At 31.1% G+C, this 115,343-nt stretch carries 107 protein-coding genes and 1 tRNA gene (2 of these 108 cut by a window edge); 42 read left to right on the top strand and 66 right to left on the bottom strand.

The window, feature by feature from the left end; all coding sequences use genetic code 11:
* Nucleotides 1-615, bottom strand: partial view of a 2,3,4,5-tetrahydropyridine-2,6-dicarboxylate N-succinyltransferase gene (locus BXY80_RS11230; RefSeq protein ID WP_120201971.1) — the 5' portion only. The gene continues 201 nt to the left of window position 1, outside the view; 615 of the gene's 816 nt are visible here — the first part of the coding sequence; it begins with the start codon at nucleotides 613-615; its stop codon lies off the left edge, out of view.
* A 376-nt stretch (nucleotides 616-991) separates the two neighbouring features.
* On the opposite strand from BXY80_RS11230, the gene ruvX reads away from it, so the two are divergent.
* The 4 genes from ruvX (at nucleotide 992) to mazG (ending at nucleotide 3,416) form a co-directional block, all read left to right on the top strand.
* Nucleotides 992-1,405 carry a Holliday junction resolvase RuvX gene (gene ruvX, locus BXY80_RS11225; RefSeq protein ID WP_120201969.1) on the top strand — a complete coding sequence of 138 codons (414 nt, stop codon included), beginning with the start codon at nucleotides 992-994 and terminating at the stop codon, nucleotides 1,403-1,405.
* A 53-nt stretch (nucleotides 1,406-1,458) separates the two neighbouring features.
* Nucleotides 1,459-2,049, top strand: a complete 591-nt coding sequence (gene def / locus BXY80_RS11220) for a peptide deformylase (RefSeq protein WP_120201967.1) — start codon at nucleotides 1,459-1,461, stop codon at nucleotides 2,047-2,049.
* A 65-nt stretch (nucleotides 2,050-2,114) separates the two neighbouring features.
* Nucleotides 2,115-2,540: a DUF5606 family protein gene (locus BXY80_RS11215; protein ID WP_120201965.1), complete on the top strand. Its 426-nt coding sequence runs from the start codon at nucleotides 2,115-2,117 to the stop codon at nucleotides 2,538-2,540.
* A 96-nt stretch (nucleotides 2,541-2,636) separates the two neighbouring features.
* A complete protein-coding gene (gene mazG, locus BXY80_RS11210) occupies nucleotides 2,637-3,416 on the top strand; it encodes a nucleoside triphosphate pyrophosphohydrolase (protein ID WP_120201963.1) in 780 nt (259 codons plus the stop codon).
* 228 nt (nucleotides 3,417-3,644) lie between these two features.
* On the opposite strand, the gene BXY80_RS11205 is transcribed toward mazG, so the two are convergent.
* From BXY80_RS11205 to BXY80_RS11155, 11 genes are all read right to left on the bottom strand, one after another.
* Nucleotides 3,645-5,687, bottom strand: coding sequence for a DUF349 domain-containing protein (locus tag BXY80_RS11205; protein WP_120201961.1), 2,043 nt, complete (start codon nucleotides 5,685-5,687; stop codon nucleotides 3,645-3,647).
* An 82-nt stretch (nucleotides 5,688-5,769) separates the two neighbouring features.
* Nucleotides 5,770-6,531: a shikimate dehydrogenase family protein gene (locus tag BXY80_RS11200; protein ID WP_245977273.1), complete on the bottom strand. Its 762-nt coding sequence runs from the start codon at nucleotides 6,529-6,531 to the stop codon at nucleotides 5,770-5,772.
* On the bottom strand, nucleotides 6,500-7,519 hold the full coding sequence (locus BXY80_RS11195) for a DUF368 domain-containing protein (RefSeq protein WP_120201959.1): 1,020 nt from the start codon (nucleotides 7,517-7,519) through the stop codon (nucleotides 6,500-6,502). Before BXY80_RS11195 ends, BXY80_RS11200 begins: the two co-directional genes overlap by 32 nt.
* Before the next feature lies 1 nt (nucleotide 7,520).
* Nucleotides 7,521-8,531, bottom strand: a complete 1,011-nt coding sequence (locus tag BXY80_RS11190; protein WP_120201957.1) for a DUF368 domain-containing protein — start codon at nucleotides 8,529-8,531, stop codon at nucleotides 7,521-7,523.
* 129 nt (nucleotides 8,532-8,660) lie between these two features.
* On the bottom strand, nucleotides 8,661-10,016 hold the full coding sequence (locus BXY80_RS11185) for a tetratricopeptide repeat protein (protein ID WP_394340462.1): 1,356 nt from the start codon (nucleotides 10,014-10,016) through the stop codon (nucleotides 8,661-8,663).
* Between the two features lie 226 nt (nucleotides 10,017-10,242).
* Complete coding sequence (locus tag BXY80_RS11180; RefSeq protein ID WP_120201954.1) at nucleotides 10,243-11,424, bottom strand: aspartate aminotransferase family protein; 1,182 nt, start codon at nucleotides 11,422-11,424, stop codon at nucleotides 10,243-10,245.
* Nucleotides 11,424-13,229 carry an OstA-like protein gene (locus BXY80_RS11175; RefSeq protein ID WP_245977271.1) on the bottom strand — a complete coding sequence of 602 codons (1,806 nt, stop codon included), beginning with the start codon at nucleotides 13,227-13,229 and terminating at the stop codon, nucleotides 11,424-11,426. Before BXY80_RS11175 ends, BXY80_RS11180 begins: the two co-directional genes overlap by 1 nt.
* A gap of 128 nt (nucleotides 13,230-13,357) precedes the next feature.
* The gene (locus BXY80_RS11170) at nucleotides 13,358-14,629 is read right to left on the bottom strand and encodes an adenylosuccinate synthase (RefSeq protein ID WP_120201952.1); all 1,272 of its coding nucleotides are present in this window, start codon (nucleotides 14,627-14,629) and stop codon (nucleotides 13,358-13,360) included.
* 8 nt (nucleotides 14,630-14,637) lie between these two features.
* Nucleotides 14,638-15,093, bottom strand: coding sequence for a Fur family transcriptional regulator (locus BXY80_RS11165; protein WP_120201950.1), 456 nt, complete (start codon nucleotides 15,091-15,093; stop codon nucleotides 14,638-14,640).
* Nucleotides 15,094-15,119: 26 nt separating this feature from the next.
* Nucleotides 15,120-17,324: a RelA/SpoT family protein gene (locus tag BXY80_RS11160; RefSeq protein ID WP_120201948.1), complete on the bottom strand. Its 2,205-nt coding sequence runs from the start codon at nucleotides 17,322-17,324 to the stop codon at nucleotides 15,120-15,122.
* A 113-nt stretch (nucleotides 17,325-17,437) separates the two neighbouring features.
* A complete protein-coding gene (locus tag BXY80_RS11155) occupies nucleotides 17,438-17,953 on the bottom strand; it encodes a GNAT family N-acetyltransferase (protein ID WP_120201947.1) in 516 nt (171 codons plus the stop codon).
* 395 nt (nucleotides 17,954-18,348) lie between these two features.
* On the opposite strand from BXY80_RS11155, the gene BXY80_RS11145 reads away from it, so the two are divergent.
* On the top strand, nucleotides 18,349-18,759 hold the full coding sequence (locus tag BXY80_RS11145) for an Lrp/AsnC family transcriptional regulator (RefSeq protein ID WP_120201943.1): 411 nt from the start codon (nucleotides 18,349-18,351) through the stop codon (nucleotides 18,757-18,759).
* An 89-nt stretch (nucleotides 18,760-18,848) separates the two neighbouring features.
* On the opposite strand, the gene BXY80_RS11140 is transcribed toward BXY80_RS11145, so the two are convergent.
* The 7 genes from BXY80_RS11140 to BXY80_RS11105 all read right to left on the bottom strand — a co-directional run bounded on the left by BXY80_RS11140 (nucleotide 18,849) and on the right by BXY80_RS11105 (nucleotide 26,021).
* Nucleotides 18,849-19,304 carry a hypothetical protein gene (locus BXY80_RS11140; protein WP_120201941.1) on the bottom strand — a complete coding sequence of 152 codons (456 nt, stop codon included), beginning with the start codon at nucleotides 19,302-19,304 and terminating at the stop codon, nucleotides 18,849-18,851.
* On the bottom strand, nucleotides 19,304-19,678 hold the full coding sequence (locus BXY80_RS11135; RefSeq protein ID WP_120201939.1) for a helix-turn-helix domain-containing protein: 375 nt from the start codon (nucleotides 19,676-19,678) through the stop codon (nucleotides 19,304-19,306). Before BXY80_RS11135 ends, BXY80_RS11140 begins: the two co-directional genes overlap by 1 nt.
* A 2-nt stretch (nucleotides 19,679-19,680) precedes the next feature.
* Nucleotides 19,681-20,223: a hypothetical protein gene (locus BXY80_RS11130; protein ID WP_120201937.1), complete on the bottom strand. Its 543-nt coding sequence runs from the start codon at nucleotides 20,221-20,223 to the stop codon at nucleotides 19,681-19,683.
* Nucleotides 20,224-20,874: 651 nt separating this feature from the next.
* Nucleotides 20,875-21,870 carry a hypothetical protein gene (locus BXY80_RS11120; RefSeq protein ID WP_120201933.1) on the bottom strand — a complete coding sequence of 332 codons (996 nt, stop codon included), beginning with the start codon at nucleotides 21,868-21,870 and terminating at the stop codon, nucleotides 20,875-20,877.
* Between the two features lie 114 nt (nucleotides 21,871-21,984).
* Nucleotides 21,985-23,832, bottom strand: coding sequence for a PLP-dependent transferase (locus tag BXY80_RS11115; protein WP_120201931.1), 1,848 nt, complete (start codon nucleotides 23,830-23,832; stop codon nucleotides 21,985-21,987).
* A 143-nt stretch (nucleotides 23,833-23,975) separates the two neighbouring features.
* Nucleotides 23,976-25,211 (bottom strand): M48 family metallopeptidase, encoded by a 1,236-nt coding sequence (locus BXY80_RS11110; protein ID WP_120201929.1) that lies wholly within the window; start codon nucleotides 25,209-25,211, stop codon nucleotides 23,976-23,978.
* Nucleotides 25,212-25,220: 9 nt separating this feature from the next.
* The gene (locus BXY80_RS11105) at nucleotides 25,221-26,021 is read right to left on the bottom strand and encodes a TrmH family RNA methyltransferase (RefSeq protein ID WP_120201926.1); all 801 of its coding nucleotides are present in this window, start codon (nucleotides 26,019-26,021) and stop codon (nucleotides 25,221-25,223) included.
* A gap of 191 nt (nucleotides 26,022-26,212) precedes the next feature.
* Between BXY80_RS11105 and BXY80_RS11100 the strand changes: the two genes are divergently transcribed.
* On the top strand, nucleotides 26,213-30,850 hold the full coding sequence (locus BXY80_RS11100) for a T9SS type A sorting domain-containing protein (protein WP_120201924.1): 4,638 nt from the start codon (nucleotides 26,213-26,215) through the stop codon (nucleotides 30,848-30,850).
* Between the two features lie 104 nt (nucleotides 30,851-30,954).
* A complete protein-coding gene (locus BXY80_RS11095; RefSeq protein ID WP_120201921.1) occupies nucleotides 30,955-31,743 on the top strand; it encodes a DUF6503 family protein in 789 nt (262 codons plus the stop codon).
* A gap of 129 nt (nucleotides 31,744-31,872) precedes the next feature.
* Here BXY80_RS11095 and BXY80_RS11090 read toward each other — a convergent pair whose 3' ends face one another.
* The 3 genes from BXY80_RS11090 to BXY80_RS11080 form a co-directional block, all read right to left on the bottom strand.
* Complete coding sequence (locus BXY80_RS11090) at nucleotides 31,873-33,183, bottom strand: amidohydrolase family protein (protein WP_120202035.1); 1,311 nt, start codon at nucleotides 33,181-33,183, stop codon at nucleotides 31,873-31,875.
* Between the two features lie 10 nt (nucleotides 33,184-33,193).
* Nucleotides 33,194-36,169 carry an amidohydrolase family protein gene (locus BXY80_RS11085; RefSeq protein ID WP_120201919.1) on the bottom strand — a complete coding sequence of 992 codons (2,976 nt, stop codon included), beginning with the start codon at nucleotides 36,167-36,169 and terminating at the stop codon, nucleotides 33,194-33,196.
* A gap of 83 nt (nucleotides 36,170-36,252) precedes the next feature.
* Nucleotides 36,253-37,320, bottom strand: a complete 1,068-nt coding sequence (locus tag BXY80_RS11080; RefSeq protein WP_120201917.1) for a DUF3810 domain-containing protein — start codon at nucleotides 37,318-37,320, stop codon at nucleotides 36,253-36,255.
* A gap of 52 nt (nucleotides 37,321-37,372) precedes the next feature.
* Between BXY80_RS11080 and BXY80_RS11075 the strand changes: the two genes are divergently transcribed.
* On the top strand, nucleotides 37,373-38,836 hold the full coding sequence (locus tag BXY80_RS11075; RefSeq protein ID WP_120201915.1) for an aminoacyl-histidine dipeptidase: 1,464 nt from the start codon (nucleotides 37,373-37,375) through the stop codon (nucleotides 38,834-38,836).
* A 68-nt stretch (nucleotides 38,837-38,904) separates the two neighbouring features.
* On the opposite strand, the gene BXY80_RS11070 is transcribed toward BXY80_RS11075, so the two are convergent.
* From BXY80_RS11070 to BXY80_RS11060, 3 genes are read right to left on the bottom strand one after another with little or no spacing between them, the layout of a single operon-like run.
* Nucleotides 38,905-40,077, bottom strand: coding sequence for a peptidylprolyl isomerase (locus BXY80_RS11070; protein WP_120201913.1), 1,173 nt, complete (start codon nucleotides 40,075-40,077; stop codon nucleotides 38,905-38,907).
* Nucleotides 40,078-40,087: 10 nt separating this feature from the next.
* Complete coding sequence (gldI, locus tag BXY80_RS11065) at nucleotides 40,088-40,630, bottom strand: gliding motility-associated peptidyl-prolyl isomerase GldI (protein WP_120201911.1); 543 nt, start codon at nucleotides 40,628-40,630, stop codon at nucleotides 40,088-40,090.
* Nucleotides 40,623-41,642, bottom strand: coding sequence for a DHH family phosphoesterase (locus BXY80_RS11060; RefSeq protein ID WP_120201909.1), 1,020 nt, complete (start codon nucleotides 41,640-41,642; stop codon nucleotides 40,623-40,625). The genes gldI and BXY80_RS11060 overlap by 8 nt, the downstream gene beginning before the upstream one ends.
* An 88-nt stretch (nucleotides 41,643-41,730) precedes the next feature.
* On the opposite strand from BXY80_RS11060, the gene BXY80_RS11055 reads away from it, so the two are divergent.
* Together BXY80_RS11055 and BXY80_RS11050 are read left to right on the top strand one after the other, a co-directional pair.
* Entirely contained in the window at nucleotides 41,731-42,150 is a 420-nt protein-coding gene (locus BXY80_RS11055; protein WP_120201907.1) for a nucleoside-diphosphate kinase, read from the top strand.
* 159 nt (nucleotides 42,151-42,309) lie between these two features.
* Complete coding sequence (locus BXY80_RS11050) at nucleotides 42,310-44,874, top strand: M4 family metallopeptidase (protein WP_120201905.1); 2,565 nt, start codon at nucleotides 42,310-42,312, stop codon at nucleotides 44,872-44,874.
* 72 nt (nucleotides 44,875-44,946) lie between these two features.
* On the opposite strand, the gene BXY80_RS11045 is transcribed toward BXY80_RS11050, so the two are convergent.
* The 4 genes from BXY80_RS11045 to recF all read right to left on the bottom strand — a co-directional run bounded on the left by BXY80_RS11045 (nucleotide 44,947) and on the right by recF (nucleotide 47,006).
* Nucleotides 44,947-45,141 carry a cold-shock protein gene (locus BXY80_RS11045; RefSeq protein WP_120201903.1) on the bottom strand — a complete coding sequence of 65 codons (195 nt, stop codon included), beginning with the start codon at nucleotides 45,139-45,141 and terminating at the stop codon, nucleotides 44,947-44,949.
* A gap of 76 nt (nucleotides 45,142-45,217) precedes the next feature.
* Entirely contained in the window at nucleotides 45,218-45,514 is a 297-nt protein-coding gene (locus BXY80_RS11040) for a DUF721 domain-containing protein (protein ID WP_120201901.1), read from the bottom strand.
* Complete coding sequence (locus BXY80_RS11035; RefSeq protein WP_120201900.1) at nucleotides 45,514-45,930, bottom strand: hypothetical protein; 417 nt, start codon at nucleotides 45,928-45,930, stop codon at nucleotides 45,514-45,516. The genes BXY80_RS11040 and BXY80_RS11035 overlap by 1 nt, the downstream gene beginning before the upstream one ends.
* Nucleotides 45,927-47,006: a DNA replication/repair protein RecF gene (gene recF, locus BXY80_RS11030; RefSeq protein WP_120201898.1), complete on the bottom strand. Its 1,080-nt coding sequence runs from the start codon at nucleotides 47,004-47,006 to the stop codon at nucleotides 45,927-45,929. Before recF ends, BXY80_RS11035 begins: the two co-directional genes overlap by 4 nt.
* A 134-nt stretch (nucleotides 47,007-47,140) precedes the next feature.
* On the opposite strand from recF, the gene BXY80_RS11025 reads away from it, so the two are divergent.
* From BXY80_RS11025 to BXY80_RS10990, 8 genes are all read left to right on the top strand, one after another.
* Nucleotides 47,141-47,905, top strand: coding sequence for a tetratricopeptide repeat protein (locus tag BXY80_RS11025; RefSeq protein WP_120201896.1), 765 nt, complete (start codon nucleotides 47,141-47,143; stop codon nucleotides 47,903-47,905).
* Nucleotides 47,906-47,907: 2 nt separating this feature from the next.
* A complete protein-coding gene (ribH, locus tag BXY80_RS11020) occupies nucleotides 47,908-48,393 on the top strand; it encodes a 6,7-dimethyl-8-ribityllumazine synthase (RefSeq protein WP_120201894.1) in 486 nt (161 codons plus the stop codon).
* Between the two features lie 111 nt (nucleotides 48,394-48,504).
* On the top strand, nucleotides 48,505-48,726 hold the full coding sequence (locus BXY80_RS11015; RefSeq protein WP_120201892.1) for a hypothetical protein: 222 nt from the start codon (nucleotides 48,505-48,507) through the stop codon (nucleotides 48,724-48,726).
* A 6-nt stretch (nucleotides 48,727-48,732) separates the two neighbouring features.
* The gene (locus tag BXY80_RS11010; protein ID WP_120201890.1) at nucleotides 48,733-49,020 is read left to right on the top strand and encodes a riboflavin synthase subunit beta; all 288 of its coding nucleotides are present in this window, start codon (nucleotides 48,733-48,735) and stop codon (nucleotides 49,018-49,020) included.
* Complete coding sequence (mutL, locus tag BXY80_RS11005) at nucleotides 49,020-50,876, top strand: DNA mismatch repair endonuclease MutL (RefSeq protein ID WP_120201888.1); 1,857 nt, start codon at nucleotides 49,020-49,022, stop codon at nucleotides 50,874-50,876. Before BXY80_RS11010 ends, mutL begins: the two co-directional genes overlap by 1 nt.
* A 12-nt stretch (nucleotides 50,877-50,888) precedes the next feature.
* On the top strand, nucleotides 50,889-51,659 hold the full coding sequence (locus BXY80_RS11000) for a rhomboid family intramembrane serine protease (protein ID WP_120201887.1): 771 nt from the start codon (nucleotides 50,889-50,891) through the stop codon (nucleotides 51,657-51,659).
* Nucleotides 51,660-51,661: 2 nt separating this feature from the next.
* On the top strand, nucleotides 51,662-52,537 hold the full coding sequence (locus tag BXY80_RS10995; RefSeq protein ID WP_120201885.1) for a rhomboid family intramembrane serine protease: 876 nt from the start codon (nucleotides 51,662-51,664) through the stop codon (nucleotides 52,535-52,537).
* Nucleotides 52,538-52,542: 5 nt separating this feature from the next.
* Nucleotides 52,543-53,565, top strand: a complete 1,023-nt coding sequence (locus tag BXY80_RS10990; RefSeq protein ID WP_120201883.1) for an endonuclease/exonuclease/phosphatase family protein — start codon at nucleotides 52,543-52,545, stop codon at nucleotides 53,563-53,565.
* On the opposite strand, the gene BXY80_RS10985 is transcribed toward BXY80_RS10990, so the two are convergent.
* The 19 genes from BXY80_RS10985 to BXY80_RS10895 form a co-directional block, all read right to left on the bottom strand.
* On the bottom strand, nucleotides 53,554-53,862 hold the full coding sequence (locus BXY80_RS10985; RefSeq protein WP_120201881.1) for a DUF6122 family protein: 309 nt from the start codon (nucleotides 53,860-53,862) through the stop codon (nucleotides 53,554-53,556). The two genes, BXY80_RS10990 and BXY80_RS10985, sit on opposite strands and share 12 nt — an antisense overlap.
* On the bottom strand, nucleotides 53,862-54,482 hold the full coding sequence (locus tag BXY80_RS10980; protein ID WP_120201879.1) for a WbqC family protein: 621 nt from the start codon (nucleotides 54,480-54,482) through the stop codon (nucleotides 53,862-53,864). The genes BXY80_RS10985 and BXY80_RS10980 overlap by 1 nt, the downstream gene beginning before the upstream one ends.
* Before the next feature lie 15 nt (nucleotides 54,483-54,497).
* A complete protein-coding gene (gene lepB / locus BXY80_RS10975; protein WP_120201877.1) occupies nucleotides 54,498-56,183 on the bottom strand; it encodes a signal peptidase I in 1,686 nt (561 codons plus the stop codon).
* Between the two features lie 60 nt (nucleotides 56,184-56,243).
* Nucleotides 56,244-56,945: a 4-hydroxy-tetrahydrodipicolinate reductase gene (gene dapB / locus BXY80_RS10970; RefSeq protein ID WP_120201876.1), complete on the bottom strand. Its 702-nt coding sequence runs from the start codon at nucleotides 56,943-56,945 to the stop codon at nucleotides 56,244-56,246.
* A gap of 3 nt (nucleotides 56,946-56,948) precedes the next feature.
* Nucleotides 56,949-57,536: a DUF5683 domain-containing protein gene (locus BXY80_RS10965; protein ID WP_120202033.1), complete on the bottom strand. Its 588-nt coding sequence runs from the start codon at nucleotides 57,534-57,536 to the stop codon at nucleotides 56,949-56,951.
* Entirely contained in the window at nucleotides 57,526-58,425 is a 900-nt protein-coding gene (locus tag BXY80_RS10960) for a ParB/RepB/Spo0J family partition protein (RefSeq protein ID WP_120201874.1), read from the bottom strand. Before BXY80_RS10960 ends, BXY80_RS10965 begins: the two co-directional genes overlap by 11 nt.
* Nucleotides 58,425-59,189, bottom strand: a complete 765-nt coding sequence (locus tag BXY80_RS10955) for a ParA family protein (RefSeq protein WP_120201873.1) — start codon at nucleotides 59,187-59,189, stop codon at nucleotides 58,425-58,427. Before BXY80_RS10955 ends, BXY80_RS10960 begins: the two co-directional genes overlap by 1 nt.
* Nucleotides 59,190-59,319: 130 nt before the next feature.
* Nucleotides 59,320-62,148: a M16 family metallopeptidase gene (locus BXY80_RS10950; RefSeq protein WP_120201871.1), complete on the bottom strand. Its 2,829-nt coding sequence runs from the start codon at nucleotides 62,146-62,148 to the stop codon at nucleotides 59,320-59,322.
* A 137-nt stretch (nucleotides 62,149-62,285) separates the two neighbouring features.
* Complete coding sequence (locus BXY80_RS10945; protein WP_120201870.1) at nucleotides 62,286-63,170, bottom strand: SDR family oxidoreductase; 885 nt, start codon at nucleotides 63,168-63,170, stop codon at nucleotides 62,286-62,288.
* 42 nt (nucleotides 63,171-63,212) lie between these two features.
* Entirely contained in the window at nucleotides 63,213-63,575 is a 363-nt protein-coding gene (locus BXY80_RS10940; protein WP_120201868.1) for a DUF1304 domain-containing protein, read from the bottom strand.
* 69 nt (nucleotides 63,576-63,644) lie between these two features.
* Complete coding sequence (locus BXY80_RS10935) at nucleotides 63,645-64,193, bottom strand: DinB family protein (RefSeq protein ID WP_162843308.1); 549 nt, start codon at nucleotides 64,191-64,193, stop codon at nucleotides 63,645-63,647.
* Between the two features lie 56 nt (nucleotides 64,194-64,249).
* Nucleotides 64,250-64,786, bottom strand: coding sequence for a Crp/Fnr family transcriptional regulator (locus BXY80_RS10930; RefSeq protein WP_120201864.1), 537 nt, complete (start codon nucleotides 64,784-64,786; stop codon nucleotides 64,250-64,252).
* A gap of 159 nt (nucleotides 64,787-64,945) precedes the next feature.
* Nucleotides 64,946-65,596, bottom strand: coding sequence for a hypothetical protein (locus BXY80_RS10925; RefSeq protein WP_120201863.1), 651 nt, complete (start codon nucleotides 65,594-65,596; stop codon nucleotides 64,946-64,948).
* A gap of 47 nt (nucleotides 65,597-65,643) precedes the next feature.
* Entirely contained in the window at nucleotides 65,644-67,764 is a 2,121-nt protein-coding gene (gene scpA / locus BXY80_RS10920; protein WP_120201861.1) for a methylmalonyl-CoA mutase, read from the bottom strand.
* 30 nt (nucleotides 67,765-67,794) lie between these two features.
* Nucleotides 67,795-68,463, bottom strand: a complete 669-nt coding sequence (locus tag BXY80_RS10915) for a hypothetical protein (RefSeq protein WP_147376128.1) — start codon at nucleotides 68,461-68,463, stop codon at nucleotides 67,795-67,797.
* Between the two features lie 11 nt (nucleotides 68,464-68,474).
* Nucleotides 68,475-69,839, bottom strand: coding sequence for a methylmalonyl-CoA mutase subunit beta (locus tag BXY80_RS10910; RefSeq protein ID WP_120201857.1), 1,365 nt, complete (start codon nucleotides 69,837-69,839; stop codon nucleotides 68,475-68,477).
* Nucleotides 69,832-70,158 (bottom strand): FtsB family cell division protein, encoded by a 327-nt coding sequence (locus BXY80_RS10905; protein ID WP_120201855.1) that lies wholly within the window; start codon nucleotides 70,156-70,158, stop codon nucleotides 69,832-69,834. Before BXY80_RS10905 ends, BXY80_RS10910 begins: the two co-directional genes overlap by 8 nt.
* Before the next feature lies 1 nt (nucleotide 70,159).
* Nucleotides 70,160-70,765 carry a uridine kinase gene (gene udk, locus BXY80_RS10900; protein WP_120201853.1) on the bottom strand — a complete coding sequence of 202 codons (606 nt, stop codon included), beginning with the start codon at nucleotides 70,763-70,765 and terminating at the stop codon, nucleotides 70,160-70,162.
* Between the two features lie 34 nt (nucleotides 70,766-70,799).
* Entirely contained in the window at nucleotides 70,800-71,906 is a 1,107-nt protein-coding gene (locus BXY80_RS10895; protein ID WP_120201851.1) for a PQQ-dependent sugar dehydrogenase, read from the bottom strand.
* A 119-nt stretch (nucleotides 71,907-72,025) separates the two neighbouring features.
* Between BXY80_RS10895 and BXY80_RS10890 the strand changes: the two genes are divergently transcribed.
* The 3 genes from BXY80_RS10890 to BXY80_RS10880 all read left to right on the top strand — a co-directional run bounded on the left by BXY80_RS10890 (nucleotide 72,026) and on the right by BXY80_RS10880 (nucleotide 74,569).
* Nucleotides 72,026-72,100: transfer RNA gene (locus BXY80_RS10890), tRNA-Pro, on the top strand.
* Between the two features lie 231 nt (nucleotides 72,101-72,331).
* Nucleotides 72,332-73,585 (top strand): site-specific integrase, encoded by a 1,254-nt coding sequence (locus tag BXY80_RS10885; RefSeq protein ID WP_120201849.1) that lies wholly within the window; start codon nucleotides 72,332-72,334, stop codon nucleotides 73,583-73,585.
* Between the two features lie 111 nt (nucleotides 73,586-73,696).
* Nucleotides 73,697-74,569, top strand: a complete 873-nt coding sequence (locus tag BXY80_RS10880; RefSeq protein ID WP_120201847.1) for a CPBP family intramembrane glutamic endopeptidase — start codon at nucleotides 73,697-73,699, stop codon at nucleotides 74,567-74,569.
* A 46-nt stretch (nucleotides 74,570-74,615) separates the two neighbouring features.
* Here the strand turns inward: BXY80_RS10880 and BXY80_RS10875 are convergent, their stop codons facing one another.
* From BXY80_RS10875 to BXY80_RS10860, 4 genes are all read right to left on the bottom strand, one after another.
* Nucleotides 74,616-75,377 (bottom strand): LytR/AlgR family response regulator transcription factor, encoded by a 762-nt coding sequence (locus BXY80_RS10875; protein ID WP_120201845.1) that lies wholly within the window; start codon nucleotides 75,375-75,377, stop codon nucleotides 74,616-74,618.
* Between the two features lie 11 nt (nucleotides 75,378-75,388).
* Nucleotides 75,389-77,236, bottom strand: a complete 1,848-nt coding sequence (locus BXY80_RS10870) for a sensor histidine kinase (RefSeq protein WP_120201844.1) — start codon at nucleotides 77,234-77,236, stop codon at nucleotides 75,389-75,391.
* The gene (locus BXY80_RS10865; protein WP_245977269.1) at nucleotides 77,233-78,435 is read right to left on the bottom strand and encodes a histidine kinase; all 1,203 of its coding nucleotides are present in this window, start codon (nucleotides 78,433-78,435) and stop codon (nucleotides 77,233-77,235) included. Before BXY80_RS10865 ends, BXY80_RS10870 begins: the two co-directional genes overlap by 4 nt.
* 86 nt (nucleotides 78,436-78,521) lie before the next feature.
* A complete protein-coding gene (locus tag BXY80_RS10860) occupies nucleotides 78,522-79,556 on the bottom strand; it encodes a hypothetical protein (RefSeq protein WP_120201840.1) in 1,035 nt (344 codons plus the stop codon).
* Nucleotides 79,557-79,812: 256 nt separating this feature from the next.
* Here BXY80_RS10860 and BXY80_RS10855 point away from each other — a divergent pair, with 256 nt between their 5' ends.
* The 15 genes from BXY80_RS10855 to BXY80_RS10785 all read left to right on the top strand — a co-directional run bounded on the left by BXY80_RS10855 (nucleotide 79,813) and on the right by BXY80_RS10785 (nucleotide 97,054).
* Nucleotides 79,813-80,307, top strand: a complete 495-nt coding sequence (locus BXY80_RS10855) for a T9SS type A sorting domain-containing protein (protein WP_120201838.1) — start codon at nucleotides 79,813-79,815, stop codon at nucleotides 80,305-80,307.
* Nucleotides 80,308-80,312: 5 nt separating this feature from the next.
* Nucleotides 80,313-82,169 carry a tail fiber domain-containing protein gene (locus BXY80_RS10850; protein ID WP_120201836.1) on the top strand — a complete coding sequence of 619 codons (1,857 nt, stop codon included), beginning with the start codon at nucleotides 80,313-80,315 and terminating at the stop codon, nucleotides 82,167-82,169.
* Between the two features lie 22 nt (nucleotides 82,170-82,191).
* Nucleotides 82,192-83,808 (top strand): tail fiber domain-containing protein, encoded by a 1,617-nt coding sequence (locus tag BXY80_RS10845; RefSeq protein ID WP_120201834.1) that lies wholly within the window; start codon nucleotides 82,192-82,194, stop codon nucleotides 83,806-83,808.
* 36 nt (nucleotides 83,809-83,844) lie between these two features.
* Nucleotides 83,845-85,164, top strand: a complete 1,320-nt coding sequence (locus tag BXY80_RS10840) for a serine hydrolase domain-containing protein (protein ID WP_120201832.1) — start codon at nucleotides 83,845-83,847, stop codon at nucleotides 85,162-85,164.
* A 2-nt stretch (nucleotides 85,165-85,166) separates the two neighbouring features.
* Nucleotides 85,167-85,856 (top strand): hypothetical protein, encoded by a 690-nt coding sequence (locus BXY80_RS10835; protein WP_120201830.1) that lies wholly within the window; start codon nucleotides 85,167-85,169, stop codon nucleotides 85,854-85,856.
* 262 nt (nucleotides 85,857-86,118) lie between these two features.
* A complete protein-coding gene (locus tag BXY80_RS10830; RefSeq protein ID WP_245977267.1) occupies nucleotides 86,119-86,847 on the top strand; it encodes an RteC domain-containing protein in 729 nt (242 codons plus the stop codon).
* Nucleotides 86,848-87,123: 276 nt separating this feature from the next.
* Nucleotides 87,124-87,402, top strand: coding sequence for a helix-turn-helix domain-containing protein (locus tag BXY80_RS10825; protein WP_120201827.1), 279 nt, complete (start codon nucleotides 87,124-87,126; stop codon nucleotides 87,400-87,402).
* Between the two features lie 42 nt (nucleotides 87,403-87,444).
* The gene (locus BXY80_RS10820) at nucleotides 87,445-87,981 is read left to right on the top strand and encodes a hypothetical protein (protein WP_120201825.1); all 537 of its coding nucleotides are present in this window, start codon (nucleotides 87,445-87,447) and stop codon (nucleotides 87,979-87,981) included.
* Nucleotides 87,982-88,027: 46 nt separating this feature from the next.
* On the top strand, nucleotides 88,028-88,711 hold the full coding sequence (locus tag BXY80_RS10815; RefSeq protein WP_120201823.1) for a P-loop NTPase family protein: 684 nt from the start codon (nucleotides 88,028-88,030) through the stop codon (nucleotides 88,709-88,711).
* A 68-nt stretch (nucleotides 88,712-88,779) separates the two neighbouring features.
* Nucleotides 88,780-89,511, top strand: coding sequence for a DUF6577 family protein (locus BXY80_RS10810; RefSeq protein WP_120201821.1), 732 nt, complete (start codon nucleotides 88,780-88,782; stop codon nucleotides 89,509-89,511).
* A 21-nt stretch (nucleotides 89,512-89,532) separates the two neighbouring features.
* Complete coding sequence (locus BXY80_RS10805; RefSeq protein ID WP_120201819.1) at nucleotides 89,533-90,897, top strand: nucleotidyl transferase AbiEii/AbiGii toxin family protein; 1,365 nt, start codon at nucleotides 89,533-89,535, stop codon at nucleotides 90,895-90,897.
* A 22-nt stretch (nucleotides 90,898-90,919) separates the two neighbouring features.
* On the top strand, nucleotides 90,920-93,268 hold the full coding sequence (locus tag BXY80_RS10800; protein ID WP_120201817.1) for a sensor histidine kinase: 2,349 nt from the start codon (nucleotides 90,920-90,922) through the stop codon (nucleotides 93,266-93,268).
* Complete coding sequence (locus BXY80_RS10795) at nucleotides 93,240-94,349, top strand: hypothetical protein (RefSeq protein ID WP_120201815.1); 1,110 nt, start codon at nucleotides 93,240-93,242, stop codon at nucleotides 94,347-94,349. The genes BXY80_RS10800 and BXY80_RS10795 overlap by 29 nt, the downstream gene beginning before the upstream one ends.
* Before the next feature lie 2 nt (nucleotides 94,350-94,351).
* Nucleotides 94,352-95,140, top strand: coding sequence for a hypothetical protein (locus BXY80_RS10790; protein ID WP_120201813.1), 789 nt, complete (start codon nucleotides 94,352-94,354; stop codon nucleotides 95,138-95,140).
* A 6-nt stretch (nucleotides 95,141-95,146) separates the two neighbouring features.
* On the top strand, nucleotides 95,147-97,054 hold the full coding sequence (locus tag BXY80_RS10785; RefSeq protein WP_120201812.1) for an Eco57I restriction-modification methylase domain-containing protein: 1,908 nt from the start codon (nucleotides 95,147-95,149) through the stop codon (nucleotides 97,052-97,054).
* Nucleotides 97,055-97,689: 635 nt separating this feature from the next.
* Here BXY80_RS10785 and BXY80_RS10780 read toward each other — a convergent pair.
* From BXY80_RS10780 to BXY80_RS13950, 5 genes are read right to left on the bottom strand one after another with little or no spacing between them, the layout of a single operon-like run.
* Nucleotides 97,690-97,878 carry a hypothetical protein gene (locus tag BXY80_RS10780; protein WP_120202031.1) on the bottom strand — a complete coding sequence of 63 codons (189 nt, stop codon included), beginning with the start codon at nucleotides 97,876-97,878 and terminating at the stop codon, nucleotides 97,690-97,692.
* On the bottom strand, nucleotides 97,871-98,110 hold the full coding sequence (locus BXY80_RS10775; protein ID WP_120201810.1) for a hypothetical protein: 240 nt from the start codon (nucleotides 98,108-98,110) through the stop codon (nucleotides 97,871-97,873). Before BXY80_RS10775 ends, BXY80_RS10780 begins: the two co-directional genes overlap by 8 nt.
* A complete protein-coding gene (locus BXY80_RS10770) occupies nucleotides 98,088-98,510 on the bottom strand; it encodes a DUF5675 family protein (protein WP_120201809.1) in 423 nt (140 codons plus the stop codon). Before BXY80_RS10770 ends, BXY80_RS10775 begins: the two co-directional genes overlap by 23 nt.
* 2 nt (nucleotides 98,511-98,512) lie before the next feature.
* The gene (locus BXY80_RS10765; RefSeq protein ID WP_120201807.1) at nucleotides 98,513-99,268 is read right to left on the bottom strand and encodes a hypothetical protein; all 756 of its coding nucleotides are present in this window, start codon (nucleotides 99,266-99,268) and stop codon (nucleotides 98,513-98,515) included.
* Between the two features lie 31 nt (nucleotides 99,269-99,299).
* Entirely contained in the window at nucleotides 99,300-99,476 is a 177-nt protein-coding gene (locus BXY80_RS13950; protein WP_162843307.1) for a hypothetical protein, read from the bottom strand.
* Nucleotides 99,477-99,488: 12 nt separating this feature from the next.
* Here BXY80_RS13950 and BXY80_RS10760 point away from each other — a divergent pair, with 12 nt between their 5' ends.
* On the top strand, nucleotides 99,489-99,686 hold the full coding sequence (locus BXY80_RS10760) for a hypothetical protein (protein WP_120201805.1): 198 nt from the start codon (nucleotides 99,489-99,491) through the stop codon (nucleotides 99,684-99,686).
* Nucleotides 99,687-100,007: 321 nt separating this feature from the next.
* On the top strand, nucleotides 100,008-100,988 hold the full coding sequence (gene trxB, locus BXY80_RS10755) for a thioredoxin-disulfide reductase (protein ID WP_120201803.1): 981 nt from the start codon (nucleotides 100,008-100,010) through the stop codon (nucleotides 100,986-100,988).
* A 47-nt stretch (nucleotides 100,989-101,035) separates the two neighbouring features.
* On the opposite strand, the gene BXY80_RS10750 is transcribed toward trxB, so the two are convergent.
* The 7 genes from BXY80_RS10750 to BXY80_RS10720 all read right to left on the bottom strand — a co-directional run bounded on the left by BXY80_RS10750 (nucleotide 101,036) and on the right by BXY80_RS10720 (nucleotide 110,705).
* A complete protein-coding gene (locus BXY80_RS10750) occupies nucleotides 101,036-104,317 on the bottom strand; it encodes a VCBS repeat-containing protein (RefSeq protein ID WP_120201801.1) in 3,282 nt (1,093 codons plus the stop codon).
* A gap of 136 nt (nucleotides 104,318-104,453) precedes the next feature.
* On the bottom strand, nucleotides 104,454-106,262 hold the full coding sequence (locus tag BXY80_RS10745) for a M2 family metallopeptidase (RefSeq protein WP_120201800.1): 1,809 nt from the start codon (nucleotides 106,260-106,262) through the stop codon (nucleotides 104,454-104,456).
* Between the two features lie 19 nt (nucleotides 106,263-106,281).
* The gene (locus BXY80_RS10740) at nucleotides 106,282-107,118 is read right to left on the bottom strand and encodes a GIN domain-containing protein (RefSeq protein WP_245977265.1); all 837 of its coding nucleotides are present in this window, start codon (nucleotides 107,116-107,118) and stop codon (nucleotides 106,282-106,284) included.
* Between the two features lie 111 nt (nucleotides 107,119-107,229).
* Nucleotides 107,230-107,952 (bottom strand): head GIN domain-containing protein, encoded by a 723-nt coding sequence (locus BXY80_RS10735; protein WP_120201798.1) that lies wholly within the window; start codon nucleotides 107,950-107,952, stop codon nucleotides 107,230-107,232.
* 100 nt (nucleotides 107,953-108,052) lie between these two features.
* On the bottom strand, nucleotides 108,053-109,834 hold the full coding sequence (locus BXY80_RS10730) for a PspC domain-containing protein (protein WP_120201797.1): 1,782 nt from the start codon (nucleotides 109,832-109,834) through the stop codon (nucleotides 108,053-108,055).
* On the bottom strand, nucleotides 109,831-110,172 hold the full coding sequence (locus BXY80_RS10725) for a PadR family transcriptional regulator (protein WP_120201795.1): 342 nt from the start codon (nucleotides 110,170-110,172) through the stop codon (nucleotides 109,831-109,833). The genes BXY80_RS10730 and BXY80_RS10725 overlap by 4 nt, the downstream gene beginning before the upstream one ends.
* Nucleotides 110,173-110,258: 86 nt before the next feature.
* On the bottom strand, nucleotides 110,259-110,705 hold the full coding sequence (locus BXY80_RS10720) for a DUF4870 domain-containing protein (protein ID WP_120201793.1): 447 nt from the start codon (nucleotides 110,703-110,705) through the stop codon (nucleotides 110,259-110,261).
* A gap of 143 nt (nucleotides 110,706-110,848) precedes the next feature.
* Here BXY80_RS10720 and BXY80_RS10715 point away from each other — a divergent pair, with 143 nt between their 5' ends.
* The 3 genes from BXY80_RS10715 to BXY80_RS10705 all read left to right on the top strand — a co-directional run bounded on the left by BXY80_RS10715 (nucleotide 110,849) and on the right by BXY80_RS10705 (nucleotide 112,559).
* On the top strand, nucleotides 110,849-111,304 hold the full coding sequence (locus tag BXY80_RS10715; RefSeq protein WP_120201791.1) for a DUF4442 domain-containing protein: 456 nt from the start codon (nucleotides 110,849-110,851) through the stop codon (nucleotides 111,302-111,304).
* A 126-nt stretch (nucleotides 111,305-111,430) separates the two neighbouring features.
* Nucleotides 111,431-112,228 (top strand): TIGR00266 family protein, encoded by a 798-nt coding sequence (locus BXY80_RS10710; protein ID WP_120201789.1) that lies wholly within the window; start codon nucleotides 111,431-111,433, stop codon nucleotides 112,226-112,228.
* Nucleotides 112,229-112,361: 133 nt separating this feature from the next.
* Entirely contained in the window at nucleotides 112,362-112,559 is a 198-nt protein-coding gene (locus BXY80_RS10705; RefSeq protein WP_120201787.1) for a hypothetical protein, read from the top strand.
* Between the two features lie 29 nt (nucleotides 112,560-112,588).
* Here BXY80_RS10705 and BXY80_RS10700 read toward each other — a convergent pair whose 3' ends face one another.
* On the bottom strand, nucleotides 112,589-113,536 hold the full coding sequence (locus tag BXY80_RS10700; RefSeq protein WP_120201785.1) for a LysR substrate-binding domain-containing protein: 948 nt from the start codon (nucleotides 113,534-113,536) through the stop codon (nucleotides 112,589-112,591).
* Between the two features lie 104 nt (nucleotides 113,537-113,640).
* Between BXY80_RS10700 and BXY80_RS10695 the strand changes: the two genes are divergently transcribed.
* Nucleotides 113,641-114,120 (top strand): Dps family protein, encoded by a 480-nt coding sequence (locus tag BXY80_RS10695; RefSeq protein WP_120201783.1) that lies wholly within the window; start codon nucleotides 113,641-113,643, stop codon nucleotides 114,118-114,120.
* 1 nt (nucleotide 114,121) lies between these two features.
* Here BXY80_RS10695 and BXY80_RS10690 read toward each other — a convergent pair whose 3' ends face one another.
* A protein-coding gene (locus BXY80_RS10690) for a DUF58 domain-containing protein (RefSeq protein WP_120201782.1) crosses the window boundary here: on the bottom strand, nucleotides 114,122-115,343 show its 3' portion. It continues 110 nt past the right edge of the window; only the last 1,222 of its 1,332 coding nucleotides appear in the window; its start codon lies beyond the right edge, outside the window; its stop codon occupies nucleotides 114,122-114,124.

The following is a 115,343-nucleotide window of genomic DNA, read 5'->3' as shown; positions in this document are numbered from 1 at the left end:
AATAATTTTGGTACTCATCGTTAATACCACATTTGCGCCTAAAACGGCTTCCTTTTCTACACGAACACCTTCAACAACAATACAACGCGATCCTATAAAAGCACCGTCTTCAATAATTACTGGAGCAGCTTGTAAAGGTTCTAAAACACCACCAATACCAACACCACCAGAAAGATGTACATTTTTACCAATTTGTGCACAGCTACCAACAGTAGCCCAAGTATCTACCATGGTACCTTCGTCTACATAAGCTCCAATATTAACATAACTAGGCATTAAAATGGTTCCTGAAGAAATATATGCACCATGTCTGGCAACAGCATGAGGTACAACTCGAATGCCTTTGTCTTGGTAACCAGTTTTTAACGGAATTTTATCATGATACTCAAAAATACCAACCTCAAAAGTTTCCATTTTTTGAATAGGAAAATACAATACAACAGCTTTCTTTACCCATTCATTTACTTGCCATCCATTTTGTGTTGGCTCTGCAACACGCAAAGTACCTTCGTCTAAAAGAGCTACAACTTTTCTAATTGCTTGTATGGTTTCAGTTTCTTTTAATAAGTCTCTATTATTCCAAGCATTTTCTATAATTTGTTGTAAGTCTTTCATGTTAAGTTTATAAAATTTTTTACAAAGATAATGCTATAATCCATTTAATAAATCTTCAAGAAATAAATTATTCTCTAATTATGTGACTTACCAAAAATGATAGTGTCTTAATTATAGATTATTTCAAGTTTAGTAGGTTTTATAATCATACTGAGAACTTTAATAATTAATAGCTAATTGTAAAACTCTCCTTATTATTAGGGGAGTTTTATTTTTTTGTGACTTTTTTATAAGTAGTGTGTCTTATTAATATATAACATGATATATTTAAGTAGAGGGTAAATACTATCATGGATTTTATTAATAGATGATTATTTTAAAACTCTTCTTTGACCTACAAAGAAGAGTTTTTTTTATTGTATTAACTTTGTAAACTATGGGAAGACTTTTAGCAATAGATTTTGGGACCAAACGTACAGGAATTGCGGTTACAGACGAGCTTCAGATTATAGCTTCTGGATTAACCACCGTAGACACTAAAGAGTTGCTAAACTTTTTAAAACAATATACAAGTGAAGAAAATGTTGAACTGTTTGTTGTAGGTGAGCCAAAACAATTAAATAACCAAGCATCTCAAAGTGAAGTAGCCATTATTCCATTTTTAGAAAAATTAGCTAAAGCAATTCCGAGTATTCCTGTTGTTAGGGTTGATGAACGTTTTACCTCTAAAATGGCTTTTCAAACAATGATTGATAGCGGATTAAAAAAGAACCAGCGAAAAAATAAAGCATTGGTTGATGAAATAAGCGCAACCATTATACTACAAAGTTATTTATATAATAAAGCGTAAAATTTAAAAATCACAATAAGTATTGTATTTTTGCATCCGAAAAATAGCAACACATGATTTTACCTATAGTCGCTTATGGTGACCCAGTTTTAAGAAAAAAAGCAAAAAACATTACTAAAGATTATCCTAAGTTAGATTTGCTTTTAGATAATATGTACGAGACCATGTATGGTGCTTTTGGTGTTGGTTTAGCTGCGCCTCAAATAGGATTGCCAATACGTCTGTTTTTGGTAGATACTGAGCCATTTGCAGAGGATAAAGACTTTACCGAAGAAGAGCAAGAACAGTTTAAAAACTTTAAACGTACGTTTATTAATGCAGAAATTTTAGAAGAAGAAGGCGATGAGTGGGCATTTAACGAAGGCTGTTTAAGTATACCAGATGTAAGAGAAGATGTATTTAGACAACCTAGAATTAAAATACAGTATCAAGACGAGAATTTTGAAACACATATAGAAGAATTTGATGGTCTTATAGCTCGTGTTATTCAACATGAATATGATCATATTGAAGGTATTCTATTTACAGATAAACTATCATCATTAAAAAAACGTTTAATAAAAGGAAAGCTGTCTAATATTTCAAAAGGAAAGATTAGAGTAGATTATAAAATGCGTTTTCCTGCAATGAAAAAGAAACGTTAAATAACAATATACTATTAAGGCAAAAATATATATTTGCCTACTTTTAAAATAAGACGAATTAATTTATGAGCTTAGATAAAATATTATCCATTTCTGGAAAACCAGGGTTATACAAAATCATTACGCAAACTAGAGGAGGCTTTGTTGCAGAATCTTTAATAGATAAAAGAAAAATTACAGTAAATATACATAATAATATAAGTGTACTAAGCGAAATAGCGGTATACACACTTAGTGAAGAATTACCGCTTAAAGACGTTTTAAAGAAAGTTAAAGATAAAGAAAACGCGCAACCAACATCAATAAGTCATAAAGATTCTAAAGATACATTAGAAGAGTATTTCTTTGAGGTATTACCAGATTATGATGAAGATCGTGTGTACCCAAGTGATATCAAAAAAATTATACAATGGTATAATTTACTTCAAAAACATGATATGCTTGATGCTCTAGAAGATTTAGAAGAAGTAGCTTCTGAAGAAGAAGAGTAAGTCATTTTACATCGTTAATATATTGTTCATAGAAAGGTCTTATAAAACTTTTTACCTATCTATATAGTCGTATTTTTGATATTCAAAATATGAACTATGACAGATAAAACACAGCAATTAAAAGCATTTGAACGTTTGCTTATCATCATGGATGAATTGCGAGAGCAATGTCCTTGGGATAAAAAACAAACCATGGAAACACTGCGCCATTTAACTATAGAAGAAGTGTATGAGCTTGGTGATGCTATTTTAGATAATGATTTAGATGAAGTTAAAAAAGAGCTTGGTGATGTATTACTTCATATAGTGTTTTATTCTAAAATTGGAAGTGAAACCAATAATTTTGATATAGCAGATGTTTGCCATAGTATTTGTGATAAGTTAGTAGAACGTCATCCACATATTTATGGCGATGTAAAGGTTGAAAACGAAGATGATGTAAAACGTAATTGGGAACAGATAAAACTTAAAGAAGGCGGAAAAACAAGTGTGCTGCAAGGCGTTCCTAAAAGTCTACCAGCAATGGTAAAAGCAAATAGAATACAAGATAAAGTATCTGGTGTTGGTTTTGATTGGGAACAACCAGAGCAAGTTTTTGAGAAAGTTGAAGAAGAGTTACAGGAACTAAAGGTTGAGATTAAAAATGGTAATCAAGATAACATAGAGAATGAATTTGGAGATGTTTTATTTTCAATGATTAACTATGCACGATTTTTAAATATTAACCCAGAAAATGCTTTAGAGCGTACAAATAAAAAGTTTACTAAACGATTTCAGTATTTAGAACAAAAAGCAAAATCGTTAAATAAGCAATTAGCAGATATGTCACTCACTGAAATGGATGTATTTTGGGAAGAAGCGAAGCAATTGCCATAATAAGTAATTAGAAAATGTTTTTACTACCTCGTAATCCAAACCTGTAAGATAATACGTATATATTTTATAAAGAAACTTGAAAATAGTTTCATTATCATAAGTAGGTTGTCTTAATCAATCATTTATAAAATATAGTTAAGACACAAATTTAGTTTAGTTAGGGACAAAATCCTATCTGTGTATTCAGATAGGATTTTGTATGTAGTAGTATTTGTAAAGGATAAAATATTAATACATATCCTTAATCTTTCTTAGTTTTTGTTCCCAAACAGTTAAGCTACTTTTATGGTTTTCGATATTCTTTAAAACATCTTTAACTAAAGGGTTGTTTTCATCAACATTTGAGAAAAACTGAAGGTTGTTTTCTAGTTGATTGATGTTACCTTTAACTTCATCAATCTTTTTTCTAATATAATTATGTTCGTTATCTAAAAGACGTGTATCGTTTGGTTGAGATAAGTTTTCTAATTTATTTTCAAACTTAAGCATCTCCAATTTAGCTTTGTCCATGTCTAATTTTCCAAACAAACCGTCTAGAACTTTATTGAATTTTTGATCTATATAACGTTTGTTTGAAGGAATGTGACCAATGGCTTTCCAGGCTTTAATATTATCTTTAATAACTTGTATGTCTGCTTCTGGCTTGCCAGACAACTCAATAGCTTTTACTTGGTCTAAAAGTTTTACTTTTTGTTCGTAAGCTTCAATTTGTTCTTTGTTTGCAGCATTTCTTTTGGCATGAAGCTTATCAAAATAATGATTGCATGCAGATTTGAATTGTTTCCAAACCTTGTCACTGTCTTTTCTTGGTACATGACCAATTTTTTTCCAATCACTTTGAATTTTTTTCATCAAAGGTGTTACTGTAGAAAAATCGTCATTATCCTTATTGTCTTCGGCAATTTTTATAAGCTCTAATTTCTTTTGTAAATTCGAGAACTGGTCTTTTTTTAGACCTTTATAAAAAGCATTTTTATTTTTATTAAAAGCTCTTACTGAAGTTTTAAATTTTGCCCAAGTTGCCTCGTTTACTTTAATAGGAACTTTACCGGCATTAAAAAACGCTTCTCTTAAAGCTTCAATAGATTTAATCTTTTTTTGCCAAGCTTGATGTGAGTTTCCGTTATCTTGAGTTATAGCGTCTATTTTGCTTATAATGTCTTCTTTACGGGCTAAATTAACCTCGTAAGCTTTATCTAAATCGGCATAATAGGCTTGACGCTTATCATGAATTGTTTTTGTAGCGCTACTAAAACGATTCCAAATATCGTCTCTGTGTTCTTTAGCAACTGGACCTAAATCTTCTTTCCAAAGTTTATGTAAAACCTGTAATTCTCTAAAAGTTCTATTTACGTTATCATCTTTAGCTAATTCTTCGGCACGCTCTATAATTTTAAGTTTTTGATCTAGATTGTGTTTAAAATCCATATCACGTAAATCGCGATTAAGGTGTAAAAAATCGTAAAAAATCTCTACATGGTGATGGTAAGTGTTCCAAGCATTATTGTACTTATCTCTTGGTATTGGACCAGCATTTCGCCATTGTTCTTGTAAATCTTTAAAGTGTTTATAGGTTGTATTTATGTTTTCTTCAACATTTATAAGCCCTTTAATTTCTTCAATGATATGTAAACGATTATCTAAATTAGATTTTAAATTAGACTCTAAATCTTTATAGTAAGCACTTAAACTTGTTTTATAATCTTTATATATAGAATTGAAGCGTTTTTTTAAAGGTGTAGAGTAGTAGAAGTCAATTTCGTTTCCGCCTTCATTAATAAACTCTTCTTTCTTTTGCTCTAAAAGCTCTCCGAATTTTGAATTAAATTCAGATTTTATCTCATCTACATGAGATTTTATAGTTTGTATTTTTTGATGTTTTACTAAACTTTCAAACTCATCTGCCAATTGATCCATAGTCATGGCATGATAATCTTTTGTTTCTAGACTATGACGCTCGCTATTGCTTTCATCTTCTGCATCTTCAGCATTTGATTCTTCAATCTCTTCTACATGTGTATCAGTGCTTTCGTTTGTAGTTTCTACAACTTCATCTTCAACTTTTGCTTCACTTTCTGTTTCGTTTTCAGTAGTGACTTCTGCTTCTACAACATCTTCTGTAATTGTGTCTACTTTTTCTTCAACTTTTGAAGCTTCAGCGTCGACATTTTCACTAATATTTGAAGTGTTATTTTCTTCTGTAGTTTTAATTTCCTCTTTGTGTAATTCTACGTTTCCATCTGCATTTTGCAGGTTATCTTTCTCAGACATCGTTACAATGTGTTTATGTTAAAAAGCTAATATAGTAACAAGCGACTGATTTACAAAAGAGAAACTCTATTTTGGATGTTTTTTAAGATAACTTCCAGATTTTCCATGCTTTTTCGGCTTGCAGTTCTAACATTTCTAGTCCATTGCATGTTGCAGCACCTTTAATTTCACCGCAAATTAAAAATTTGGTGTGTGACGGATTGTATATTAAATCGTACAAAATATGCTTATCTGTAATGCCATCATAAGGAATGTCTGGGCATTCATTTACATTTGGGTGTGTTCCGATAGGCGTGCAGTTTATGATTATTGTATACGAAGCAATAATTTCTGGAGTTAAATCTGAATACAAAAATTTAGCCATTGTATTTTGTGACCTAGAAACATAATCAAAATCAATTTTTAGTTTTTTTAATGCATAAGCAATGGCTTTTGATGCGCCTCCGGTTCCTAATATTAAGGCATTTTTGTGATGTGGTTTTAAATAGGGTTGAATAGATTTTTTAAACCCATAATAATCGGTATTGTAGCCTTTTAATCTTCCTGTTTTTGATATAGTAACGGTGTTTACTGCACCTATTTTTCTAGCTTTTTTGTTAATGTCATCTAGAAAGGGAATGATTTGCTCTTTATACGGAATTGTAACATTAAAACCTTTTAAATTTGAGTTGTTTTTAAGTATATCTTTTAGTTTTGAAATTTCATCAATATCAAAATTGACGTATGAATAAGGCAGGTTTTCATTTTCAAATTTAGCAGTGAAGTGTGCTCTAGAAAATGAGTATGAAATGTTTTTTCCTAAAAGACCTAATTCAGGCATTCGCTTTTTTAGTTTTTTGTCCATACCATTCTAAGGCTAAAACAATTAATATTCCAATAACAATACAAAGTAAAGCAATATAAGTTTCGTTATTTAATTCTGGTAGAAATCGTTTATAATTAGATACAATTTTATTGCCTGCAGAATCTAAGATGTAAGTTCCATCTTCGGTAACTTTAAAGATTGTTTTTTTCCATGGCCATACTACACCAAGAGAACCAACTATAAATCCTATAATTGTTGCAGTAGTAATGCTTTTATAATGTTTTAGGATGTAACTTAAAACATGCGAAAATGTAACCAAGCCAACTACAGAGCCAAGCGTAAATGAAGCTAAAACTTTGAGCATTCTAATTCTTTCTAAGTTGCTAGTAAAACTAAAATCACCTATAAAAATATCTGAAAATGTATCATAAAGTGCATTTACAGCATCTACAAGAAGTAGAACATAGTTTCCTAATAGAATAAGAATAAACGATCCAGAAAACCCTGGTAATGTCATGCCAGAAACACTAATAATTCCGCAGAAAAACACGAAAATAAGGTTATCATTTTCCATAGCTGGATCAAGAAAGCTAATACTTATACCTAATGAAATACCAATTACTAACGATACAATAGTTTTAAAACTCCAGTCTGTAAAGTCTCTATTGATATAATATATAGAACCGATAATCATGCCAAAGAATAGGCTCCATACATAGAGTTCATAATGCACTAAAAAGTAATCGAGAATCTTAGAAACACTAAAGTAACTTATTAGCATTCCTGAAAGTAGTAATGCTAAAAACCTGCCATTTATGTACTTAAAAAAACTTTTAAATCGCCCATTAAAAAGAAGCTTAAAAGCTGTTTTGTTTACACGTTGTAATGAAAAGATAAACTCTTCATAAAAGCCAGCAACAAAAGCTACTACACCACCAGATACGCCAGGAACTTTATTAGCGGCTCCCATGCCTAAGCCTTTTATGATTAGGAAAATTTTATCTTTTAATGTTCTGGTTGCTTCCACATTATTGTGTTTTAGAACCTAATTTTTCCAAAATAAATATAGTTGAAAATCCAATCAATATTAAGATAATAGCTGCAAATGTTTGTGCATCTATGTTATTGTTAATTTGAGTATATTGAAGTGGAGAAATGCTTTTTTCAGTGACCATTTTAAAAGTATCAAAATTAGCAATTTGTTTTTGGTAAATAGACAGTGTTCCTAAATCTGATACGTCAGAAAAAGGTATGATTTTACCAGATGATTTTTCTAAGACATTTAAAGTTGTTTTCCAAGGCCAGATTTTATTTAAAGATCCAAAAATAAAGCCAGTTAACAAAGCTAATGTTATATTATGATAGTGTTTAAAGAGCCACTTTAAAATTCTACTAAAACTCAATAGCCCAATTACAGCTCCACCGGTAAATAAAGCAATTTTTTTTAAGTTAAAATCATGAAATGCATCACTTAAGGTTTTGTAAGCACCTAAAATAACTAATATAAAAGAACCAGAAATACCAGGTAATATCATTGCACAGATGGCAATTGCACCTGCAAAAAATAAGAAAAAAGAGTTGTCATTACTTGCTAAAGAAGGTAATGTTGTAATGTAATATGCGATAAAACTACCAAATATAAAAGCAATAATAGTTTTGATATTCCATTTAGCAACTTGTTTTCCAACAAAGAAAATACTGGCGACAATAAGTCCAAAAAAGAAAGACCAAATTAAAATTGGATGATACTCAATTAAATATTTAGCAAGCCTCATAAAAGAAATAAAACTAATTATAATACCAGTCATTAGAGCTAGTATAAAGTTTCCATTTAACTCTTTCCAAAAAAGTTTAAAACCTTTATTCTTTAACGTTGTAAATAATGAAATATTAACATTACTAATAGAGGTAAGTAATTCTTCATAAATTCCAGAAATAAAAGCAATTGTACCGCCAGATACACCTGGAACTGCATCTGCTGCTCCCATAGCGATTCCTTTAAAGCTAATGATAAGGTAATCTAAAAATCGTCTTTGCATTTTTATTTTTAAATAAGAACGATAAAGGTAAGAAACATCTAGGATTAATTTTTAATAACAAGAAAAAATCGACAAGAGCTATTTTATGCTATAAATGGCTTTATTAATGATGTTGATGGAAGCTCTTATTTAGATGCTTTTTTTTAAATCTAAAAGCATTTGTTTAAAAGAAGGTTTATTTAAAATTTTTGGAAATAATTCTTCAATAATAAATGCATAGTCTTCATTTAATAATAAGCCGTTTTTTAGGTGATAACGTGCTTTTTGAGACTCATGAAGTGATATGTATAAACCAGCTAAACGAAATTCTATTTCTGCTGTTTCTGGATAAAATTCTGCAGCTTGAATTAGATTAAGAACTGCGGCTTCAAATTCACCAAGAGCAATTAAAATATCGGTTCTAGACAGCCATGTTTGCAATTCGTAATTACCTAAATCTAATGTTCTTTTATAGCCTCTTTCTGCTTCTTCTAAAAAGTTTAAGCGCTGATTAATTTGCGCATAAAGTTTCCAGTAGACAACATTATCACCATCAATATTTATGGCTTTATTAATGTAATATAATGCCTTTTGGAAATTATGTTTTTTATTATAGAATTTTGTGATAGCTATCCATCCTTTATCTAAAAGAGGATCTTCATGCACTGTTTTATAAAAATATTGAACAGCCAAATCATCTTTGTCTAATTTGTCATAGCAATGGCCAATTCTTAGTAAAGCAAAAGACGTTGGTTCATCTAAGGCTAAGGTGATTTTATAGTTGTCTATTGCCAATTCATATTGCTTTTGCTTTTCTAAAACCTTGCCTTTTTCAAGGTAAGCTCCAACAAATCTATCGTCAGAAATAATGGCAAAATCAAAAGCAGCCAATGCTTTGTCATAATCTTTTATTGAAAAATACTGTCTTCCTAATTGATGCCAAGCGACTTCACAATAAGGATTTCCATCTAAGTAATTATTAAGGAAGTTTATTGCTTCATTGTTTTGACTTAAAAAATCATAGCAATAAATAATATTATATAATGCAGAATAGTCATGCATATCTATTTCTAGACATTTAGAAAAGTTTTCTCTAGCGTTTTCAAATTGATCTAAAAATAAATATTCCATACCAATAAGAGAATACAAATCTGAGCTTCCAGAGGTATCATCTATGCTTAAGTCTAATGCTATTGTTAAGGTGTTAATTGCTTTTTGATGTTCTCCTCTTTTAGAAAGCACATTTGCTTTTTGAATATAAATTTCTTCGTTTAATGGTTCAACAATGTATAAGGTATTTAACAACTTATCTGCTTCTTCTAACTTGTCTTCTAGCACATAAATTTCGGTTTGAAATAATTTTAGATTTACAGATGTAGGATGTTGCTCTAATCCCATTTTTATGGCTTTTTTTGCTAAAGCCACTTTTCCGTTTTCTAAATAGTGGTGGATGATGTTTTCAAATTCATTTGAATCGAAGAATAAAACATTGTTAGTTTTAAGCATTGATTCAAATTTTGTAAGCGAATAATTGTTGTTGTCGTCGGGCTGACTAAACTCCATAAGCAGATGTTATTGTTCGTTGAAATAAATTTACAGTTCTATTGAAGATTTTGAGGTTTTTGAGTTTAATGTTTTCAACAAAGTAATTAACAGTTATATTTTAACTTGATATAAAACAAGGTGAAATAATGATAATTAATCTGTTAGATAAAATAATTGTAGTATTGGTTTAGGGCTTAATTGTATCTAAAACTTTAGTTATAATACGACAACCTTTGATGATTTCTTCGTTTGTAATTGTTAAAGGAGGCGTTATTCTAATTGCCTTAGGCTCAAAAAGTAACCAAAAAAGGATTAAACCTTGGTCTTGACATTTTAAAATTACCTGATTGGTAATCTCTATAGAAGGCGTTAAAGCTGCTAGCATTAAACCATGACCTCTTATGTTTTTTATTAGTGGATGTACTAAATGTTTTCTTATAAGTTGTTCTTTCTCTAATGTATCTTTAATAAGTGTTGTTTCGGTAATTTCTTTTACCGTTGCTAATGCAGCAGCAGCAATTACTGGATGACCTCCAAATGTAGTAATATGACCTAGTTTTGGATTGTCTTGTAATTGGCTCATTATAGTTTTTGATGTTGTAAATGCTCCAATTGGCATTCCGCCACCTAAACCTTTTCCTGTTACTAATATGTCTGGAATACAATTATAATGTTCGAAACCAAATAGCTTTCCGGTGCGGCCAAATCCTGGTTGGATTTCATCTAAAATGAGTAAGGTTCCTGTTTCATTGCATTTTGCTCTTACTTTTTCTAAATAACCATTTATTGGTTCAATAAAACCTGCGCCTCCTTGAATAGTTTCTAAAATAACAGCAGCTGTTTTAGATGTGATTCTACTTAAATCATTAACTGAGTTAAACTCAATAAATGATATGTTCGGTAATAATGGTCTAAATGCTTGTTTACGTTCTTCAAACCCCATAACACTCATTGCACCCATTGTATTACCATGATAAGCTTTATGGGCAGCAATAATTTCACTTCGTCCTGTAACGCGTTTTGCTAATTTTAGTGCGCCTTCTATTGCTTCTGTACCAGAATTGGTAAGGTATGTTGTTTCTAATGGTTTTGGTAAGTGTTTGGCTAATAATTTTGCTAATGCAACTGCTGGCTCTTGTATATACTCGCCATATACCATAACATGCAAATATTTGTCTAGCTGATTTTTTATTGCTGAAACAACTTTTGGGTGTCTATGTCCTAAACTGCAAGCAGAAACTCCTGCTACAAAATCTAAATATGCTTTTTGATTAGTATCGTATATATACGAGCCTTCTGAATGAGATATTGGCATTGCCAAAGGATGCGTTGTTGTTTGCGCTTGGTATGTAAAGAAATCTTTAATCATTAATTCTCTTTTTTAAGAGGCTTAATTAGTTTCTTAGTTATTTTAGATTTTCTGGCTGCGTCTTTTTTCTTTTTGGTGTCTTTTATTTTTTGTGGAATATTGCGAGCAGCTTTATTTTCTTCTTTAGAAGTTTTGTCACCAGCAGCTTCTACGCGATCTAATAATTCATCATCAAAAAACTCTTCTTGCGGTACATAATCTGCAAGTCCTTTTATTACAGGTAAATTTAGAGGTGGATCATCATTAAATAAGTCTTCAACACTTTTTGGTCGTTCTTCTTCTCGCCAATCAAAACCTTTAAACTTTCTTACGTTTTTTGGAAATTTTGATTCTGGATATAAATTACCATCTACTTGATTGATGAGTCTAATTTCATCAATATTATTTTCAAATATTTTAAGGTTTATACTTCCAGATTTTGATTTGTTGATACCAACCAATTCTTGTTTATCATCTCTAGAAAAATATATGACTTCGGCATTTTTAATAATGTCGACATTATACAATTCATTATTTTTGAATAAACCTATAAGTTCTCTTCCTTTTACTTGATTATAACCATCGCCTAAAGTGTCTTTGCTAATTAAAAATGCATCGTAGAATACTTTTAGCGAGTCTAGCTCTTCTGTTTTAGTATTAGAAATTAAATGAATTGTATCTCCAGACATTTGGTTGCCTAAATTCCAAAGAATAGGTTTTCGCTTTGTTGCAAAAATATCGGTAGAAGATAAGCGTGCTAAATTAATAAGCTTGGTAATTCCTGTTTTATGGTCTGCATGAATAGAATCTGCCTTACCACTAATATCACTCTTGTAGAGTTTTGCATTATAATAAGCTCTAGTTATACGATGCTCAGGTTTGCCAGTAACCATAATTTTATCGCTATGCAGATATACCGAATCTTTTTCTTGAACCGTTATTGCTAAAGCTCTTTTGGTTATAAAAACAGAGTCTTTTGCTCTAAAAACTTCGGCATAATGACCTTTAATAATACTATTGTTTATAGTATCTGTAACTTTTATATTGTTGGTAGCTGAAGCGAAACTTTTGTTTCTATCAAAATATAAACTGTCGCCTTCAACAATTCTATTATCGTAATTTATTTTTGAGTTTTTAATAAAGTAACCAATATCATTATTAGTATCATAAAAACCACGTTCGCAATATATTTTGCTTGTTTCGCCAACAATAGTTGAAGGTCCAAACATATAGGCATTACCAGTTTCTGTATAAAAATCGAGTTGATTGGTATTAAGTGTATATTCTGGGTTTACTAAAACGACATCTTTAACAAATTGATACTTTTTAGCATTCATGTAATAACGTCCAATTTGACTTGTGATTGTTCCTGATGAATCTCTAACAACTTTCCCTTTACTTTTATAGTAGGCTTGTTGTTTTGTTCTGTCAAAATATAAGGTGTCTGTAGTTAAGGTTGACTGTGGCTCTGTTAAAATAACATCTCCACTTGCAAAAGCTATTTGAGTTTTACCACTATATTCTGCATATTTTGCATTCATATTAATGGTGTCACCTTGTTTCATTTTTACATTACTAAAGGCTTCAATAAAATTGTCTTTTTGATAATAAATAGCTTTGTCACACCAAATGTTTATACCTTCATGAACGACATGAATTTGTTGACTGTTATCTCTAACAAAGGTTGTAGCACCTTTAGGACTTAAAGAGTCTTTAATGGTGAATCCAAAATATTCTATTTTAATTTTTTTGTTTTCTTGAGCTAGAGTTGTTGTAGAGACAAGTGCGCAAAAAAATAAAATTAATATGTAATACAGTGCTTTCAAATTGCTTTTTAATTTGCTTCAAAAATAACCATAATCTAAAGGGTTTAGTATGCCTTAACAGATTTTTTAACACAAAAGACCTGCCAAATAAAATATGTAGCAGGTCTTTTTTTATCTTTTCTTAACTATTATCTATTTATTGTTTGCGTTCTGTCTGGCCCAACCGAAACAATTGTGATAGGAATTTCTAGTTCTTTTTCTAAGAAATCTATATAATCATTTAATTGTTTTGGAAGTTGAGACGCTTCAGTCATTTTAGTTAAATCTTCTGTCCAACCTTCAAACTCTGTATAAATAGGTGTTATGTTTTCTTCTTCTATATTATAAGGTAAATGCTTTATAACTTCACCTTTGTATTTATAAGCGGTACATACTTTTAAGGTTTTAAATCCTGATAATACATCACCTTTCATCATGTTTAACTGTGTTACACCATTTACTTGACATGCATAACGTAAAGCAACAAGATCTAACCAACCACAACGTCTTGGACGTCCAGTAACAGCTCCAAACTCATGACCAATTCTTGCCATGTCATCACCAACTTGATCAAATAATTCTGTTGGAAAAGGTCCAGAACCAACACGTGTAGTGTAGGCTTTAAAAATACCAAATACTTCGCCAATTTTATTTGGTGCAACGCCTAAACCAGTACAGGCTCCAGATGCTGTAGTATTTGATGATGTTACAAATGGATAGGTTCCAAAATCGATATCTAATAATGAACCTTGAGCGCCTTCCGCTAAAATTGGTTTTCCGCTTTTTAAGGCTTGGTTTAAATACTCTTCACTATCTATAAACTGTAATTCTTTTAGGCGTTCAACGGCTTCAAAAAACTCAGTTTCCATTTCTTTTAAATCATATTGAATATCAACATTGTAAAAGTTAATCATTGCTTGGTGTTTATTTGCCAAAGCTCTGTATTTATCTTTCCAATTGTTTAATTCTAAATCTCCAATTCTAATGCCGTTACGACCAGTTTTGTCCATGTACGTTGGACCAATTCCTTTTAAGGTAGAGCCTATTTTTGCTTTTCCTTTTGAGGTTTCAGACGCAGCATCTAATAAACGATGTGTTGGTAAAATAACATGCGCTTTTCTAGAAATGATAAGGTTAGATTTATAATCGAGATTAAATTGGTCTAAGCCATCTAACTCTTGAACAAAAACAACAGGATCAATAACGACACCATTACCAATGACATTAATTGATTCTTTATGAAAAATCCCTGAAGGAATGGTTCTTAAAACATGTTTAATGCCATCAAATTCTAAAGTGTGTCCTGCATTTGGCCCGCCTTGAAAACGTGCAATAATATTGTAGTTGGAGGTTAACACATCAACAATTTTTCCTTTGCCTTCGTCTCCCCATTGTAGTCCTAGTAGTAAATCTACTGCCATTTTAAATATTAGTTTGGTTGTTTGTTTTTTGTTCCGTAAAAGTAGAGTGAATGGTTATTGATTTTAATATCAAAAACTTCTTCGATAGTTTTTTTTATGGTTTGAATTCGTGGATCACAAAATTCTATAACCTCACCAGTATCTGTTAAGATTACATGGTCATGTTGTTTGTCGAAATATGATTTCTCGTAATGCGCTTGGTTTTGACCAAACTGATGCTTTCTAACTAAAGCACATTCTAAAAGAATTTCTATGGTATTATAAAGTGTAGCACGACTTACACGATAGTTTTTGTTTTTCATTTTAATATATAAAGATTCAATATCAAAATGCTCTTCGCTATCGTATATTTCTTGAAGAATAGCATAGCGCTCAGGCGTTTTTCTATGGCCTTTATCTTCTAAGAATTTAGTGAAGACATTTTTTACAATGTCTTGATTTGATTGTTCGGGTTTTACACTCATAAATTAAGTTGCAAATTTACACAATTTTATACTCTAGTTACCTTATCTATTCCATTAATTTTTTTAAGGTTATCCATAAGCTTTTTTAGCATGTTTTTATTGGTTACTACAACATTGATTTTTCCTGAAAAAATGCCGTCATCACTTTGAAAACTGATGCTCTTCATATTTACATGCATGTTAGCTGAAATAACTTGGGTGATGTTATTTACTAAACCAAGATTATCAATACCAGACAAGTTAATGAGTGCAGAAAATTCTTGTTGAGATGAATCAATCCACTTTGCTTGAATAATTCTGTAAGCATAATTAGATTGTAAACTAAGCGCATTTGGGCAGTTTTTTTTATGTACTTTTATGCCTTCATTAATGGTTAAAAACCCAAACACTTTGTCACCAGGAATAGGATTACAACATGCAGATAATTTGTAATCTAGCTTTTCTTCTTCTTTACCAAATACGAGTAAATCGTATTTTGCTGTAATTTCATCTTTGTCTAAATCTGGTGCAACCGTTGGTTTTCTAATTCTATTTTTAATATAACTCATAAACATGTTGCTACGAGATGCAGCATATTCTTTGAGCATTTTATTATCTATAGTACCAATACCAACACGATAAAATAAGTCGAGACTCGTTTTGAGTTTAAAATGGGTAACCATTTCGTTAATAGATTTTTCGTCTAAGCTTATTTTAAGCTGTTTAAGTTTACGTCTTAAAATTTCTTTACCATCGAGTGCAATTCCTTTTTTCTCATCTTTAAGTGACGATTTTATTTTACTTCGTGCTCTAGATGTAGTTGCATAATCTAACCAGTTGGTATTAGGTTTTGCATTTTCAGACGTTAATATTTCTACTTGATCACCACTTTGCAACTCATGACTAAGCGGTACAAGTTTACCGTTTACTTTTGCACCTCTGGTTTTCATGCCTACTTGCGTATGTACACTAAATGCAAAATCTATTGGTGTTGCACCTTTAGGTAAAGATTTTAAATCACCTTTAGGCGAGAACACATATATTTCTTTTGAGTAGAGGTTGAGTTTAAACTGCTCAACAAAATCTACAGCATTGGTTTCGTTGGTTTCTAAAGCTTCTTGTAATTTGTCAATCCAAGTATCAAGCGCATCTTCTGTATTGCCTTGCTTGTATTTGTAGTGCGCAGCATAACCTTTTTCGGCAATTTCATTCATGCGCTCACTGCGTATTTGTACTTCTACCCATCGACCTTTTGGTCCCATTACAGTAATGTGTAAAGCTTCATAACCTGTAGATTTAGGCGAAGAAATCCAATCACGTAATCGTTTTGGGTTTGGTGTAAAATGATCTGTAACTATCGAGTAAATTTTCCAAGAGAAAAACTTTTCGTTTGCTAAATCTGACTTATAAATAATTCTAACCGCAAACTTATCGTAGACTTCATCAAAAGAAACGCCTTGCTTTACCATTTTTCTTCTAATAGAATAAATAGATTTTGGTCGTCCTTTTATTTCGTAGTCTAAACCTTCTTTGTCTAGTGAGTCTACAATAACTTTAGAAAAGGTGTTAATATATGCATCTTGCTCTTCTTTGCTTTCTTGAATCTTGTTAAAGATATCGTTGTAAACTTCTGGTTCGGTATATTTTAAACCTAAATCTTCGAGCTCGGTTTTTATGTTATAAAGCCCAATACGATGTGCTAAAGGTGCATAAATGTATAAGGTTTCTGAAGCAATTTTTTCCTGCTTATCTGGTCGCATAGCATCCATAGTTTGCATATTATGGAGTCTGTCTGCAATTTTTATAATGATAACACGTACATCATCATTAAGTGTGAGTAGCATTTTACGAAAATTCTCTGCTTGTGTAGAGACATCGGCATCTTTATTTAGTGATGATATTTTGGTTAAACCATCTACAATACGTGCTATGGTTGCACCAAAAAGACGTTCTATATCAGAGATGGTATAGTCTGGATTATCTTCAACCACATCATGAAGTAATGCCGCAGCAATTGAGGTAGCATCAAGACCAATCTCTGAAGCAACGATAGTTGCCACAGCAATAGGATGAAAAATATAAGCCTCTCCAGATTTTCTGCGTTGTTCTTTATGCGCATCTACAGCAACCTCAAAGGCCTCACGAATTAGCTTTTTGTCTGTTGCTGTGAGGGTTTGGTAACTTACCTTAAGTAAGCGTTTGTAGGCTTTTGCAATCTCTGCATTTTCTTTCTCGATGGCTTCTTCTGTCATTAAACTAAAATAACAATAAGAATTTTAATGTGCAATGGGTTTTTGCGGTTTGTTTAAGGAAATTTAAATGCAATTAATTATGTACGTTGTTAATCGTAGTTTTTCTTCTGTTTCTAAATTTTTTTTGAGAACACTATATTTTCATATACTTTTCCATTGACAAGAAAATTTAATTCTCCAACGTTTATAAATTCATTTTTTTCATAGAATCTAATGGCTCTATTATTTTTTATATAAACAGAAAGCCAAATGGTATCAAATTGTAAAGCTTTAGCTTTCTCTACAACAAAAGTAAGTAGTTGTTGCCCAATTTTTAATGGTATAAAGTCACTTAATATGTAGATGCGTTCTAATCTGCAATTGTTTTGTGATGCAATATTTTTGTTAGACGTGTTTAGTATTAATTTGGCATAACCAACAGGTAAATCATTAACATAAACAATGTAAAAAAGGTTTTTTGTGTTGCTTATATCTTCTTCCGTTTTAGACACTGAAAACGTTTTTTTAGTATATGCTTTTAGATCGTTTTTGTCGGCGATAAAATGACCATGAGATTCAATATACGTTTGTCTACTTAAAAGTGCTAAAAGTTTAGCATCTGTATTTTTTGCTACTATTATTTTAACCATTACTACTTTTTTTAATTCTTAATCTTCTTATATGATAGCCATGTAAAAGCACTGCAATTGTGCATCCTACAATTATTGGAGTCGCGCTAATTAATGCGCCGTATAAAATGTAAACTATATTTGCGATTAGTGAGATTAGCCTTAGTTTATATTCGCCTTTGGTAGACATGGAATATAAGTTTATCACTAAACCTCCGTAACCAATACAATCAATTAAAAATGGACTCATAGTTTATCTTTTTGTTATTTAAATAATAAAGCTGGTATTTATTTAGCTTAAAAACAATAATGTAAATATAGAATGTAAAATTTAAGTTTTGCTTTATAATCGAATTTATAATTGTATATTTACATTCGATTATATCGAATAGTTATTAATTAAATTTTGATTACAAATGGATGTATTAGATAAAAAGATACTTGACATGCTAAAAATTAACGCCAGAGAAAGCTTTGCTACTATCGGGAAAGAAGTTGGGTTGTCTGCTCCTGCCATAGGCAAGCGTGTTAGGCAAATGGAAGACGAAGGCATCATTGAAGGTTATGCTTTAAAAGTGAATCATGAAAAATTAGGGATTGAGACTAAAGCGTATATAACATTAGTAATACACCGAGAACAAAGAGCAACACCTGGCGTACAAAAACGAATACAAGCAATGGAAGAAGTACAAAGTTGTGATCGAATTACTGGTGATGATTGTTTATGCGTCTTAGGTTATTTTAGAAACAATAAGCATCTTATTTCTTTTCTTGAAAAAATTGGAGAATATGGTACTTCTAAAACGAGTATTATTTTAGAAGTGTAATTAAATAATCAAAAAGATGTATACCTAGATCTAAGTAATTTTAATATGCAATGAGTTTTTACGGTTTGTTTGAGAATAAATTGAAGGGTTTAGTTTTGATCAATCCAACTATCAAGTACTAAGGAAGGATTAATAACAGGAAGGGTCAAAGTGACCCAGCTACTATTTGAGGTTTTTTCAAAGATTATTCCTCTTAAAGTAGAATAAGAAATTCCAGCAAGAGTTGCTACAAATATTTTAGAGAAGAATGGAGTTCCATCTTCTTTTAATGAATACATTTCATCATAGTTATCTATTCTATAATGGAAATTATATCGAAATTTAAATTCAATTGGTTTATCCTTATGATTAATTGTAAAAACAACTTTAAGACCTAATAGATATTTTTTATCAGCCATATTATATCCACTTATATGAGCGATATCTGTTGAAATAGATAAATTTGCAATATTCTTATCAATAATATTGCCCATGCTTACAGAGATTTCTTCTATAAATTCTAAATGTATTTTTTCTGGGTCAATAATGTTTTTATTGTTTTCCATTAGCTTGCGTATGCTGGCATTGTTTTTTTGTAATCACCTTCTGAATATTTTTTAGCTTCTTCTTTTAACGAGCCTTCAATCTTTCCTAAGTACACATACTTATGAACTTGCTCTATATAAATAAGTTTTACTCCAAGAGCAATTTCCATTTTAATAATTGACTTTTGGGTAAGATTATGACTTCCACTAAGCCATTTTGATACTTCAGATCTTGTTTTTTCTAAGAGTTCGGCAAAATCTCCATCATTTAAATTCCTGTCATTAAGAATATTTCTTACTTTGTTAGCAATAGCAAGGTTTCTTTTAACCAACATTTCTGTCTCTATATTGCCATTTTCTTTTAGCCAATTGCTAATTATATTGTTTTTTTTCATAATTATAGATATAAGGTTAAATCATCAGAATAATCAATGTCATTAAATTCATCTACCCAAAAAATATCTTTATTTTTAAAGGCCTCATCAATTATGACGGTTAATTTATTAGCCAATTTAAAGTGAGGTTTTACATTTGGACATTCTTGAGGAGTATCTGCGGTTTTTAATCCGCCTGAGAATAAGATTACTACATTGTCATTTAATCGATGACAATATAATCTAAGATTGTTCGGCGAAATTTCACCGTCTTCAGTGTAGACAGGTTCACTTCCAATTTTATTTGGTGGTAGTCCCATTGCCTCGCCCTGATTTTGTTCATGTCGAAAAAAGCGTTCTTTGGCTCCATATTGGTCACCAATTTCTTTAACCCAAGCCAGTATATGATTAAGTTTTTCATTTTCTGTTTTTTCCTGTTCTCTAATAAATGCTTCAAACAGAGACTCTGAACTATCATTAAATTCAGATTCATCTTTAATACAAACCGAATAGTAACATACTTTTTTGTAATCTTCAATGTGTTTTAAACTAACTATTCCGTTCATTAGTCGACAAATATAATAAATAATTTCACTTATAAGTGAATTTTTGTTGTTAATGTTATGTGAATGCTTAATTCTAGGATGACTTAAGCATGAGTGCAATGCGATAATATGCGTCCGTTTTAATACTTCGGCAAAGCTCAGCAACAGACTTATATCATCAATTAACGAAGTACGACAAATTAAACCGTAAAATCAATACGTAGTTCTACGTAATTTTAAGATGTAATAGTAATCTTAGAAGAGCTATTAAATGCCTTCAACAAATTTTAAAAACATGCTTTTGTGTAATGCATATCCATATTTAGAGATAATCATACACGTGCAATATAATATTTGTTGTTTTTTTAGCTGTTTAATTGATTAATAGTAACAATGATTAAGAATACTATTGAAACTAAATTTAAAGCAAGTATGGTTATAAAAATCTTGGTCTTTCTTTTTTTTAGGATTTGAAACAAAGCATAAATAAAATTAAAAATTATTAACATTAGCATAGGAATTGTCAATAATTCGCCTATAAATCTTATGGTATTTGTTGAATTTGGCGGACTATATGACCAATAAACAATTAGTATAAAATATACTAAACTAAATAAGCTTAGGTATAGTAAGATTTTTTGTGTTGAATAAGAGCTTTCCATATTAACTTAATTAGTAAAGAGTTAATGTGTTATTTGGAGGTTGCTGAGCGTCTGGAACACAGCCAGGTAAACAAAACCACGAAGGCTTACAGTCACTACACATTTTATCATGTATATAGCATGCAGCATGCCAATACAAACAACAACCTGAATAATTACCACAGCAGCCATGGTCAGATCCACCGCCTAATGGGCACCACCAAGCACAATTGCCAGAACTACTAGCTGTTTGATAATTAATGAAAATTTGAAAATCTTCATTGGTTACATAAAATGAGTAGTATTTATTGTAGCTAATAGTTTGTTCTTCGTAAGTAGATAAAAAGGTAATAAGATTATTTGTTGAAGAATCAATATCTGAGTTCTCAGAAGTATATTGATTTAAGGCACTTTTTAAAGCTGAAGTGTTGTAAAAGTGGTCTTCTTGACAATTAAAAAAGGATTTATCAATTAAAAATTCGGGATGTACTGTACAATTACAAGTATCTTCATTTTCAATGGATCTTATGGTCGTGTTAATTATTGATTTATGGTAATTAATTGTAGAGACTATTTTTTTGTTTTTTTTATCCATAATCTCACTAAAAATATATGCTATATAATCTTCTATTAAATTGTTGACTTCAGTTAAATTTTGGATTGAGATGTTTTCATTTTTTAATTCTGTAGATTTTTCAATAACTTTATTAGACTGAAATAACTTCCAATGTTCTTTGTTGGTGTCAAAGTTATATGAAATGCTAAAAAGATTATCATTATATTTTTTAACTGTCAAACTACTAGTTACTGAGCCTTTATTTAGTTTGGAAGAATGAGTTATTAAATAATTGTTTTTTGCTATTTGAAAGAATAGTGTGTCGCTTGGTAATTGTTTGTAATTTTGTTCTAAATTATTTGTTGTTTTTTGAGGTTTATTAACACCTGCGTTAATCTCATTTTCTGAAGTACAAGAAATTATTAAAAGAGTAAAAACAATAATAATTAAAATAAGAGAATGTTTTTTCATTTTTTTAATAGTTTGAGTTGATATATTTGGTGCGAAGTACGACAAATTAAATCATAAAATCAATACGTAGAACTACGTAATTTTTAAGATGCAATAGTAATATTAGAGGAGCTGTTAAATGGCTTCAACAAATTTTAAAAACACGTTTTTATGCAAGGCCATATCCATATTAGGAGATAGTGCCACACGTGCAATATAATCTTTATCGCCTTCTTTGGTTGTGCCTTGCGTAGATGTTGCTGGTATGGTCCAATAACAGCCTTTTAGTTGCCCATAACTTACACAGTACTTACTCTCATTAGGGATTTCTGTAATCATTAAATTAATTAACTTAAGATTAAGTGCCCTTTTGTAAGTTTCTCTTTCTTGGTCTGTAGTTCCTTTTGTTGGAAGATCTAAAGAAAATACAGATGGTGTAAAGCCTTGTTGTGCTAACTCCTCTGATACAAAATTAATTTTTGCTTCAGGCAATGTAGCATTGATAAAGTTTACAAACTCACGTGTATTGGTATAGGCATCTTTAATTCTTTGTAGCATGGATGGCATTTGCTTTGCCAGAATGTTATATTGAAGCGCTGTTGCTTCATTATCACAAAGGTTTAGATGTGTTTCTATCTTGTTCATCAAGGCCTCTGTTTTTTTGTTACCTACACAATAGCCAGCAGTACATTGTCCGCCACTTGGGAATTTGGATCCACTAGCAAATGAAATGGTTCTAATAGTTGAGAGTATAGCCTTATCACCTAAAAAGTGCGCATTAGGGCAAAATGTTTGATCTAAAATAAAAACAGGATCGATAGCAATCTCACCAGATGCTGTTTTACGTTCTTGACTTAAAACAGCTTTTAATTGCATAAGGTCTGGAACTTCAACTCTTGGGTTTGTAGGTATTTCTGCAATGATGTATGGTATTGCATCATCGATAGCAATTTTAGTTAAAACGGTATCGATACTTTTAACCATATCGTTATCGCCATCTACTGGTAAGTCTACCACTTCAACATTATCTAAACACGCGGCAACACGTCTTGCTTGGTCGTTTGTTCCGCCATAACAATTTGGTGGTACTACAATTTTGATGGCTTTTTGGTTGTGGTTTTCTATAGCATCATGAATAAGGCCCATTAAAATGGCATATTGAATAGACAATCCGCTAGAGCCAACAAGTGCTTTTGTATTTGAGCCAGTAATGTCTGCAATTAAATTTAAAACGCTTGTTTTATTTGGCTCTACGCTTGTGTTTGTTTTGTTAGTATTTGTAGTTGTTTCCGTTAGCTTTTTTAAAGCAATAAGCGCATTTGCTGGTGTTATTGCAATAGTTTCTCTTCGTCTAACGTGTTGTATTTCTGAAATATAAGATTGGTTTTGTTCGCCATTTACCACTAAAACGCTTCCTAAGTTTGTGTTACCATTGATATAAAAATCGATATTAGTCGATAGGTCGAAATCGCAAATATTTTCTTGTTGAGAAATGAAAATTGTACTACCATTAAATGTGGTGTTTTTCTCTAACTTTTCAACTTGTTTTAACTCAAATTGATAACCGTAAACGGTTTTTAGTAATTCTGTATTAAAAGACTTTGGTAATTCACCTGTATATAAAATTTGAGTGTTTTTATGATCTAGTAAGTTCTTTCTTAGAATAGCCAAAACAGGAATTGTTTTTGACGAAAAACTGATAACATTATTTGGGTTTAGATCATGTGATTTGGCAATAACCCATTCTAATACACAAGATAACGGATGACCTAATCTAATATAATCGAAAGCCGTTGGTAATTCATTTAATACTGATGCATCAGAATTATTACTATTATACAATGCTTCAAATTGTTCTAAAAATTGAACTTTAGCCAATTCTTCGTTATAAATATCTAGCCGATGTGTTGTTAGGTTTAGCCAGTCGCTTGGCATGTTTTCTAATACATCTTTTATATAATTGAGTGTTTTATTGTCTTTCATAATTTAACCTTATGTAGGCGAAAATATATATTAATTAGATTTGTTTTAATAGCGTATATGTCGGTTTTAATGTTTCAACATAACTTAGTAACAGACTTATATTTGCCATTGGCGAAGTTCTAAAAATAATTACAAAACTAATGTTAAGTATTACGTAAATTTTTAACACGTTGTAATAATGTTGGATGTGAATAATGCATCCATACATAAGCTGGATGTGGTGTTAAATTACTTAAACCATTTTTAGATAATTTTTTAAGTGATGTAATTAAAGGTTCAGCTTTATAAGTGTTTTTTGCATAATCATCGGCTTGGTATTCAAATTTGCGTGAGAAATGATTCATTACCAATCCTGTAATTTCTGAAATAGGCGAGTAGAGTAGTCCGAAAGCAATAAGCCCAACATGAAAACTAGCAATCTCAACGCCTAAAGCATTTGATAATAATGGGTTTGAAATAAATATAGATAGTATATATAAGGTTAAACCTGTAAGTAGTATTGAAGCGATTAAATTAAAGATGATGTGCTTTTTTTTATAATGACCAACCTCGTGAGCAAGCACTGCAACAATTTCTTCTTCTTCTAAATCGTTAACTAAAGTATCGTATAAAGTAACACGCTTTTCGCTTCCAAATCCTGAAAAATAAGCATTAGCTTTTGTGCTTCGTTTTGATCCATCGATAATAAAAATTTTGTTGAGGTTAAAACCTACAGACTTGGCATAGTCTGAAATTTTATCGCGCAAGCTTCCGTCTTCTAAAGGTGTTTGTTTGTTAAATAATGGCACAATAAGCTTGGAGTAAAACATATTCATAAACACCGTAAAAACAGTAATGATGCCCCAAGTGTATAGCCAAAATTGATTTTGTGTTTGTTGGTAAAACCAGATGATAAGTGCTAATATTCCGCCGCCAAGAATTGTGGTCATCAACAAGCCTTTAATCTTGTCTAGTATAAAGGTTTTTTTTGTGGTTTTGTTAAACCCAAATTGTTCTTCGATAACAAAGGTTTTGTAATAACTAAAAGGTGTAGATATAATATCACTACCTAACATGATGATACCAAAAAATATTAAAGCAATTAGTATTGGGTTTTCACTATAACTTCTGGCAACAGTATCGACATACTCAAAACCATCAAATAGTAAAAAGCCTAATGTTAGTACAAGTGAAAATAGTGAGCTCCAAATCCCGAATTTATAATTAGTGGCTTTATAGGCTTGTGATTTTTTGTATTCTGTCTCATCATAAACGTCGTCGAGTTCTGCTGGAACAGCATCATTATAGTGCTTAGCATTTAAAGCACTTAATACTTTATCGAGGATAAAATTGATGCAAATTATTGCTATAATTATGTAGAAAAGCGTAGTGGAATTCATAAAGTGTATTTATTTAAAATCACGTTGTCTTTTGGCTTCAAAAATGAGTATTCCTGCAGCTACAGAAACATTCATAGAATCTATTTCGCCTTGCATAGGAATACTAATATTTTGGGTTGAGTGCGCTAACCATGTATCACTTAATCCTGTAGCTTCTGTACCAACAACAATAGCTGTTGGTGATGTGAAATTTTGAGTTGTGTAACTTGTTGATGCTTGTAAAGCTGCACAGTACGTATTAATAGTATTGTCTTTTAAAAATTGAATAATTTCTGAAGTCGTTCCTGTAGCAATTTGGTTAGTAAATACACAACCAACACTTGAGCGTATAATATTTGGGTTGTATATATCTGTTTTTGGGTTTGCAATAATAAAAGCATCTACATTTGCAGCATCTGCGGTTCTGAGTAAGGCTCCAATATTACCAGGTTTTTCAGGTGCTTCAGCAATTAAAATTAAAGGCGTTTTTGTTTTAAAAGTTAAGTTTGTTATTGCCTGTGTTTTGCTTTTGGCAACTGCAATAATGCCTTCTGTTGTGCTACGATGTGCTAGTTTTTGAAACACATCTTTAGAGATTTCTATAGTATTAGTTTGAGGAGTTGTTAGCTTGCTTAGTTCATTTTCTGAACACAACTCTGGATAAAACAATAGCGTTTCAATTTGATAATTTCCTTTTAGGGCCAGTGATAATTCACGTTGACCTTCAATAACAAACAAGCCGCTTTTTTTGCGCTCTCTAGATTTTTCCTTTAATAAAACAATGTGTTTTATCAATGGATTTTGTATACTGTTTATCTGTTTAGTTGCCATTAAGCTAAGTCACTTTTTTGCTTTTTGAAAAACAAATTTACATTAATATAAATCAAAAAAAGACGATGATTTTCTATTTTCAATATTGAGCGATTTTTATTTATTTTTAGGTAGGACTTTTTTTACTTAACTTGTTCTATTAATTATGACAACTAACTATAACTAAATAGTTTACTTTAAACGTAGTTCTTATGAGGCAAAAATTACTTTTTTTATTTTTTGGTATTTTATTTTTTAATTATTCAAATGCGCAGATTGTAGCTAATACACCATCGTTTTATACCTTTTGTGAATATAATAGTGATGGTTATGCCGAATTTGATTTGGAATCCAAAACTGCTGAGGTTATAGGAAACCAAGACCCAACTAATCTTGTAGTTACCTATCATTTTAGTCAAGCAGATGCAAATACAGGTATCAACCCGCTAACAAGCCCTTATACCAATGTTTTTTTAAATCAGCAAATTTTTGTTAGACTAACAGATACATTATCTGGCGATTTTGATACCACAGATTTTTATATAAATACCGGTAATATACCAGATGTTGGTGCTCCGAGAATACAAGAAGTTTGTGATGATGGAAACCAAGATGAAATTGCAGTGTTTGATTTAACACAAAATGATATTTGGTTTTCTGGAGATCCAAATTTTGTAACTTCATATTATCTTACTCAAATAGATGCTCAAAATCATACCAATCCTGTTAATGCATCATCATTTGTAAATACAGAAAACCCTCAAACACTTTTTGTAAGAGTAGAAGATCCTCCAACCTTATGTCATGACTTTTCAACCTTAACAGTACGTGTAAACCCTAATCCTACACCATCAGTAAATGTTCCTGATTTACAAGTTTGTGATGATAACAGTGATGGTATAAGTGTGTTTGATTTAACAGTAAATGAGGCAGCAATAGTAAACGGAGAAGTGGGCTTAACGGTAAGTTATTATACAAGTGAAGATTTTGCTATAATTGAAACTAATGTTATCAGCAATCCATCACTTTATCAAAACACAAGTAACCCACAAACTGTTTTTGCACGAGTAGAAAATTCTGTAACAGGTTGCTTTTCAGTAACCAATTTTGATATAAGTGTTAATGAAGTTGGAGTAAACACAAATGATTCTGAAGCGCTAGTTTGTGATTTTGATAATGACGGTTTTGCAGAGTTTTATCTTTCAGACTATGATGGATTAGTATCAAATTTCAATCCTAATGTTAGTGTTAGCTATTATGAATCTGAGGCAGATGCTTTACAAACGACTAATGTTTTAACATCACCTTATACAAATACAAATCAATATAATCAAGTGCTTTTTGTTCGTGTTGAGAATCTTAATACAGGTTGTGTTGGTTTTACATCGCTGTATCTTAATGTAATAAATATGCCAATTCCTAATAATCCAACACCTTTAGTAGTTTGTGATGATGATGGTGATGGCTTTGCTGAATTTAATTTAGAATCTAAGAACGCAGAAATAATAGATGGTAATGATCCTAATAACGCTTATGTTTCTTATCATGAAACCCAAGCAGATGCCGATAACGGAGTAAATGCGATAGCTTCTCCATATACTAATGTAGTTACTAATTTTCAAACCTTATATGTAAGAGTAACTGATTTTATTGGAGATTGTTATAATGCTTCAGTTACTTTAGATTTGGTTGTAGATGCATCATGTATTCAAGCTATACCATCTGCAATTGATGTGTGTTCAAGCGACCCTAATTATGTAGGTAATTTTGATTTAACATCTCAAGAAACGGTTATACTAAACGGACAAAGTGCAACAGATTTTACTGTATCGTATTATGAAACTTATCTAGATGCAGATGGAGGCGTTAATGAAATAAGTAATCCTACAGATTTTACAAATAACTTTAATCCTCAAATTACATATGTAAGGGTTACTGAAAATGCAACTAATGACTATGCGGTTGCTACACTAACACTTAATGTGTATTTAACAATAGATACAACAGAAAACCATTCAATTTGTAATGGTGAGTCACTTGTTTTAAGTACAAATATAAATAACCCAAATGCAACATATCAATGGAATACAGGTGAGTTTACACCAGAAATTGTTGTTAATTTTGGAGGTGATTATGTTGTTGTTATAGAGCAATCTGGTTGTACATCTACAATGACTTTCACGGTAGATGAAACTGCTATAAATGCTTTTAGTCCAGCAGATTTAACAAATTGTAATGGGAATTCAGTTTTTGATTTAACAAGTACTTCGGCTGAAATTTTGAGTGGTATTGATCCAAATACTGTTCAGTTAACTTTTTATACATCTTTACAAGAAGCAGATAGTGGTATTAATTCTATAGTAAACCCTGAAAGTTATACAAGTATAAACCCTCAAACAATATATGCAAGAGTTAGTAGTTTAATGTCTGGTTGCTACAATTTGGTAGACTTTAATTTGAATTTTGAAGATTGCCCAACAGAGTTTGATTGTGGTGAAGCTCCAATTAATTTTAATTATTGTTATGAAGATGATGACACTAATCAATTTATTTATGCAAGTGTAGATGGTAGCCCAATAAGTGTCGTATTTAATGCAGGTCAAGTTGAAGTAAATTATGATGCACTTATTGTATTAGACTCTAATGGAATTAACTTAAATGCAGACAACCCTTATGGTAATAATGGCGATGTTTCAGGTTTATCTTTTGCATCTGCTGGGACATTAACCATATATGTTGATTCAGACGGAAGTATTAACTGTAACGAGAATAATTATACACCTTTAGATTATACAATTAGTTGTATAGATGTAACTGAAGTACCTAATTGTGATTCTGTTTTAGTAACACCACTTGATGGAGATACAGAAGTAGATGAAAATGTAGAACTTACATGGACAAGTGCAACTGTTTTAGTTGCAGGATACAAAGTGTCTCTTGGTATAACTCCTGGAGGAACCGAAGTTTTAGATGCCGAAGATGTTGGTGGAGTTCTAAGCCACGATGTTGGTACATTAGATTATGCTACTACGTATTATGTAACCATTACGCCATATAATGACAATGGAGATGCAATTAATTGTACAGAAGAAAGTTTTACAACACGAGATGATCCAAATGTGATTATAAATTGTGCAGATGCTCAACCATATAATACTAATTACTGTTATTCAAGTGAAGATACAACACAATTTAATTTTACAAGTAGTGATGGATTACCATTATTAGTTGTATTTAATGCAGGTCAAGTTGAAGAGGATTATGATGCATTGATTGTATTAGATTCTGACGGAACTAACCTTAATATAGATAATCCTTATGGTAATAACGGCGATGTTTCAGGTTTGTCTTTTGAAACTACAGGGAGTTCAATAACGATATATGTTGATTCAGATAATATTATTGCATGTGATGGTGGTAATTATACGCCTTTAGATTTTGATGTATTTTGTTCAGATTCTGTAGGTATTATTAATGTAGATGCTTTTATAGATGGTAATACAAATTCAGTTTTTGATGCCAATGAGTTTAATTATACTAATGGTTATTTTACTTACGAAGTTAATAATGACGGTGTAGTTAATACTGTTTCATCTTCTACAGGAAATTTCAATATTATTAGTACTAATGATACAGACAGTTATACTATAAACTATTACCTGTATGATGAGTATAGTAGTTGTTATACTATTGCAACAAGTACATTTAATGCTATAAGCGTAACGGCAGGAAATACAGTTGATGTAGAGTTTCCAGTTGTAGAGCAGCAGTCTTGTGAAGACTTAGCTGTTTACCTTATTAATTATTCTGCGCCACCAAGGCCAGGATTTACACATAGTAACTATCTAGTTTTAGAAAACTATGGTTTGTCAACTATTACATCAGGTACAGTAGAGTTTGTTACTGATAATTTATTAGTGTTTAATAATGCGTCGTCTACCAACCCTAATTATACTATAACAAATACAGCTACAGGTTTTACAGTAGATTTCGTTGATCTATTGCCAGGAACGTCTGAGTATATTTATATCTCTTTAACTTGTCCTGCAACAGTTAATTTGGGGGATATCGTTACTAATACAACTACCTATCTTACTGATGCTAATGATAATTATGCAGGAAATAATTATTCTACTTTATCAGAAGTAGTTGTTGGTTCTTGGGATCCAAATGATAAGTTAGAATCTCATGGGCCTAAAGTTGTTTATGATGATTTTACAGCTTCAGATGAGTATTTATATTACACCATAAGGTTCCAAAATTTAGGAACAGCAGATGCTATTACTGTTAGAATTGAAGATGCTTTAGATAGCCAATTAGACGAAACAACATTTCAGATGTTAAGCTCTAAACATGATTACGTAGTTACTCGAGTAGATAACCAATTAACGTGGCAGTTTGATAATATTAATTTGCCAGCAGAACAAGATGATGCATCAGGAAGTCAAGGTTATGTGTATTTTAAAATTAAACCAAAAGCAGGTTATGCAATTGGCGATATTATACCAAATACAGCTGCTATTTATTTCGATTTTAATGCACCAGTTATTACCAATAGGTTTGATACAGAGTTTGTAGAAAATGCGCTTTCAGTTTCTGAATTTGCGTTTAATAATCTTCAATTGCAGCCTAATCCTGCTAAAGACATTGTAAACATTAGGTTTAGCTCGATAATAAGCGGAAATTTAAATGTTTCTATTTATGATATTCAAGGAAAATTAATAACTACACAATTGTTTTCTGAAACTGATAACATACAATTAAATGTGTCTGATTTTGAAAGTGGAATGTACTTTATTAAGCTTAAAAACAATAGACTAGAAACTACTAGAAAGTTGATAAAAGGATAATAATGTATTTAGAATAAAAAAAGCTTCAGATTATTTCTGAAGCTTTTTTTATGTAATTATTTCAACTTAACTTCGTCAAACCCTATAATTCAAAACTATTAAAGATGAAATTTAAAAGCTTAATTTTAGTATTGCTCGTTGTTTTTTCATGTAAAGACAAAGTTGTAGAAACTGTAAATTATTCAGAAGAAAATTTAGATATAACAACAAGTGTTTATCCAGAAAATATAAATAGAGTATTTGATGCTCATGGTGGTTTAGATAAATGGAACGAAATGCAATCGCTAATTTTTACAATGCCTAGTGAAGATGGAAATGAAATAACAACAACAAATTTAAAGTCTAGAGAATCTTTAATAGATATGCCAAAACATACTATTGGTTTTAATGGTAGCAATGTTTGGATGCATAAAAAAGACACAACATCTTATAGAGGCAACCCGAAGTTTTACTATAACTTAATGTTCTATTTCTATGCTATGCCTTTTATTTTAGCTGATGACGGAATTGTATATACTGATGTTGAACCATTGGATTTTGAAGGTAATTCTTATCCTGGAATTAAAATTTCTTACGAAAGCGGAGTAGGAGAGTCACCAGATGATGAGTACATTTTATATTATGATGAAGAAACTTACAGAATGGTTTGGCTAGGTTATACGGTAACTTATTTTTCTAAAGAAAAGAGTAAGGAGTTTCATTTTATAAACTATAGCGATTGGCAAACTGTTGATGGATTGCTTTTACCAGAAACTTTAACATGGTATAATTATGAAGATAATAAGCCAACAACAAAACGAAATGATTTAAAGTTTACTAACATTATTTTGTCTAAACAAAAAATAAAACCTGAAGCATTTACTAAACCTGATAGTGCTTTAATAATTGAATAAAAAAAAGCTGTCAAAAAAGTGTCATTCTGAATGGAAAATGAAGAATCTCAGCAAAATTAAAATATAAATAATTAAAATTTTTCGACTCCACTCAAAATGACAATAAAATTACTTTTTAGTTAGTCTTTATTAGTCTTGAGTTTTATATTTTTCAGAATAACGTTTCCAAAGTTTTGTTTGGTGTGATTCTAAACTTATTTCTCGCCCATCAATAAAAGCATGTGTTAGAATATTTGTTCTCATATCTAAAGCGTCACCTTCACTAATAAATAATGTAGCATTTTTGCCTTCTGTTAAACTTCCGTACTTAGCATCGATGCCTAATATTTTTGCTGTATTTAAAGTAATAAGCTGTAATGCTTGCTCTTTTGTAAGACCATATGCTACTGTTGTTCCCGCATAAAAAGGAAGGTTTCGAGCATTCATGCGCTCCATTTGTCCTGTGCCTTCTAAAGCAACTAACACACCTTCATCTACCAAGATTTTAGCTAATTTAAATGGTAAGTCATAATCATCATCAGTATTACTTGGTCTTAAATGAACGCGTTGTAATAGTACAGGAACATTATTCTGTTTTACAAACTTTGCAATTTTATAAGCTTCGCGACCACCAACAATTACCATGCTTTTTATAGTATTTTCTTTACAAAAATTGATGGCGTCTGTAATTCCTTTTTCATCATCAACATTTATGTAAAGCCTTTTTGAACCATTAAAAAGACCTTGCATAGCTTCTAAAGGTAGGTTTTTAATTGATTTATTACCGTTGTTATATGCCTTACTTTGGTTAATATAATCTTGAAGCTCGGTAACTTGTTTAGTGTATTTTTTATTTGGTTTTAATCCGGGATCTTCACCAAGCCACCAACGACCTCTAGAAAAGTTATTTGGCCAATTCATATGAATTCCGTCATCAGCTTTTATAATGGCATCTTCCCAATTCCATGCGTCAAATTGTACAATTGAAGAAGATCCAGCAATACGACTACCACGAGGTGTTATTTGACCTATAAGAACACCATTAGGTCTCATAGATTCTACAACTTTAGATTCGGTATTATAAGCAATTACACTTCTAATGTGAGGATTATAATCTCCAACTTCTCTATCGTCATCTGTAGCTCTTACTGCATCAATTTCAACCAATCCTAAAGCCGTATTTGGTATGATGAAACCTGGATACACATGTTTGCCTTTGGCATCAATAATATCCATTCCTGTAAGATCTATTTTTGCAACTGTAGCATCTACAACAGTGGTAATTTTGCCATTCTCAAAAATAATAAGGCTATGGTCTATAACATTACCATTGCCAATATGAGCTGTAGCTCCAGTAATAGCTATAGTTTTAGTTTGCTTTTTTGCTGGTGTTTGTTGCGCAAAAGTTATGGTTGAGCATAATAGTATTAGCGCAACTATTTTGGTTTTAATATATCTCATTATTATTAGTTTAGTGTTGTTCATGATCTACAGAATCACAGTGTAAATCTTCTTTTTCTTTTTTCTTGATAGGTTGCGTTTTTAAGCCTTTGTTTTTGGCTTGCATCATAAGATTGATAAGCTCGCTCTTTTCTTTTTTGATTGCATAACGCATTGCTTCATCACGTTTTATGTCAAAATAAGTAACACCTTCTATAATTGTTTTTTCAGCTTTAGCATATATTGAAAGCGGATTGTCAGACCATAAAACAACATCTGCATCTTTACCTACTTTAATGCTTCCTACACGGTTGTCTATATGTAATAATTTTGCAGGATTAAGTGTAACAAATTTCCAAGCGTCTTCTTCGCTAATACCACCATATTTTATAGACTTTGCAGCTTCTTGGTTTAAACGTCTAGACATTTCACCATCATCACTATTAATAGCAACCACAATACCTTGATTATGCATAATTGCTGCATTATATGGTATGGCATCATTTACTTCATATTTATAAGCCCACCAATCACTAAAGGTCGATCCGCCAACACCATGAGCTTTCATTTTATCTGCAACTTTATAACCTTCTAAAATATGCGTGAATGTATTTATGTTAAAGTTAAAACGTTCTGCAACTTTCATAAGCATATTAATTTCACTTTGCACGTAAGAATGACATGAAATAAAACGCTCTTTATTTAAAATTTCTAAAAGCGTCTCTAACTCATAATCTTTTCTATATGGTTTGCCACTTTTCTTTAAAGCTTCATATTCTTTTGCTCTATTAAAGTAATCCACATATAACTGTTCAACGCCCATTCTGGTTTGTGGGAAGCGTTCAAAACTTTGCCAGTTAGATTGTTTTACGTTTTCACCTAAAGCAAACTTTATGAATTTTGGACTGTTTTTATAGATTAATTGGTCTGCTGGTTGTCCCCATTTTAATTTTAAAAGTGCAGAGCGACCTCCAATTGGATTTGCAGAACCATGAAGAATTTGAATAGATGTAACGCCTCCAGCAAGATTACGATAGATGCTTATATCTGTGTCATCTACAACATCTTCAATGGTAACTTCTGCCGATGAGTTTTGTCCAGCTTCATTAATTGATGCCGCAGCTATATGTGAGTGTTCATCAATGATACCAGCAGTTAAATGTTTGCCTTTAGCATCAATTACTGTCGCACTACCATCAGATAGGTTTTGACCAATTTTAGCAATCTTACCGTTTTTAATTAATACATCTGTATGTTGTAAAACACCCTCTTTTTCATTAGTCCATACTGTAGCGTTTTTAAATAATAGGGTTTCTTGCTTTGGCTGCGTTTTAAAACCATATGCACTATTTGGATATGAAAGAGGATATGTTTTTTCAGTAGTAGTTTCTTTGTCTTTATCCTTTTTCTTTACGTCTTCTTTTTTAGAATATGTAGCATAAAAAGTACGCTCGCTACCATTTGGCATGATAGTTTTTCCGTTAAGGTTTTTATTTGCGTCAACGTTGGCAGCTATTCTAATAAACTCTTGTTTTGTAGAGTCTTTAGTAGTAAATGCAACATTTACCCAATCATCATTATATGTGATTGTCGAACCGTAAGTGTCTTTGTTTGTTTTAATTTCAGACTTAGGTTTGCTTAACTCACCTTTAATAGACATTGTATATTGTTCTCCATTTAGAGAAAACTTATAATCACCTCTTATATCTTTGGTGTTTAAATTTTCAAAAATGGTTTGTTTGCCTTGAACCCAGTTTTCGTAAAGAGTTGTTTCTTTATCAAAGACATCACCAGATGTAATTAAGAAATTTGCAAAACTCCCATTTTGAAGTGAGCCAATAAGATTTGATTTTCCTAAAATTTTTGCAGGCGCAGTAGTTAATGCTTCTAAAGCTTTTTCTTTAGAAAGACCATGTTTTATAGCATTTAAAAGATTGGATTTAAAATCTTTTGTAGATTTTAAATCGTGTGTTGTTAAAGCAAAATTTATGTTATTATCTTCAAGAATTTTTGGGTTTGTTGGCTTTTGATTCCAAGCTCTCATATCGCTTAGAGCTAATGATGATGTTAGATACACGTTTTCTACATCATAAGCCTTTGGGAAGTTTATAGGAATAATTAATGAAGCATTAGTTGCCTTTATTTCATTAATACGTTCATACTCATCTCCACCACCAAGTATGGTGTATTGTATACCGTTTTCATCACCAACCTTATCTGCTCGTAATACATTTGCTCTACTACCAGCGTCAAAAATTTGAACCAATGACTTGTTTTTATTTAACGCTTCAATTGAAAGATCTTTAGTTTTAATATTACCTTTTGCATACCAATCTGCATCAACATATAACTGTCTTAATAAGGCCATTGCTCCCATAGTAGATGTTGGGTACGACTGTCTTGAAGTAACACTTTTTCTAAAAGATAAGTATTGAGCAGAATTTTGATCTAAAATTCTAGATTCGTTGCCTTCATAATTATTTAATGCAACTAATGTTCCGCTTCCTCTTACAATACCATCATGTATATGTGTATTTACTACACCAAAACCAGCTTTTAATAAATCTGTTGCTTTTTTAGTATCGTAGTTAAGTTTATCAATAGCTTTATTTTCTGGCATAATGTGATCATTCCAATAAAAACCAGTTCTGCCAGCATCAAATTGTGGACTTCTGCCACTTCCTGATGCTCGTTTTGGTTTTTCAACACCAAAATCTGAATAGATATCAATAAAAGAAGGATACACACTTTTACCTGAAATATCAATAATATTTGAGTTTTTAGGAATACTAATTGATGCTCCAGAAGCAACAACTTTACCATCTTTAATTAGTAATGTTCCGTTTTCTATAATTTGATTTGGAGTAACGTAAATTTTTGCATTTGTTATGGCTGTAAAATTTGTGTTTGTTGCAACTACGCCATTATTTTTAGGGAAATACTCTTGAGCAGTTAATGATGAAATACTACACAAAAGCACTAAGAGGCTTAAATACTTTTTAATCATTTTGTGATGTTGGTTAAATTTAAAAGCTAAAGATAGAAATTAAGAATGTAGAAATAAGTAATTCAGCTTTTTTTAACGTCTTTTTATAATGGGTTCGCTTCAAAGTAGTTTACTAAAAGCGCTACAACATAACTATAACTTTTCATACCACCAGATTGATTGTTGGCTTTTAAAAAGTTATTATAGGTTGTTTTAAATAAAGGTTCTGTTGGGTTTTTATACGAGTTCCAAAAGTTTTGTACTTCTTGATAATTTTTTAAAATGCCTTTATTTACTTTAGAAACTAAATCGTCATACTGTTCTGGGTTGCGTTTGTAAACTTCGTGTAAACAATGACGAAGCGCAAAAGTATAGGCTGAATAATTAAAATAGATATCTTCATGATGCATAGCAGCCATAAACCCAATAAAGTTAGCTTCGTTTTCTGCTGCATAACCTAATTGATGTGCAATTTCGTGACTAGCAGTTGTTGGATATTTAAATTTAGGAATTAACCCATCAATTTGAGCCTCATTAGTAAACGGATTTAGATAACCAGAAAACCCCATATATGTAAGAGGTAAACTATAAATTGACTTTTTTAAGCTCTTGGGTTGATAAGCTAAATGCGGATATTTTTTTGAGAGATTATTGTATCCCTTTGGCGTGAGTTGTAATAATTCATTTTTTGTGTAAGGGAAACTAATCTTTAAAGTGTCATTTTTTGAAAGCGAGGCATGTATAGTATTAGCTTTAGTAATTAATTGTGCGGTAGTATTAATTAATTGCTCTGTTGTATACTTATGTTTAATATTTAAAGATTTATGCAGCGGTAATCTGTAATAATTAAAAGCCCATAGTACATGAAATGCAAAATAACCAATTGAGATAACTGTTAAAACATCAAGAAGCCATTGTTTAGTATCTTTTATAATGCGCTTTCTATTTATAACTAACCATCTCAAAATATAAATAACAGCTATTGTATAGAAGATATCTCCAATAGAAAATGGAAGCCAGCCAAAAGCGTAATGCATTAATTTAGAAATCAACTTATAAATACCATTGCTGTAGACAGACTCAACAAATGATGGGTAGTTTGCTAAAATCTTCAGAAGCAAAATTTGAGGAAAGATAGAGAAAGCAATAAAACTTTTTTTGTAGTTCTGCATGACTCAAAAATACTAAAAAGATGTACCTTTGCGAAACTAAAAAATAAATTACATGAGCGCAGAAATAAGAGAATTAGAACCAAAACAACTTTGGAATAAATTTGCAGACCTTAACGCAGTACCTAGGCCTTCAAAAAAGGAAGAACGTGTAATTGCGTTTATGAAAGATTTTGGAGCTAAACTTGGTTTAGAAACTATTGAAGATCATGTTGGAAATGTAATTATAAAAAAACCAGCAAGTGCTGGTATGGAAGATAGAAAAACCATTGTAATGCAGTCGCATTTAGATATGGTGCATCAAAAAAATAACGAAACTAATTTTGATTTTGATACACAAGGTATCGAGATGTATGTTGATGGAGATTGGGTTAGAGCAAAAGGAACAACTTTAGGAGCAGATAATGGATTAGGAGTTGCAACTATCATGGCTATTTTAGAAAGTAAAGATATTGAGCATCCTGCAATTGAAGCTTTGTTTACTATTGATGAAGAAACAGGTATGACCGGAGCAATGGGATTACAAGGCGGAATGCTTGATGGTGAAATATTATTAAATCTTGATACAGAAGAAGATGATGAGATAGGTGTTGGTTGTGCAGGTGGCGTAGATGTTACTGCAACAAGAACTTATGAAGTTGAAGAAACACCAGAATTTAAAATTGGTTTTAAAATTACTGTTAAAGGCTTACAAGGTGGTCACTCAGGAATGCAAATTCATGAAGGTTTAGGTAATGCTAACAAAATCATGAACCGTTTACTGTTTGATGGTTTTGAAAATTTCGGACTTCGAATTTCTGAAATTGATGGTGGAAGTTTACGTAATGCAATTCCAAGAGAAAGTAATGCAATAGTGGTTATTGATGCTATTCATGAAGATGCATTTATAAGCGAAATGAAAAGCTTAGCAAGTGAAATTAAGACTGAGTTAAAAACCATGGAACCTGATATGGTGATTGAAGTTTCTAAATCTGAAACACCAGAAAGTATTATGGATTTAGGTGTGCAAGAAGGTTTAACAAGAGCAATTTATGCCGCTTGTAATGGTGTGTTTAGAATGAGTCCTGATATTCCTGATTTGGTTGAAACATCTAATAATATCGCTAGAGTTATAGTAAAAGATGGAAATATTAAAATAGGATGCTTAACTAGAAGTTCTGTAGAGAGTTCAAAATGGGACTTAGCAAATACTTTAAGAAGCGCATTTGAATTAACAGGATGTGAGGTTGAGTTTGGTGGAGATTATCCGGGTTGGAAACCTAATATGGATTCTGATATTTTAAAATTAATGGTTCCTATTTATAAATCGTTAAACAATGGAGAAGAACCACATGTTGCTGCTTGTCATGCAGGTTTAGAATGTGGAATTCTTGGTACTAATTATCCAGATATGGATATGATTAGTTTTGGACCAAATATTAAAGGAGCGCATTCTCCAGATGAGCGTGCTCAAATTTCTTCAGCACAAAAATACTGGAAGTTTGTATTAGAAATTTTAAAGCAGATTCCAAAGAGATAAAATAAATTTACTGCAATAAAAAAAGCCTTTCATATTGAAAGGCTTTTTTTATTTCAAATCATTAAGGGTTATTCAACAATCTCTACCATTTCTAGTATAAAAGTTAAATCTGTATTTGGTTTTATTGCGCCTCTACCGCGTTCACCATATGCTAAGTGCGACGGAATATAGAAAAATGCTTTATCTCCAACTTTTAAAGATGCAGCAGCTTCTCTAAACCCAGGTATCATTTGTGCATTAGGCGTAATTTGCATCGGCATTGGTGCATACATTTTACGTTGAACTTTCATTGGGTTAAGCATACCGTATTTTTCTTCTACTTCTTTCACGTTACTGTCAAATAAACGACCATCTGTAAAATAACCTTCGTAATTCACTTTTACATTAGCACCTTCTTTTGGTTTAGGACCATTACCTTCAGTAATTAAATGCATTTTTAAACCAGAAGGTAATGTTTTAGCTTTTGCATTATAATCCTCTAAAATTGGTTTAAATGTTTTGGCGGCTTCTGCAATTTTAGCTTCTTTAGCTTTTTTCTCTTCTTCCGCTTTTTTAAGGGCTTCTTCACGAGCAGCTTCTTGTTTTTCTTTGAGCTTAGGTAATCCTTCAATATATACTTTAGAAGCATTAAAAGATTTTGCATCTGAACCTTTTCTTAGTATATTTAATTTCAAAATAATAACATCATCAATAGGTTTATTTCTTGGGCCGACTTTTACGTTAGAAATAGAATCTTGAACATCTAATCCTTTCACTAATTCACCAAAAACTGCATGTCTATTATCTAAACTTGGGTATGGAACTTCAGTGATAAAGAATTGACTTCCGTTTGTTCCTGGTCCTGAATTGGCCATAGATAGTATACCAGGTTTGTCATGTTTTAAGTCAGGATGAAATTCATCTCCAAATTTATAACCTGCATTTCCAGCGCCTGTGCCTGTATGATCACCACCTTGAATCATAAACTTATCCATAACACGATGAAACGTTAAACTGTCGTAAAAAGGCTTGCCTTTAAACTCTTCGGCAACCATTGGATGAGTTCCTTCTGCTAATGCAACAAAGTTGGCAACAGTTACGGGTACTTTTTTAAAAAACAATTTAGCTATCATGGTATCTTTAGAAGTTACAATTTCTGCATAAAGACCATCATCTAAATCTGGGTATTCTTCTTTACAAGATGCAGCTGTTACTAATATAAACAGCATAAATAAGAGTAGTGTTTTGCTAATCAATTTCATAGGTAATTATTTAATTTTGGTTTTGAATTATTGTGTTAACTGTTACTTCACATACTAATGGTGTGTTGGTTCCAATTTTATTAGAATCGCCATAATATCCATACGCTTTTTGTGAAGGAAATAAAAAGGTTATTGTTTCGCCTGGTTTCATTAGTTTTAAACCTTCACGTAAACCCGTAAAAAGTTCTTCTTGATCCATAGCATAATTTCGCGTTTTATTTTCTGCTAATGAATAAATGCTATTTCCGTTAAAATCTTTAGTACTATAATTGAAGTTTACGATGTCTCCAAATTTTGGTGTAATGGTATCTTGTTCAACTTTTACATTATAAAAATACCAAAACCCGCTTTCTGATGCCAAATAGTTAGTTTGAGGATTTGCATTTATAATGTTTTGAATTTTTTGTTGTTCTTTCTCGTATAGCTTTTTATTGCGTTCTGCAGATTCTTTTATAAAAGAACCCGATTTAACAGTAATTGGGCGTCTGGCTTCAGGAGATTTACAACCAGCTACTAAACATACTAAAAGAAGAAAAAATACAACTTTATTCATGGTTTAGGGTGTTTTTATAGCTTGGTAATATACTAATAAATCTGTCAACTGTATCTTTTAAATTTAAATCACTTTTGCCTCCAGCAGCATTGTTATGACCACCACCACTAAAATGTAATCTTGAGAATTCGTTTACAGAGAAATCACCTTTGCTTCTCAATGACATTTTTATAATGTTTTCTTTTTGATTTTCAATAAAGATAACAGCGAAAACAATTCCTTTTAATGAGAGCGCATAATTTACAACACCTTCTGTATCACCTTTTTTATAATCAAAGTGATTAAGTTCGTCTTGAGATAATGTAATGTATGCTGTGTTGTATTCTGGTAAAACTTTTAAATTGCTTAAAGATTGTCCCAAAAGTTGTAATCTATTATAGCTATTTGTATCATAGATATTGTTATGAATCTGCGAATTATCTGCCCCTTTGTCTATTAAATCACCAATAATTTTATGAGTAGCACTAGTTGTAGACTTAAACCTGAAAGAACCTGTATCTGTCATAATACCAACATACAAACAAGTTGCTATTTCAGCATTTATTTTATCTACGTCATTTAGCATTTCAATAAAATTATAAACCATTTCGCATGTAGAAGACATTTTTACATCTGAGTATATATATAACGCATAATCATCAGGTTGTTGATGATGGTCTATCATAATTTTAATTGCCTCAGAATGCTTTAGGTCATGTTCCATGTTTCCAGCTCTATGCAAAGCATTAAAATCTAAGGTGAAAATAATATCAGCTTTTTCAATTAAAACATTGCTTTCCTCTTCTTGACTATCATATTTTACTATAGTGCCTTCTCCTGGAATCCATTTTAAAAAGTCTGGATAATCATTTGGAGCAATAACAACTGCATCATGATTTAGAAGTTTTAAATAATGATATAAAGCTAATGTAGAACCAATAGCATCACCATCTGGGTTTTTATGAGGTACAATTACAATTTTTTTTGGAGTACTTAAAAGCTCTTTTATGTTGTTAATATTGTCTTTTGTCATAGATGGCGAATATACAATTTTTTAATATTGGTTTCTATTGTTTTTAATAAGAAATAGGTTACTTTTGCGCAAAATTAATAATATACAAATGGCAACAAATAGAACATTTACAATGCTTAAGCCAGATTCTGTTGAAAAAGGGAATATTGGTGCAATTTTAGAAAAAATTACAGCTTCTGGATTTAGAATCGTAGCTATGAAGTTAACTCAAATGACCACTGCAGATGCTCAAGCATTTTATGCTGTGCATAATGAGCGTCCATTTTTTGGAGAACTAGTTGAGTACATGACACGTGGACCAATTGTGGCTGCAATTTTAGAAAAAGACAATGCAGTAGAAGACTTTAGAACATTAATAGGAGCTACAAATCCTGCTGAAGCTGCAGAAGGTACAATACGTAAGTTGTATGCTGCATCTATTGGAGAAAATGCTGTTCATGGTAGTGATAGTGATGAAAATGCTGCTATAGAAGGTGCTTTTCATTTTTCAGGAAGAGAGATGTTTTAAACCCAATTTTTTATAAATTATAATAAAACCTGTAGCATTGTGTTGCAGGTTTTATTATTTATATAAATATATGATAAGAATTGTATCACTTCACGACAAAATTTAATAAAACTAATACCTTAAATAATTATCACTATTTTTGACAAAACCTACAATTCTATGAAAAACCCTATTTGGCTAGTTGTTAGCTTTATATTAATAAGTTTTACTAGTACAGCACAAGACCATAATAAAGTTATAGCTCAATTAAAAAGCGAAACAAAAGCTAACATTACTATTAATCAAAACTCAGGTTTAGTAGAGTTTGTGAAATTTCCTTTTAATAACCCTTTAGAAATAGCTGGTAATTCACTTGAAGAAAAAGCGATTTATTTTTTAGAGCTATATAAAAGTATTTATAATGTTTCTTCTATTAAAGAGGATTTATTTTTTGATAAAATTAAGACCGATAATTATGGTTTTAAGCAATTAACCTTAAAGCAAAAATATAATGGTGTTGCAGTTTTTGATGCTGAGTTAAAATTTCATTTTAATTTAGAAAATAAACTAACAGCAGTAAATGGAAATTTTATAGATAATATAAAACTCAATTCAGTGCCTCAAATAAATAGTGTAGAAGCAAGCAATAAAGCCTTGAATTATGTTAATAATCAAAATATTAATAATTCTGGTACTCAAATTGAAGTTTATAGTACAAAACTTTATGTGTTTCCAAAAGGTTTAGCTCAGGGTTATGTAGAATCAAAACATTTAGTTTATGAAGTTGAAGTAAGAAACAATATTGATGTAAGGGAGTTTTTATTTATAGATGCGCATACAGGTAATTTGGTTGAACAGTTTACTGGTATAGCCCATGCTTTAAGTAGAGAGCTTTATGAAAACGATACATCTAATTTAATTTGGCAAGAAGGAAATCAATTTCCTGGCGCACTAGACCAATGGCAACAGAATGAAATTGAAGCTTCTGCACATATGTATAATTTATTTAACAATACTTTTAATTATGCATCTTATGATGGAGCAGATGCAATAATGAGAACTATAAATAATAATCCAAATATAAATTGTCCTAATGCAAGCTGGAATGGTGTTACAGCTAACTATTGTACTGGCACAGCTTCAGATGATGTGGTTGCACATGAATGGGGACATGCTTATACGCAATATACTAGCGGTTTAGTTTATGCATATCAGTCTGGCGCAATTAATGAATCGTATTCAGATATTTGGGGAGAAACAGTAGATCTCTTAAATAACTATGAAGATTTAGGTGAAGATTTATCGTTAAGAACGGGTTGCTCCAGTTCTGTTCGTTGGAGAATGGGTGAAGATGCCAATGCTTTTGGAAACCCAATTAGAGATATGTGGGATCCAACGTGTAATGGAGATCCAGGGAAAGTAACAGACGTGCAATATGCTTGTGATTTTGCTTTTAATGATAATGGTGGTGTGCATTCTAACTCAGGAATACCTAATCATGCTTACGCACTTCTTGTAGATGGTGGAACTTATAACGGACAAATAATTAATGCCATTGGTTTTACCAAAGCAGCTCATATTTTTTGGAGAGCCCAAAGTGCCTACTTAACATCAACAAGTGATTTTGCTGTTCTAGCTGATGCGTTAGAAGCTTCATGTAATGATTTAATAGGCATTAACCTAGAAGGGTTATCGACAACAAGTGTTGCTTCTGGACCTTCAGGTGAAGTTATTAACACTGCCGATTGTTTGCAAGTAGCAAAAGCAATATTAGCTGTAGAAATGAGATTAGATCCAGATGCCTGTGGCTTTACTCCAGTTTTAGGAGTTTCAGACCCATTATGTGCTGCTGCAACTACGGGAAGAATTTTTTATGAAGATTGGGAATCTGGTACAGATGGTTGGTCTTTTAGTCAATTACCAACAAATGCTGCTACTTGGTCGTCTAGAGATTGGGTGCTTGATACTCAATTACCAGATAGTAGAGTTGGAAGTGCCATATTTGCAGTAGATCCAGTTATAGGAAATTGCAATACTGATTTAGAAAATGGTATCATGCGTTTAGAAAGCCCAATAATTACAATGCCTAATATAGTAGTTGGGACTTTTGATTTGGCATTTGACCATTATGTAGCAACTGAAACAGATTGGGATGGAGGAAACATAAAGTTTAGTGTAGATGGAGGTGAGTGGCTTTTAGTTCCTGCATCTGCATTTTTAGTGAACGCATATAATAGAAGCTTAAATACAACAGGAGAAGGAAATAATAACCCAATGCAGGGTGAAGACGCATTTACGGGATTTGATGAAGGTTCTTTATTAGGAAGTTGGGGAACGAGTGTTGTAAATTTATCTGCTTTGGGAGTTGTTGCCAATTCTGAAATTCAATTTAGATGGGAGTTTGGTACAGATGGTTGTAATGGGAGAATAGGTTGGTATGTAGATGACATAGTGGTTTATAACTGTTCAGCTGAAGTTTTATCTACAGACGAGTTTAGTATAAAAAATAGTATTAAGATTTTTCCAAATCCATCTCAAGGATTGTTCACTTTACAAAAAGCTTCTAATATTAGTTTAGAGGATGCGAAAATTTATGATATTAACGGACGATTTATTAAAGGTGTTAATCTTTCTAAAATGCAATTGAATAAAGAAATAGATTTAACAAATGTTGCTTCTGGAATTTATTTTATTGAGATTGCTACTAAAAACACAAAAGAAACTTTAAAGCTAGTAAAACAATAGGCTTAATAATTTTATCAAATAAAAAACCCACAACATTATGTTGTGGGTTTTTGTTTTAAAAAAGTTGAGTATCTATGAAATTACTTTTACGTTTACTGCGTTTAATCCTTTTTTACCTTCAGTTAAATCGAACTCTACTTGATCTCCTTCACGAATTTCGTCGATTAATCCTGAGATGTGTACAAAATGTTCTTTGTCTGAACCTTCTTCAGTAATAAAACCAAAACCTTTGGTGTCATTGAAGAATTTTACTGTTCCTGTATTCATTGTTTAAATATTAAATTAATTAGTATGTATAAGGCAATTAGCATGCCATAAATTACATTGCTTTAAACTTAAGTAATTAGCGTAATACTAATTTTTTAATAACTTCCTTACCAATAGCTTCATTTAACATGGCTATAATTTTATCTTTTCCGTAACTTAATTCTTCACGCAGCACACTTGAACTTAGTTGTACATATAAAGTTTCTCGCTCTAACTGAATATTTGTTGTATAGTTGTTAACACCATTTCCCATCATAGTAGACCAAGCTTCACGTACGTTTACTTTATCTAAACCTTTTTGTAATTTGTTAGCATCTACAAATTCTTTTAGGATGTCACTTATGGGTTGATGTTCACTATTACGTTTTGCCATTACTCAATAATTATAGGTTGGTAACGTTTGTAAAGATACATATCTTTATTGGAGTTGATAACTAAAAGCTGATCTTGGCTTGCATTTAAAATGGTTTCTTTCCATTTGGTAAAAGGGGTTGAATAGTATAAATTTAAACTATCATTCTCAATTACGATTTTAAAGTTTTCTGCATTATTTGAAGTCTTATAAGTGCCTTCAAAATTTGGTTTGAGCTTTTTTCGAATACCAGATAAACTGTCTGTAACATTTATATAATCTATAGTATCGTTATAGTTGTATTGCTTTTTTGAACCATCATTAAGTGTAACCTCTTCTATTTCCCAATAACCATTTAAATGTTTAATAAATGTTTCTGGGTTTTTAGAACAGTTTATAAAAAGTAAAGAGGTAAGTAAAAATAGTAACCGCTTCATAATTTAAATATTTTATAAGATTGGTGAATTTGTTTTATTACATTTTCGGTTCTTTCAGCATGTGTATCGCTAATAAATAATTGCCCAAAATCTTCATTGTCTACCAAGCTTATAATTTGTGCAACACGTTGTTCATCTAATTTATCAAAAATATCATCTAGCAATAAAATAGGAGCAACGCCACTTTCTTGTTTTATAAAATCGAATTGAGCTAATTTTAAAGCAACTAAAAACGATTTTTGTTGTCCTTGGCTACCAAACTTTTTTATAGGGTAATTTTCAATTTCAAAATTTAAATCATCTTTATGTATTCCAACACTCGTATATTGTAAGGCTTTATCTTTATTGATGTTTTTATTTAATAACGTGTTAAGGTCATTTTCAAATAAATCACTTTTATAACTTAAGTTAACCGTTTCATTATTATTGCTAATGGCATTATATCGTGATTTAAAAATGGGTATAAATGCATTTAAAAAAGCTTCACGGATTTTAAAGATATCTGCTCCATACCTTTGTAGTTGTTCATTATAAACTTCAAGTGTTTGAGCATTAAAAGTATTGTTAAGCGCAAAATATTTAAGTAATGCGTTGCGTTGCGATAAAACTTTATTGTAGCTAATTAGGTTATTGAGATACATTTTATCGCTTTGCGAGATAACACTATCAATAAATTTTCTTCTTGTATCGCTACCTTCAATAATTAAGTTTCTATCTGCAGGAGAAATTATGACAAGCGGTAAAAAACCAATATGGTCACTAAATTTTTCATATGCTTTTCCGTTGCGTTTTATAATTTTTTTCTGACCACGTTTTAAAGAAACTATAATTTTTTCTGAACGTTCGTTTCGTTCAAACAACCCATCAATAACAAAAAAATCTTCGTTATGTTTAATGTTTTGAGTCGCTACAGGATTAAAATAACTCTTCCCAAACGATAAATGATAGATCGCATCTAACACATTCGTTTTTCCTACACCATTAGATCCTACAAAGCAATTAATCTTGTTGTCAAATGTATAAGATTGACTTTCAAAATTTTTATAATTGATTAACGATAGTGTATTTAAAACCATAAAACTACTTAAGAGATACTTGCTTTAGTTGTTAATAAAGCAAAAGGATGTGCAAAATATTGAAAAATAACAAATAATTTACCTTTTAAATCCCAATAAAAATTTTATTTTTGCGGCGCACAAATAGAGAATATATGGCAACTTATAAGAAAAGAGGATATAAACCAAAAACAAAAGCTGAAAAGGTTGAAGCTATTGAAGATAACTCAACAACAGCTGAGGTTTTTAATACCTTAGATGAATCGGCTTCTAAAACTGAAGAGTGGGCAGTTAAAAACCAAAAATACATTTTTGTAATTGTAGGTTTAGCTGCAGCAATTGTTTTAGGGTATTTAGGTTATAATAAATTTATAGCAGAACCAAAAGCTGACGAGGCAATGAACGAAATGTTCACAGCTCAAAAATATTTTGATGAAGCAGTAACAGGTACAGCAAAAGATTCATTATATACTTTAGCGCTTAATGGAGGTGAAGGTAAATTTGGAATGTTAGATATCATTGAAGAATATAGCGGAACGCCTGCTGCAAATTTAGCAAGCTACTATGCAGGAATGGCTTACTTAAATACTAAAGATTATACTAATGCTGTTAAGCATTTAGGAAACTTTTCTAGTAATGACGAAATGTTGGCTCCAATTGCAAAAGGTGGTATTGGAGATGCTTTTGTACAATTAAATCAGCCAGAAGACGCTTTAGAGTATTACGAAAAAGCTTTAGCAGTTTCTAAAAACGAATTTACAACGCCAATGTATTTGTTTAAAGCAGCTAATATTGCTTTAAAATTAGGTGATGGAGCTAAAGCATTAAACTATTTTAAACGTATTAAAAACGAATTTTCTTCATCTTCTGAAGCAAATAATATAGACGTATTTATAGGAAAAGCTGAAGCAGGAATGTAATTATGGCAACAGTAAATAATAACCTATCAGATTACGATAAAAACACAATCCCAAACGCGAAAGATTTTCGGTTTGGGATTGTTGTTTCTGAGTGGAATGCTAATGTAACAGATGGTCTGTTTAAAGGCGCCTATGATACATTAATTGAGCATGGCACTTTAGCAAGCAATATTATACACTGGCAAGTTCCTGGTAGTTACGAACTTATTTATGGTTCAAAAAAAATGATTGAACAAAAGCTTGATGCCGTTATTGCTATTGGTAGTGTTATACAAGGTGAAACTAAACATTTTGATTTTGTTTGTGAAGCTGTTTCTCAAGGCATAAAAGATTTAAATGTAACTACAGATACACCAGTTATTTTTTGTGTGCTTACAGATAACAATATGCAGCAAGCCGTTGACCGTTCTGGAGGAAAACATGGTAACAAAGGTGTTGAAGCAGCAGTTGCAGCTATAAAAATGGCACAGCTAAGAAAGAATTCTTAAAATCTTTCATTAATTATTAACCTGAGTTTTGTTAACAATTTTTAGCACTTCACAGGCTCTTTTTGTTAGTAAATTAAGTACATTTGAAGCATATCAAAGAGACCTTTTATAGTGAGTTTATTTAAGCAGCGAAAAAACAAGCACTTTAATTATACACCTAGACATCTTAGAAAAGAACAAAACCAAAGCGACGAAAAGTTACAAGCGCAATGGGAACTCTTAAGACAAACAGGGAAATCTCGTGGTAAAAAGATAATTACATTACCGATACTGCTTTTAATTTTAGGTATGATAATTGTACTTTGGTATGTGTTAAGTAACTATGAATCTTAAGAAATTATGGGAGCCTTTGGAACACGAAAAAACAAAAAATTTGAATACACACCTCGTTATTATAAAGGTGAAAAAAGTCCTTATGAAATAAAACATAAGTTTGACGATTTTCGTTCGACTGTAGGTAATAACAAAGGCATAAAAACAAAGTTTGTAAAAGCTGTTGATGATTATAAACACAATCCAGATAGAGGTGGAGCTAATAAGCGTGTTTTAATAATTGTTGGTGTTTTAATAGTCCTGTTTTTATTTTTAATAGATTTCGACTTGTCTATTTTCTTTCCAAAACGCTAATGACAGACATTATTCAATTATTACCAGATCATGTTGCTAATCAAATTGCAGCTGGAGAAGTTGTGCAAAGACCAGCATCAGTGGTTAAAGAGTTAATGGAAAATGCTATTGATGCAAATGCTACTTCAATAAAGTTAATTATAAAAGATGCAGGTAAAACACTCATTCAAGTTATCGATGATGGCAAAGGAATGAGCGCTACAGATGCACGTTTAAGTTTTGAACGTCATGCCACATCAAAAATACGTTCTGCCGAAGATTTATTTGATCTTCACACCAAAGGATTTAGAGGAGAAGCTTTGGCAAGTATTGCAGCCATTGCACATGTAGAGTTAAAAACGAAACGAGATAATGACGAGTTAGGAACTCAAATTACTTTAGAAGGTAGTGAAGTAATAACTCAAGATATTGTTGTGACACCTAAAGGAACTTCAATTGCAGTTAAACACTTGTTTTTTAATATTCCTGCGCGACGTAATTTTTTAAAATCGAACAATGTCGAACTAAGGCATATTATTGATGAGTTTCATCGTGTTGCTTTAGCGCATCCAGATATTGCTTTTGCAATGTACCATAACGGAAGCGAAACATTTAATCTGCCTAATAGCAATTACAGACAACGTGTTGTTAATATTTTTGGAGGAAAAACTAACGAAAAGTTAGTGCCTGTAGAAGAAGAAACAGAAATTTTAAAAATATCAGGATTTGTAGGTAAACCTGAATTTGCTAAACGAACAAAAACAGAGCAGTTTTTCTTTGTAAATAATAGATTTATAAAAAGCCCATACCTTAATCATGCTATAAATTCAGCATTTGAAGGCTTAGTAAAAGAAGGTAGTCATCCAAGTTATTTTTTAAACCTTACTGTAGACCCTAAATCTATAGATATAAATATACATCCAACAAAAACAGAAATTAAGTTTGATGATGAGCATACGTTATATGCAATTTTACGTTCATCTGTAAAGCATAGTTTAGGGCAATTCAATATTGCGCCAGTTTTAGATTTTGAACACGATAAAAATTTAGATACACCTTATAATTATAAAGACAAAAGCCAAGCTTCTGCACCAATAGTTGAAGTAGATCGACTATTTAATCCTTTTACAGAAGAGAAATCATCTAAAGGGTTTTCATCTGTGAGTTATAAAAAAGAACCTGCTCAAAGTTGGGAAGGTTTGTATGTTGGATTAGAATCTAAAGGCACAAAAACCGAGCATGATTTTAGTGCTCTAGAGTTTGAAAGTGAAGAACAAACAGCATCTTTATTTAAAGACGATAAGCATGTAGAAGATACACATTCTACATATCAGTTTCAAAATAAATATATTGTAAGTACTATTAAGTCTGGTATGTTAATGATAGATCAACATAGAGCGCATCAACGTGTGTTGTATGAAGGCTTGTTAAAAAATATGACGCTTAAAGAAACGATAAGTCAACAACTCTTGTTTCCTTTAAAGTTGCAGTTTTCGTCAAATGAAATGCCTATAATTTCGCAATTAAAAGAAGATTTAGAACATACAGGTTTTGTGTTTTCTGGTTTTAATGATGAAACTTTAGAGATTACTGGAGTTCCGGTAAATGTTCAAGAAAGTGAAGTATCAATTATATTAGAGCAACTTATAAGTGATGTGCAACAAGAAGTGCCAGATAGTAATTTTAGTGCAACAGACTTATTAGCTAAATCTATGGCTAAAAGTTTAGCAATAAAAACAGGACAATCATTAACAAGATTAGAGCAAGAACATTTAGTAAATAGTTTGTTTGCTTGTAAAGAGCCTTCTATATCTCCAACTAATAGAGCTACATTTATTACAATGAGTGTTGATGATATAGATAAACAATTTATGTAATTAGAAGATATGATGAGAGGAATTACAGATACGGTTAAGCATTTAATTATTATAAATGTGATAATGTTTATAGGAACTTTGTTCATTGGACAAGGACAATTGTTTTATGAATGGTTTGCGTTATATTTTCCAAAGAATGAACTGTTTCAACCTTGGCAAATTTTTACGCATATGTTTATGCATGGAGGAGCTAATTTACAGAATCTAAGTTTGATGCATATTGGATTTAACATGTTTGCTTTATGGATGTTTGGTACAGCCGTAGAACAACAACTAGGCGCAAAAAAGTTTTTATTTATTTATATATCTGCTGGTCTTGGCGCGGTATTATTTCAGTTAGGATACTATTACTTTCAATATTTACCTACGTTTTCAGAATTGCAAGCTTCGGGTTTATCGAGTGAAGCAATTATTGATATTATGAAAACTGGACGCTGGAACTTTCAAACTACAGATTTGCAAGAAGCACAGTTAAATGATGCTTTTCAAGTTTATAATGCCTCTATGGTAGGAGCTTCAGGTTGCATTATGGGTGTTTTAGCCGCTTTTGGTATGATGAACCCAGAAGCAAAACTGATGTTAATATTTCTTCCTATCCCTATTAAAGCTAAATATTTTATTCCTGGTATTATCCTTTTAGATATTATATCTGCTGTAAGTGGTCAATCATTTTTCAGCCCAAGTAATACAGCTTATATGGCTCACGTTGGTGGCGCGCTTACTGGTTTTATTATTATGTGGTATTGGAAAAAAACGCAATTCAATAAAAATCGTTGGGATTAAAAATGACATCACTCAATTATGACATACAAGAGAAATTAAAAAACCTCAATGTTTTTGAAAAAATTATTGGTGTCAATATTATTATATATGCTATTGGTTTTATACTCCGAATAACTCAAAACCTGCCTAAAGGCACAAGTCTTAGTTGGTTAGAATTACCTAAAGATTTTTTTGATGTTCTTGTTAAACCTTGGTCAATTTTTACCTATGGTTTTGCGCATTATGATTTTATACATATTCTCTTTAATCTCTTATGGCTTTATTTTATATCTAGAATTATTTTAAATCTCTTTAATGTAAAACAAGCGCTTAATATCTATTTTTTAGGGATTTTGGCTGGTGCTTTATCTTATTTGCTAGTATATAATATTTTGCCAAATGAGAGTACAAAAGCTATAGGTTCACTTGTTGGAGCATCTGCTGGTATTAGAGCTTTGTTAATCTTTTTATGTGCGTATATGCCTAATAGAGATGTAAGTCTATTGACTTTTAAAATTAAGCTTTGGTATATTGGAGCTGCCATTGTTGCTATAGATATTTTAGGTTTATTAGGTGGGAATCAAGGTGGAAATGTAGCGCATTTGGGCGGAAGTTTATTGGGTTATCTTTATGCGACACAACTATTAAAAGGAAAAGATATTGGTAAAGGGTTTGAACGTTTTATGGATTCAATATCTAGTATTTTTAAAAGAAATTCACCTTTAAAAACAGTACACAAAAACAAAAAGAAAACCTTTGCGGGTCATACTAAAACTGATTTTAGTGAGTTTAATAAGCAAAAACGAATAGACCTTATTTTAGATAAAATTAGTAAAAGTGGTTACGAGAGTTTAACCAAAGAAGAAAAAGCATTTCTGTTTAAAGCAGGAAAGGATTAATACGTATGAAGAAACTTAATCTTCTAGATAAATTAATTGTTTTCATCAATTCTTTGGTGGCATTTGCCTTGCTTTTGTCTTACATATTACCTTATATAGAACCTAAAAAATTTGCATTTCTTTCAGTTTTAAGTTTAGCTGTTCCGTTTTTAATTATAGTTAATATCCTATTTGTTGTGTATTGGCTGTTAAGAGTTAAAAAGCAGTTGCTAATATCTTTAATAGTACTGATTATTGGTTATTCTTACTTATCATCATTGTATAAGTTTTCATCTTCAAAAGATATTGATGATAGTGAGAATATCTCTGTTATGAATTATAATGTGCGTTTGTTTAATGTATTTGGTTGGATTGAAGATGAATCTGTAAATGAAAATATAGTTAGTTTTATTTCTGAAGAAAAGCCAGACATTTTATGTATTCAAGAATACAGACCAGATGGAGCCATTCAATTAAAATCGTATTATAAATACGAAGAATTGTCAGGAAAGAAAGTGAAAAATGGTCAAGCTATTTTTTCAAAGTTTCCTATAATTAAGTCGGGTTCAATCGAGTTTCCTAATACTTCAAATAATGCCATTTATGCAGATATGGTTAAAGGAAGTGATACTATAAGAATTTATAATGTGCATTTACAGTCTTCAGGAATAGATCCAACTGTAGAAAAGTTATCTACAGAAACGTCTGAAAATCTTTTTAAACGCGTAAGTAAGACTTTTAAAATGCAGCAATTTCAAACAGAACTGTTTATGATGCATAAAAAGCAATGTCCTTATAAAATGATTGTTGCTGGCGATTTTAATAACACAGCTTATTCTTATGTTTATAAAGAAATAAAAGGTGATTTACAAGATGCTTTTGAAGAAGCAGGTAATGGTTTTGGACGTACGTTTGATTTTAAGTTTTTTCCTGTGAGAATTGATTTCATTTTAGCAGATAAAGATTTTAAAATTAATAGTTTTAAAACTTATGATGTTAAGTTATCAGATCATTATCCAATACTTGCTAAAGTAAAACTACATAAGTAAGCAATCTGTTGCATCTGCAAGCATGTGAATACATAAACCAATACCTACAATTCTAGTTTTTTTAAAGCATAACAAAAGTGCGTATACAACCATGGCGTAGTAAGTATGTAGCGGATGAAAATTTATACTGCATCTATTTGGGTCAAAAATCGGATTTGCAATCAGGTGGTCTAAATCTATAGCCATAGTCGCAATCATAATTAAAAAAGCAGTTTTCCAATTAGATTTAAAAAACAGTAAAGCGACAACAAGTGGTAAACCTATGTGTATAGAATAATGAAGTATAGGCTGTAACATTAGAGTTTTAATTGATGAGCTTCGAGATACATTAAAGCATTTGGACCTTCATTAAAAATTAAATCTATAATACTTAAATTAGGAATAAAACCATGTTTATCATCGAAAACTTGAACGTATTTTTTAAGATTTTGTGGTTGCTCCTTTTTACTGTTTACTAATATTCTATAGTCTGTTTGGTCTTTTTTTGTTTTTTCAAAACCTTCAGACATTTTAAATTTAAAAGGTAATTCTAAACAATCATAAATCACTTCTAAACACTTTATATTAAAATCAAAAAGATGCGTGAAAGGTGTTTTAAAAAGCGGTCTAAAGTCATCTTCGTAAAACTCAAAAAAAGGAGAACCACTATATGCAGATTGTATAGATTTCCAATGTAAATCTTGCCAATTGGTTTCATTAGCAATAATAATATCTTTGTAAAGTTGTCTGTTTTTTTGAGAATGGACTACAGGTATGTTAAGTAGTAGCTTCCCATTTGCTCCATAGATATATGTTCTGTTTCTATAGGTTTGTTTTTGATAGTTATCACAGCCTTCATAAGTAACTACCTTTGCATTTGCAATTGCTACAAAACTAGCAATGCTAGGACAGTAAGTTGGATGTAATAAAACGTTCATTTAGCTAAAATTAAATTATTTAGCTTTCTTTCGTTTTCGCCAAGCATTAAATCCAAACCAACCAAAAAGAAGTACTAAAAACGGAATAAAATAAGACGTAGGTTTTCCCGATCCACCAACAGTAGTGAAAAGACGTTCCCAACGTATTTTATTAAAGAAACCTTCACCTCTTGTATCCCAACTCATCCAAACAAAAACAGGTTTACCAACTACGTGGTCAAAAGGAACAAATCCCCAAGACCTTGCATCTAGTGAGTTATGGCGATTATCTCCCATCATCCAATAATAATCTTGATCAAAGGTATAAGTATCTGCAGGTTTACCGTCAATACTAATTTGATTGCCGTTTACTGAAAGTTTATGACCTTCATATTCTGTGATAATACGTTTATAGATAGGTAAAACATCAATATTTAGTTGGATTGTTTTTCCTGCTTCTGGCATATAGATAGGTCCAAAATTATCGTTGTTCCATGCATAAGAAGGATCTCTAGGAAAAATGCTTGGATCCCAAGAAGTTGCTTCTTGTTTTTGTATTGAAACAATATTTGGGTCTGTTTTCATTTTATTTGCTAACTCATCTGTAAGATTCACATTTAACTTAACCGAGGATTCAAATTTTAATTGTTTGTATGCTTTTTCAGAAAGATTTCCTGAAAGTTCAACCGTTAAAGAATCTTTAGATACAGCTTGAAGGTTTATATTGTTTTTTCTTAAATACTCTTGAATTCTAGTATCTTCCCAAACATTTGTTGGTAAAGCATAAACGCCAGTATATTCTGTAATTCCGTATTTGTCTAGAAATTCTTGGCTAATCTGATTTTTAGTTTGTATGGTATAGAAAAACTGCAGTTTAGCTCTTTCTGGTAGCTCATTTTGTTTTCCATTAATGTAAACATAACCATTTCTAACCTCTAAAGAATCTCCTGGTATACCAACACAACGTTTTACATAATTTGTTCTTTTATCAATTGGTTTATAGTGTTTTTTATCGGCAGGTTTATACATATTGTATAAGGTATCTACTGGCCAATTAAAAACAACAATATCATTACGTTCAATGTTTTCAAAACCAGGAAGCCTAAAGTAAGGTAATTCAAATTTTGGTAGATAAGATTTTACTTTTGCAACCGGAATGGTGTCATGTACCATTGGTGCTGCAACAGTTGTTATTGGTGTTCTTGCTCCATAATGAAACTTGCTAACAAACAAAAAATCACCAACAAGAAGTGTTTTTTCTAGTGATGATGTAGGTATGGTATAAGGTTGAATAAAATAAGTATGGACTAAAGTGGCAGCAACAATGGCAAATAAAATTGAACTTACCCAATCGCCTAAAGCAGTTTTTGGATGTAAATCTCTGTTTTCTACATGAGCTACATCAGTAGCATAGTTTAAATAATAGTTATAAAACCCTAATGTTATAAGTGCTAGAAAAGTGTCTATATTGCTATTCTTGCCAAAGCTTCTTGCTGTTTCTACCCAAACTACAGGAAACATAATAAGATTAACTATAGGAACAAATAATAAAATAGTCCACCACCAAGGCCGATTAATTATTTTCATTAAAACTACTGCATTGTATACAGGTACGAATGCTTCCCAAGCTTGTCTACCAGCTTTTACATATAATTTCCATGTACCAAGTCCGTGAATTACTTGTATGATTAAGAAAAATAATAACCACTGTTGTATTGTCATAATTTTTGTCTTTGTTGTGAGTAGAAGTTCTTTTTTAAACGTTACATCAAAAATGCTAAATTAACCTATGTTTAACACATCTTTCATAGAAAAGACACCTTTTTTGTGTTGTATCCATTCTGCGGCAATTATGGCACCTAAAGCAAAGCCTTGTCTGTTATGTGCTGCATGTTTAATTTGTAATGTATCTACGTTAGATTTATAAGTTATTTCATGCGTTCCAGGTACATTTTCTATACGTTCTGCATTAATTTTTATTTCGTCTTGTTCTGGAGTGTTTAAAGTCCAGTTTTTATACTTAGATTCTTTTATAATGTCTTCTGCTAATGTAATTGCTGTCCCACTTGGCGCATCTAATTTTTGCGTATGATGAATTTCTTTAATAGACGCTTTGTATTCTGGTAAGGCTTTCATTAGTTTTGCAAGATTTCTATTAACTTCAAAAAAAATGTTTACTCCTAAACTAAAGTTAGATGCATATAAAAACGTACCATTTTTTTCGTTACATAAAGCAGTAATTTCTTCATAAGATTTTAGCCAACCTGTAGTGCCTGAAATAACCGGAACTTGATGGTTGATACAAGAAGTGATATTACTAACAGCAGTTGATGGTAAACTAAAATCAATAGCTAAATCTATATTATCAAGATTAAAATTAGAAGTTTTACTAGTTACTTTTAATTCAATAGAATGCCCTCTTTGTAATGCAATAGTTTCAATGGCTTTACCCATTTTTCCGTAGCCAAGTAAAGCTATTTTCATGCTTTAAAATTTAAAGTTTAACGTAAGTCCTAAATCAGAAGAGTTTTCTCGCTCGTTATATTTAAAATGGGGTTTTATGGCTAGATTTTCATCGACATTATATTGTAATAAATGCGCATCAACATTGGCATCTATAATATTTAAAGCATAAGCACCAATAGCTATTAACAATGAAAGTTCTTTATTGCGCCTTAATGATTCTTGAGCATTTATAAGTCCTTCATCTGAGACTGTACCAAAGAACTCATCATCTTTAAAACCAGCAAGACGTCTTTTGTAAGCATTTCTGTAGCGCTTAAACTCATTATTATTATCAATATAGAAATACACAGGAATACCGATAGCTGCATAAACTAAAGGAATTTTCCAGTACTTTTTATTGTGTGCTTGTCCTAAGCCTGGTAAAACAGCAGAGTAAAATGCTGCTCTTGATGGTGCTAAAAGATTAATAGGCTCTCTCTTCATAGAGATAGAGTCTTTTACGACCATTAAATCTGTATTCACTTCTTTTAAAGTGTCATCTACTTGTGAAAACCCAAGACATGCAAATAGTAAAGTAAAAAGGATAGTATGAAAATATTTATTTGGCACTCTTAACAAGTTTTTTTATACGATTAAAATCTTCTTCAGAATGAAAAGGAATGGTAATATTTCCTTTCCCATTTTTAGATACTTTAACGCTAATTTTGTGTCCAAAGTATTCTGAAAATTCTTTAACACCTTTTTTTATGTACTTAGGAAGTTCTTTAGGTTTTGGAACAGAAACTGTTTTGTCTGTATGATAATTTTTAACCAAAGCTTCTGTTGCTCTAACAGATAGTTTATTAGTAATAATTTTTTCGTAAATATCTAGTTGAATATTTTGATCTTCAATATTTATAATTGCTCTACCATGACCCATAGAAATAAAACCATCTCGCATTCCGGTTTGAATAATTGGATCAAGCTTTAATAAACGTAAGTAGTTTGCAATTGTAGACCGTTTTTTGCCAACACGCTCACTCATTTGCTCTTGTGTAAGAGCAATTTCGTCAATTAATCGTTGATAAGATAATGCAATCTCAATTGGGTCTAAATCTTGACGTTGAATATTTTCGACCAAAGCCATTTCTAGAGACTCTTGGTCATTAGCAATTCTTATATATGACGGAATTGTAGTTAGCCCAATTAATTTGGAAGCTCTAAAACGACGTTCACCAGAGACTAATTGAAATTTATTAAAATCTAATTTTCTAACAGTAATGGGTTGTATAACACCTAGTTCTTTTATTGAAGAAGCTAGTTCTCTTAAAGCTTCTTCGTTAAAACTTGTTCGTGGTTGAAACGGATTGATTTCTATTGTATTAATATCTAATTCTACAATACTACCAATAACCTTATCGGCATTTTTATCTTGAACCGAAGCGATATCATTTGCAGGATCTTTTAAAAGTGCAGATAAGCCTCTTCCTAATGCTTGTTTTTTTGTTGCTTTAGCCATTAGATATTCTTTTTAATAATTTCTTCAGCTAGACTTAAATAGTTTGATGCGCCTTTACTGCTTACATCATACTTAATAATACTTTCTCCATAACTAGGTGCTTCACCAAGTCTAACATTTCGTTGTATAATAGTTTCAAAAACCATATCACTAAAATGCTTTTGTACTTCTTCTACCACTTGATTAGATAATCGTAAACGAGAATCATACATTGTTAAAAGTAAGCCTTCAATGTCTAACTCTTGGTTATGAATTTTCTGTACACTCTTTACGGTGTTTAACAATTTACCAAGACCTTCAAGTGCAAAATACTCACATTGTATAGGAATGATTACAGCATCAGAAGCTGTTAATGCATTTAATGTTAATAAACCTAATGAAGGCGCACAATCAATTAAAATATAGTCGTAAGATGATTTTAAGTGAGCTATTGCATTTTTTAACATATACTCACGTTCATCTTTGTCTACTAATTCAATCTCAATTGCTACTAAGTCTATATGTGCAGGAATAATATCTACATTTGGGGAATCTGTTTTTACAATAGACTCTTCTGCAGATACAGTATGCTCTAATAATTGATAGGTACCTACTTCAACTTGTTCTACAATAAGACCTAATCCAGAAGTTGCGTTAGCTTGAGGATCGGCATCAATTAATAATACTTTTTTTTCTAGAACACCTAAAGAAGCAGCTAAATTTACAGATGTGGTCGTTTTACCTACACCTCCTTTTTGATTAGCTATTGCAATGATTTTACCCATTAAATGATTTGGTTTTAATACGCGTAAAAATACAATTATTTACGAGTTTAGAAAACGTAAGTTGTTAACAATATATAGTAAAAGAGCAGCCTTTTATAGCTGCTCTTTAGTAAACAATATTTTATAATATTTATTTTTCAGGATTATGAATTCCTAAGATGAATCCTTTAGTTAAATATTTTTTAGCCACGTTTTGTAAATCTTCTTTTGTAAGGCTATTAACACTCTTTTCGAATTCAAAAATCTTTGAAGCATCTTTGTTTTGGTAATCAGCATTTTTTAAAGTTCTTAACCAAAACCTATTCTTTTTCATGTTCTCTTTATACTCTAAAATTTGAGCTTCTTTAATTTTAGCTAAATCTTTATCTGTTGGTCCGTTAGCTATTAGCTTATCAACTTCTGCTAAAGCTGCTGTTTTTAGTTTTTCAACATTTTCTGGTCCACAAGGAAAGTTTATATTAAAGGAATACCATCCATAAGGCATTTTTCTTATACTTGCTCTTGCTCCAGCACCATAAACACCACCTTCTTCTTCTCTAAGTTTTTCTATAAGCTTAATTGATAATACTTCTGCTAAGCTTTTAAAAGCATGCGCTTCTTTTTTATTATATGCTGTTGCACCTTGATACGTTATTCTTACTGCACTTTTTTCATCTTCACCTTTCTCAATTATTTTAGTATGGCTTCCTGTTCTTGGTCTAAAATTTGATACTTTATAATCTTCTCTTGAGTTACTTGAAGGTAAACTAGCAATGTATGTCATTACATATTTTAATAACATTTTCTCTTCAATATTACCTACAAAGTAAAACTTAAAGTCACTTGCATCTGCAAAACGTTCTTGGTATTTTTGGTAAGCTAAATCGTAATCTGCTTTGTCCATAGCTTCAGCAGTTGGGAAGCCCATATATCTTGGATTGTCACCATATATAAATTTACCCATTTCGTTTTGAAAGTAAAATTGAGGACTAGCCATTAGGTTACCAACAAAAGCTTTTTGTTTTTCTTTAAAGGAATTGAATGCTTTTTGATCTTTATTTAATGATGTAAAATATAAATGAATTAATTGAAAAAGCTCTTCAAAATCTTTTGGTGTTGTGTTACCAGAGAGTCCTTCACTATAGGTGCCAATACTTGGTCTAACACTCACAATTTTACCAGAAAGAATCTTACTTAATTCAACTTTATTAAAATTATTTACACCAGCTTCTGCTAAGCCTCCATTTGCGAAAGTTGTTGCTTTATATTCTTCATCGGTGTATAATGAGTTTCCTCCATAACTAAAGGCATCAAATAAAATCTCATCGTTTTTAAAATCGGTTACTTTATAGGTCACTGTTGCATTATTACTAAGTGTTAATTTCGTTGTGCCTAATACATCATCTTTTTTATAATCGACAATGCTACCCATTTCTGGTAAATCACTCATTAAAGAAGCTGCTACTGCTTTATCTTCATATGGTTTTAAATCAGCATTTTTTACAGTTTCTAAAAGTGTTTTTACCTCATCTTCTGTAACTTTAGTAACACCTTCTTTTTCTGGACCAGTAATTACAACAACTCTGTTATCTTCTCTAATATAGTTTGAGATTAAACTGTTTATTTCGTCTAATGTGATTTTTGGTAATTCTTGTTTGTAATAGTTATATTCCCATTCAATTCCAGGCATAGATTCATTTTCTAAAAAATGTCTTACATATTCACCAATTATTCTATTAGATTCGGTTTTGTCTTTATCTTTAAAAGACTTTTCCATACGCGCTAGAATGTCTTTTTTTGCTCGGTCAAATTCACCTTCATAAAAACCATATTTCTTTACACGTTCATTTTCTTCAAGTAGTATTTTTAAAGCATTTAATTGACCAGTTTCGCTAGTCATAGCAAATGATTGGTATGCATTTTTAGTTCTTGCCCAAGTGCCTCCATGAAAACTATAGCCATAAACAAAAGGAGGATTTTCTCCATTTCTAAGTTCGTCTAAACGGTTGTTTATCATTTGAGAGAAAAGCGATTCTACAATAGATTTTCTGTAATCTTCAACAGTCACATCAGCTTTTGCGTTATCAGTATCTTTAAACATTATCTGCACATTAGAGAATGAAGCTTCTTTGTCAGACTCAATTGCAATTAAAGTTTCTTTGTGGTTGGGTAATTCAAAAACAGGTCTTGGTCTTGGGTTTTTTGCAGCAGGAATACTTCCGAAGTGCGACTTTATTTTTGCTTCTAAAGTTGCAATATCAATATCACCAACAGCCATAACTGCCATTAAATCTGGTCTGTACCAATCTTTATAATAACGTTTAATACTTTCGTAATCAAACGTTTCTAAGTTCTCTTTTGTACCAATTGGTAAACGTTCTGCATATTTAGAACCATATAAGATTTTTGGTAAATATTTTTGCATCATACGTTCATTAGCACCTTTACCTAAACGGTATTCTTCAAGTACTACACCACGTTCGTTATCAATTTCTTCATCCGTTAAAAGTGCATTGTGCGCCCAATCTTCTATAATTTGAAATCCTTGCTCTAATTTTTCTGGGTCATCACTAGGAATTGGAAGTATATAAACCGTTTCATCAAAACTTGTATAAGCATTTAAGTGGGCTCCAAATTTTACGCCTATACCTTGAAGGTAATCTACAAGCTCATTTTTTTTGAAGTTTTTGGTACCATTAAAACACATGTGTTCCATGAAATGGGCAAGACCTACTTGGTCGTCATCTTCAAGAATTGAACCAGCATTTATAACAAGTCTTAGTTCGACTTTGTTTTCTGGTTTTCCGTTATTTTTAATGTAGTAGGTGAGACCATTACTTAGTTTCCCAATCTTTACTTCAGGATTAAATGGAATTTTTTCTTCGGGAGCAATTGTAGTTTTTTGTTCGAGGACTTCTTGTGCATAACTTGTAGTTACGAAAGTAAGTGCAAAGAACATTAGTTTTAATGTTTTTAGCATAATGTTTAAAGTTGTTTTTGATTTATAATTGTTGTTAACAACAAAAATAACTAAATTTTTAGTTGGATATTGTATAAATGTAATATTTTTCTTAAAAAAAAATGTTCAAATATTTGATTTTTAGAGCGTTGATTTCGTTATTTTTTACTTTTCTTTGAACGAATCATAGCTTCTAATTGATTCCACATGTTTTGAGGAATGTCTTCTAAGAGATTAAATTCTCCAGCACCTTTTAGCCATTCGCCACCATCTATGGTAATAACTTCTCCATTAACATAAGCTGAAAAATCAGATACTAAATAAGCGGCTAAATTTGCTAATTCTTGGTGTACACCTACACGTTTTAAAGGTACTTTTTTGGCCATATCAAACTTATCTTTTAAATCGCCAGGCAATAACCGATCCCAAGCACCTTTTGTAGGAAATGGACCTGGAGCAATGGCATTAAAACGCATACCATATTTTGCCCATTCAACAGCTAAACTTCTAGTCATAGCCAAAACACCAGCTTTTGCTGCAGCACTTGGTACAACATATGCAGAACCTGTCCATGAATATGTAGTTACAATATTTAAAACAGTAGTATTAGTTTGTTTTGTATCTATCCAATGTTTCCCAAAAGCTAGCGTACAGTTTTTTGTGCCTTTAAGCACTATATCTATAATGGTATCAAATGCGTTTGCTGATAAGCGTTCGGTTGGAGAAATGAAATTCCCAGCAGCATTATTTAATAATACATCTACTTGACCAAATTTATCAATAACTGCTTGATGCATTTTTTCTACCTCATCATAATGACGTACATCGCATTGAAGTGGGAGACAAGTGCCTCCAGTTTCTGTTTCTAGCTCTTGAGCTGTATTTTTAAGTTTCTCTAAATTTCTTGATGTAATAGCAACGTTTGCACCAAGCTCTAAAAAATACTTACTCATGGCTTTTCCAAGACCACTTCCGCCACCAGTTACTACTATAGTTTTTCCTTTTAGCGCATCATCACGAAGCATTTTTGCTGAATAATTCATATGTATTTTAAAAGTTAGATTAAATGTTTTGTTTGAAAATAATTACTTTATTATAACTAAGAGTATACCAATGATTGCTGGTAAGGCTTGTACAAAAAATATTTTTTTTGAAGCGGTTAACGTACCGTAGATACCAGCAACAGCAACACAGCCTAAAAAGAAAAGTGCCACGTTGGTTTGCCATTCGCTATTTTCAATAAAGAAAGTCCAGATTAAACCTGCAGCAAGAAACCCATTATAAAGACCTTGATTAGCAGCTAGGTTTTTGGTTGGGGCAAATAAATCTTTAGGGAAATGTCTAAATACTTTTGGTCCTCGAGTTTCCCATGCAAACATCTCGAACCATAAAATGTAACAGTGAATAAAAGCTACCAATCCAATTACTGTTTTTATTGCTATGTCCATAAAGTTAGTTTTTAGTACTATTTTATTTTTTGAATTGGACTAAGTTAGCAAAAAGGATTGTATCTATTTTTAAAGTTTAGCTTTTAAAATGTTTTTTTCTGCTTGAACAATATGTCTTTGGTTGTGATAGATAACAACCCTAAACGTATCTCCTAATCTTAGCTTAATTAATTTAGAAATTGAAATAGCTGTTTTTGTTTTGGTAAGATTTACTTTTTTTGATTTATCTAATAAATTAAGAAGTTTATGTTGCTGATCTATAAACTTAGTTAAAACACCTTTGCTTAAGTTACTACCTAAAGGATTCATTGATTTAAACGTTTTCATAGTATTCAACTTTTCTTTTGGCAGCATGTTTTTTGCAAAATAGTTGCCTAACCATCCGCTTTTAAAAACTTCTGAAGCTTTATGTTTTGATGCATCAATTTGTTTTTCTATTTCAGGAATATAAAAATCACTATATCTATTTAAATGTTCTATACATTCTAAAACACTCCAACTTTCAGGGGTAGATTTCCAATTTAGTATCTCTAGTGATAATTGGTTGTAGGCTTCAACCTGGTTGATGTTTTTTCTTGTTGCCTCTAATAAATCTTGAATTAAATCTTTTGATGTCATATCTATTTGCTTTTTACAAAAGTCAATGTTTTTTCATTTTAAAACATTGATTGAAATTAAGATTTTTTAATTCTCGAAAGTGTTTCTGGTGTCATTCGTAAATAAGAGGCAATGTATTTATTTGGTATTTCTTGAAATAATTGCGGACTACGCTTTAACACTCTATTATAACGCTCTAAAGGTGATGTGGTTAATATGTCTCTTTCACGTTCCATTTGTTGTAAAGCGAAGCTTTCTAAAATGGTTTCCCACAGTTTTCTGTTTTCATCTGTAGACGCTATAAATGCTTTATAAGCAGATTTGCTTATTACCTTTAATGTAGTTTTTTTTAGTGCTTGAATGTATAATTCTGATGGTTGGTCACTTAAAAAAGAATCGAGAGCTGCAATTAAATTATCTCTATAACCAAATCTAATAGTGTGTTCTTCATATTGGTCTACAACAAAAATTCTCAGGCTACCATTGAGTATTAAGTAAAGGTTAGTGTCTATAGTACCTTTTACTTTTAAATATTCATTTCTTTTTAGCTCTAGTTTTTTATCCCATAGCTTTTGAGCATTTATTTTTTCGATTAGATTAGGTATAGGATTCATTCGTGGTTTGAAAATATGTTATATTTTGTTTTTATCTAATATAGTGCTTACGTGATTGTGTATGGGTTTTGTTGTATGGTTAAGTACTAAATTTAGCAAATAAGCAATAGATAGAAAGTCTGTGAGGATTTTCGTAAGTAGACAATTACTAGCAATTAATTAGACATGTTTTTGTATAATATTATTTTCCCAAACTATCATAATTCCTTGCGTAAATCCATATCCATAGCCACCACCGCCAACTTCATGCATTCCACATGAAATATAAGAACTTCCAGATTGTATTCCTTCTATTTGTTTTATAGACCAGCCATTATTATTCATGTCAGAAATTATACTATTGAGTTCGTTCAAGTCATCTATTTCTATTCTTTCATGTAAATTGGTTTGTTCGACTAGTTTTTTACTTTTTTCATATCTCTTAAAACAATAGTTGTATTCTTTTTGCAAGATTAACTCGTTAAGTTCTTCTAGATTAAATTCTGAAGCAATTTTAATGTGAAGACGTTGTTTTATCGAGTTATTGTTTAATTCCGACTTTAATAATCGTTTGTCAATATTATTAATGTCTAGAATGTTTTTATCTTTTAATGATAATTGAGTTTTAAACTCATTTTTTACTTGATTATATTTATTTAGAGCTAGGTTTTCGTCTTCGTTTAATGTTCTATATTTTCTATTTGGGTGACTATCTAAATAGTTTTGTAGGTCTTCTAGACTTTCTTTTTCTTTAATTTGTTCATTTCTTAATTCGTGGTCGAAGTAAGATTTTGAGTTAGAAAATCTAAAAAATGTAATTTTATTTGTCATTTGAGGTTTTTGTTAATGTTGCGCAGCTATTGTTTAATAGTATATTATTAATCAATTAGAATCTCCAAGATTTTAATTGCGGCATCACTAATTTTTGTGCCTGGGCCAAATACAGCTACAGCACCTGCATCAAATAAATATTGGTAGTCTTGTTTTGGGATTACACCACCAACAATAACCATAATATCTTCGCGACCATAGTTTTTAAGTTCCTCGATAACTTGTGGTACTAAGGTTTTGTGTCCTGCGGCAAGTGATGATACGCCAAGTATATGTACATCGTTTTCTACAGCTTGTTTTGCAGCTTCTTGTGGTGTTTGAAATAATGGGCCAATATCGACATCAAAACCAACATCGGCATAACCAGTAGCCACAACTTTTGCACCACGATCATGGCCATCTTGCCCCATTTTTGCAATCATAATACGTGGTCTACGACCATCTTGTTCTGCAAATTGATCTGCTAATTCTCTAGCTTTTTTAAAGGATTTATCGTCTTTAATTTCTTTACTATACACGCCTGAAAATGATTTTATTTGTGCTTTATAACGTCCAAATTCTGCTTCAAGAGCATCACTAATTTCACCTAATGTAGCGCGTTCTCTAGCTGCTTGAACTGCTAAAGCTAATAAATTTTCGTTTCCTGAGCGTGCAGCTTCAGTTAAATTTGAAAGCGCAACATTAACTTTTTCTGTATTCCTTTGGGCTTTAATGGTATTTAAACTTTCTATTTGCTGGTTTCTTACTGTTTGGTTATCGACCTCTAGAGTTTGTATTGGATCTTCTTGATCTAATCTATATTTATTAACACCAACAATTATATCTTGACCAGAATCAATGCGTGCTTGCTTACGAGCCGCAGCTTCTTCAATTCTAATTTTTGGGATACCAGCTTCAATGGCTTTAGTCATTCCGCCAAGTTCTTCAACTTCTTCAATAAGTTGCCAAGCTTTTTGAGCAATACCGTGTGTTAGTTTTTCTACATAATAACTTCCAGCCCAAGGATCTACTGTTTTTGTAATCTTAGTTTCTTCTTGTAAATAAATCTGTGTATTTCTAGCAATACGGGCAGAAAAATCTGTTGGTAAGGCAATAGCTTCATCTAAAGCATTGGTATGCAGCGATTGTGTGCCGCCAAAAGCAGCAGCAGCAGCTTCAATAGTTGTTCTTGCTACATTGTTAAAAGGATCTTGCTCTGTTAAACTCCATCCTGAGGTTTGGCAATGTGTACGTAATGCTAATGATTTTGGGTTTTTTGGATTAAATTGTTTTACCAGTTTTGCCCAAAGCATTCTGGCTGCTCTCATTTTGGCAATTTCCATAAAATGATTCATACCTATGGCCCAAAAGAACGATAGGCGAGGCGCAAAGGTGTCTATATCCATTCCGGCAGCTAAGCCTTTACGTATATATTCTAGACCATCTGCAAGAGTGTATGCGAGCTCAATATCACAAGTAGCTCCAGCTTCTTGCATGTGGTAGCCAGAAATACTAATGCTATTAAATTTTGGCATGTTTTTACTAGTGTACTGGAAAATATCTGAAATAATTTTCATTGATGGCGTAGGCGGATAGATGTACGTGTTACGTACCATAAATTCCTTAAGGATATCATTTTGGATGGTTCCTGCAAGTTGCTCAGGTTTTACACCTTGTTCTTCTGCAGCAACAATATAAAATGCCATAATTGGAAGTACAGCACCATTCATGGTCATAGATACCGACATTTTATCTAAAGGAATTTGGTCGAAGAGCACCTTCATATCTTCTACACTATCTATAGCTACACCAGCTTTACCAACATCACCTACAACGCGTTCGTGGTCAGAATCATAACCGCGATGTGTTGCTAAATCAAATGCCACAGAAAGTCCTTTTTGGCCAGCAGCAAGATTACGTCTGTAAAAGGCATTACTTTCTTCAGCGGTCGAAAATCCAGCATATTGACGTATGGTCCAAGGTCGACGCACATACATTGTTGAGTATGGGCCACGAAGATTTGGAGATATACCTGCAGCAAAATTTATATGCTCAAGATTTTTGATATCTGTTTTTGAGTATGACGATTTTACATCAATATTCTCGGCAGTAGTAAAAATCTTTTCAGCTTCGAGTTTTTGGCTTTTGGCTTGTGATTTTAATGATATATGTTGGAGAATTTTTCGCATTAAACGGTATAAGTTGTTTTATGTTAGCTATTAATGATTATGTCCAGCATGAGGATCTTTTTCTTTTGCAACAGGCTTTACAAGTGGTTGTATTTTTGGGTCTTCTTTTTTAATTGCTTCTTTTGGCTTAACATTATTTAAGTCTATGTTTAATAGCTCTGAGTAAAAATAATCTAGGGCAACATAAGTTGATAAGTATTTGTCTTTAGTTATTTGCATTACTGAAGATCGCAAAGGTGAACCAAAGGTTTTCTTTTTCATACTGTTGGTAGATAGTAGCGCATTAAATGTTGTTTTCATACCACTATCATTCATATTCTGCGCAAGACATTTAACGACTGCCGAATTATAATCTAATTTGTTGTCTTTAAATATATCAGTGTTTTTTAAAGCATTAAGTACTTTGATAGTATGATCTGAAACAATATCTGTGTTTGATACTCTTTTTGCAAAAGCATCTCTAATAAAGACATTATAGGCTCTAGATAAATTTTTATTAGTAGCATCATAATGATTTGTTATATCATTTTCAAACGAAAGAACAGCTTCACTTAAAAGTTTATCATTTTCTACACCACAATTAATAATTGGAGTTTCACTTGCAAACTTAAAGTCATTAAATGTTGTTGTTTGTTTGTTACAACTTAATGTATTTAGCATTAAAATTGCTAAAGAGATTTTGATGATTGTTGATTTCATGTGTTATATGTTTATTCGGTTTTTAATCTATTTTGTTCTAAAGTTTCAGCTAGACGCTTTTCTATTATTGGTTCTATTAATGTTTTTATTGAATTCGTTTTTACAAAAGGATAAAGCTCTAAACTATCTTTCATTTTATCATTAGGGTTTGGATGTTTGTTAGTTCCTAATAATATCTCCTCATTTGCATTAAATTGCTCTTGTTCTTTATTTGCGCTTTCTTTAATTTTTCGTTGTATAGTTCCTTCTTTAAGCTGTTTTAAAAAACCGCCATTAGTTTCTATCTCTTTAAAAAGGTTTAATGCTTTTTCTGAAAGCTGTTGTGTTAAATCTTCTATGTAATATGCGCCATCTGAAGGATTGTCTACTTTGTCAAAATAGCTTTCATGCTTTAAAACGAGTAATTGATTTCTAGAAATACGCTCTCCAAATTCATTGTCTTTATGATAAATAGCATCATAAGGTAAATTGCAAATTGTATTTGCTCCACCAAGTACAGCACTCATACATTCTGTTGTTGTACGAAGCATATTGGTGTTATAATCATAAATCGTTTTATTACGCTTTGTTGGAGTAGCAACAATGTGGCATTTTGTATTAATATTATATTCTGAAGCTAAAGTTTTCCAAAGTATACGTAAGGCTCTAAGTTTTGCAATCTCAAAAAAGTAATTCGTACCAACAGAGACTTTAAAAGTAATGCTAAGTGTTTGTTTTGCTTCGCTTGAAATGATAGAATCTAAATGGTTTAAATATTCATTTGCATGTGCTAATCCGTAAGCTAATTGTTGACTATTTGTTGCTCCAGCATTTTGATATAAAGACAAATCTATACTAAAAGCATTGGTCTTTTTTATAATAGTTTCAAAGTTTTTATGATCACTTTTTAGTGACGAAAACCAATTGCCAGATTTTGTAAGGTTGCCTATTATATCTATAAAAATTTGAGCTTGTTTATTTACTGATAAGATTTGCCCTACATAATTTGGTGATAAAAATTGTAATTTAAAATAGATTGGAGTAGTAGAGTTGTCAATATTACTTAGCAAATTTTGTATTGAAATATCCTCTGAAGGAATAATAAATTGTATGCTTTCTGCTCCTCTTTGTAAAGCATCTATTGCTTTTGCATTAGATTTTTCGACATTGGCAACAAAAATGGATTGACAAATTTTCCATTCAGTTGCTTTAGAATCAGATTGTTCTGGTAATGATTTAAAGTCGTCTTGATGATAAAAGGGTTTTACATCAATGTCTTCATTAGTTTTCCAAATTAGTGTGTCGTTATAGTCTGCGCCTTTTAAGTCGACTTGTATTTTCTGTTTCCATTCTTTAGATGAAACACTTTCAAATTCATTAAACAACGGTTTACTCATCTTCTTTCTTTTTAGGAATACTGTCTTGGTATTCAATAATGTAAATATCTTCGTTGTCTTTTTTCATATAGTATTTTTCTCTTGCTAATTTTTCAATACCATCGTTTGTGCTTAATTCTTTAATTTCTTTTTTATCTTTTTTAATTTCCTTTTTATAATAGTCTTTTTCGTTTTCTAAATCTTCAATATCTGTATTTAGTTCATGATGAATTAGCCATGAATTTGCATCAAAAAAAAGCATCCATACTGCAAAGACTATTAGTATAATTACAAATAGATTTTTAAAAGGTTTTAAATATTTTGTTTTGCTTTTGGGCATATTATAAACGTTGGTTAATTATAGTTTTAACTATATCAACTGCAACAGTATTGTATTTGTTGTTTGGTATAATAATATCTGCATACTCTTTCATTGGTTCAATAAACTGCTGATGCATAGGTTTAAGCGTATTTTGATAACGATTTAAAACCTCGTCTATATCTCTACCGCGTTCTGTAATATCTCGCTTTAATCGTCTAATTAAACGCTCATCACTATCTGCATGTACAAATATTTTAATATCAAACATATCTCTCAATTCAGGATTGGTAAGAATTAAAATACCTTCAACAATCATAACTTTTCGAGGCTTGGTTAAAATAGTATCTCCTGTTCTGTTGTGCTTAACAAAAGAATACACAGGTTGCTCGATAGTATTCCCTTTTTTAAGTTCTTTTAGGTGTTGTTCTAATAATTCAAAATCTATAGACCTTGGATGATCAAAATTAATGGCAACTCTCTCATCATAACTTAAATGTGATGTGTCTGTATAATAAGAATCTTGAGAAATAACACCAACTTCACCTTCTGGAAGTTCGTTTAAAATTTGATTAACAACTGTAGTTTTACCGCAACCAGTTCCTCCAGCAATTCCTATTATAAGCATATTTTTTATTTAATTTGATGTGACAAATTTAAGATTATTTCTTCGGAATAATTTTAACAATTCCTAAATTTTCTATACCAACATAAATATAGCCATCTGGACTTTGTTTAATAGAGCGAGCACGACCTAATCCATCTAATAAACGTTCTTCTTTTTCAACGTTATTGTCTTTAAGATAACAATTATCTACATAGCTAAATTTTAATGAGCCTACTAAAAGGTTTCCTTTCCAATCTGGATATTTATCACTTGTAATAAATGCCATTCCACTAGGCGCAATAGATGGAACCCAATAATGTAATGGTTGTTCCATTCCTGGTAAGTGTGTTTTGTTGGTGATTTTTGTGCCGTGATAGTTAATGCCATAAGTTATTACTGGCCAGCCATAGTTTTTTCCAGATTTAATGATATTAATTTCGTCGCCTCCTCTTGGGCCATGTTCATGGATCCAAATATCACCAGTTTTTGGGTGAATAACCATGCCTTGAGGATTACGATGTCCATAAGAGTATATCGCTTTTTTTGCATTTGGGTTGTTTGCAAAAGGATTGTCTTTAGGGATTTTACCATTGTCATGTAAGCGATAAATTTTCCCACCATCACGAGTGATATCTTGAGGGTTTATATCTCTTTCTCCTCGATCACCAATGGTGAAAAATAAGTAATTTTCATTGTCTAAAACAATACGAGAACCAAAATGTTGGCCAGCACTAGTATTTGGTGATGCTTTATATAATATTTCTTTATTTACTAAAGTATTGTTTTGTAGTTTACAACGCATTATGGCAGTATGAGCACCTTTTTCTTCACCTTCAGGTGATGCATATGATATGTATATCCATCCATTAGTTTTGTAGTTTGGATGTAATTCAATATCCATTAAACCGCCTTGACCTAAAACTTCAATTTCTGGTAATCCTTTGATATTAGTTTTTGTGTTATTCTTAAAATGGATTAGCTGTCCAGCTTTTTCAGTTATTAAAATAGAATTGTCAGGTAAAAAAGTGAAACCCCAAGGATTGTTTAAATCTGAAACAACAAGCTCATAAGAATGCTTTTTGTTTACTGGGTTTTTATCTTGCGCACATGCAAAAAAACTTAGTAAAATTATATAAGAAAGAAGTAGATTTTTGGTTTTCATTTTTAATATACCTTTAGTCTTTAAATTTAGAAATAAAAACACTTAAATTATAAAGAAAAGCTATATATTTGCACCTCGAATTTCATGAGTTTTCGTGAAATTTAATTAGATAACTAATTCGGGGTGTAGCGTAGCCCGGTTATCGCGCCACGTTTGGGACGTGGAGGCCGCAGGTTCGAATCCTGCCACCCCGACAAAAATTAATACTAATAGAAACTAAAACCTTGTAAATCGTATGATTTACAAGGTTTTATGGTTTTTGGGTTATCATAAGAATTGAATTAATATGGTTTAATTCGGTTCACAATTCGGTTCACAGTTTTAAAACACAAAAAGTGTGAACCGAATTGATACTTAAAACTCTGTAATTGAAATAGTTGATTTGACTTTCGTCTAGATGAATGTTTAACTAAAAGACGACAACTATGCAATCACAAACCACCTTTACCCTATCATTTTGGGTTAATGCCACACGAGTAAAAAATAATCTAGTTTCAGTTTTCGCAAGAGTAACTGTAAATGGTAAACGAGCAAATATCAGTTTAAAACGAAAAGTAGTTTTATCCGAATGGGATTCCAAAAAAGGAAAAGCAAGAGGTAACAAACAAGAATCACGTTTACTCAACAGATATTTAGACCTGGTTAAAAATAGAATTTATGAAGCTCACGATGAGCTTGTAAAAGAGAAAACTTTTATTTGTGCCCAATCTATAAAAGCTCGCTTTTTAGGCGAAGACAGCGAAGAGTATTCTTTATTAACATTAGTAGATTATCATAATACACAAATGAGTGAATCATTAACCTATGGTACTTTAAAAAATTATTTCACTACTCAAAAATATATCAAGCTATTTCTAACCAAAAAGAAAGCACAAGACATTTATTTATCTCAATTGACGTTTCGGTTTTTAGTGGACTTTGAAAAGTTTTTGCGCTCCTATGTTCCGGAGGACCATCAGAAAAAAATGGAAAACAATACGGTAATGAAGCACATTCAACGGCTTCGAAAAATGGTCACATTGGCATATAAAATGGAATGGATAGATAAAGATCCTTTCATTAAATTCAAGCCCACTTATATTAAAAATGAACGAGAGTTTTTAAGAGAAGATGAATTACAAAGTATTATCGAAAAAGAATTTGAAATAGATAGATTGACTTTGGTTAAAGATTTATTTGTATTCAGTTGCTATACTGGCTTATCATATATAGATGTTATGAGCCTCAACGAAGACAATATCACTTTTGGCATTGATGGTGGTCGTTGGATTATCACTAACAGACAAAAAACAAATAATAAAGTAAAAATTCCAATACTTCCTATAGCTGAAGAACTTATTGAAAAATATAAAGGACATATCAAAACCAAGAAAACAAAGACTTTGTTTCCGAATATTTCAAATCAAAAACTAAATTCATATCTAAAAGAAATTGCTGATTTATGTGGTATTAAAAAGAATCTGACCTTTCATATTGCCAGACATACATTTGCTACGACAATAACATTGAGTAATGGTGTACCAATAGAAACGGTATCGAAACTTTTGGGGCATACCAAAATTGTTACGACTCAAATTTATGCTAGGGTGATTGAAAGAAAAGTGAGTGATGATATGAAAGCATTAAAAATGCAATTATCCAATGGTAAAGAAGATTTAACAAAAAGTCATGTTATTTAAAATATTTTCAGAATGGTGTCAGCTATCAAATAATCTCTGCCATTCATCAAAAGAACAATTGAATTCAGTTAAAAAGTGAATAGTTTTACATAAATTAAAAATTTGGTTAACATGTTAAGCGATTATAAACTCTTCCTTAAGCATCTTTATATTAAGGTTTCTAACAATAAAATTACATTCCTTCTGATCCTAATATTAGGGTTAACAATTGAGATGTTATCCTTTTACAATGGCAATGTTACTAATTCAACAGCTTATTTAGGAGTTTTATTATTATGCGTTTTACTTATTGAATTTTATACGTTTATAAGACCTATAAAGAAAGAATGGCTAATTAAAAAAGCCCGGCAAGAAAATATAATGGTCATGTTTTGCATATTTATTTCATACTGTATTTTGGCCATACGGTTTCTTGTTATTGATGATTTTCAAGCCACAGATAAATCAATAAAAATTGCACTTATGGTTTTTGTTGGGTTATTTATCTACCCTGTTTTTTTAGCTTTTTATTTTTTAAGATTAAAAAATTATAAACTAAAAGAAATCGGATTTGGAAATTGGAAATGCTTTTGGGTTGCCTTTCCTATAATAATTATGTTCGCCATAGTAGCGTTTGGAATAATGCCAGATAAAATTCAATTTGGTGATATAATAGAGGAGAAAGGTGTGCTTTCTCTTATAACTTTAGGTTTTTTAACAGCTGCTATTCCTGAAGAATTTACAAGATTGTTATTTCAAACGCGTTTAGGGAAAGTGCTTTCAAATAGAGGTCTAGGATGGTTTATAGCGTCTTTTATTTGGGCCATGGGGCATATTTTTATATTCAGTAATCAAACACAGGATTATTTAGGTGCTTTTATAAGTGCCATTGGTATTTTTCCATTGGGTTTATTTTGGGGTTACCTTACAGAAAAATTCAAATCTATGATACCTTCTGTATTAATACATGGAACTAATCTTTGGGGAATACAGAATATCTTTTAATAAAAGCAAATAATGTAGTCGTCTCATTAATTGGAAGATGTAAAAATTAGTTCCCTATCAATAAATTCATAGCTTGTACAAATTCATCTTTTTTAGATCTGGATATATTAACACGATCACCATTTTTCATAATAATATAACCACCATCATTACGAACAAATTTGTCAATGTTTTTTAGGTTAACCAAAAAACTATTATGCACGCGCATAAAATCATGATCGATAAATAGATTAACGTATTCCTTTAGATGTCTGCTAACAAGAATTTCCTTTTTATTCTCCAATACAAAAGAAGTATACGAGCCGCTAGCTTTACAATAAAGTATAGTGTCCACTTCAATAAAATCTAAACCGTCAGAAGTAGATAGGCATATTTTATTTAGTTTTGGTTTTTCTTGCTTGAGATTATACATTAAATTCTCTAGCTGTTTTCTATAAAGTTCTTGATTTTTTCGCTTTCTAGCTTTTTCAATAGCGTTATGTAATTCATCTAAATCTATAGGCTTAAGCAAATAATCAAGCGAGCTAAATTTCATCGCTTTAATGGCATATTGGTCAAATGCTGTTGTAAAGATAACTTCAAAGTTAAAATTTGGTAATAAGTTTAAAACATCAAAACCAGTACCGGATTTTATTTCAATATCTAAAAACACAACATCTGGTTTCTCCTTTGATATTACTGATACTGCTTCCTGGACTTCATCTGCCATACCAACAACAGTTATGTTAATGCAAAATTCTTCTAAAATATTCTTCAGAATCTTTCTGCTATTTTCTTCATCTTCAATTATTACAGCTCTTAAATCCATAGTCTTTTTTTTTAATGAATAAGAATTTTTATAATCACTTTAGTTCCTAATGAGTCTCCATCATCATTTTTCTTGTCAACAATAGTAATATTATTGGTTTCGTTATTTAATTGATTAAATAGATATAAACGCTCTTTTGTAACTTCTAAACCTCGAGATCTTTTTTTGCGGATAGATTTAATACTTTTAGAGTTTTCTCTACCAATGCCATTATCATCAATCTCACATATTAGAAAACCGTCTCTTTTGTAAAAGTTGATATCCAAACTATTTGCCCCAATTTTTTTGTTTATAAAGCCATGAAGAATTGCATTTTCTACAAAGGGTTGAATAACTAAAAGAGGAATTTCAATGGCGTCAGGATCTATATCATCAGACACGTTAATGGTATATGAAAATACATCTTTAAAACGCAGCGATTCTAATTCTAAATAATCTTTAAGCATGGCAATTTCTTCTGAAAGTAAAATATCAGTTTCAATAGAGCTTTCTAATATATTACGTGTAAAGCGACTAAATTTTGATAAATACTTTAATGCCGAAGTATTATCTTTTTTTGTAATTAAATACTGAATGGAGTTGAGTGAATTAAAAATAAAATGAGGATTCATTTGCGCTCTTAAGGCTTTGTTTTTATTACTGAAAGATTCTTTTTGGAACTTAATTTTCTCGTTGTATTCTAATTGTCGTTTATAAGTTAATCCATAAGAGAATACTAATAATTCAAAACAAGCACCTGTAATCATTCCTAATTCGTTGTTAAAAAAGAACAGCGAGAAAGCTCCAACTAAATAGAAAAATGTACCAATAATTACAAAATAACTTAACTTTGTTTTGGTTGTAAATAGTAAATAAATCATCCCTATAACACAAAAGCTAGATGTTATAAGTCGTTGAAATAATAATATGTATATATGTTGATAATAAAAGTCAAATAGTATAAAAAAAACATCTATAATAAATATAATACAGTTAATATAAACTAATAATTTCAACCCTTTATACAATTTTGGATACTCCAATTTTGTATTTAAATAGAATAAAATAAAAAGGGTATAAAAAATATTAGCCAATACTGTTATTATTTGAATTATAGCATAGTTATTTACACCAAATTGGTCTATAAGAATATCTAATAAACCAAAATTATCTGTGGTTAAGAACAGGAAAATAAATAATACATAAGTCGCATAGAATAGGTATTCTCTTCTTTTAGAATAGAAAAAAAATGTAATGGTTATCAAGAAAACTACGAGGCTTATTCCTGAAAAAATATATAAAGGAATTAAAGTCTTTATATCTTCATAGGTATAAAGAGTTTTATTTGAATTGTTATAAGATGAATTTCCATAAGTGATATACCATCTAGATATATAATCAAGAGCCGTTACATGTTTTAACTTAAGGTATAAATATCTATTATCTATTAAGTTATTACTATTAAATTCTACATCATAACGTTGTACTATTGAATGTTTTTCTTTATTAATATTAAATCGCCCAAACTTTTTTTCTACAATCCTACCATTCTGCTCGCTAAATAAAGAGGCAAGCTCAAAATTTCTGAATTGCAATTGCCAGATGCTATCTTTTTTAATAATACTAAACTCATTTATAAAATCAATTCTTAACCAATACGTTTCATTTGGATGTGTATTTCTTGCAAAGGTGTCAGGCTGTTTAAAAATAGTTTTCGAATTTGCAATTGAATCAATAGAAGTGTTTGGGTTATTTGTAATGTGAATAGTAAAAGGAACAACTTTGTAATCATCAATTACAGAGGTGTTTTGAGTATACGAAGTGAAGCCAACAATAAAAGTAAAAGCGAGTAATACAGTATGTTTTAATTTAAATATCAAAGACTTGTTAAATTTGGCAGTTTTAAATTTACAATACTTCCATTGGTTTTATCACTCTTTTTAATGAAAGTTATTTTTTTCTTAATATCATAATTTTTTACGGAATTCAGTAATTTTATTTGATCCTGCCAATCCATAATACTCTTTCTATACTCTGGAGTATATTGAGTTTTTGAAGGACAATTGGCATCGTGAAGATAGGTAATATGAATATTTATATAGTCATCGTTTGCCAAGAATTTTATATCAATTGTCTGATTTTTATGTTGATTAAAAATAGAATGCTCTACACTATTTTCTAATAAGGTTTGTAATATAAACGAAGGGATTTTGGCGTTTTCAAAATGTTTATTGGCTGGTGCATTTATATCGAACGTAAATTGATTACTATATCGCAAACGCTGTAATGATAGATACCAATGAATCATATTTATTTCTTCTTTAAGACAAACGGCATCTTTTCCTAAATACTTTAAATGGAAGCGTATTAGTTTGCTAAAAGTGGATAAATAAACAACGGCTAACTTTTTTTGCTCCGAAGTTATAAAATACTGAATACTATTGAGTGCGTTAAAAACAAAATGAGGATTTAGTTGTGAACTTAACGCTTTTAGTTTTAAATCAACAAGCTCTTCTTTTAGTTGTAATACCTTTTTATGTTTTTCTAAAACAGTCTTTTGGTTTCTAATGTTTTTTATTTTAATAGCACAAATTGAGGCTACTGCAGATAAAATGCGTAAATGCTGTTTTGTGAAATAATTTTTGTGTGGATGTTCGCAGTCTATCACACCATAGATATAATCAGAAGAAGAGATAGGGACTGCTATTTCAGATAATCTAATAGCATCATCAACAATATATCTAGAATCTTCAGACGTATTGTTAACAATTTCAGCAACTCCGGATTGTGCTACATACCCAGAAATTCCTTCACCTAGTTTAACACTAACAGGTTTATAAATATGCTCGTTTTTTTTGTTTTTTGGTCCAAATGCAGCTTTTTGAATTAATGAGTTAGTTTTATGGTTTATTAAATAGATAACACAATCTTCAAAGCCTAATTTGGCAATACAGTTCTGTGCTAAATCCCATAAAATATCATCTTCACTATCCTTACCTAATAAGGATTTGGAGAAGTAAATGAGGGTGTTTTCAAACTCTTCATTGTTAAACGCTGTATGTGGTATGCTTTGTTGCAAAATTAGTTTTATTGTTTGTTTGGTTTTAATCAGTTAATAGCAAAACACCTTTGCGTAAAATTTACAAAGGTGCTTTATTGGATTAATTAATCGGTTGGTAATTTTGAGATGTACATTTCTAATCCAGCATAAACATTTCCTCCTTCTACATTAAAATATGTGATTTTAAATAATGCTATTTTCCCATCATCGGTGAGCATGCTAAATAGTTTTCCTTGTTCTAATTGTGTTGCTCTTTGCTGATGTGTATTAAATGAAGCATTATTATAAATTGTCTCAATTTCATAGGTGTCATAAATGTTCAACTCATCAAAGTTTACCGATTCTGAATCTATCTCTTTAAATTTCGTAGTTGCTTTATCCTGGATTTCGATAACAAAATCAGTTTCTATTACAGCGTTTGGTGAAGATAAATAATAACCATAAGCGTCATTAAGGCTAAAAACAGCTGCAACTTTTTCGTTAATTTGAAGGTTTACAACATCACCCAAGTTTGCATTTTCAACGGTATCTCCATCTACTCGCAAAAAATGATTTACGTTAACATTAAATGGCTCAATTGGTAATTTTGTTTGAATAAAAAGCGATTCCACAAATTGTAAAGATTGCTTTACTTCAGCTTCAGCAAAATCTAATGATGTTGTATTATCGTTGGCATCAGTAACTATTGCTTTAAAGCTTAAATCTTTATCAACATCATTTATATTCAATATGTAATTTAAATTGTATGTAAAAGTATTACTACCTGCTATGTAGTTTGGATGATTAACATTAATAGTTTCGTATTCTGTAGCAATACCGTCAACAACTTTTTGGATAACTAATTGATTAAAGCCTTCAGGTGCAATAGCTTTTACAGAATACTGCAAAGATCCTGATTCAGGACTTCCTATAACGCCTTGATGTAATCCTGTATCACCGGAAAGTAACGATAAAGAAGGTTGTTGAATTGTAGGATTTGAGGTTGATGAGTCATCATCACTACTACAACTTGAGAGAGTAAACAATGCTAAAGCTATATAAGACACAACAGCCGCACACATGGCATAATAACCTATTTTATGTCTGAAATTGTTTTTTTCAAGAATAGGTTGTTCTAAATGTTTGTTCAATGGTTTCATAATTTTATTATTTTTTAAAATTTGTTGGGACAAACGTATAACCAAGGAGGCATTATTAAAAGATGCTTTTGATGAATGGTATTATAAGTTTGATGTTTTGCAGCAGAACCCTATTTTAAATTCATAATCCACTTGTAGATAACGGATTTCCTTGACTATAACCATTTATCAAAGATTCACTACCATCTATCAAAACACTATTTTTTAGTAGGTATTGCAACAGTAGTTTTGGCGTATAAAAACAAATATATACGTTATGAAAAAACTATTATTAAGCCTTTTGTTGCTATTTATCGCAACATATATTACAAATGCGCAGTCAATTTCTAAACAAGTTATTGGAAGTTCCGGATTAGTCATATCGAATGGCACACACACAATAAATTTTACTGTTGGTGAAACAATTGTAGGATTAATACAGAGTGATGAAGCTATTCATCAAGGATTTTGGGCAAATATGTCAGAGGAAACCACTCTAGGTATTGAAACACCTTTATCAAACACAAATCAGATAAGTGTATTTCCTAACCCTGCTACGAGCTTTATTAAAGTTAGTTACAATGAAAACGCTAATAATTTTCAAACAACACTTTATGATATAACTGGGAAACAGTTATACCATATTAAAGAACACGCTATTGGTAACGAAACTAAAATGGATATAAGCCATTTGCCAGGAGGAATGTACCTATTGGTGCTAAAGGAAAAATCTTCAAATTATAAACAATCATTTAAAATCATTAAAAAATAAATATCATGAAACAGTTATTACTTTTTATTAAATTGAACATAACGGTATTATTCATACTGTTAGGAGCATTTAGTTTTGCTCAAGAAGGCATCAATTATCAAGGCGTTGCTAGAAATGCAGAAGGCGAATTAATTTTAGACACCGAAATTACATTAGACATAAACATCAATAAAATCAGTGCAGATGGAGAAACCGTGTATTCCGAAACGCATAATCTTTTTACAGATGCTAACGGTGTGTTCTCATTGGTCATTGGTCAAGGTACACCAAGTCTAAATCTTTTTGAAGACATTAATTGGGCTGAAGATCAACATTTTTTAAATGTCTGGTTAGATGGCGAAGAAATAGGAACGACTCAATTCTCTTCAGTACCTTATTCGCAAGCTGTAGGTAAGTGGCAAGCACATAAAAATGGAGTAACTTCAAAATCAACAGGTGGTTCTATTTACATAGGTGAAAGTGCAGGTGAATTAGACGACTTCACTGATAACCATAATATAGGAATTGGTAAGAATGCCATAATGAGGAATACTACAGGAGAAAGCAATATTGCTTTAGGTAAAGAGGCCTTAAAATTTAGTTCTGAAGGTATTAGAAATATAGCAATAGGTGAACAAACCATGGAAAATAATTCTTCAGGTTCCAATAATATAGCTATAGGGAATAAAGCAATGCGTGAAAGTGGAACTGGAAATCACAATATCGCAATGGGTTATAAATCTTTGTATAGTAATTCTACTGGACTTCTAAATCATGCTTATGGTCACGAAACATTGTATTATAATACAACTGGAAGTTATAATATAGCTACGGGTTATCAATCTTTGTATTCTAACACAGAAGGAGAATATAATACCGCTTTTGGATATCAGGCATTACTGCACAATACGACAGGAAATAATAATATTGCCAACGGTGCATATGCGCTTTATGGGAATACTATTGGTGAATACAATATCGCTTTAGGACGTAGTGCTTTGGCAATTAATACTGAAGGGAGTTATAATATTGCGATAGGGAAATCTACGCTAGAGAGCGTGTCTAACGGAATTCTAAATATCGCTTTAGGGCTAAATACGCTATCAGATGTTCAAACTGGAGATAATAATATAGCAATAGGTAGAAATGCAGGTGCTAATAATGTGTCTGGAAATAATAATGTGTTTTTAGGATCATTTGCAGGATGGAGTGAAACAAGTAGCAATAAATTATATATTGGAAGTTATGTGTCAGAAGGACATACGCCTTTAATATATGGTGAATTTGATGATGCTATATTAAATTTTAATGCAAAAGTAGCAGTAGGAACACGTTTCCCTAAAGCACCATTGCATGTGGTTAATGGCACAGATGCTAACTTGAGTAATTACTCTGGTCAATTACTATTAGGAGAAGTTGATAGTGACAATCTTGTTCTTGATAAAAACGAAATTCAAGCGCGAAGTAATGGAGCTGCTTCAATTTTGTTTCTGCAACAAAATGGAGGTGATGTGTATGTTGGTAATGCTGTGGTTCATGCATCAGACAGACGTTTAAAAAGAGATATTAATGATATCTCTTATGGCTTAAATGAGATTCTACAACTACGCCCAACTGAATACTTTTGGAAAGAAAGAACTCAAGAACATAAATCATTAGGTCTTATTGCTCAAGAAGTAGATCAAGTCATTAAAAATGTAGTGACGTATGATGAAAAGCAGGATAAATACGGTGTAAGTTACACCGAGTTAATTCCTGTATTAATCAAAGCTTTACAAGAACAACAAGAAATTATTGAGCATCTTCAATCTAATCAGAAAAACCAACAAGACATTATTAGTGAGCTTAAAGCTGAAGTTAATACACTAAAAACTTCAAAATAATTGAATACTAAAAACAATCATTATGAAAACAATAATAAACGTATCATTTAAAACAGCAATTACTGCAATTCTTTTAATGCTAACTGTGTCAATATTTGCACAAGAAGGCATCAATTACCAAGGTGTAGCTAGAGACGCAAATGGTGACTTAATTGTCGATACAGAAATTACAATAGACATTAACATCAATGAAGAAACACCCGATGGAGAAACTAGATATTCAGAAACGCATAACATTACAACAGATGCACATGGTGTTTTTTCATTAGTTATTGGGCAAGGAACACCAACGTTTAATACATTCAATTTTGTTTATTGGCCTGCAGGAAGTCATTTTTTAAACGTTTGGTTAAATGGAACAGAAGTTGGAACCACGCAGTTTACAAGTGTACCTTATACTCTTTCCATAGGCAAGTTTCAAGCAGATAAAAATGGGTTGACACCAATTGGTACAGCAGGATCTATTTATATTGGTCAAAATGCAGGTTTCAATGAAGACTTAACTGGCATTAGAGCAAATATAGGTTTTGGGTCTGGAGCGTTGAATAAAAACACTGTAGGCGTTTCAAATGTTGCAATTGGTGCAGATGCCTTATATCACAACCTCGAAGGGGTTAATAATATAGCTTTAGGTTTGAATGCTATATATAGTAATATATCCGGAGAAAATAATGTGGCAATTGGAAAAGGAACTTTATTTAATAATTCTACAGGTTCGCATAACATTGCTATAGGAGATAATGCATTGAATAGTGTTAATACTGGTTTTTCAAATATAGCTCTTGGAAAAGATGCTTTAATGACTAACACTTCTGGTATCACTAATGTTGCAATAGGTAAAGGTGCTCTTATGAATAATAATTCGGCAGGGTCAAACGTCGTTATTGGAGCTAATGCAGGGTGGCAAAATGTAAATGGTACAAGAAATGTGTTTTTAGGAAATGGAGCTGGAGCTCAAGAGATGGGAAGTCATAAACTATATATTCATAATAGTACAACTCAAACACCACTAATTTATGGTGATTTTATGAGTAATTTATTAGGATTTAATGCAAAAGTGGGTATTGGTACACAGAACCCAGAAGCGCCTTTAAATGTGGTAGATGGAACAGATGCTGATTTAAGTGCGAACTCTGGTCAATTGTTATTAGGAACCGTAAATGGTGATAATCTTATTATGGATAAAAATGAAATTCAAGCCAGAAGTAATGGATCTGCTTCAATTTTATTTCTGCAACAAAACGGAGGCGATGTGTATGTTGGTAATGCTGTGGTTCATGCATCAGACAAACGTTTAAAAAGAGATATTAATGATATTTCTTATGGATTAAATGAGGTACTGCAATTACGCCCAACTGAATACTTTTGGAAAGAAAGAACTCAAGAAAATAAATCATTGGGTCTTATTGCTCAAGAAGTAAATGAAGTCATTAAAAATGTAGTGACTTATGATGAAAAGCAAGACAAGTATGGTGTAAGTTATACGGAACTAATTCCTGTGTTAATTAAGGCCATTCAAGAGCAACAAATTATTATTGACTCACAACAAAAAAGAAATAATAGACAATCGAAAGATATGGCCGATTTAGAATCTAGATTAGAAGTTATTGAATCGAAATTAATACAGTTAGCAAACTAATTAAAGATCTTTAGTTTAACCATTTAAACCAATAAAATGAAACCTCTAATTTTTATAATAATCTGTGTCATTCTAGCGATACAAAGTGGACAGTCTCAAACAATACACAGTGAAAAGCTCAATGAATACTTTCAAGTTTTAGAAGAGAATAACAAATTTATGGGAAGTATTGCCATTATTAAAAATGGTGAAATAATTTATCAAAATTCTGTTGGATTCTCAAATGTAGAGGCCAATAAAACGAATACTGATAAAACTAAATATAGAGTAGGCTCCATATCAAAAACCTTTACGTCAACATTAATCATGAAAGCAGTAGAAGACGATGTATTGAGTTTGAACCAAACTATAGATGCGTTTTTTTCAAAAATTAAAAATGCAGATAAGATTACAGTTGAAAACTTGTTAAATCATAGTAGTGGTATCCATAATTTCACAACAGAAAAAAATTATGTGCAATACTACATGACTAAAAAAAGTGAAGCCGAAATGCTAGAGCTATTTAGCGACATGGAAAGTGATTTTGAACCCAATACTAAATCGGCGTATAGCAACACTAATTATGTGCTCTTATCCTATATTTTACAGAAGGTTTACAATCAAAGCTTTGGCGAGATTCTATATCAAAAAATCACAAAGCCACTGCATTTAAAGGACACTTATTTTGGTAGTACAATTAATCTAGCAAATGATGAGAATTACTCCTATCGCTATCTTGGAGATTGGCAAATACAAAATGAAACAGATACATCAATCCCAATGGGAGCGGGAAGTATTGTGTCAACTTCAACAGATTTAGCAACTTTTATTGATGCGCTATTTAAAGAGGAAATTGTATCAAAGGAAAGCCTTAATACAATGACAACTATAAATAAAGGCTACGGATTTGGATTAATCAAGATCCCATTCTATGATCATATCTCTTATGGACATAACGGAATGATTGATGGGTTTAATTCTTCATTTGGCTATTTTCCAGAAGAAAATATTGGGTTCGCATTAACCTCAAACGGATTAAATTATGAGACTAATGAAATCATAATCACATTATTAAATAGTATTTTCAATAAAGCTTTTGATATACCTTCTTTCAAAACTGTTGAATTAACATCAGAAGATTTGGATAAATATGTAGGAACATATTCTTGTAATGAATTACCTATAAAATTCAGTATTACAAAATCAGATAATACGCTAATGGTTCAAGCTACAGGACAATCTCAACTTCCACTTGTAGCTTTTGATAACCATGTGTTTAAGTTTGATCAGGCTGGAGCTGTTTTTCAATTTTACCCACAAAAAAATCAAATGGATTTTAAACAAAGTGGAATGAAATACAAACTAACGAGAGAATAATCATGAGACGAAAACAAGTGAAACAGTTTATAAATACAAAGTGGTTCCCATCTTTTCTAAAAAGCAATATTCGTGAGTTTTTAGATTGGTTTGTTTTAAAAGTGAATGCAACAAAACCATTCATACCCATTATTGAAGAAGGCTTAAGTTATACTAAAAACAAGAATATTGTTAATATAGATTTTAACCTTGGAGCTGGCATTAAAACGGTAACCCCATTTTTAGATGCAGAATTAAGTACTGAAAACCTTAAAATTAAAAAATTTAATACTGAAAAGAATGGTTTATACACATGTATTAACAGCTTTCATCAATTGAACCAGGAAGAAGCAAAACAGGTGTTAACTCAAATAGCAATAAGCCAAAACCCAGTAGTCATTTTAGAAGGGAATAATGATAGTTTATGGCAAATTGTTGGTATGACATTTTTTGTTCCATTATCAGTCTTAATAATGTCTCCTTTTGTAAAACCTTTTCGTTGGTCAAGAATACTGTTTACTTATTTAATTCCAATCTTACCATTCGTTATAATGATAGATGGCTGTATAGCGCTATTAAAACTTTATAATCCTAAAGATTTAGAAGAATTAACTTCAGATATAATTATTGGAAATTATAAATGGGAATTTGGTAAAAAAGATAATGGCAGAGGTGGTAAGATTATGTATTTAATTGGGCATAAAACTTTATAAAATTTATATATGTTTTGAATTAATAATTAAATCAATTTATCCCCTAATTACGTCAATTAAATTAATTCCCTAGTAATTGATTATGCTTTGGTGGGTGTGTAATAATTTTTGCCATCCACCATTATTTAACCTACAACATTAGCATCTTGAAAAATACAAACAGATTCTGTCAAAATTAGATAATACATTAGATAATCTTGAAATAGAAATTGATGATATACTTCTTAAATCAGAAAAAGGAATTAAGATAGTTATTTCAACGTTGCAAGAAATTAGAAATCTAGTAGCGGATGTTAAGTTTAAGAATAAGGAACATGAAATCTATTTTTTTAAAAATGTCAAACCTAAAATATATAGTAGGCTTATTTATAATGTCAAATTGTTTAATGTTGAAAGCAAAAGACCTCGTGGGAGCAGTAAATCTCAAATCAAATACCTCAACAATTATATTAACAAGCTACAAGTGTTTTTTAATGATAATTTAGAGTTCTATCATTATTATCGCACAAGTGCAACGTTTCTAGATGAGCAATATTTTTTAAGAGGAAAGGCAGATATTCGTTTGCATCCAGATACATTTCACTTTTTTACAGATCCTCAATTTTCTACAAGTCATGATACAACTGTGGCTACCATACTTGCTTATGATATGCTTATAATTCATTTGAAGAAAGAAATTGATAAATTAATTAATAGCAATAATATGGAAACAACAATTAATCCATTTCAAAATCAATCCAAATTATTTTGGACAGGTAACAAAACAGATTTAATCGAACTTATTTACGCACTTCATAGTAGTGGAGTAATTAATAGTGGCACAGCTGATATTAAGGAAGTTGCATCAATGTGTGAGCAAGTATTTAATATTGAATTAGGTAACTATTATCACACATTTATTGAAATAAGGGCTCGTAAAACGAATAGCACAAAATTTATAGATAAGCTTAAAGAATCCTTACTTAAACGCATGGAAGAGTCAGACGAATAATACCATAGATGTACCCAACTTGGGAAATCTAATACAAATGAAGTTTATAATAATATTTGTTGTGCTTTGATTGCTCTATTAAAAAGTAGTGACCCAAATTGAATTAATGTAACCTATTAAAAATGAGTAACTAAAATCACCCAAGGTGGTGCTGTCTATTGAAGAATACCAGATAAACTACCACATATTTGCCAAACGAAAGTCAAATCAAATTAATAGCTGCCATTGATAACGAAAGTTTGATATGGTAGCTATTTTAACCTAACATCGTTAAATATGGCAGCAACAATTATCACTACAGAAGATCTTCGAGAATTCAAATTAGAATTATTAGAAGACATCAAAGCAATCATTAACCATCAATCAGGTTTTGCGCCTAAAAAATGGCTCAAATCACCAGAAGTTCGCGAGCTTTTAAGTATTTCACCAGGAACATTACAAAATCTTCGCATCAATGGCACATTACCATATACTAAAGTTGGTGGCGTTATCTATTATGATTATGAAGAAATCTTAAAAGTAATGGAAGATAACCGTATTCATAATAAGTTTTAGTTGTCATTGCGAGAAGCGAAGCGACGTGGCAATCTCATCATTATGCAAGCTATTAATTACATCAAACACCTAAACGGTGCCTTTTTACAGTTCTCAAAAGACACTAGACTAAATCCAACACACATAAGTCTCTATGTCGCATTATTCCAATTATGGAATACCAACCGCTTTCCGGAAGAATTTTACATCAACAGAGAAGAAGTTATGAAGTATTCCAAAATAGGCTCAAAATCTACTTATCACAGATGCATCAAAGAATTGAGTCACTGGAATTATATTATATATTTACCATCACACAACCCTTATAAAGGCAGTAAAATTAAGATGCTCAAATTCGAGACAAGTACTGGACAAGCATTGGTACATAACAGTCCCAAAAATGATACAAGCAATGGACAAGCATTGGTACCTATATATAAACATATACAAACTATAGAAAACAAAAACATTAATAAACAGGGAAATTATAAAAATTCAGATTTTAATGATTTTGAAAACAATTCAAAACGAAATAGCAGTGCCCCAAATGCGAACAACCTAAAAACAACTAAAAACAAAAATTACAACGAACCTCTATAAAGAGTTTTGTCATTCCTGCGAAGGCAGGATTCTCATCAATAGAAACATGAATACAAATCAACCTCACATAATCATAGAAAAAGGCGTCCAATTTCACCTAGGCGAGCTTAAAGACAATCACATCCTGTATGATTTCAATAAGATGCTGATTTATCTCGACGCTAAAGGAAAGTTGCTATTTGGCAAAAACTTCAAGATTTATGAAGAAGATGAGGTGGTGCTTTACAAGCTGTGCATCTATTTTATTCGCGATTTTGAAGCTTGCGAAAAACTAAATATCGATCCAAACAAAGGAGTTCTGTTATCTGGTCCTGTAGGTTGTGGCAAAACCAGTTTAATGAAGCTTTTAAGGCACATTGTACCGCATCAAAAATCTTACGAATTAATTCCAGCAAGAAACATCACGTTTGCTTTTAATAACATTGGTTATAAAACTATTCAAGAATATGGAAACAGCAGCTTCTATTGTTTTGACGATTTAGGTGTAGAAACAACCGGAAGACATTTTGGTAAAGACTGTAATGTCATGGGTGAAATCCTTTTATCACGTTACGATTTATTTGTAAGAACCAGTCACCCCGAGCGCAGTCGAGGGGTCAAAACACACGCAACCACTAATCTCAATGCTCAAGAACTGGAAGAAATATACGGAAACAGAGTACGTTCCAGAATGCGTCAACTCTTTAATTTGATTGCATTTGATAAAGAAAGTGTTGATAAGAGAAAATAAATACATTAAAACAAATTAAACTTTGGCAAAAATTATGTAATTTGCCAAAGTTTAATCAGTATAAAACAGTGGATACTTTCTTAAAAGATAAAATAATTTCATATTTAGAAGAGCAATCAACAATTTCAAAAGCTAAATTAGTTGATTGTATTACTTCAGATTTTCCAGAACTCAAGGAAAGTACTATAAATGTATATTTATCTCGGTTAAAAAAAGAGGGAATTATTAATAATCCATCAAGAGGAATTTATGCGCTAAAAGGAAAAAAAACATATCATCCTACCATTGATAATAAGTTAAAGCGTTTACATAATAAAATAAAAAAAGAATACCCATTTGCAGAGTTTTGTGTTTGGGACACAAAGTGGTTAAACGAATTTATGAGACATCAACCATTTAAATTCTATACCATTTTAGAGTTGGATAAAGATGTTACAGAATCGGTATTTCATGCACTAAAAGAACAAGGAAAGCAAGTTTACATAGAGCCTGATGCCGAAATATTCAATTTGTATATCAGCAATAGCGAAGATGTAATTATTTTAAAACATTTAATATCTGAAGCACCACTTCAAGAAATAGACAAAATAACCGTGCCCACACTGGAGAAATTATTGGTCGATATGACTATTGATGCTAAAGTATATGCAGCACAACAAGGAGAAATTAATTCTATTTATCTCAATGTGTTTGAGAAGTATGAAGTAAATAAAAATAAAATGAAGCGCTACGCATATAGACGCAATAGAGAAAATGAAGTAGGAAATTTAACTAATTTAACTTTGGCAAAAATTGAATAATTTGCCAAAACTTAATTACTAATGATAGAGTCAACAACATACCATCCAGAATGGATTTATGAAATCAAAAGAAATTTAGGGAAAAAGAAGTTTGACCCTAAATTAATTGAGAAGGTAATTTATGCATTAGTGTTTCTGGAGCAATTAAAATTAAATGGATTGGATTTTATTTTTAAGGGAGGAACAGCACTATTATTGGCTACAAAAGAACCGAAACGCTTTTCAATAGATATTGATATAATCACAGAGCAATCCCAAAAAGAAATAGAAGCTATTTTAGAAAAAATAAGTAAAGAAAGTGTATTTACACATTGGGAAGATGACAATGATAGAAAACATACACCAGATGCACCAATAGGACATTTTAAAATGTACTACTCAAGTAATGTTGATGGTAGCATAGAACCAATATTGTTGGATATATTATATACCCCTAATCCATATCCGGAATTAATGGAAATACCAATAGCACATGATTGGATTCAAACAACAGGAACAATTACAACAGTTCCAATACCAACATTTGACGCTATACTAGGAGATAAGCTAACGGCTTTTGCCCCAAAAACAACTGGAATTCTATATAGTAAAAACAGACCAGTTGAAATCATTAAACAGTTATTTGATGTATCCTTTTTAATGGATAATATGTCAGAATTAAATGTAGTAAGGAAGAGTTATAGTAAAGTAGTTGACGAAGAAATAAAATTCAGAAAATTAGAGGTTTCTGCTAATCAGGTATTAGAAGACACTCAAGAAGCCTGTTATGTATTAGCTACAAGAGATAGGAATTCAGAAGAGTTTAAACATTTACAATTAGGAATTAGCAATTTTACAAACTTCACAATTTCACGGTTCAATATTGATGAAGCTATAACTGCAGCTTCAAAAACAGCCTATCTTTCTGAAGTTTTAAAAAACGAGAAAATTGTAAGTCTAGAAAAATATAGCCATCCAGAACAGGTAAAAGATTGGGTGATTGAAAACCAACAGTTCAATAAATTGAATAAGCTAAAGAAAAGCAATCCAGAAGCGTTTTTCTATTGGTATATTACAGTTTCAATATTTATTAGGACCAATTTGGTACTTACAAATCAAGAATCGAAAGCACTTATTGTAGCTATTGACCATTATAGAGGTAGGGAAGGAAGTTATTCAGGTGAGGATTCCTTATTGGATATAAAAGACAAATTGAAAAGCAATGATAGCTTTATAAGTTATAGCGATGAAGAAGTAGAACTAATGTTGAAAGTTGTTAACGAGAATATAACATTTATAGACGATTATAAATATACTGGCTTATCCCAAGAACAAGCTATAGGTAATAAACAAGTAATTTTGGAACCTTTATTTAGGTTAAGAAATGCAATAATAAAACAAGAATAGTGTAACGATTGATTAAAATATTATGAGCACTAAAGAAGAAATACAAGAACAATTACAGAAGGCAGTTTCAGACGAACCTAATAATATTAACAAAATCCTTAAGCTAACAAATAAACTTGCTAGTTTGGATAAAGATAATGTACGTTTTTCTGTAGACGCTGGTGTTATAGATAGATTAGGAAAAGAACTAGTTGCAAGACACGAAACAGCTGTTTCTGAACTAATAAAAAATTCTTATGATGCCGATGCTACAGTGGCTACATTAAATTTCGCAAATGTTGATAGTATTGGAGGAACTTTAACTGTTGAAGACAACGGAAATGGAATGTCACGAAATCAACTTGTGAATGGTTTTATGCGAATTTCTTCATCTGATAAAATTCACGAGCCGGTTTCACCAGTATATAAGCGTAAAAGAGCTGGTAAAAAAGGAATTGGTCGTTTTTCAGCCCAAAGATTGGGAGACAAATTGACCATAGTTACTCAAACATCTAATTACAAAAACGCACTTAAAGTTGTTGTAGATTGGAATAAATATGCAATGGATGAGGAGTTATTTTTAATTCAAAATAAAATCATTGAAATCCCAAAAAACAAAGACATTGTTAGCGGTACGACGTTAATAATAGAAAACTTAAGAGATTGGTGGTCTGAAGCTATGATAAAAAGAGTATATAGGTACGCTTTAGATGTAATACAACCTTTCCCAATTTCAAAAAAGAAAATTATTGATAACAAAATAGCAGATTCAGGATTTAAAATCATTTGTAAAAAAAATAATAATGTTATTGCTAACGAAAAATCAATGTTTTTTGAACATGCATTGGCTGAAATTTATGGTTATGTTGATGATAATGGTCACGCTTTTTGGGAAATAAACAATAGTAAGCTAGATGATGTAGAGACAAAAAAACCTCAAATCATATTTGATGATAATGATAATCACGCTCAAAAATATGTGTATTTAAAGGGAATTCAACTTAAAGCATTTTATTTTGTTTTTAATGTGAACTTAATCCCGAAACAAATAGAGAGTTATATAAGAAGTGCAACTGATGAACAGGGTGGTATTCGTCTGTATAGAAATGGGTTTAGAGTGCTTCCTTATGGAGAAAAGCAAAATGATTGGCTTGGACTAGATGAGTCAGTAAGAAAAAGGAAAGTCCTACCTGTTCATGGTAACAATAACTTTTTTGGTTTCATTCAGATTGAAGATAAAAATAAAAACTTCCAAGAGCTTTCAAGTAGAGAAGGCTTATTTCGAAATGAAGCTTATGATGAGTTAATTGACTTTTCATATAAAGTGTTGATTGCTGCAATAATTAGAGTAGGTAGAGAAAGAGGTGTTAAAATAACTACAGACCAAAAGGATTGGGATGCTAAATACTCTAGAAATCCTAAAGAAGCATTATTAGATGCAGCAGATGATTTAGAAAAATTAGCAGACGATTTAGACGAAATTGCTGATAGTACTGAAGATACTAAAGATGAGTCTGATAATCAAGATGATTCTAAAAACAAGAAAAAAGAAGAAGAAAATGCCAAACAAAAAGAAAAGGCAAAAAAAATTAGAGACAAAGCCAAAAGTATTAGGGATGCAGTTGAGAGAATTGAAGAATTTAATATGCTTCGCGTTTTAGCTGGTCTTGGTTTAATTATTGGAGAGTTTACCCATGAAATAATGCAATACTTATCTGCTTTTAAAATAGATTCTAAATTTTTAATTGACAATCTAAAAAAGTCAACAGAAGAGTACAAAAGAGCAGTACGTCTTAAAGAAACTTTTTCTTCTTTTGAAGTCTATACGTCATATTTTGATGAAACAATCTCACAAAATGTCAATAGAGAATTAAAACCGATAGAATTGAGAGATGTTATTAAACCCTTTGTGAAATCAGTAGGTCCAGATCTAAAAAGGAATAATATAACACTAGAGACGGATTATAAAGGTTATGATTTATTTACATGTAAAATGCATGTTTCAGAATGGAGTTCTATTCTGTTTAACCTATATAGTAACGCAAAAAAGGCAATCAAGAGATCAAACAAAGTTGGCAAAATTTTTATTAAAGCTTATAAAGATGAAGAAAAAGTATATTTAGAATTTCAAGATAATGGAGATGGTATTCCTGCTGAAAATCGTGATAAAATTTTTACAGCATTTTTTACTACCTCTTCACCTAAAGGGCATAAAACTAATATGAAAAATGAATTATCTGGTACGGGATTAGGACTTAAAATTTTGAGTGATATACTTGGAAGTTATAATGGAGATATCTCTCTTGGCAATGAAATAGACGACTATTCAACTAATTTTATAATTGAATTACCAGTAGCAACAGATGAAGAAATTAACGAATATGGCTTATAATTTAATATATATAGATGACGAAATTGGTAAGCGTGATGCTTTTGCCGATAGTTTAACAGATAATTCTGATTTAGAGATAAAATCATATTCTCCATCTAATTTGGGAGAAACACGCGATCTCATTTTTAGTAATCAAGAATTAGATGGAGTTATTCTGGATTTAAAACTGGATGGAGTAAAATATGAAGAAAATACAGCTGACTATACAGCACCGAGTTTAGCTACTGCAATAAGATCTAAAATTGTGGAGAATAATTTCAAAAATGAATTTCCAATTTTTCTTTTGACATCACAAGATAATTTAGAGAAGTATTATAAGTATGATTTAACAAGTCATGATTTGTTTGATTTTCTTTTTTTTAAACAAAAACTCGGAGAAGTTAATAATTATCCTCAAAAGATAATTTCAATATTAGATGCTTATAAAACAATTAAAGAAGAGGGAAAAAAAATGAATTCTATTTTGAAGGTTGATTTAAGTGGTTTAATTAATGTAAACTTACCCTCAAAGTTTTATGATTCAGACTCTGCTTCAGTTTACGACATATCAAAATTTGTATTGAAAAAGATTGTATTAAGACAAGGCATTTTAATTTCCGAGGAGGTTCTAGCTGCTAGATTAGGGGTAGATATTGAAGCTTCCCAAGATTGGGAACAACTTAAGGTTTTTTTTAAGCATATTAAATATGATGGTATTTATTCTCAAGTTTGGAATCGGTGGTGGAGTCATAAACTTGTTAGCTATTGGAGAGAAGTTTTTCCAAAATCCCCTCCTTTAATTAGTTTGAATGCTACAGAAAGAGTTGAAATTATAAAGAAACAATATAATCTACCAGAATTAAAACCTGCTACGCCTATTGAAAAAGCAAGTGGTAGTAAGTTTTGGACTGTCTGTAAAGTTTATAACAAACCTTTAGATGTAAGAGATGGAATTTTAATAGAGATGTTAGATTCAGAACCTTGGCATGATAAAATGTATATTTCTTTAGAATCAATTTTAGAGAGAGATTATAAAGGAAAAAAGATTTCAATTCATCCATCAGAGATAGACAGGGTCAATGATCTTAAAGAGGGCTATTAATTATGGTTATACCGAAAGCAGTTTTTAAAAAGAGAAAAGAATTAGCTAAAGATATTAGCAATTTTTTACAAATTATATCTATAGAATTACCAAACAGTAATTTTTCTGGTATACAATCAGCAATTTCAGACTTATATAATGCTAAATACATACCTCAAGTTTATGATAAACCTACAGATCCAGATATTTGGGGATATGATGCTCCAGATGTGCTTTTCAGGTTTCCCAAAATGCCAGAAAAATCGAAACCACACCCTCTCAAAAGCGTTGAATTATTATTTACAATTCAAATAAGAGGTAAAACAGAACACTTACAGACTTTTAATGATCCTCTAGAGAGTCTCGCTTTTGATGTAATTATAAAAGCAGAACATAAAGAAAAAAAAATGCTGACATCATATCATCTAGATAGACATATTTACAAAGAAGGTGATAATGAATCACTAGAAGCACACCCTTGCTATCACTTTCAATTTGGAGGAAAGAAAATGATTGATGAACATGGAAAAGAAATTGATTCTGGTGGAATACTTTTTTTGAATCCTCCAAGAATTTCCCACTATCCAATGGATTTAATTTTAGGTATAGATTTCTTATTGTCTAATTTCTTGCCTTTAAATTGGAGGAACTTAACGCAGAATAATGATGAGTATAATGCTATAGTAGAAAAATATCAAGGACTTTTTTTAAAACCTTATGCAATTAATTTTGCTAGTCATTGGGATAGGAGAGTTTTAAATGGCTCACAAATTAATTGGAACCCTATTTCAATTTGCCCTCAAATCATATAATAATTAATGAGCATAGATAAAAAAATACTTTCGTTTTTAGAAACAAGTTCATTTAAAGTTGAAAAAATAAATAGTTTTATTGTTACTACCTTTTGTAATGAAAATTCTTTAGTAGTTAATAATAATAGACTATTGTTAGAAATGCTTATAGGGGAAGAAGATTCTGATTATTTAGCATTGAATAATTTTGCTAAACTTTTTAGAGAGAACAATCAAACCTTTGATTTTGAATGTTTGATTGAGTTGTTTGAGTTTGTGATATCACCAAGTGATAAAATTGTTAATGGTGCTGTCTATACACCTAAATATATTAGGGATTTTATAGTCTCAAATTCAATCATTTTAGCAGATGATATAGATTTAAAAACTGTATGTGATGTAGCTTGTGGATGTGGTGGTTTTTTATTTGAATACGCCTTAAAGGTTCATGAGTTAACAAATAAAGGTTTCGCTCAAATTATTGAAGAAAATCTATATGGAATTGATATTACAGAATATAGCATAGAAAGAACAAGAATATTATTATCACTACTAGCTTTATATAATGGAGAAGATCCCGAATATATTAATTTTAATCTCTTTAAAGGTGATTCTCTTGAGTTTGATTGGTTTGAAAACTCACAAGTAATACGAAACAACGAAGGTTTTGACTTTGTGTTCAGTAATCCACCTTATGTGGGTTCATCGAATTTAGATGAAAACACAAAAAGCTTAATGAAAAATTGGTCTGTGACATCTACAGGAAAATTGGATTTATACATTCCTTTTTTTGAGATTGGCTTAAAATGGTTAAAAGAAGAAGGAGTTTTAGGTTATATTACTGTAAATAATTTTTATAGAAGTTTGAATGGAAGGGCGTTAAGGAGTTATTTTTCTAGTAATAGTTTTAAATTTAAACTCATAGACTTCGGAAGTGAACAAGTATTCAAATCTAGATTAACATATACTTGTATCTGTCAAATCACAAAGTCAACAGGTAACCTATCTTATACAAGTTCTACGCCCCATAAAATAGATAAATTAACTAATTCAGATTTTATAGATTTTGAGTATTCAAGTCTAAATGATTTTGATGGTTGGCAATTAGATGATGCACAAACGCAGCTAGCTTTGAAGAGGCTAGAAAATTCTGGAAAAAAATTAGGAGACTTGTTTAATATTAGGAATGGCTTTGCAACGCTTCGAAATAAAATATATTTATTTAAACCAATTGATGAAGATGAACATTTCTATTATCTTGAAAAAGATTCAAAAAGGTTTAAAGTTGAAAGGGCAATTTGTAGAAATGCAATTAAACCTAACATTTTAAAAGACGAAACAGACTTGGAAGTATTTAATGAAAAACTCATTTTTCCTTATCAAGTTATAGAACAGACCAATGACGATTTATTTGAACAACAATCTAATCGATTGATTCGTGTGCTTGATCCTGGTATTTTTGAACGTAATTTTCCAAATGCATATAACTACTTAAATACTTGTAGAGAAGAGTTATCTAAAAGAGACAAAGGTCAAAGAGATTATGAAACATGGTTTGCTTATGGTAGGAGTCAAGCTTTGAATATTCCTGGTCTTAAACTACTTTTCCCGTATATATCTGATAAGCCATATTTTGTTTTTACTAATAATGAAGACTTATTGTTTTACAATGGTTATGCTATAGTATCTGATTCTGAAGATGATTTGAAATTTATTCAAAAAATACTTAAAACAGAAGTATTTTGGTATTATATAAAGCATACAAGTAAGCCATATTCAAGTAACTATTATGCTTTAGCAAAAAATTATATTAAAAATTTTAGTATTCCTGAATTTACTACTTCTGAAAAAACATATTTTATGAATTTGAAAAGAAAAAGCGCGATCAATAAATTTTTACTTAACAAGTATAACATTACTGATAATAAGTTATAGATGTTATAACCCCCACAAACTAAAACCCAGTTTTTTCGTTCCTCAAAATCCTCTGTCTTTTAGTTTGTTCCCCTCGCCATCCCTTTATAGCGTTTAAATTGCCACACTTTTGCAGCACATTACAGCTTGTTTCATTCGTGCCTCATTACACAACTGCAAAGAGCTGCACAATGCCAAAAGCAAATAATTTAAACGCTATCCCGCTATATTTACATAATGCGCAGTTATAGTAGCATTCATTCACTTTCTGTACTATAACGCCATTATGTAAAATATCGGCTAGCCTTTGCCCTCAAATAGGTGCTAAAATTTAACAGCCGATATTCATGAGCACTTCTAAAACAATAGAAACGTGGCGAACTAAATATCCGACATTCCCCACGCTCAATTCAGAACTGACATTGAAATTTAGAGCCCACAATTTTTCCATCTTTTCCCCACCACCCATTTCAACGGTGTAGGTTACAGCAATTATTAATGTTCGCCTTTTGTCTGCGGTAGGGTGCATTCCATTCGTTCAATCCCTTATCAGGGAATCACTCTTTTCACTTACCCACCTCAACACTGCGCATAAAAAAAGAGCATTTTTCTGAAAATGCCCTTTATTTATCTTTCCAACCGCTTAACATCAATAATCACTTCCACCTACGACACTTTGCCCCGAGAAAAGTGATAACCTTTTTAAGAAGTAATGAAACGAAGAAACTAACGATAGCACCAACAACAGCCAAAACAATAGTAGTAATTAAATCTTCAACACCAATATTCATAATTGATGAAAAGAAAGTACCACCAATAATGGCAGATTTGGTATTGCTATCCATTGTTAGCCTCATCAGTTTCTGTATTATCTTCATCTTTTACAACGGCTTGACTTACAGCTGTGGCTACAGTTCCGGCAACAGTCATATAAGTAGCAATAGTGACTACAATGGCAGGCATACTAACAGGAGCAGCTATAATAGCACCACCAGCTGTTGCCAAAGCGATGCCAATGTTTCGTAAAGTTTTGAAAAACTTCGGAGTTGGTTTTTTATAACGTTCTACAATGTTCATGATTTTGAGATTTAATAGTTAATAAAATTGTTTCCTTTCGGTCTTTAGCTTGATACACCAAAGACAGTAGTTTTTGCATAGCATTTTTAGAGTAAACGCCTTTTCCTATACCACTTAAATATGTTACTGGAGCAATACAACCTTCAAGTTCTTTTTGAGCATTGTTTGCAGGATGAAAAAGAATAAAACTTCTACCTTTAACATCCTTCAAAATCAAATGATGCTTAAATCGTTTTGAAAAGCGAGGTTCAATTTCATAGCAACCTTCAGAAACACAAGAAATATTACGTTTGTTATTGTTCCAGGGCAATTCGATGGTATAACAAAGGAACTTGTTAGAATTAAAGAGAGTACCATTGGTACCCTCTTCAAAATAAGCTCTATGCAATACTAATTCCATGATTATGGAGTGTCAACAGTAACAACAGCTAAAGCGTTGTAAGCACCGTTCTTAAGCTCGTACATTTGTCCGTTTACCTCTTGATAAAACTCAATACCCAATACTTGAATAACGTCAACAGTAGAGTTTGCAGTAATTGAAGCAGTTAAAGCAATAGCAGCAGTATCTGCAGCTGTGTAAGGAAGAATGGCAGTTTCGTCACTTTCAAAAACAGAGGCTTCATTGGCGAAATCCAATTCTGCTGCACCCATAACCACTTTAAAATGCGTAGTTCCTGTTGGAGCAGCAATTCTTAAAGTAGGAGAAAAGGGGTCAAGATTTAAAGTAGCATCACCAGATACACGGTCAAATGCATTCACAAATGGAGCAAATAGGGTAGTTCCTAATTTACCGTTGAGGTTAAACTCAAATCCTAATAAAAGGTTCATATCACCATCAGTTAGAGTCCTTAAACCTCTCTCATTGGTAGTATCAGTTTTTATGATAGCCAATAGGTCCTTGGTTAAACGAGAAACTACACGTTTATCTTTTGCATTCTGCAAAAGAATACGAATAGCATTTCGTAATACTTTACCACCTTTGCCAGCACGTCCAAATTCAGACCCATTTTCGCGCGTTCTCTGAAACGCTGGGTCATTCGCAATACGATTGGCATCAACACCACCTTTTTCGCGTGCTAGATGTCCATCACTAGTTTTATAAAAGGAAATACCACCGATAGTTCCTTTTAGTTTAATAATACCAGTTTGTTTTGCCATAATAATTCGTTTTTTGATTTAATATTTCAAATCACGTAACTTTATAGCTTGCAATAAAAAAGAATATTCCGTTTTTGGTCATCCATTCCGATAAAACCAAAAACGTCATTAAAATATTGAAAACCCTTTCGGGTTTCCAACATTTTAACAACGCATCACCACCACCATCATAAATCCATGTAGTATGGTTTAAGTATGGATAAAGCATAGATAAAGTATCATGACCCCAAAAAGAGCTTGCATATACCCAAAGGATATTCAGCGTATAACAGGACGTAGTGAACGCTATGGTCGTAAGCTTTTAAATGATATTAGAAACTACTTTGGAAAGGAATCTCACCAATTTGTTACAATTAAAGAATTCGTTGAATACAGTGGAATAGAAGAGGAAATTGTCGACAAATATTTAATGGATTAATCATAATATTTGACACAAATTGACTGGTTTTAATGGAGTTAAAATTGTAAATTTGTAGTAAGACGTTCAGATAAATAATACTATTTCAAACTAACAGATAGGTCTACAATTCGGTTCACACTGTTTTAGTCTACTTCTGAAAGTATTGATTTTACTGCATAGTGGTGGTTTAGTTATCATCCTGCCACCCCGACTTTTTAAGCTCAACTTATGTTGAGCTTTTTTTATAAGTTTATTTTATATTTTGATAATAACTGTTGATAACTTAGCTGTAAGTTTTCTATCAAAAAACCTACTTTTGTTTAATAAAAATATAACTAAATGTCAGATACAATTGAAAAAGTTAAATGCCTAATAATAGGCTCTGGACCTGCAGGATATACAGCTGCAATTTATGCTTCAAGAGCAAATATGTTTCCAGTATTATATCAAGGGACTCAGCCAGGTGGACAATTAACAACAACAAATGATGTGGAGAATTTTCCAGGATATCCAGATGGAATTACTGGACCAGAAATGATGATTGAACTTCAAAAACAAGCTGAGCGTTTTGGAACTGATGTTCGAGATGGTTGGATTACTAAGGTTGATTTTTCTGGTGATATCCATAAAGTTTGGGTTAATGACACAAAAGAAATTCATTGTGAAACTGTAATTATTTCAACAGGAGCATCGGCTAAATATTTAGGTTTAGAGTCTGAGCAAAAATACTTGAAGCTTGGAGGAGGTGTTTCTGCTTGTGCTGTTTGTGATGGTTTCTTTTACAGAAATCAGGAAGTCGTAATTGTTGGAGCAGGAGATAGTGCTTGTGAAGAGGCGCATTATTTATCTAAGCTTTGTAAAAAAGTTACTATGTTGGTTAGACGTGATGAGTTTAGAGCGTCTAAAATAATGGCAGCAAGAGTGAAGAATACTGAAAATATTGAAATACTATTCAATACCGAAACTGATGAGGTTTTAGGTGATGGTCAAGTGGTAACTGGTGTTAGAGTTTTTAATAATAAAACAAACAAAAAGCATGAAATTCCTGCTACTGGATTTTTTGTTGCTATTGGTCATAAACCTAATACAGATATTTTTAAAGGCTTTTTAGATTTAGATGAAACAGGTTATATTATTAATGTGCCAGGAACTTCTAAAACAAACATAGATGGAGTATTTGTAAGTGGTGATGCAGCAGATCATGTGTATAGACAAGCAGTTACAGCTGCTGGTACTGGATGCATGGCAGCTCTTGATGCTGAACGTTATTTAGCAGCAAAAGATTCTGTTTTTGAAGTAAGTACTTCTACTTACAATTAAGAGTACTATTTAATTGAAAAAGCCGAGGGAACTTTACTTCGGCTTTTTTATTTTAATTTAAAAATCGATAATGAATCATTGTTGCTAGCAATAATAATATGAGGAGTGTTGTCAATTTTTATTTTTGAAACTTGACGCATATCTTTATCACAAAATAAGCCGCTATTCTTTAATGCATTAAAATGACCTTTCCCGTCATTTAACAGCGCATAGCCATGTGAAGCATCATACCTAATGGTTTCTACTTCAGCATCGTATAAGTTGCCTATACCAACAATATCTAAAAAGCCGTCATTGTTTAGATCTAATATTTCAAAATCTTGAGTAGGACTTATTTGAGCAACATTTGGCAAATATGAAATGCTAAAATTACCAGCTTCATTTTTTAAATAAAGAGTTTTAAAATTATAAGCTATCATATGATTTGAATCTGCTATAGCATCACTACCATAAACACCTTCAATATTTAAAGATGCAAATTCTTTATATGATCCTATTTTTTCATTTAAAAAAGGTGTTTGTTCAGATGAACATTGTTTGCCTCTTACCGGTACTAATTGACCTTTGTAATATTTGCTTAGTGCAATATCATAACTTTGGTTGTTATCAAAATTTGAACTAAAAATATGTAAAGGTTTTTCTAAAGTTGGGTGAAACTTATTATTACTTCCTAAATTACCAATTATGTAGTCTATGTCACCATCATTGTCAAAATCTGAAGCAGAGATAGAATTGTACCAACCTTCTGTTTTTTCAAATGCTTTAATATTTTGTTTAATAAATTTGTTATTTTCAATTGAAAATAGGGTTATAGGCATCCATTGCCCAACAATTATCACATCTAAATTTTTATCATTATTATAATCTGTGATTTCAATATCTGTTACCATTCCTATGGTTTTAAAATCAGGAGCAATAACATTAGTTACATCACTAAATGTACCATTATCGTTTTTAAGTATATATGATTGAGGAGCTAATGGATATTTACCAGGAATAACTCTTCCTCCAACAATTAAATCTAAATCACCATCATCATCATAATCTATAGGTTTAACTGCTTTTGTACTTGATAACATTTTTGGAAGCTTATTGCTTCGCGTTAAATTACCTTTACCATCGTTAAGGTATAAGCGATCTTGGAGTAAACTGTCGTTTTCATTCAATTCATAACCACTGCTACAAACATATAAATCTAAATCACCATCATTGTCTGAGTCAAAAAATAAAGATTCTACATCTTCGTAGTTTTTGTCTTTTATAAGGGCGCTATTATTTGTAAGTTTAAAAGTCTTATCTTGAGATTGAATGTATAATTGGGCACTTTGTTTGTGTGCACCTCCTACATAAAAATCATCTAAACCATCACCATTTACATCTGCTACACTTAAACAAGGTCCTTGAGTGGATTGTTTATTTGGTAAAAGTAATTGCTTAGAGTAGTCATCAAACAAATTTTCATCATGCTTATAATTGATGCTCAATGTTGATGAATTAATAGCTGCAAAAAGGTTATTATTACTTTTACTGTTAGCTGTGTTTTTGTTTTTAGCAGAAGTATAATCTATCTCAACCAATTGATTAGCATCAATATTGTTTAAATTGCTAATTTTACCATCTGGCCAAATAACCTCTAATGATTTAATGCTTTTTTGATTGCCTATCCCAAAATTTAGAATATTAGTAACTGATGATTGAAAACCTCTGTTAGTATATAATTGTTGTAATTGTTGTCCTTTATTGGTAGTGATTTTAACAGTTGTTCCTATAGCAAATTTATTTTTGTCATTTCCGTTAAGTTTAATGTTTAAGTAATTATTTGTTGAATTATTTTGATATAGTGATGCTATAGCATTTTCATTATTAACGATTAAGTCTAAATCACCATCGTTGTCAAAATCTGCATAGGCTGCCCCATTAGAATTAACCTTCTGGTCTAAGCCCCAATTTTTTTGTTGGTTAGAAAAAGTTAAATCACCATTATTTTTGAAAATATAGTTAGCTAATTTTGCAGCAGGAAGCATGTTTAAAACATCTTCAAGTTTCATAGCTTTATTTTGTTGATTTAGCTTTTTTATGTTTCTTCTAAAATCTTGATTAGCAAAATCTTTTTCAATTCCGTTAGTTATGAAGACATCTTTTAGTCCGTCATTATCAAAATCAGCAATTAATGGCGCCCAACTCCAATCGGTTTTAGAAATACCAGATAGTTGCCCAATATCACTAAAGCTTCCATTACCATTATTTAATTGCATAGTATTTGCCATGTACTGATGATGATAACCAACTTTTACAATGTTGTTGAAATTTTCAGTACTCATAGTTGCCATATTTTCTTTTCCCCTACTATGGTCTTCGGCTAGCATATCTAAAGTTATAAGGTCTGGAAGTAAGTCGTTATTAATATCAGCAAAATCAGATCCCATTGAATTAAATGAAATATGCTTGACTCTATCTAGTATTTCATTTTTAAAGGATCCATTTTTGTTATTTATATATAACATATCTGGTTCTAAATAATCATTTGCTACATAAATATCTGGCCAATTATCATTATTAAAATCTCCAATAGAAGCGCTTAGTCCCCAAGCTTTGTTGATTATACCCGCAGATGCCGATACTTTTGTAAAAGTATTTCCATCGTTTCGAAATAAATGATCAGAACTTTCATCATAAATTTTACTTTGTATTTCTGAAGATATCTTTGTGTTATTTTTAAAATCTGGTCTGTGATTTACTAAATACATATCTAAATCACCATCTTTATCGTAATCAAAAAAGTATGATTGCGTTGAGAATCCAGGATGATCTAAACCATATGATTTTGCACTTTCTTTAAAGCTATTGTCTTTTTGATTTATATATAGCTTATTCCTTCTGGCTTCCTTATTTTTCAAGGATGCTGATTTACAAACATAAATATCTAAGTAACCGTCATTATTTATATCAATCATTGAAGTTCCTGTACTCCAACCATCGCTATCACTAGTATTAGATGCTATTGTGATGTCATCAAATTTTAAATCACCTTTGTTTAAATATAGTTTGTTTGAATTTTGGTTAGATGTAAAATAAATGTCCTGTAACCCATCATTATTTATATCACCTACCGCAACACCTCCGCCAATATAGATATACGGATATACAAGAAAGTTAAACTCATAAGTCTCTTTTAAATTATTTGAAAAGGTTATGTTACTTTGTGTAGGTTTTATTAGACTAAATAGCTTAGCATCTTCTTTGCTTTTAGTAATTAAATTTTCCTTTTTGTTTTCAGCACAAGAGCTTATTATTAGAAAAGTGAGTAGGGTGTAGACAATTTTGTTCATAGTAAATATTTTTCATAAGTCATTTGTAATATGTTACTAGGCACTTGTTTTAGTCAAGTTTAACACTATAACTTATATTGTAAATATAAAAAAACCGAAGTATATCACTTCGGTTTTTTTATTTAATTCTATAAACTTAAAGAGTTTTCGGTAAAGTGTATTTTTTATCTTTATTTTGTTCTTTTAAGTATTTCATTAAAGGTTCAAAATATTCTAGCATTGGTTTAGCACTCATTTCGCTGCCAACACTTTCTTTAAGTAGTTCTCTCCAATCATTATTTGCACCAGTCTCAAGAATACCTCTAATAAAGGTTCCTACATCTTTACTGCCAAAGTAATTAGTTGCATGAGGATCTTGCTTTAATATGTTTTTTGCTATATGATCGTGGAATTGAAACAATAGAATATAAGATACAGCATAATCATAATATTGAGCTGCATCATTATTGATATGTGTTTTAGAAGCGGCATCGCAAAATTCTTCACCTCTTTTTGAAGGAGGAACCATACCTTGATACTTTTTAGCTAATTCCCACCATTTTTTGTTGTATTGCTCTTTTGGTAAATTTTCTGCATATAATGCATTTTCAAATTCTGTCATTACTCCAGCCGAAAACGGTAAAAAGACAATATTACTTAAGGCTTCTTTTAAAAGGTTTTGAGTTTCGTCTATTTTAGCATCTGCATCTACTAATCCTTTTCCTGCAAGAAAAGGCTTTTGCATTGCCGCAAAGCCCAATAAACTTCCTATAGCTTCATGGTAACCTCTATTAGCGCCTTCTCGAAGTAATGGCGGCACATTTGGATTTGTGTATGCTTGATAGTAATATATATGTCCTAACTCATGATGAATAGTTTCATAATAATCTGCTGTTGGTTCAACACTCATTAAACAACGTAAATCGTTTTCTAAATCCATATGCCAAGCAGAAGCATGATTGTTCTTTTTGTAGTCAGCATCAGCTGGTAGCGGATACATACTTGATTTTTCATAAAAACTAACTGGTAATGCATCAAAACCAATACTCTTATAAAAGTTTTCTCCTTCTTTTACTATCCATTCTGGATCTTTGTCTTTTAAAGCGGCATCTATATCTAAACCTTCTACATTTACTAAGGCACTCCAATCTTGTCCCCAACGATTTGGTAACCAGTGTGCAGGCAGATAATCAGGTACTTTAGCGTTATACTTTTTTGCTAATTCATAACGTGCCCAGGTATGTAACTCTCTATAAAGCGGCCAAACTTCTTTTACCATTTTATTCATTTCGTCGAGCATTTCTTGACGTGTCATTCCGTAGCTAGAAACTTGGTATGAGAAATAGTCATCATAGCCTAATGCACCAACAGTTTCGTTACGTAGTTTACGAAGATTTTCTAAGCCATCTTTTAAGTTTTTACCAACACCTTTTGAAGCTTCCCAATTTGCTAATCGTTCTGCTTCATTATTTGATTCTCTTAAAACCTTATCAATATCTCCAGTTGTTACAGACTTACCGGCAACTTGAAAATCATAACCAAAAAGAGCTTCGTTTTGTGCGTTTTCTGCAGCAATTCGTTCTTTTACTAAATCTGAAGCTATTTCTGGGTTATTTGCAGCTGCATATAGTATAGTGTTTAGTTGCCTTACCTGTACTGTATCTAGCTTGTCTTTGCCTTCTAAAAATTGTCTTGTCTTATCTATAACCTCTGTGCTACCAGTAAACTTTGCATAGGCTTCACCAGCTTTTTGCACATTATATGCGTTCATAGTATCACCTGCAACAATTTTTGTATTTGCATCCCATTCTGCTAGAGAAGCATCGTTATATAGTTTTGTATAGGTTTTTGTGTATTCGTCTAAAAAGGTTTGAGCTTCAGCTTTAAAAGCATCATTAGTTTCATTTTCTTTTTTACAAGCGTTTGCTAAAAAAAGAACAGTAAGTAATACGATTAGTTTTTTCATTAAAAAATTATTAGGGTTGTTATTTAGTTTTCTTTTGAAGTTTTACAGTATCTAAAAACTTGCTTATTGTGATTTTTGGATTGTTATATAAATAAATTTCACTACTTCCTGAAGCTTCTATGCTAATAGCTTCTGTTACTTCTATATAAACATCACTTGCTATTTCTGAAACAAGCTCACATGTATTAGTAGTAAAGTTTTTACCATTAAACTGCGAGTTATTATCTGCTCTAAGTTTAATGGTGTCACTTGTACCTTCTATGTTTGCATTTGCACGCTGATATAGATCTACTGTTAATTGAGGTGAATTTATAAGTGCGTCTAATTTATTACTACCACTTAGTTCTATTTTTGAAGTATTTGCTGTTAAATTGAGTTTTACTTTGGCTTTATCTAAACCCGTATAATCAAAATTTGAAGCTTTAATATTTAAATAGGCTCTAGATGAGCCAGAAGTTTTTAGACTTGCATTTTTAAGCTCTAATGATGTAAGTGATCTAATTTCTGCATCATCTTTAGTCTCAATATGCGCAAAACCGTCTCCATAATTTATTTTAATAGCTAGCTTTCTTCTTGTTGTAATTTTTTTAGATGTACTAAAAGTTAAGACACTATCTTTTACTTTAAAATTTATAAATTCGTGAAGGTTATCATCAGTTTCTATTTCTATTGATGGCTTTTTGTTATAAAAAATTTCAACATTAAAATCTTCGCCTATAACTATAGTATTAAAAGCGTCGACATAGGTTTGTTTAATAGTTACATTTCTGTCTCCTTTTACTTTTTCTAAATCTTGAGCAGAAATAGAATTGTTAAAAAATAACATAGTGAGTAACGAGAAAATGAGTTTATTCATTTTATTTGTTTAGTATTTGTTATAACAAATATAAAACAAAAACCATCCCAAACTCGAAATTGAGTTTGAAATGGCTTAAAAACAAGTTGATTAATTGGTTGTTTAGTTATGTTATTGCTGCTTTATAGTACCCGAAGAACTATCTTTTTTTGATACACTTGTTGGATTACCATAATATCTAATATCGCCTCCACTTGAAGCTCTAGCGTGTAGCTTTTCTTTTGTGTTTACGGTAATATCTGCGCCACTTGTTGCACTAGCATTACAGATATTTGCTTTAAGGTTTCCAGCTTTTAAATCGCTTCCACTAGTTGCTTCTGCAAAAATGGTATTTGTTTTGCCAGATAATTTTAAGTCACTACCACTTGTAGATTTACAATCTACAATATTTGTATTAATATCTAATTCCATATCGCTTCCGCTAGTAGTATTTAATGTTAATTTATCTGCAACAATGGTATTTGTTGAATACACATCACTACCACTTGTAGATGTTATGTGTGTTACGTTTTTAAAGCTTAACATCACTTTTCTTGCAGATGCATAACTAATATTGTCTTCTGCATAGATTTTAAGTACGTCATTTTCTATTTCAGTGATAATAATTTCGTGTAAATTTTCGTCTGCTTGTACTTCTAAACTTTGTGTATCGCTTTGTGTAAGATAGACGTCAATGCCTCTGCTTACTTCAATTTGAGAGAAGTTACCTTCTAATGTTCTCTCAATAGTTTTTACGTTTCCGTTTCCTTTAACTCCAAAGTTAAAATCGAAGTTGCAAGAAAATAGTAGTAAGCTAATTACTGTAGCTACTATTAGTTTTGTTAGTGTTGTCATAATTGCTCGTTTTTTGATTGATTTATGTTACAAATATCTATGATAGTTATGATGGTTTAAAACTTAACTATCTGAATTGTTGTTTTTTAATGACGAACCGTTAGTAGTTTTCTGATTTGACTTCTATACCATCTTCATCTATACTAACTTTTACGTCTTCAGATTTTGCTTTTACACCATTCTCATCTATTTTAAGAGAATTATTTTCGGTTTTTACCTCCAAACCGTCTTCATCAATTTTTAATCCTGAGGTTTCATTTTCAACATCGACATCTACTTTAAAGTTATCGTCTTCACAGTCTAAGCATTTTACATCATCATCAATTATTTCTAAATAATGTTCTTCCATACCATTGTCTAAAATATCATTGTAATAACTTGAGTTTCTGTGGAATGAATAGGTGTTTTCATCTGCATATAAAATAGTTCCTTCTGGTAAATATAGAATTACTTCCACCTCTTGATTTCTAAATTTATTTTCAAAACCTGTAGTTAAATAACCGTTTAACTTTAGTGTGTTATCTAAAAAAGTATAGCCGTAATTTATTTTTTGAGCACGTTCTTTTGCTAATTGGTAATTTTTGCCTTCTGCATTTTTTTCTATGCTTATTGAAGCTAAAGAATCTTTTGTTGATCGTACTATAAGTCTAATGTCAGAATTGTATAAAACTTTGTTGTCGTTTTCATCATATACTGGTCTAAAAATATCGCTATGTCTTCTAAGTTGTTTGCTATACATGGTATTTTTTGCCATGCTTAAACGCAATGTATCATTAGATCTAATGTTTAACTGTTTCTTTTCAGTGACACTAGCATCAAAAGCATGTTCACCTAATTGACCAATACCAATAACAGCAATTGAAATAATTGACATTAACCATAAGCCTAATAATGTAAATTTTGCAACACTACCAATAGATTTTAAATTGTTTACCAATATTTTTAATCCTAAGTAGAAAATAAAAAAGAAAGGTACACCTACAGCAAAAAATGTAATTAATGCTATTAGCCAAATTGGGCTGCCTGACGTATTTGCCATATGTGCATAATCCATCCACCAAGGGCTAAAAAACGATGAGGTTCCTAGAGAGAACATACTAATAAATAAAGCTATTAGTGTTGAAGCTCCAACTATCATTAATATAACACCAATAAATTTTGCAATTATTTTTAGAAAGAACATGCCAACATCACCTAAAGTATCAAAAAATGTTTTTGATGATGATTTTACTTTGTTTCCAACTTTGCTGTAATCACCATTTTTTACTTTATCTGTAACTTCGTCAATACTATCTTTAACATTACCAATTCCTTCTTTTACCTTCTCTTCAATATTAGTAATGTTAATAGGCTTTCCCGACATTGCCAGTTTATCTGATGTAGTTTCTGCAGCTGGCATTAAAATCCAGAATAGAATATAAATAAATATAAATGTTCCTCCAGATCCAATGGCTAAAATTATCCAAAGTAAACGCATCCAAACAGAATCTATACCTAAATAATGAGCAAGACCAGAAGCGACACCACCAACGTAAGAACTGTCTGTATCTCTAAATAGTTTTTTAGATGATGTTTTTTTGTAATGTGTTTTTTGAGGCTCATCTTCAAAAATTTCATCATCGACTAAGTAATCTTCAGGTTGACCCATAATAGATATTACATCGTCAACTTCTTTTAATCTAATAACTTGCTTGTCGTTTTGTACGCGCTCGTTAAATAATTCTGCAATACGTGCTTCTATATCAGAAATAATTTCTGAACGGCCTTGAGAGTCTGTAAATGAACGTTTTATAGCCTCAAGATAGCGTTGCAATTTTAAGTATGCATCTTCGTCTATATGGAAGAATATACCTGCTAAATTTATGTTGACTGTTTTATTCATTTTGATGTTGTTTTTTGTTCGGTTACGATATTTACTGCATTTTGTAACTCACTCCAAGTCGTGGTTAATTCTTTAAGGAATAACTTTCCTGTTTCTGTAAGACCATAATATTTTCTTGGTGGTCCAGATGTAGATTCTTCCCATCTATAATTGAGAAGTCCCGCATTTTTAAGCCTTGTAAGTAGCGGATAAATTGTACCTTCTACCACAAGCAGTTTTGCGTCTTTTAGTGTATTTAAAATTTCTGCAACATATGCATCGTCGTCTTTCAAGACGGATAATATGCAGTATTCTAATACACCTTTGCGCATTTGAGCTTTTGTGTTTTCTATCTTCATATTTTAATGAGATTAAATTTTAATAAACTGTTCATTTTTGATTGATTTGATTGATGAGTGTTATACTGAAACAAGTTCAGTAGATGTTATTTTAAAAAATTGATTGTTAATGGGTATTTGTATAACTCTCCGTCACGAGCTTTTAAGCTTGCAATGACTATAAAAACTAGTTCTAATATAAAACCAATAACAGCTAAAAAACCTAATCCACCAGTGATGTAGAGTAGTGGAGATGGTTCTCCAATATTGATATGAAAATCACCAAACCCATGAAAATCTATAAAATCAATACCATTAAAGACTTTAAAAATAAAAAAGGGTACAGATAACGTTCCTAATATTATAGTATATAGCAAAACACTTAATTGAAAATTAATGGCTTGTTTACCGTGGGTATCTATAAACTCAGATTTTTCCTTATTGGTAATCCAAAGGATAATTGGTCCAATAAAGTTTCCTAATGGAATAATAAACCTGCTAAAGGTTGATAAATGAATAAATGTAGCGATGTTTTTTTGATGATTGTTTAGCATGATTTTAAAACATATAATAGTTTCTTATACAAATATATGTCTAAAAAAAGGTATTATGTAACGCATAGTACTTGAAATTAACAAAATTTTAACAAATTGAAATGTCAATTTTTTTCGATAGCTTTGATTAAATTAATTTTAAAATGAAGTTAACACCTAGTAAAATTAACACATTCAACATTTTTAAACTGCCAGCAGTTTTTTTAATGGGTGTTAGGGTAAAATCAATTACAAATTCATCATGTAAGGTTTCAGTAAAACATAAATGGATAAATCAAAACCCATTCAAATCACTGTTTTGGGCTGTACAAGGTATGGCTGCAGAACTTACAACAGGAGCTTTAGTAATGGCTAAAATTAATGAAAGCGGTAAAAAAATCTCTATGTTGGTAACAACAAATAATGCAACATTTACTAAAAAGGCAACAGGCAGAATAACATTTGTTTGTAACGATGGCGAGTTAATAGATAAAGCGTTGCAAAAAACCATTGAAACAGGCGAAGGACAAACCATTTGGATGAAATCTGTAGGAACCAATAAAGATGGCATTGTAGTTTCAACTTTTAATTTTGAATGGAGTGTAAAGGTGAAGGGGTAAGTCGTTTGCTGTAAAGTCGTTTATTTGATTTGCAACTTAACAGCAAACAGTTAAACAACAAACAAAAAATTGTAACAAAACCATAAACAAATCAACATATAAACGAAACAACAAAATATATATAAAATGACAGCACACGAAATAGATTACAGAATATATGGAGAAGAAATGCAATACGTTGAGATTGAACTAGATCCTCAAGAAGGTGTAGTTGCAGAGTCTGGAAGTTTTATGATGATGGATGATGGTATTAAAATGGAAACCATTTTTGGTGATGGCTCACAAAAAGATTCTGGATTTTTAGGAAAGATATTTGGAGCAGGAAAGCGTATACTTACTGGAGAAAGTTTATTTATGACTGCTTTTTATAATAACCTTAGTGGTAAACGTAATGTGTCTTTTGCATCGCCTTATCCAGGAAAAATTATTCCGATAGATTTAACAGAATATAACGGAAAATTTATATGCCAAAAGGATGCATTTTTATGCGCAGCTAAAGGAGTTAGTATTGGTATTGAGTTTTCAAAAAAATTGGGTAGAGGTTTATTTGGAGGTGAAGGTTTTATTATGCAAAAGCTTGAAGGTGATGGTATGTCTTTTGTGCATGCTGGCGGAACCATGGCAAGAAAGGTATTGCAAGCAGGAGAAACCTTGCGTGTAGATACAGGATGCATTGTTGGTTTTACTCAAGATATAGATTATGACATCGAGTTTGTTGGTGGTATAAAAAATACAATTTTTGGAGGTGAAGGTTTATTTTTTGCTCGACTTGAAGGTCCTGGAGTTGTCTATGTACAATCGTTGCCATTTAGTAGATTAGCTGGTCGTGTGCTATCTGCATTACCTCGAGGTGGTAATAGTAAAGGAGAAGGTAGTATACTTGGCGGATTAGGCGATTTATTAGATGGTGATAACCGATTTTAAATAGGAATTTTTCTGTTAAAATTTTGCCTAAAAAAATAAAGGGATTGTTTTTTTTATTACATTTAGAAAACTAAAAACAAATATAGCCTATACAAAAATCTACTTTTTTTAAACCTAAAACCTAAAAATTAATATGGCAAGAGCAATGTTTGAGTACACTAAAACTGTACTTAGCAAAGTTAGTTTTGATACAAACTTGTTCTGTAAAGAGTTAGAAAAAGCACTTCAACGATTATTACCTTATGAAATTGAAGAGCTTAAGATTTATATTAAATCTTTAATATTACAGAACCCAGAATTAGACAAATGTTTAATCTATTTAAAAACATAAAAAAAGCGACCATTTGGTCGCTTTTTTTATTAGGCACTTGTTTTGGCTAAAGGACTAATGATTTCTACATTTTGAAAAGCTATTGCTCCTCTAATAATACCAGAGATTACGTTATGTAATGCATCTATAATTTGCATTTTTAATTCGCTTTTATGATATATAATACTTACTTCACGAGCAGGTGAAGGCTCGTTAAAATGATGTAAATTTGCTTTAGATTTTTCGTTTAAATCTAGCGTATGTAAATATGGTAAAAGCGTCATGCCTAAACCTTCGTTTGAGAGTTTAATTAAGGTTTCAATACTGCCACTTTCTAGCTGAAACTTATCATCTGTATGGTTTTTAAAGACTTTGCATAGATTTATAACACCATCTCTAAAGCAATGACCATCTTCAAGTAAAAGCATATCATTAATTTCTAAATCTGAAACTTCAATTTTTTTCTTTTCGTGTAAGCGATGGTCATTTGGGATATAGCCTACAAAAGGCTCATAAAATAATACGCGTTCTTTTATGTTTTCGCTTTCAAGTGGTGTTGCGGCTATTGCTGCATCTAAGTGGCCATCTGCAATCCTTGTTATAATTTCTTCTGTGGTTAACTCTTCAATTTTTAGTTTTACTTTTGGGTATTTCTTAATAAAGGCTTTTAAAAACATTGGTAAAAGTGTAGGCATTATGGTAGGTATAATTCCAATTTTAAATTCACCTCCAATAAATCCTTTTTGTTGATCTACAATATCTTGAATGCGATCAGACTCATTAACAATATTTTTTGCTTGAAGTACAATTTTTCGACCTACATCTGTTAATTCTATTGGCTTTTTGCCTCTGTCAAAAATTAATATATCTAATTCGTCTTCTAATTTTTGAATTTGTGTACTTAATGTTGGTTGTGTTACAAAGCATTTTTCTGCTGCTTTTGTAAAATTTTTATGTTCTGCTATGGCAAGAACGTAGTGTAACTGTGTTATTGTCATGATTATTCATTTAAGCTATAAAAATATAAAAACTATTTATAAAAACTATTATTTATAATGTTAATTAAAAAATATATTTGCATAACAAATATAAATACAACGTTATGATATTAAATAGTATAGGATTAGATTCTCAAAAAACAAAGTTAATTGCAAATGATTTAAATCATTTATTATCCAATTTTCAAGTTTATTACCAAAATTTAAGAGGTATTCATTGGAATATTAAAGGGAAACGTTTTTTTGACCTTCATGTTAAGTTTGAAGAACTATATAATGATGCTAATATAAAGGTTGACGAAATTGCTGAACGTATTTTAACCTTAGGAGAAACACCTTTGCACACGTTTGAAGATTTTAATAAACAAGCTAAAGTGCCTGTTGGTAAAAATATTTCTGAAGACGAAAAGGCTGTGCAATTAATAGTCGATTCAATTTCTGAATTACTAAAAATTGAGCGAGAGTTATTAGATAAAGCTGGTGATGCTAATGATGAAGGCACTAACTCTATGATGAGTGATTTTATTACTGAACAAGAAAAAACGGTTTGGATGATGAAAGCTTGGTTGGGAGAAACTATCTAACTTAAAGAAGACCTCTAGCTTTAATTTCTAGGTATTTATTAATAGTATTAATAGTAAGTTCTTCAGGAGATGTAAGTATACTTTGTATGCCATGCTTCTGAAGTTCTTTTACCATAAGGCGTTTTTCAAAAGCAAACTTTTCGGCAATAGTTTTATGGTAAATAGTTTGTAAGTCTTGAGCATCAGTTGTAATTAATGTATCTAATTCAGTGTTTTCAAAAAGAATAACAACTAACATGTGTTTTTTTGAAAGCGCTTGTAAGTATGGTAGTTGCCTTTTTAACGCGCTAATATGTTCAAAGTTTGTGTATAAAAGTAATAAGCTTCGGTGCGTAATTTTACGTTTTACTTGAGCGTATAATAAGCCGTAATCACTATCACTAAATTGTGTATTGATATTAAAAAGAGTTTCTAAAATTCTATTTAAATACGTGAGTTTATGAATTGCTGGTAAAAATGTTTCTATGGTTTTTGAAAACGTAACCATACCAACTTTATCATGTTTTTTTAAAGCTACATTGCTAAAAGCAAGTGTAGAATTTATAGCATAATCTAATAGCTTTAAACCATTAAAAGGCATTTTCATTACACGACCTGTATCAATAATAGAGTAAATGGGTTGAGATTTTTCATCCTGATATTGGTTTACCATTAATTGTGCACGTTTGGCAGTAGCTTTCCAATTTACTGTTCTAATATCGTCTCCAACGACATAATCTTTTATTTGTTCAAATTCTGTAGTATGACCAATACGTCTAATTTTTTTGAGACCTATCTCAGTTAGATGGTTACCAATAGCTAGAAAATCATATTTCTGCATTTGAATAAAAGATGGATATACAGCAACCATTTGTCTGTTTTGAAACTGATATTTACGTTTTACAATTCGTAATATTGATGAGGCATAAATATTAAGATTTCCAAAATAGTATTCGCCTCGCTCTACTGGACGAACATCATAAGTGAAATTGTGAGTTTCGTTAGGTTCTAATATTGTTTTATATGAAAAGTCACGTTTTTGAAACTGAATTGGTAGTTCGTCAATGATATCAATATGTGTTTTAAAAGGATAATTATTTGATAAAGTTATAGGAACTGGGTTTTCATCACTATTTGAAAATTTTTCAGGAAGTATTCTTCTTCCTTTTACCGCATTTTTAAAACGATAGAGTAGAAGTAAATCAACTATAAATAAAACACCAATCGTTAAGGTTAAAATCCAA

This window comes from Ichthyenterobacterium magnum, assembly GCF_003610635.1.
GTDB lineage: Bacteria > Bacteroidota > Bacteroidia > Flavobacteriales > Flavobacteriaceae > Ichthyenterobacterium > Ichthyenterobacterium magnum.
This window is presented reverse-complemented; position numbering and strand designations above follow the sequence as displayed.

Coding starts and splice junctions, on each gene's coding strand:
- BXY80_RS13950 (WP_162843307.1), bottom strand. CDS start 99,476: ATGCTTTATCCATACTTAAACCATACTACATGGATTTATGATGGTGGT.
- BXY80_RS10860 (WP_120201840.1), bottom strand. CDS start 79,556: ATGAAACCATTGAACAAACATTTAGAACAACCTATTCTTGAAAAAAAC.
- BXY80_RS11165 (WP_120201950.1), bottom strand. CDS start 15,093: ATGAGTGTAAAACCCGAACAATCAAATCAAGACATTGTAAAAAATGTC.
- BXY80_RS10745 (WP_120201800.1), bottom strand. CDS start 106,262: ATGAAAAAACTAATCGTATTACTTACTGTTCTTTTTTTAGCAAACGCT.
- BXY80_RS10930 (WP_120201864.1), bottom strand. CDS start 64,786: ATGAATCCTATACCTAATCTAATCGAAAAAATAAATGCTCAAAAGCTA.
- recF (WP_120201898.1), bottom strand. CDS start 47,006: ATGGTTTTAAATACACTATCGTTAATCAATTATAAAAATTTTGAAAGT.
- mutL (WP_120201888.1), top strand. CDS start 49,020: ATGACAGACATTATTCAATTATTACCAGATCATGTTGCTAATCAAATT.
- BXY80_RS10915 (WP_147376128.1), bottom strand. CDS start 68,463: ATGAAATCAACAATCATCAAAATCTCTTTAGCAATTTTAATGCTAAAT.
- BXY80_RS10785 (WP_120201812.1), top strand. CDS start 95,147: ATGAGCATAGATAAAAAAATACTTTCGTTTTTAGAAACAAGTTCATTT.
- BXY80_RS11060 (WP_120201909.1), bottom strand. CDS start 41,642: ATGACAAAAGACAATATTAACAACATAAAAGAGCTTTTAAGTACTCCA.
- BXY80_RS10935 (WP_162843308.1), bottom strand. CDS start 64,193: ATGACATCAAAAGATTTAATTCAAGATTTATTAGAGGCAACAAGAAAA.
- BXY80_RS10790 (WP_120201813.1), top strand. CDS start 94,352: ATGGTTATACCGAAAGCAGTTTTTAAAAAGAGAAAAGAATTAGCTAAA.
- BXY80_RS11085 (WP_120201919.1), bottom strand. CDS start 36,169: ATGATTAAAAAGTATTTAAGCCTCTTAGTGCTTTTGTGTAGTATTTCA.
- BXY80_RS10985 (WP_120201881.1), bottom strand. CDS start 53,862: ATGTTACAGCCTATACTTCATTATTCTATACACATAGGTTTACCACTT.
- def (WP_120201967.1), top strand. CDS start 1,459: ATGATTTTACCTATAGTCGCTTATGGTGACCCAGTTTTAAGAAAAAAA.
- BXY80_RS11205 (WP_120201961.1), bottom strand. CDS start 5,687: ATGTCTGAGAAAGATAACCTGCAAAATGCAGATGGAAACGTAGAATTA.
- BXY80_RS10750 (WP_120201801.1), bottom strand. CDS start 104,317: ATGAACAAAATTGTCTACACCCTACTCACTTTTCTAATAATAAGCTCT.
- BXY80_RS10885 (WP_120201849.1), top strand. CDS start 72,332: ATGCAATCACAAACCACCTTTACCCTATCATTTTGGGTTAATGCCACA.
- BXY80_RS11050 (WP_120201905.1), top strand. CDS start 42,310: ATGAAAAACCCTATTTGGCTAGTTGTTAGCTTTATATTAATAAGTTTT.
- BXY80_RS10700 (WP_120201785.1), bottom strand. CDS start 113,536: ATGACAATAACACAGTTACACTACGTTCTTGCCATAGCAGAACATAAA.
- BXY80_RS11100 (WP_120201924.1), top strand. CDS start 26,213: ATGAGGCAAAAATTACTTTTTTTATTTTTTGGTATTTTATTTTTTAAT.
- BXY80_RS11080 (WP_120201917.1), bottom strand. CDS start 37,320: ATGCAGAACTACAAAAAAAGTTTTATTGCTTTCTCTATCTTTCCTCAA.
- BXY80_RS11105 (WP_120201926.1), bottom strand. CDS start 26,021: ATGGCAACTAAACAGATAAACAGTATACAAAATCCATTGATAAAACAC.
- BXY80_RS11190 (WP_120201957.1), bottom strand. CDS start 8,531: ATGCAAAGACGATTTTTAGATTACCTTATCATTAGCTTTAAAGGAATC.
- BXY80_RS11055 (WP_120201907.1), top strand. CDS start 41,731: ATGGCAACAAATAGAACATTTACAATGCTTAAGCCAGATTCTGTTGAA.
- BXY80_RS10740 (WP_245977265.1), bottom strand. CDS start 107,118: ATGAATAAACTCATTTTCTCGTTACTCACTATGTTATTTTTTAACAAT.
- udk (WP_120201853.1), bottom strand. CDS start 70,765: ATGCTTATAATAGGAATTGCTGGAGGAACTGGTTGCGGTAAAACTACA.
- BXY80_RS11185 (WP_394340462.1), bottom strand. CDS start 10,016: ATGCTTAAAACTAACAATGTTTTATTCTTCGATTCAAATGAATTTGAA.
- BXY80_RS11040 (WP_120201901.1), bottom strand. CDS start 45,514: ATGGCAAAACGTAATAGTGAACATCAACCCATAAGTGACATCCTAAAA.
- BXY80_RS10850 (WP_120201836.1), top strand. CDS start 80,313: ATGAAACAGTTATTACTTTTTATTAAATTGAACATAACGGTATTATTC.
- BXY80_RS11035 (WP_120201900.1), bottom strand. CDS start 45,930: ATGAAGCGGTTACTATTTTTACTTACCTCTTTACTTTTTATAAACTGT.
- BXY80_RS10710 (WP_120201789.1), top strand. CDS start 111,431: ATGACAGCACACGAAATAGATTACAGAATATATGGAGAAGAAATGCAA.
- BXY80_RS10845 (WP_120201834.1), top strand. CDS start 82,192: ATGAAAACAATAATAAACGTATCATTTAAAACAGCAATTACTGCAATT.
- BXY80_RS11200 (WP_245977273.1), bottom strand. CDS start 6,531: ATGGACAAAAAACTAAAAAAGCGAATGCCTGAATTAGGTCTTTTAGGA.
- BXY80_RS11095 (WP_120201921.1), top strand. CDS start 30,955: ATGAAATTTAAAAGCTTAATTTTAGTATTGCTCGTTGTTTTTTCATGT.
- mazG (WP_120201963.1), top strand. CDS start 2,637: ATGACAGATAAAACACAGCAATTAAAAGCATTTGAACGTTTGCTTATC.
- BXY80_RS10820 (WP_120201825.1), top strand. CDS start 87,445: ATGCAAGCTATTAATTACATCAAACACCTAAACGGTGCCTTTTTACAG.
- BXY80_RS11110 (WP_120201929.1), bottom strand. CDS start 25,211: ATGAATTCCACTACGCTTTTCTACATAATTATAGCAATAATTTGCATC.
- BXY80_RS10715 (WP_120201791.1), top strand. CDS start 110,849: ATGAAGTTAACACCTAGTAAAATTAACACATTCAACATTTTTAAACTG.
- BXY80_RS11160 (WP_120201948.1), bottom strand. CDS start 17,324: ATGACAGAAGAAGCCATCGAGAAAGAAAATGCAGAGATTGCAAAAGCC.
- BXY80_RS10955 (WP_120201873.1), bottom strand. CDS start 59,189: ATGGGTAAAATCATTGCAATAGCTAATCAAAAAGGAGGTGTAGGTAAA.
- BXY80_RS10780 (WP_120202031.1), bottom strand. CDS start 97,878: ATGGATAGCAATACCAAATCTGCCATTATTGGTGGTACTTTCTTTTCA.
- BXY80_RS10705 (WP_120201787.1), top strand. CDS start 112,362: ATGGCAAGAGCAATGTTTGAGTACACTAAAACTGTACTTAGCAAAGTT.
- BXY80_RS11075 (WP_120201915.1), top strand. CDS start 37,373: ATGAGCGCAGAAATAAGAGAATTAGAACCAAAACAACTTTGGAATAAA.
- BXY80_RS10990 (WP_120201883.1), top strand. CDS start 52,543: ATGAAGAAACTTAATCTTCTAGATAAATTAATTGTTTTCATCAATTCT.
- BXY80_RS11070 (WP_120201913.1), bottom strand. CDS start 40,077: ATGAAATTGATTAGCAAAACACTACTCTTATTTATGCTGTTTATATTA.
- BXY80_RS10980 (WP_120201879.1), bottom strand. CDS start 54,482: ATGAACGTTTTATTACATCCAACTTACTGTCCTAGCATTGCTAGTTTT.
- BXY80_RS11215 (WP_120201965.1), top strand. CDS start 2,115: ATGAGCTTAGATAAAATATTATCCATTTCTGGAAAACCAGGGTTATAC.
- BXY80_RS10735 (WP_120201798.1), bottom strand. CDS start 107,952: ATGACAACACTAACAAAACTAATAGTAGCTACAGTAATTAGCTTACTA.
- BXY80_RS11135 (WP_120201939.1), bottom strand. CDS start 19,678: ATGAAAAAAAACAATATAATTAGCAATTGGCTAAAAGAAAATGGCAAT.
- BXY80_RS11180 (WP_120201954.1), bottom strand. CDS start 11,424: ATGATTAAAGATTTCTTTACATACCAAGCGCAAACAACAACGCATCCT.
- BXY80_RS11140 (WP_120201941.1), bottom strand. CDS start 19,304: ATGGAAAACAATAAAAACATTATTGACCCAGAAAAAATACATTTAGAA.
- BXY80_RS10795 (WP_120201815.1), top strand. CDS start 93,240: ATGAAGAAATTAACGAATATGGCTTATAATTTAATATATATAGATGAC.
- BXY80_RS10880 (WP_120201847.1), top strand. CDS start 73,697: ATGTTAAGCGATTATAAACTCTTCCTTAAGCATCTTTATATTAAGGTT.
- BXY80_RS11145 (WP_120201943.1), top strand. CDS start 18,349: ATGGATGTATTAGATAAAAAGATACTTGACATGCTAAAAATTAACGCC.
- BXY80_RS10950 (WP_120201871.1), bottom strand. CDS start 62,148: ATGCTAAAAACATTAAAACTAATGTTCTTTGCACTTACTTTCGTAACT.
- BXY80_RS10825 (WP_120201827.1), top strand. CDS start 87,124: ATGGCAGCAACAATTATCACTACAGAAGATCTTCGAGAATTCAAATTA.
- BXY80_RS11120 (WP_120201933.1), bottom strand. CDS start 21,870: ATGAAAAAACATTCTCTTATTTTAATTATTATTGTTTTTACTCTTTTA.
- BXY80_RS11090 (WP_120202035.1), bottom strand. CDS start 33,183: ATGAGATATATTAAAACCAAAATAGTTGCGCTAATACTATTATGCTCA.
- BXY80_RS10695 (WP_120201783.1), top strand. CDS start 113,641: ATGATATTAAATAGTATAGGATTAGATTCTCAAAAAACAAAGTTAATT.
- BXY80_RS10995 (WP_120201885.1), top strand. CDS start 51,662: ATGACATCACTCAATTATGACATACAAGAGAAATTAAAAAACCTCAAT.
- BXY80_RS11115 (WP_120201931.1), bottom strand. CDS start 23,832: ATGAAAGACAATAAAACACTCAATTATATAAAAGATGTATTAGAAAAC.
- lepB (WP_120201877.1), bottom strand. CDS start 56,183: ATGACAATACAACAGTGGTTATTATTTTTCTTAATCATACAAGTAATT.
- BXY80_RS10960 (WP_120201874.1), bottom strand. CDS start 58,425: ATGGCTAAAGCAACAAAAAAACAAGCATTAGGAAGAGGCTTATCTGCA.
- dapB (WP_120201876.1), bottom strand. CDS start 56,945: ATGAAAATAGCTTTACTTGGCTACGGAAAAATGGGTAAAGCCATTGAA.
- BXY80_RS10815 (WP_120201823.1), top strand. CDS start 88,028: ATGAATACAAATCAACCTCACATAATCATAGAAAAAGGCGTCCAATTT.
- BXY80_RS11155 (WP_120201947.1), bottom strand. CDS start 17,953: ATGGTTAAAATAATAGTAGCAAAAAATACAGATGCTAAACTTTTAGCA.
- BXY80_RS10945 (WP_120201870.1), bottom strand. CDS start 63,170: ATGAATTATTCAGCAAAAATGCTTCGTGATGATGCGCTAAAAGGAAAA.
- BXY80_RS11170 (WP_120201952.1), bottom strand. CDS start 14,629: ATGGCAGTAGATTTACTACTAGGACTACAATGGGGAGACGAAGGCAAA.
- BXY80_RS10725 (WP_120201795.1), bottom strand. CDS start 110,172: ATGAAGATAGAAAACACAAAAGCTCAAATGCGCAAAGGTGTATTAGAA.
- BXY80_RS10720 (WP_120201793.1), bottom strand. CDS start 110,705: ATGCTAAACAATCATCAAAAAAACATCGCTACATTTATTCATTTATCA.
- ribH (WP_120201894.1), top strand. CDS start 47,908: ATGGCAACAGTAAATAATAACCTATCAGATTACGATAAAAACACAATC.
- BXY80_RS10895 (WP_120201851.1), bottom strand. CDS start 71,906: ATGAAAACCAAAAATCTACTTCTTTCTTATATAATTTTACTAAGTTTT.
- BXY80_RS11045 (WP_120201903.1), bottom strand. CDS start 45,141: ATGAATACAGGAACAGTAAAATTCTTCAATGACACCAAAGGTTTTGGT.
- BXY80_RS10855 (WP_120201838.1), top strand. CDS start 79,813: ATGAAAAAACTATTATTAAGCCTTTTGTTGCTATTTATCGCAACATAT.
- scpA (WP_120201861.1), bottom strand. CDS start 67,764: ATGCGAAAAATTCTCCAACATATATCATTAAAATCACAAGCCAAAAGC.
- BXY80_RS10775 (WP_120201810.1), bottom strand. CDS start 98,110: ATGAACATTGTAGAACGTTATAAAAAACCAACTCCGAAGTTTTTCAAA.
- trxB (WP_120201803.1), top strand. CDS start 100,008: ATGTCAGATACAATTGAAAAAGTTAAATGCCTAATAATAGGCTCTGGA.
- BXY80_RS10800 (WP_120201817.1), top strand. CDS start 90,920: ATGAGCACTAAAGAAGAAATACAAGAACAATTACAGAAGGCAGTTTCA.
- BXY80_RS11130 (WP_120201937.1), bottom strand. CDS start 20,223: ATGAACGGAATAGTTAGTTTAAAACACATTGAAGATTACAAAAAAGTA.
- BXY80_RS10765 (WP_120201807.1), bottom strand. CDS start 99,268: ATGGCAAAACAAACTGGTATTATTAAACTAAAAGGAACTATCGGTGGT.
- BXY80_RS11010 (WP_120201890.1), top strand. CDS start 48,733: ATGGGAGCCTTTGGAACACGAAAAAACAAAAAATTTGAATACACACCT.
- BXY80_RS10805 (WP_120201819.1), top strand. CDS start 89,533: ATGATAGAGTCAACAACATACCATCCAGAATGGATTTATGAAATCAAA.
- BXY80_RS10840 (WP_120201832.1), top strand. CDS start 83,845: ATGAAACCTCTAATTTTTATAATAATCTGTGTCATTCTAGCGATACAA.
- BXY80_RS11000 (WP_120201887.1), top strand. CDS start 50,889: ATGAGAGGAATTACAGATACGGTTAAGCATTTAATTATTATAAATGTG.
- BXY80_RS10760 (WP_120201805.1), top strand. CDS start 99,489: ATGACCCCAAAAAGAGCTTGCATATACCCAAAGGATATTCAGCGTATA.
- gldI (WP_120201911.1), bottom strand. CDS start 40,630: ATGAATAAAGTTGTATTTTTTCTTCTTTTAGTATGTTTAGTAGCTGGT.
- BXY80_RS10925 (WP_120201863.1), bottom strand. CDS start 65,596: ATGACAAATAAAATTACATTTTTTAGATTTTCTAACTCAAAATCTTAC.
- BXY80_RS10910 (WP_120201857.1), bottom strand. CDS start 69,839: ATGAGTAAACCGTTGTTTAATGAATTTGAAAGTGTTTCATCTAAAGAA.
- BXY80_RS10770 (WP_120201809.1), bottom strand. CDS start 98,510: ATGGAATTAGTATTGCATAGAGCTTATTTTGAAGAGGGTACCAATGGT.
- BXY80_RS10835 (WP_120201830.1), top strand. CDS start 85,167: ATGAGACGAAAACAAGTGAAACAGTTTATAAATACAAAGTGGTTCCCA.
- BXY80_RS10905 (WP_120201855.1), bottom strand. CDS start 70,158: ATGCCCAAAAGCAAAACAAAATATTTAAAACCTTTTAAAAATCTATTT.
- ruvX (WP_120201969.1), top strand. CDS start 992: ATGGGAAGACTTTTAGCAATAGATTTTGGGACCAAACGTACAGGAATT.
- BXY80_RS11025 (WP_120201896.1), top strand. CDS start 47,141: ATGGCAACTTATAAGAAAAGAGGATATAAACCAAAAACAAAAGCTGAA.
- BXY80_RS10730 (WP_120201797.1), bottom strand. CDS start 109,834: ATGAATAAAACAGTCAACATAAATTTAGCAGGTATATTCTTCCATATA.
- BXY80_RS10875 (WP_120201845.1), bottom strand. CDS start 75,377: ATGGATTTAAGAGCTGTAATAATTGAAGATGAAGAAAATAGCAGAAAG.
- BXY80_RS10940 (WP_120201868.1), bottom strand. CDS start 63,575: ATGGACATAGCAATAAAAACAGTAATTGGATTGGTAGCTTTTATTCAC.